This is a genomic window from Acinetobacter sp. 231_lipA, from assembly GCF_058243005.1.
The window spans coordinates 1,902,464-2,017,806 of sequence record NZ_JBZAYU010000001.1 but is presented as its reverse complement, the minus strand read 5'-3'; the positions used below and the strand labels follow the sequence as shown (position 1 = coordinate 2,017,806).

General features: G+C 42.4%; 103 protein-coding genes, 3 tRNA genes and 6 pseudogenes (2 of these 112 running past the window's edge). 55 read left to right on the top strand and 57 right to left on the bottom strand.

Going from position 1 to position 115,343, the window contains the following annotated elements:
- On the bottom strand, positions 1 to 158 hold the start of the coding sequence (locus AC4CUX_RS09890) for a glycerate kinase (RefSeq protein WP_490792377.1). 997 nt of this gene lie to the left of the window's left edge; 158 of the gene's 1,155 nt are visible here — the first part of the coding sequence; the start codon lies at positions 156 to 158; its stop codon lies beyond the left edge, outside the window.
- A gap of 301 nt (positions 159 to 459) precedes the next feature.
- Between AC4CUX_RS09890 and AC4CUX_RS09885 the strand changes: the two genes are divergently transcribed.
- Positions 460 to 909 (top strand): carboxymuconolactone decarboxylase family protein, encoded by a 450-nt coding sequence (locus AC4CUX_RS09885; protein WP_419380832.1) that lies wholly within the window; start codon positions 460 to 462, stop codon positions 907 to 909.
- Between the two features lie 85 nt (positions 910 to 994).
- Here AC4CUX_RS09885 and AC4CUX_RS09880 read toward each other — a convergent pair whose 3' ends face one another.
- The 9 genes and pseudogenes from AC4CUX_RS09880 to AC4CUX_RS09840 form a co-directional block, all read right to left on the bottom strand.
- Positions 995 to 1,564 carry an HdeD family acid-resistance protein gene (locus tag AC4CUX_RS09880; protein WP_176537109.1) on the bottom strand — a complete coding sequence of 190 codons (570 nt, stop codon included), beginning with the start codon at positions 1,562 to 1,564 and terminating at the stop codon, positions 995 to 997.
- A gap of 119 nt (positions 1,565 to 1,683) precedes the next feature.
- Positions 1,684 to 2,112: pseudogene (locus tag AC4CUX_RS09875) on the bottom strand (hypothetical protein); the annotation flags it as partial.
- 71 nt (positions 2,113 to 2,183) lie between these two features.
- Positions 2,184 to 3,313, bottom strand: a protein-coding gene (locus AC4CUX_RS09870) for an IS3-like element ISAcsp5 family transposase (RefSeq protein WP_100607972.1) whose coding sequence is annotated in 2 segments (ribosomal slippage) — positions 2,184 to 3,061 and positions 3,061 to 3,313 — 1,131 coding nt in all. Because the reading frame shifts where the segments join, the coding sequence is not laid out codon by codon here.
- Between the two features lie 88 nt (positions 3,314 to 3,401).
- Positions 3,402 to 3,734, bottom strand: a pseudogene (locus tag AC4CUX_RS09865) (hypothetical protein); the annotation flags it as partial.
- Positions 3,735 to 3,781: 47 nt separating this feature from the next.
- On the bottom strand, positions 3,782 to 4,228 hold the full coding sequence (locus AC4CUX_RS09860; RefSeq protein ID WP_005400851.1) for an NUDIX hydrolase: 447 nt from the start codon (positions 4,226 to 4,228) through the stop codon (positions 3,782 to 3,784).
- A gap of 95 nt (positions 4,229 to 4,323) precedes the next feature.
- Positions 4,324 to 6,966: a type I DNA topoisomerase gene (topA, locus tag AC4CUX_RS09855; RefSeq protein ID WP_005400852.1), complete on the bottom strand. Its 2,643-nt coding sequence runs from the start codon at positions 6,964 to 6,966 to the stop codon at positions 4,324 to 4,326.
- Positions 6,967 to 7,002: 36 nt separating this feature from the next.
- Complete coding sequence (locus AC4CUX_RS09850) at positions 7,003 to 7,452, bottom strand: ammonium transporter (RefSeq protein WP_114836437.1); 450 nt, start codon at positions 7,450 to 7,452, stop codon at positions 7,003 to 7,005.
- Positions 7,453 to 7,522: 70 nt separating this feature from the next.
- Complete coding sequence (locus tag AC4CUX_RS09845) at positions 7,523 to 8,512, bottom strand: hypothetical protein (RefSeq protein WP_490792376.1); 990 nt, start codon at positions 8,510 to 8,512, stop codon at positions 7,523 to 7,525.
- Positions 8,513 to 8,691: 179 nt separating this feature from the next.
- On the bottom strand, positions 8,692 to 8,937 hold the full coding sequence (locus tag AC4CUX_RS09840) for a SlyX family protein (protein WP_004692513.1): 246 nt from the start codon (positions 8,935 to 8,937) through the stop codon (positions 8,692 to 8,694).
- A gap of 35 nt (positions 8,938 to 8,972) precedes the next feature.
- Between AC4CUX_RS09840 and AC4CUX_RS09835 the strand changes: the two genes are divergently transcribed.
- Both AC4CUX_RS09835 and AC4CUX_RS09830 read left to right on the top strand, forming a co-directional pair.
- Positions 8,973 to 10,868 carry an ATP-binding cassette domain-containing protein gene (locus AC4CUX_RS09835; protein ID WP_004692515.1) on the top strand — a complete coding sequence of 632 codons (1,896 nt, stop codon included), beginning with the start codon at positions 8,973 to 8,975 and terminating at the stop codon, positions 10,866 to 10,868.
- A 253-nt stretch (positions 10,869 to 11,121) separates the two neighbouring features.
- Positions 11,122 to 12,060: an LpxL/LpxP family acyltransferase gene (locus AC4CUX_RS09830; RefSeq protein WP_078389567.1), complete on the top strand. Its 939-nt coding sequence runs from the start codon at positions 11,122 to 11,124 to the stop codon at positions 12,058 to 12,060.
- A gap of 289 nt (positions 12,061 to 12,349) precedes the next feature.
- Here the strand turns inward: AC4CUX_RS09830 and AC4CUX_RS09825 are convergent, their stop codons facing one another.
- The gene (locus AC4CUX_RS09825) at positions 12,350 to 13,459 is read right to left on the bottom strand and encodes an endonuclease/exonuclease/phosphatase family protein (RefSeq protein WP_078389553.1); all 1,110 of its coding nucleotides are present in this window, start codon (positions 13,457 to 13,459) and stop codon (positions 12,350 to 12,352) included.
- A 185-nt stretch (positions 13,460 to 13,644) separates the two neighbouring features.
- Here AC4CUX_RS09825 and asd point away from each other — a divergent pair, with 185 nt between their 5' ends.
- The 5 genes from asd (at position 13,645) to truA (ending at position 19,473) form a co-directional block, all read left to right on the top strand.
- Positions 13,645 to 14,763, top strand: coding sequence for an aspartate-semialdehyde dehydrogenase (gene asd, locus AC4CUX_RS09820; RefSeq protein ID WP_004692521.1), 1,119 nt, complete (start codon positions 13,645 to 13,647; stop codon positions 14,761 to 14,763).
- Between the two features lie 141 nt (positions 14,764 to 14,904).
- On the top strand, positions 14,905 to 16,272 hold the full coding sequence (locus AC4CUX_RS09815) for a type IV pilus assembly protein FimV (protein ID WP_078389552.1): 1,368 nt from the start codon (positions 14,905 to 14,907) through the stop codon (positions 16,270 to 16,272).
- Positions 16,273 to 16,337: 65 nt separating this feature from the next.
- Positions 16,338 to 17,645, top strand: a complete 1,308-nt coding sequence (locus AC4CUX_RS09810) for a T4P machinery localization factor FimV (protein ID WP_078389551.1) — start codon at positions 16,338 to 16,340, stop codon at positions 17,643 to 17,645.
- Between the two features lie 49 nt (positions 17,646 to 17,694).
- Positions 17,695 to 18,663, top strand: a complete 969-nt coding sequence (locus tag AC4CUX_RS09805) for an asparaginase (protein ID WP_490792375.1) — start codon at positions 17,695 to 17,697, stop codon at positions 18,661 to 18,663.
- A gap of 12 nt (positions 18,664 to 18,675) precedes the next feature.
- Complete coding sequence (gene truA, locus AC4CUX_RS09800; RefSeq protein ID WP_004692527.1) at positions 18,676 to 19,473, top strand: tRNA pseudouridine(38-40) synthase TruA; 798 nt, start codon at positions 18,676 to 18,678, stop codon at positions 19,471 to 19,473.
- 87 nt (positions 19,474 to 19,560) lie between these two features.
- On the opposite strand, the gene AC4CUX_RS09795 is transcribed toward truA, so the two are convergent.
- A complete protein-coding gene (locus tag AC4CUX_RS09795; protein WP_004692528.1) occupies positions 19,561 to 20,568 on the bottom strand; it encodes an AraC family transcriptional regulator in 1,008 nt (335 codons plus the stop codon).
- Between the two features lie 230 nt (positions 20,569 to 20,798).
- Between AC4CUX_RS09795 and infA the strand changes: the two genes are divergently transcribed.
- From infA to AC4CUX_RS09775, 4 genes are all read left to right on the top strand, one after another.
- Positions 20,799 to 21,020: a translation initiation factor IF-1 gene (gene infA / locus AC4CUX_RS09790; RefSeq protein ID WP_004692529.1), complete on the top strand. Its 222-nt coding sequence runs from the start codon at positions 20,799 to 20,801 to the stop codon at positions 21,018 to 21,020.
- A 142-nt stretch (positions 21,021 to 21,162) separates the two neighbouring features.
- On the top strand, positions 21,163 to 21,369 hold the full coding sequence (locus tag AC4CUX_RS09785; RefSeq protein WP_348927412.1) for a hypothetical protein: 207 nt from the start codon (positions 21,163 to 21,165) through the stop codon (positions 21,367 to 21,369).
- 27 nt (positions 21,370 to 21,396) lie between these two features.
- Positions 21,397 to 21,552 carry a hypothetical protein gene (locus AC4CUX_RS09780; protein WP_490792374.1) on the top strand — a complete coding sequence of 52 codons (156 nt, stop codon included), beginning with the start codon at positions 21,397 to 21,399 and terminating at the stop codon, positions 21,550 to 21,552.
- A gap of 117 nt (positions 21,553 to 21,669) precedes the next feature.
- Positions 21,670 to 22,098, top strand: a complete 429-nt coding sequence (locus tag AC4CUX_RS09775) for a hypothetical protein (protein ID WP_490751913.1) — start codon at positions 21,670 to 21,672, stop codon at positions 22,096 to 22,098.
- 54 nt (positions 22,099 to 22,152) lie between these two features.
- Here the strand turns inward: AC4CUX_RS09775 and leuB are convergent, their stop codons facing one another.
- The 4 genes from leuB to leuC form a co-directional block, all read right to left on the bottom strand.
- On the bottom strand, positions 22,153 to 23,232 hold the full coding sequence (leuB, locus tag AC4CUX_RS09770; RefSeq protein WP_010325845.1) for a 3-isopropylmalate dehydrogenase: 1,080 nt from the start codon (positions 23,230 to 23,232) through the stop codon (positions 22,153 to 22,155).
- A gap of 37 nt (positions 23,233 to 23,269) precedes the next feature.
- Complete coding sequence (locus AC4CUX_RS09765; protein WP_005400864.1) at positions 23,270 to 23,830, bottom strand: hypothetical protein; 561 nt, start codon at positions 23,828 to 23,830, stop codon at positions 23,270 to 23,272.
- 99 nt (positions 23,831 to 23,929) lie between these two features.
- Positions 23,930 to 24,580: a 3-isopropylmalate dehydratase small subunit gene (gene leuD / locus AC4CUX_RS09760; RefSeq protein ID WP_005400865.1), complete on the bottom strand. Its 651-nt coding sequence runs from the start codon at positions 24,578 to 24,580 to the stop codon at positions 23,930 to 23,932.
- Between the two features lie 21 nt (positions 24,581 to 24,601).
- Entirely contained in the window at positions 24,602 to 26,035 is a 1,434-nt protein-coding gene (gene leuC, locus AC4CUX_RS09755) for a 3-isopropylmalate dehydratase large subunit (protein WP_279700733.1), read from the bottom strand.
- 498 nt (positions 26,036 to 26,533) lie between these two features.
- Between leuC and AC4CUX_RS09750 the strand changes: the two genes are divergently transcribed.
- Both AC4CUX_RS09750 and AC4CUX_RS09745 read left to right on the top strand, forming a co-directional pair.
- Positions 26,534 to 26,770, top strand: coding sequence for a DUF2061 domain-containing protein (locus AC4CUX_RS09750; RefSeq protein ID WP_004692541.1), 237 nt, complete (start codon positions 26,534 to 26,536; stop codon positions 26,768 to 26,770).
- Between the two features lie 159 nt (positions 26,771 to 26,929).
- On the top strand, positions 26,930 to 27,787 hold the full coding sequence (locus tag AC4CUX_RS09745; RefSeq protein WP_004692542.1) for a LysR family transcriptional regulator: 858 nt from the start codon (positions 26,930 to 26,932) through the stop codon (positions 27,785 to 27,787).
- A 58-nt stretch (positions 27,788 to 27,845) separates the two neighbouring features.
- Here the strand turns inward: AC4CUX_RS09745 and AC4CUX_RS09740 are convergent, their stop codons facing one another.
- From AC4CUX_RS09740 to AC4CUX_RS09730, 3 genes are all read right to left on the bottom strand, one after another.
- The gene (locus AC4CUX_RS09740; RefSeq protein ID WP_490792373.1) at positions 27,846 to 28,352 is read right to left on the bottom strand and encodes a DUF2628 domain-containing protein; all 507 of its coding nucleotides are present in this window, start codon (positions 28,350 to 28,352) and stop codon (positions 27,846 to 27,848) included.
- Positions 28,353 to 28,422: 70 nt separating this feature from the next.
- The gene (locus AC4CUX_RS09735) at positions 28,423 to 28,668 is read right to left on the bottom strand and encodes a DUF2789 family protein (RefSeq protein ID WP_004978928.1); all 246 of its coding nucleotides are present in this window, start codon (positions 28,666 to 28,668) and stop codon (positions 28,423 to 28,425) included.
- A gap of 211 nt (positions 28,669 to 28,879) precedes the next feature.
- On the bottom strand, positions 28,880 to 29,530 hold the full coding sequence (locus AC4CUX_RS09730) for an HAD family hydrolase (RefSeq protein WP_004692545.1): 651 nt from the start codon (positions 29,528 to 29,530) through the stop codon (positions 28,880 to 28,882).
- A 182-nt stretch (positions 29,531 to 29,712) separates the two neighbouring features.
- On the opposite strand from AC4CUX_RS09730, the gene AC4CUX_RS09725 reads away from it, so the two are divergent.
- Together AC4CUX_RS09725 and ptsP are read left to right on the top strand one after the other, a co-directional pair.
- A complete protein-coding gene (locus AC4CUX_RS09725; RefSeq protein WP_004692547.1) occupies positions 29,713 to 30,195 on the top strand; it encodes an RNA pyrophosphohydrolase in 483 nt (160 codons plus the stop codon).
- 81 nt (positions 30,196 to 30,276) lie between these two features.
- On the top strand, positions 30,277 to 32,574 hold the full coding sequence (ptsP, locus tag AC4CUX_RS09720; protein ID WP_004978924.1) for a phosphoenolpyruvate--protein phosphotransferase: 2,298 nt from the start codon (positions 30,277 to 30,279) through the stop codon (positions 32,572 to 32,574).
- A gap of 6 nt (positions 32,575 to 32,580) precedes the next feature.
- On the opposite strand, the gene AC4CUX_RS09715 is transcribed toward ptsP, so the two are convergent.
- From AC4CUX_RS09715 to AC4CUX_RS09705, 3 genes are all read right to left on the bottom strand, one after another.
- Complete coding sequence (locus tag AC4CUX_RS09715) at positions 32,581 to 32,769, bottom strand: DUF7230 family protein (RefSeq protein WP_004978921.1); 189 nt, start codon at positions 32,767 to 32,769, stop codon at positions 32,581 to 32,583.
- A gap of 101 nt (positions 32,770 to 32,870) precedes the next feature.
- Positions 32,871 to 33,896 carry an IS30-like element ISAba125 family transposase gene (locus AC4CUX_RS09710; RefSeq protein WP_010326927.1) on the bottom strand — a complete coding sequence of 342 codons (1,026 nt, stop codon included), beginning with the start codon at positions 33,894 to 33,896 and terminating at the stop codon, positions 32,871 to 32,873.
- A gap of 151 nt (positions 33,897 to 34,047) precedes the next feature.
- Complete coding sequence (locus AC4CUX_RS09705) at positions 34,048 to 34,662, bottom strand: LysE family translocator (protein ID WP_279681161.1); 615 nt, start codon at positions 34,660 to 34,662, stop codon at positions 34,048 to 34,050.
- A gap of 150 nt (positions 34,663 to 34,812) precedes the next feature.
- Between AC4CUX_RS09705 and AC4CUX_RS09700 the strand changes: the two genes are divergently transcribed.
- Positions 34,813 to 35,265, top strand: a complete 453-nt coding sequence (locus tag AC4CUX_RS09700; RefSeq protein ID WP_005400872.1) for an Lrp/AsnC family transcriptional regulator — start codon at positions 34,813 to 34,815, stop codon at positions 35,263 to 35,265.
- A 282-nt stretch (positions 35,266 to 35,547) separates the two neighbouring features.
- On the top strand, positions 35,548 to 36,684 hold the full coding sequence (locus tag AC4CUX_RS09695; RefSeq protein WP_490792372.1) for a DUF389 domain-containing protein: 1,137 nt from the start codon (positions 35,548 to 35,550) through the stop codon (positions 36,682 to 36,684).
- A gap of 6 nt (positions 36,685 to 36,690) precedes the next feature.
- Here AC4CUX_RS09695 and AC4CUX_RS09690 read toward each other — a convergent pair whose 3' ends face one another.
- A complete protein-coding gene (locus AC4CUX_RS09690) occupies positions 36,691 to 38,343 on the bottom strand; it encodes an acyl-CoA dehydrogenase family protein (protein ID WP_490792371.1) in 1,653 nt (550 codons plus the stop codon).
- A 78-nt stretch (positions 38,344 to 38,421) separates the two neighbouring features.
- Here AC4CUX_RS09690 and AC4CUX_RS09685 point away from each other — a divergent pair, with 78 nt between their 5' ends.
- Both AC4CUX_RS09685 and AC4CUX_RS09680 read left to right on the top strand, forming a co-directional pair.
- The gene (locus tag AC4CUX_RS09685) at positions 38,422 to 39,042 is read left to right on the top strand and encodes a TetR/AcrR family transcriptional regulator (protein ID WP_490792370.1); all 621 of its coding nucleotides are present in this window, start codon (positions 38,422 to 38,424) and stop codon (positions 39,040 to 39,042) included.
- A 194-nt stretch (positions 39,043 to 39,236) separates the two neighbouring features.
- Positions 39,237 to 39,761: a PAAR domain-containing protein gene (locus AC4CUX_RS09680; RefSeq protein ID WP_126038362.1), complete on the top strand. Its 525-nt coding sequence runs from the start codon at positions 39,237 to 39,239 to the stop codon at positions 39,759 to 39,761.
- A gap of 39 nt (positions 39,762 to 39,800) precedes the next feature.
- Here the strand turns inward: AC4CUX_RS09680 and AC4CUX_RS09675 are convergent, their stop codons facing one another.
- Positions 39,801 to 40,826: an IS30-like element ISAba125 family transposase gene (locus AC4CUX_RS09675; RefSeq protein ID WP_080631719.1), complete on the bottom strand. Its 1,026-nt coding sequence runs from the start codon at positions 40,824 to 40,826 to the stop codon at positions 39,801 to 39,803.
- Between the two features lie 56 nt (positions 40,827 to 40,882).
- On the opposite strand from AC4CUX_RS09675, the pseudogene AC4CUX_RS09670 reads away from it, so the two are divergent.
- Positions 40,883 to 41,143, top strand: a pseudogene (locus tag AC4CUX_RS09670) (integrase core domain-containing protein); the annotation flags it as partial.
- A gap of 81 nt (positions 41,144 to 41,224) precedes the next feature.
- Positions 41,225 to 43,180 (top strand): alkyl/aryl-sulfatase, encoded by a 1,956-nt coding sequence (locus AC4CUX_RS09665; RefSeq protein WP_000693745.1) that lies wholly within the window; start codon positions 41,225 to 41,227, stop codon positions 43,178 to 43,180.
- A 357-nt stretch (positions 43,181 to 43,537) separates the two neighbouring features.
- On the opposite strand, the gene AC4CUX_RS09660 is transcribed toward AC4CUX_RS09665, so the two are convergent.
- Positions 43,538 to 44,563: an IS30-like element ISAba125 family transposase gene (locus AC4CUX_RS09660; protein WP_010326927.1), complete on the bottom strand. Its 1,026-nt coding sequence runs from the start codon at positions 44,561 to 44,563 to the stop codon at positions 43,538 to 43,540.
- 101 nt (positions 44,564 to 44,664) lie between these two features.
- Between AC4CUX_RS09660 and AC4CUX_RS09655 the strand changes: the two genes are divergently transcribed.
- A complete protein-coding gene (locus AC4CUX_RS09655; protein ID WP_212130960.1) occupies positions 44,665 to 45,276 on the top strand; it encodes a hypothetical protein in 612 nt (203 codons plus the stop codon).
- On the top strand, positions 45,273 to 45,674 hold the full coding sequence (locus tag AC4CUX_RS09650) for an NF045616 family extracytoplasmic (lipo)protein (RefSeq protein WP_335343051.1): 402 nt from the start codon (positions 45,273 to 45,275) through the stop codon (positions 45,672 to 45,674). The genes AC4CUX_RS09655 and AC4CUX_RS09650 overlap by 4 nt, the downstream gene beginning before the upstream one ends.
- A 137-nt stretch (positions 45,675 to 45,811) precedes the next feature.
- On the opposite strand, the pseudogene katG reads toward AC4CUX_RS09650, so the two are convergent.
- The 3 genes and pseudogenes from katG to AC4CUX_RS09635 form a co-directional block, all read right to left on the bottom strand.
- Positions 45,812 to 48,002, bottom strand: a pseudogene (gene katG, locus AC4CUX_RS09645) (catalase/peroxidase HPI).
- A 434-nt stretch (positions 48,003 to 48,436) separates the two neighbouring features.
- The gene (locus tag AC4CUX_RS09640) at positions 48,437 to 49,492 is read right to left on the bottom strand and encodes an MBL fold metallo-hydrolase (RefSeq protein WP_490792369.1); all 1,056 of its coding nucleotides are present in this window, start codon (positions 49,490 to 49,492) and stop codon (positions 48,437 to 48,439) included.
- A gap of 70 nt (positions 49,493 to 49,562) precedes the next feature.
- The gene (locus AC4CUX_RS09635; RefSeq protein ID WP_126038371.1) at positions 49,563 to 50,501 is read right to left on the bottom strand and encodes a cation diffusion facilitator family transporter; all 939 of its coding nucleotides are present in this window, start codon (positions 50,499 to 50,501) and stop codon (positions 49,563 to 49,565) included.
- Positions 50,502 to 50,820: 319 nt separating this feature from the next.
- On the opposite strand from AC4CUX_RS09635, the gene hcaR reads away from it, so the two are divergent.
- The 5 genes and pseudogenes from hcaR to AC4CUX_RS09610 form a co-directional block, all read left to right on the top strand.
- On the top strand, positions 50,821 to 51,720 hold the full coding sequence (gene hcaR, locus AC4CUX_RS09630; protein ID WP_335997617.1) for a DNA-binding transcriptional regulator HcaR: 900 nt from the start codon (positions 50,821 to 50,823) through the stop codon (positions 51,718 to 51,720).
- 302 nt (positions 51,721 to 52,022) lie between these two features.
- The gene (locus AC4CUX_RS09625) at positions 52,023 to 52,640 is read left to right on the top strand and encodes a DUF1345 domain-containing protein (protein ID WP_490792368.1); all 618 of its coding nucleotides are present in this window, start codon (positions 52,023 to 52,025) and stop codon (positions 52,638 to 52,640) included.
- A 72-nt stretch (positions 52,641 to 52,712) separates the two neighbouring features.
- Positions 52,713 to 53,117 carry a transposase family protein gene (locus tag AC4CUX_RS09620; protein ID WP_201952405.1) on the top strand — a complete coding sequence of 135 codons (405 nt, stop codon included), beginning with the start codon at positions 52,713 to 52,715 and terminating at the stop codon, positions 53,115 to 53,117.
- A 37-nt stretch (positions 53,118 to 53,154) separates the two neighbouring features.
- Positions 53,155 to 53,547 (top strand): annotated as a pseudogene (locus AC4CUX_RS09615) (transposase family protein); the annotation flags it as partial.
- A 27-nt stretch (positions 53,548 to 53,574) separates the two neighbouring features.
- Positions 53,575 to 53,652: pseudogene (locus tag AC4CUX_RS09610) on the top strand (DUF1345 domain-containing protein); the annotation flags it as partial.
- A gap of 260 nt (positions 53,653 to 53,912) precedes the next feature.
- On the opposite strand, the gene AC4CUX_RS09605 reads toward AC4CUX_RS09610, so the two are convergent.
- A complete protein-coding gene (locus AC4CUX_RS09605) occupies positions 53,913 to 54,581 on the bottom strand; it encodes an HAD-IA family hydrolase (RefSeq protein WP_333654998.1) in 669 nt (222 codons plus the stop codon).
- A gap of 180 nt (positions 54,582 to 54,761) precedes the next feature.
- Positions 54,762 to 55,700, bottom strand: coding sequence for an RluA family pseudouridine synthase (locus AC4CUX_RS09600; protein ID WP_078388580.1), 939 nt, complete (start codon positions 55,698 to 55,700; stop codon positions 54,762 to 54,764).
- A 757-nt stretch (positions 55,701 to 56,457) separates the two neighbouring features.
- On the opposite strand from AC4CUX_RS09600, the gene AC4CUX_RS09595 reads away from it, so the two are divergent.
- The 5 genes from AC4CUX_RS09595 (at position 56,458) to AC4CUX_RS09575 (ending at position 62,434) form a co-directional block, all read left to right on the top strand.
- Entirely contained in the window at positions 56,458 to 59,943 is a 3,486-nt protein-coding gene (locus AC4CUX_RS09595; RefSeq protein ID WP_490792367.1) for an Rne/Rng family ribonuclease, read from the top strand.
- A 170-nt stretch (positions 59,944 to 60,113) separates the two neighbouring features.
- Complete coding sequence (locus tag AC4CUX_RS09590; RefSeq protein ID WP_335997610.1) at positions 60,114 to 61,955, top strand: long-chain-acyl-CoA synthetase; 1,842 nt, start codon at positions 60,114 to 60,116, stop codon at positions 61,953 to 61,955.
- A 130-nt stretch (positions 61,956 to 62,085) separates the two neighbouring features.
- Positions 62,086 to 62,161: transfer RNA gene (locus tag AC4CUX_RS09585), tRNA-Lys, on the top strand.
- Between the two features lie 19 nt (positions 62,162 to 62,180).
- A tRNA-Lys gene (locus AC4CUX_RS09580) sits at positions 62,181 to 62,256 on the top strand.
- Between the two features lie 102 nt (positions 62,257 to 62,358).
- Positions 62,359 to 62,434: transfer RNA gene (locus tag AC4CUX_RS09575), tRNA-Lys, on the top strand.
- A gap of 143 nt (positions 62,435 to 62,577) precedes the next feature.
- On the opposite strand, the gene AC4CUX_RS09570 is transcribed toward AC4CUX_RS09575, so the two are convergent.
- Positions 62,578 to 63,222 carry a hypothetical protein gene (locus AC4CUX_RS09570; RefSeq protein ID WP_335997608.1) on the bottom strand — a complete coding sequence of 215 codons (645 nt, stop codon included), beginning with the start codon at positions 63,220 to 63,222 and terminating at the stop codon, positions 62,578 to 62,580.
- A 284-nt stretch (positions 63,223 to 63,506) separates the two neighbouring features.
- On the opposite strand from AC4CUX_RS09570, the gene AC4CUX_RS09565 reads away from it, so the two are divergent.
- Positions 63,507 to 63,782, top strand: a complete 276-nt coding sequence (locus AC4CUX_RS09565) for a PspC domain-containing protein (protein ID WP_004692583.1) — start codon at positions 63,507 to 63,509, stop codon at positions 63,780 to 63,782.
- Between the two features lie 94 nt (positions 63,783 to 63,876).
- On the opposite strand, the gene AC4CUX_RS09560 is transcribed toward AC4CUX_RS09565, so the two are convergent.
- Both AC4CUX_RS09560 and AC4CUX_RS09555 read right to left on the bottom strand, forming a co-directional pair.
- Complete coding sequence (locus AC4CUX_RS09560; RefSeq protein ID WP_490792627.1) at positions 63,877 to 64,974, bottom strand: HPP family protein; 1,098 nt, start codon at positions 64,972 to 64,974, stop codon at positions 63,877 to 63,879.
- A gap of 110 nt (positions 64,975 to 65,084) precedes the next feature.
- Complete coding sequence (locus tag AC4CUX_RS09555; protein WP_490792626.1) at positions 65,085 to 65,459, bottom strand: lysozyme inhibitor LprI family protein; 375 nt, start codon at positions 65,457 to 65,459, stop codon at positions 65,085 to 65,087.
- A 298-nt stretch (positions 65,460 to 65,757) separates the two neighbouring features.
- Between AC4CUX_RS09555 and glyQ the strand changes: the two genes are divergently transcribed.
- From glyQ to AC4CUX_RS09525, 6 genes are all read left to right on the top strand, one after another.
- Positions 65,758 to 66,747 carry a glycine--tRNA ligase subunit alpha gene (gene glyQ / locus AC4CUX_RS09550; RefSeq protein ID WP_086209633.1) on the top strand — a complete coding sequence of 330 codons (990 nt, stop codon included), beginning with the start codon at positions 65,758 to 65,760 and terminating at the stop codon, positions 66,745 to 66,747.
- A complete protein-coding gene (gene glyS / locus AC4CUX_RS09545) occupies positions 66,747 to 68,816 on the top strand; it encodes a glycine--tRNA ligase subunit beta (RefSeq protein ID WP_490792366.1) in 2,070 nt (689 codons plus the stop codon). Before glyQ ends, glyS begins: the two co-directional genes overlap by 1 nt.
- A gap of 94 nt (positions 68,817 to 68,910) precedes the next feature.
- Positions 68,911 to 70,686 (top strand): AAA family ATPase, encoded by a 1,776-nt coding sequence (locus AC4CUX_RS09540; protein WP_490792365.1) that lies wholly within the window; start codon positions 68,911 to 68,913, stop codon positions 70,684 to 70,686.
- A 73-nt stretch (positions 70,687 to 70,759) separates the two neighbouring features.
- Positions 70,760 to 71,149 (top strand): hypothetical protein, encoded by a 390-nt coding sequence (locus AC4CUX_RS09535; protein ID WP_490792364.1) that lies wholly within the window; start codon positions 70,760 to 70,762, stop codon positions 71,147 to 71,149.
- Positions 71,150 to 71,448: 299 nt separating this feature from the next.
- On the top strand, positions 71,449 to 71,970 hold the full coding sequence (locus AC4CUX_RS09530) for a hypothetical protein (RefSeq protein WP_490792363.1): 522 nt from the start codon (positions 71,449 to 71,451) through the stop codon (positions 71,968 to 71,970).
- A gap of 166 nt (positions 71,971 to 72,136) precedes the next feature.
- Complete coding sequence (locus AC4CUX_RS09525; protein WP_201707111.1) at positions 72,137 to 72,700, top strand: hypothetical protein; 564 nt, start codon at positions 72,137 to 72,139, stop codon at positions 72,698 to 72,700.
- 50 nt (positions 72,701 to 72,750) lie between these two features.
- On the opposite strand, the gene AC4CUX_RS09520 is transcribed toward AC4CUX_RS09525, so the two are convergent.
- The 3 genes from AC4CUX_RS09520 to AC4CUX_RS09510 form a co-directional block, all read right to left on the bottom strand.
- Positions 72,751 to 73,707, bottom strand: a complete 957-nt coding sequence (locus AC4CUX_RS09520) for a 2-hydroxyacid dehydrogenase (RefSeq protein WP_490792362.1) — start codon at positions 73,705 to 73,707, stop codon at positions 72,751 to 72,753.
- A 123-nt stretch (positions 73,708 to 73,830) separates the two neighbouring features.
- On the bottom strand, positions 73,831 to 74,025 hold the full coding sequence (locus tag AC4CUX_RS09515) for a hypothetical protein (RefSeq protein WP_201707109.1): 195 nt from the start codon (positions 74,023 to 74,025) through the stop codon (positions 73,831 to 73,833).
- A gap of 120 nt (positions 74,026 to 74,145) precedes the next feature.
- A complete protein-coding gene (locus tag AC4CUX_RS09510; protein WP_201707108.1) occupies positions 74,146 to 75,432 on the bottom strand; it encodes a hypothetical protein in 1,287 nt (428 codons plus the stop codon).
- Between the two features lie 122 nt (positions 75,433 to 75,554).
- On the opposite strand from AC4CUX_RS09510, the gene AC4CUX_RS09505 reads away from it, so the two are divergent.
- Together AC4CUX_RS09505 and AC4CUX_RS09500 are read left to right on the top strand one after the other, a co-directional pair.
- Positions 75,555 to 76,334 (top strand): class I SAM-dependent methyltransferase, encoded by a 780-nt coding sequence (locus tag AC4CUX_RS09505; RefSeq protein ID WP_490792361.1) that lies wholly within the window; start codon positions 75,555 to 75,557, stop codon positions 76,332 to 76,334.
- Between the two features lie 12 nt (positions 76,335 to 76,346).
- Positions 76,347 to 76,907 (top strand): hypothetical protein, encoded by a 561-nt coding sequence (locus AC4CUX_RS09500; protein ID WP_335997589.1) that lies wholly within the window; start codon positions 76,347 to 76,349, stop codon positions 76,905 to 76,907.
- A 58-nt stretch (positions 76,908 to 76,965) separates the two neighbouring features.
- Here the strand turns inward: AC4CUX_RS09500 and AC4CUX_RS09495 are convergent, their stop codons facing one another.
- From AC4CUX_RS09495 to AC4CUX_RS09485, 3 genes are read right to left on the bottom strand one after another with little or no spacing between them, the layout of a single operon-like run.
- Positions 76,966 to 77,376 (bottom strand): GFA family protein, encoded by a 411-nt coding sequence (locus tag AC4CUX_RS09495; protein WP_159152998.1) that lies wholly within the window; start codon positions 77,374 to 77,376, stop codon positions 76,966 to 76,968.
- A gap of 58 nt (positions 77,377 to 77,434) precedes the next feature.
- Positions 77,435 to 78,646: a TIGR03862 family flavoprotein gene (locus AC4CUX_RS09490; protein WP_490792360.1), complete on the bottom strand. Its 1,212-nt coding sequence runs from the start codon at positions 78,644 to 78,646 to the stop codon at positions 77,435 to 77,437.
- 3 nt (positions 78,647 to 78,649) lie between these two features.
- Positions 78,650 to 79,309 (bottom strand): class I SAM-dependent methyltransferase, encoded by a 660-nt coding sequence (locus AC4CUX_RS09485; RefSeq protein ID WP_490792625.1) that lies wholly within the window; start codon positions 79,307 to 79,309, stop codon positions 78,650 to 78,652.
- An 85-nt stretch (positions 79,310 to 79,394) separates the two neighbouring features.
- Here AC4CUX_RS09485 and AC4CUX_RS09480 point away from each other — a divergent pair, with 85 nt between their 5' ends.
- Complete coding sequence (locus AC4CUX_RS09480) at positions 79,395 to 79,568, top strand: DNA gyrase inhibitor YacG (protein WP_490792359.1); 174 nt, start codon at positions 79,395 to 79,397, stop codon at positions 79,566 to 79,568.
- 396 nt (positions 79,569 to 79,964) lie between these two features.
- Here AC4CUX_RS09480 and AC4CUX_RS09475 read toward each other — a convergent pair whose 3' ends face one another.
- The 5 genes from AC4CUX_RS09475 to AC4CUX_RS09455 form a co-directional block, all read right to left on the bottom strand.
- Complete coding sequence (locus AC4CUX_RS09475; protein ID WP_279697793.1) at positions 79,965 to 80,609, bottom strand: MBL fold metallo-hydrolase; 645 nt, start codon at positions 80,607 to 80,609, stop codon at positions 79,965 to 79,967.
- 12 nt (positions 80,610 to 80,621) lie between these two features.
- Positions 80,622 to 81,644: a ferrochelatase gene (gene hemH / locus AC4CUX_RS09470; protein WP_078388562.1), complete on the bottom strand. Its 1,023-nt coding sequence runs from the start codon at positions 81,642 to 81,644 to the stop codon at positions 80,622 to 80,624.
- Between the two features lie 69 nt (positions 81,645 to 81,713).
- Positions 81,714 to 82,739, bottom strand: a complete 1,026-nt coding sequence (locus AC4CUX_RS09465; protein ID WP_195728551.1) for a DUF4062 domain-containing protein — start codon at positions 82,737 to 82,739, stop codon at positions 81,714 to 81,716.
- Between the two features lie 131 nt (positions 82,740 to 82,870).
- Positions 82,871 to 83,740 carry a glutamate racemase gene (gene murI / locus AC4CUX_RS09460; RefSeq protein ID WP_279697794.1) on the bottom strand — a complete coding sequence of 290 codons (870 nt, stop codon included), beginning with the start codon at positions 83,738 to 83,740 and terminating at the stop codon, positions 82,871 to 82,873.
- Positions 83,741 to 83,787: 47 nt separating this feature from the next.
- Complete coding sequence (locus AC4CUX_RS09455; RefSeq protein WP_490792358.1) at positions 83,788 to 84,399, bottom strand: DUF1285 domain-containing protein; 612 nt, start codon at positions 84,397 to 84,399, stop codon at positions 83,788 to 83,790.
- 191 nt (positions 84,400 to 84,590) lie between these two features.
- On the opposite strand from AC4CUX_RS09455, the gene AC4CUX_RS09450 reads away from it, so the two are divergent.
- Positions 84,591 to 86,303 carry an electron transfer flavoprotein-ubiquinone oxidoreductase gene (locus AC4CUX_RS09450; RefSeq protein ID WP_005400909.1) on the top strand — a complete coding sequence of 571 codons (1,713 nt, stop codon included), beginning with the start codon at positions 84,591 to 84,593 and terminating at the stop codon, positions 86,301 to 86,303.
- A gap of 152 nt (positions 86,304 to 86,455) precedes the next feature.
- On the opposite strand, the gene AC4CUX_RS09445 is transcribed toward AC4CUX_RS09450, so the two are convergent.
- The gene (locus AC4CUX_RS09445) at positions 86,456 to 86,983 is read right to left on the bottom strand and encodes a hypothetical protein (protein ID WP_005400910.1); all 528 of its coding nucleotides are present in this window, start codon (positions 86,981 to 86,983) and stop codon (positions 86,456 to 86,458) included.
- A gap of 72 nt (positions 86,984 to 87,055) precedes the next feature.
- Positions 87,056 to 87,313, bottom strand: coding sequence for a sulfurtransferase TusA (tusA, locus tag AC4CUX_RS09440; protein WP_004692640.1), 258 nt, complete (start codon positions 87,311 to 87,313; stop codon positions 87,056 to 87,058).
- Positions 87,314 to 87,525: 212 nt separating this feature from the next.
- Between tusA and AC4CUX_RS09435 the strand changes: the two genes are divergently transcribed.
- Both AC4CUX_RS09435 and lnt read left to right on the top strand, forming a co-directional pair.
- A complete protein-coding gene (locus tag AC4CUX_RS09435) occupies positions 87,526 to 88,365 on the top strand; it encodes a CorC family transporter (protein ID WP_004978829.1) in 840 nt (279 codons plus the stop codon).
- Positions 88,362 to 89,921, top strand: coding sequence for an apolipoprotein N-acyltransferase (gene lnt / locus AC4CUX_RS09430; RefSeq protein WP_490792357.1), 1,560 nt, complete (start codon positions 88,362 to 88,364; stop codon positions 89,919 to 89,921). Before AC4CUX_RS09435 ends, lnt begins: the two co-directional genes overlap by 4 nt.
- A 66-nt stretch (positions 89,922 to 89,987) precedes the next feature.
- Here the strand turns inward: lnt and AC4CUX_RS09425 are convergent, their stop codons facing one another.
- The 4 genes from AC4CUX_RS09425 to gspF all read right to left on the bottom strand — a co-directional run bounded on the left by AC4CUX_RS09425 (position 89,988) and on the right by gspF (position 92,782).
- The gene (locus AC4CUX_RS09425; protein ID WP_005400912.1) at positions 89,988 to 90,326 is read right to left on the bottom strand and encodes a tRNA-binding protein; all 339 of its coding nucleotides are present in this window, start codon (positions 90,324 to 90,326) and stop codon (positions 89,988 to 89,990) included.
- Between the two features lie 160 nt (positions 90,327 to 90,486).
- Positions 90,487 to 90,822, bottom strand: a complete 336-nt coding sequence (locus AC4CUX_RS09420) for a hypothetical protein (protein WP_005400913.1) — start codon at positions 90,820 to 90,822, stop codon at positions 90,487 to 90,489.
- 283 nt (positions 90,823 to 91,105) lie between these two features.
- A complete protein-coding gene (gene gspG / locus AC4CUX_RS09415; RefSeq protein ID WP_490792356.1) occupies positions 91,106 to 91,543 on the bottom strand; it encodes a type II secretion system major pseudopilin GspG in 438 nt (145 codons plus the stop codon).
- A 33-nt stretch (positions 91,544 to 91,576) separates the two neighbouring features.
- A complete protein-coding gene (gspF, locus tag AC4CUX_RS09410) occupies positions 91,577 to 92,782 on the bottom strand; it encodes a type II secretion system inner membrane protein GspF (protein ID WP_004692652.1) in 1,206 nt (401 codons plus the stop codon).
- 152 nt (positions 92,783 to 92,934) lie between these two features.
- On the opposite strand from gspF, the gene AC4CUX_RS09405 reads away from it, so the two are divergent.
- From AC4CUX_RS09405 to AC4CUX_RS09375, 7 genes are all read left to right on the top strand, one after another.
- Positions 92,935 to 95,157, top strand: coding sequence for a primosomal protein N' (locus tag AC4CUX_RS09405; protein WP_490792355.1), 2,223 nt, complete (start codon positions 92,935 to 92,937; stop codon positions 95,155 to 95,157).
- A gap of 82 nt (positions 95,158 to 95,239) precedes the next feature.
- Entirely contained in the window at positions 95,240 to 97,081 is a 1,842-nt protein-coding gene (locus AC4CUX_RS09400; protein ID WP_490792354.1) for a monovalent cation:proton antiporter-2 (CPA2) family protein, read from the top strand.
- 50 nt (positions 97,082 to 97,131) lie between these two features.
- A complete protein-coding gene (gene hslO, locus AC4CUX_RS09395) occupies positions 97,132 to 98,007 on the top strand; it encodes an Hsp33 family molecular chaperone HslO (protein WP_005400917.1) in 876 nt (291 codons plus the stop codon).
- 199 nt (positions 98,008 to 98,206) lie between these two features.
- The gene (locus AC4CUX_RS09390; RefSeq protein ID WP_004692659.1) at positions 98,207 to 98,659 is read left to right on the top strand and encodes a DUF2147 domain-containing protein; all 453 of its coding nucleotides are present in this window, start codon (positions 98,207 to 98,209) and stop codon (positions 98,657 to 98,659) included.
- Positions 98,660 to 98,802: 143 nt separating this feature from the next.
- Positions 98,803 to 99,756 (top strand): DnaJ C-terminal domain-containing protein, encoded by a 954-nt coding sequence (locus tag AC4CUX_RS09385; protein WP_004692661.1) that lies wholly within the window; start codon positions 98,803 to 98,805, stop codon positions 99,754 to 99,756.
- A gap of 10 nt (positions 99,757 to 99,766) precedes the next feature.
- Entirely contained in the window at positions 99,767 to 100,123 is a 357-nt protein-coding gene (locus AC4CUX_RS09380) for a chaperone modulator CbpM (protein WP_004978810.1), read from the top strand.
- 74 nt (positions 100,124 to 100,197) lie between these two features.
- Entirely contained in the window at positions 100,198 to 100,458 is a 261-nt protein-coding gene (locus AC4CUX_RS09375) for an HP1242/YdcH family protein (RefSeq protein ID WP_004692664.1), read from the top strand.
- A 120-nt stretch (positions 100,459 to 100,578) separates the two neighbouring features.
- Here AC4CUX_RS09375 and AC4CUX_RS09370 read toward each other — a convergent pair whose 3' ends face one another.
- The 3 genes from AC4CUX_RS09370 to rpsO all read right to left on the bottom strand — a co-directional run bounded on the left by AC4CUX_RS09370 (position 100,579) and on the right by rpsO (position 104,574).
- Positions 100,579 to 101,814, bottom strand: coding sequence for a magnesium transporter CorA family protein (locus tag AC4CUX_RS09370; protein ID WP_078425728.1), 1,236 nt, complete (start codon positions 101,812 to 101,814; stop codon positions 100,579 to 100,581).
- 142 nt (positions 101,815 to 101,956) lie between these two features.
- Entirely contained in the window at positions 101,957 to 104,044 is a 2,088-nt protein-coding gene (gene pnp, locus AC4CUX_RS09365) for a polyribonucleotide nucleotidyltransferase (protein WP_419274845.1), read from the bottom strand.
- Between the two features lie 260 nt (positions 104,045 to 104,304).
- On the bottom strand, positions 104,305 to 104,574 hold the full coding sequence (gene rpsO, locus AC4CUX_RS09360; RefSeq protein ID WP_004692669.1) for a 30S ribosomal protein S15: 270 nt from the start codon (positions 104,572 to 104,574) through the stop codon (positions 104,305 to 104,307).
- Positions 104,575 to 104,825: 251 nt separating this feature from the next.
- Between rpsO and AC4CUX_RS09355 the strand changes: the two genes are divergently transcribed.
- Positions 104,826 to 106,145, top strand: coding sequence for a serine hydrolase domain-containing protein (locus AC4CUX_RS09355; protein WP_490792353.1), 1,320 nt, complete (start codon positions 104,826 to 104,828; stop codon positions 106,143 to 106,145).
- Between the two features lie 22 nt (positions 106,146 to 106,167).
- On the opposite strand, the gene AC4CUX_RS09350 is transcribed toward AC4CUX_RS09355, so the two are convergent.
- The 4 genes from AC4CUX_RS09350 to AC4CUX_RS09335 form a co-directional block, all read right to left on the bottom strand.
- A protein-coding gene (locus AC4CUX_RS09350; protein ID WP_101495500.1) for an IS3 family transposase occupies positions 106,168 to 107,405 on the bottom strand; the annotation gives its coding sequence in 2 pieces (ribosomal slippage) (positions 106,168 to 107,069 and positions 107,069 to 107,405; 1,239 coding nt in all).
- Between the two features lie 747 nt (positions 107,406 to 108,152).
- Entirely contained in the window at positions 108,153 to 109,937 is a 1,785-nt protein-coding gene (gene recD, locus AC4CUX_RS09345) for an exodeoxyribonuclease V subunit alpha (protein WP_080543919.1), read from the bottom strand.
- 39 nt (positions 109,938 to 109,976) lie between these two features.
- The gene (locus AC4CUX_RS09340; RefSeq protein WP_490792352.1) at positions 109,977 to 113,729 is read right to left on the bottom strand and encodes a UvrD-helicase domain-containing protein; all 3,753 of its coding nucleotides are present in this window, start codon (positions 113,727 to 113,729) and stop codon (positions 109,977 to 109,979) included.
- 3 nt (positions 113,730 to 113,732) lie between these two features.
- Positions 113,733 to 115,343 carry the 3' portion of an exodeoxyribonuclease V subunit gamma gene (locus tag AC4CUX_RS09335; RefSeq protein ID WP_490751832.1) on the bottom strand. Its footprint extends 2,070 nt past the window's final position, so the window shows 1,611 of its 3,681 coding nt (coding positions 2,071-3,681); its start codon lies beyond the right edge, outside the window — the gene reads right to left on this strand; the stop codon is at positions 113,733 to 113,735.

Below are 115,343 nucleotides of genomic sequence, written 5' to 3'. Positions count from 1 at the left end.
GCATCGACTGTGCCTTCGCCGCCATCTGCCATGGGTACATGTATACATACAGCATCAGGGATTATGTTTTTAATTCCACGCTGCATCGCCGCACAGGCCTGTTCTGCTGTCATACTTTCTTTGAATGAATCGGGCGCTAAAATAAAAGTTGTCATCATCCATAATTTTTTTAGAAAATTTAATTTATTAATAACACGATTTATAAATTTCCCGCCTGCATTTTTCTCTTTTCAATGTCCTTGATACACTTCGTTATCATTGAAAGTGAATACATCTCGATAAAGTTAATAGCCTCAATAATTTTTTAATTTTAGCCATCTCTGAATTTTACTGTACGCGTCACCAAAATGGCCACCATAGTCCATTTGGTTTTAATGCATAAATTAAACAAAGTACTAATCAATTAGCCGATAAAATCATCACTAAACATTAAACGCTCTTTAAAAAAATAGGTGATGTATGCAACGAATCAACTTGGGGAAAGCCGCACCTGAACTGTATAAAACAGTATTAGAACTCGAAAACTTATCCATGCAAAAAGTCCAACAAGCAGGTCTTGAGATTGGGTTTTCACACTTGCTGAAACTAAGAGCCTCACAGATTAACCAATGTGCATTCTGTGTGCGTATGCATACACAAGATGCCATGAAAGCAGGTGAATCAATCGAACGGATTGCCCTCATCAGTGCATGGCCAGAAAGTGGATATTTTTCCGAAAAAGAACGCGCCGCGCTGATTTTAATTGAAGAAATCACACTCATTGCTCAGCAGCATTTCCCCGATTCGGCGTATCAAGAAGCAGCAAGAATCTTATCCGATGCAGAAATTGCCACTATTGAATGGATCGCGATTGTGATTAACACGTGGAATCGTATTGCGATTTCAAGTCAATATGCCGTCAATCCATAAGCATGCCATTCAGCTTTGCACATGATATAAAGCACACGAAAAAAGGGAGCCTGCATGAGGCTCCCTTTTATTTTTTAAGAATGCTTTATTCAGATTGGCTTGCTGGTGGAATCTGCTTAATGGCTGCCGCTAGAGTCAGATAATTAATCCCTTGGAATAAAATATCAAAAGCAAGGAATAAGCCCAGCACCCAAAATGGGGCATCTGGTGTGGTTAAAATCATAATGCCTGCCAGCAGAGTTAAAACACCAGAAAAAAGTGTCCAACCCCAACCTTGGAATGCTCGAAATAATATTGCATTAAAGATACGAATGACCCCTGCAATAATCAAGAAAACCGCTAAAACACTGGTCAATACAATGGCTGTTTTCACAGGGGTGCTAAATGCATAATAGCCTGCGACCAAATACAACACACCAAACAATGCCCATAACCAGCGGAAGCCACCCTCAAAAACCTTAAAGGCTGCGATGAAGTGTAGAACACCACCTATCATCATCAGCACGCCAAAGATAAACACCATAGATAAGGTGGCAAAAGGCAAAGCGGCCAAAAGAATGAAACCAAACAACACCAATAAAATCCCTAAACCCAAATACCATTTACGATTTTCATGGAGTTGATGGCGAACTAAATCATTACCGACTGTTTTCATCTTCTTCTCAAGTTTGATTTTCGTTCACTTAGTTTTAACATGTTTTGCAGCGAACTTGTAGGTTTGAGTTTATCCACACTATCAATCCATGCTGTGGATAAACCTAGCATTATCCACAGTTACTTTTTCCACCCAATTTCAATCGCAGTGATCTCATTCACCAATGTTTCATCAATCGATTCAGGCATTTTACTCTGTGTTTGCGAGGTTGGAATGTGCCCCGCCATTAATTCAGCTTTGGCTTGAGGAAACAGCGGTTGTTGATTTGGATATGCATAACCCGCCGGATACATCGGCTGCCCTGTGGCTAAGTCATATTTATCACTGGCACCAAAGGCATGTAAAAGTTCATGTGCAAGCACGACTTTGTTTTGCTCAGTTTGCTTGGTCGATGCAAATAAATTCACCGAACCAATGCGACCTTTTTGCAAAGCTGTCGAGTGTTTCAGCTCTTTAGTCAGTGCAGGATCATAATAGTTCAAATATAAAGTAACGGCTGGTGCACCATCTGAACCTTGATGGTTTTTCCATGCATAATAACGGAACTTTTAATGTGGTTCCGTTAATTAGACCACTCAATTCAGTTTTATAAGTGATAAATCCGCTCTAAATATTTAAATTATGCTGCCATTACTTTTAGTAAATGTTGATCATAAAATTCATCCGGTGTTGCCTTATTCAAACTTGAATGAGGACGTATCATGTTATAAAAATCCAAATATTCAGCAATTGATTGTTTCGCTTGTTTAACCGTATCGTAAGCCTTCAAATAGACTTCCTCATGCTTCACGCTGCGCCATAAACGCTCAATCATTACATTATCCATCCATCGTCCTTTCCCATCCATACTGATACGGATATTTCGCAATTTTAACTCATTCAAAAATGCCTCGCTTGTGAATTGACTGCCTTGGTCTGTATTAAACACCTCAGGACAACCATATTTCACAATTGCTTCTTGCAACGCATCTATGCAAAAGTCTGTTTCCATACTGATCGATACTCGATGAGCCAGTACTTTACGACTATGCCAATCTATAATTGCACACAGATAGACAAAGCCTTTAGCCATAGGAATGTACGTGATATCTGTACACCAGACTTGATTAGAGTGATCGATGACCATGTTTTTCAACAGATATGGGAAAATACGGTGTGCAAGATTAGGCTTACTGGTATTGGGTTTTGGATACAAGGCATGTATTCCCATCAAGCGCATTAAACGTCGGACTTTACGCCGACCTATTTGATGTCCTTGACGCTGTAGCATATCTCGTATCATTCGACTGCCCATAAATGGGTAGTCGAGATGAATTTCATCGATTAGACGCATCCAACTCAAATCAGTTGATGAAATCTCTTTGGGCTTGTAATACAACGTACTGCGATTGATTTGAATCAATTGCGATTGTTGTCGTACCGAAAGTTGATGGGTCTTATCGATCATTTTTTGCCGCTCAGCTGCCCTATTTTTCTGAGCGCACCTTCTAAAAAATCAATTTGCAATGCCTGATGTCCTATCTTGGCATGTAGAGCTTTGAGGTCAATCTCTGGTTCTTGTTGTGCTGTTGGTCGTGAAAAAATATTGACTGATTGCTCAAGCAGTTGATTTTTCCAATCGATGATTTGGTTTTGATGTAAATCGAATTGAGTAGAAAGTTCAGCGAGTGTGTGGTCGCCTTTAATTGCTGCGAGAGCAACTTTAACTTTAAACTCTGCTGAATGATTACGACGTTTTCTTCGTGTCATGGTTGACTCCAAAAACAAGCATTTCCCATGCTTATTGGGGAGTAGATTATCACTTATAGACGTGGTCTAAAATCCTAGAACCACATCACTTTAAGCTCCACAAGACCGTATCCAATAAACTTGCCTGCTCAGGCACTTTCGGTGGTAGCTGTTTGAGTTCACGCCCAAGTTGGAAGTAAATCGCAATCGGTTGTCCGCGATATGTCGCCGACATCTGCTCTAAATAACCTTGCACCCCTTTTAAGTTCGCAGGCGTCAATTGCTGTATATATTGCTGAGTTGTGCCTTGCCCATCTGCATTAACTGGATGGAGTAATACAATAATGGGCTTACTCCAATCTTGGTTCTGATCCCGGTAAGCATTCACAGCAACCACCAATAAAATCAGCAGCAAGATTAAAATACGAAGTTTTTTCCACATCTTTGATCCCCAATTTTTAATAATTTTTTATCACAATGATCAGTACATTACGTAATTTCTAAATGTATTATAGGTTGTTGTAATACAAAGTTTTCCCAAATAAAGTCGTATAATTTTCTTTGATTTGAAAATACAGCCACAGTTTTAGCTTCAGATAAGCTGCACCACCGATATTCAGTATGCTCATGATTCAATAGAACAGATTGGTTTTCAGCACAGAAGCCAACAAATGCGGGAATCATTTCAATCACATTCAAGCTTGGCTCATAAAACTGCTCGATGTAATCTGCACTAAATAAACGTTGTGGCTGAATGGCGGTTTCTTCTTTGATTTCGCGAAGTATCGCTTGGCTGGCGGTCTCCTTTTCTTCAACCTTTCCTGCGACATGGCACCAATAATCATCTTTAACACGCTTCATCAATAACAGTTTAATTTCACTCTCAATTTTTGACAGTAAAACTGCGGATACAACAACAGAGCGAATAGGAATCATACATTAACCAGAATCTTTTTTTATTAAAGCTGTACATCATATAAAAAATGCCCACCAAAGTGAGCATTTCTTGATTATTTCTAAGCAATTAGAACTTAAGCTTCAACCCATTTTCCATCATTGAACACCAATGACCACTTGGTTTGCTTACCTTCAGGCGTTTCAGAACCAATATATTGCGCTTGATTCTTACGGCTAAATTTGACCAAAGTTGGATTCCCTTCAGGGTCAACATCAGGTGCTTGCAAAATAAACTGATACTTCGGATCAAGCTGATCGGCAACACTACGAAGTTCCGAAACTTTAGGTGCACGTGTTTCACGTACTTTCGGGAACTTACTTGCCGCCAAGAATAAACCAGCCGCCCCATCACGTAATACAAAAAAGTCATCATGCTTGGTTGAACGTAAATGTTCCATCTTAATCGGGTCTACACGCGGAGGTGCAGGCTGACCACTTTTTAAGACTTTACGTGTGTTATCACAGCTTGAGCAAGCAAAATAAGGACCAAAACGCCCAGTCTTCAGCTGCATTTCCCCATCACACTTATCACATGGAATGGTTGGGCCATCATAACCTTTGATTTTGAACTCACCTTCTTCAAGTTCAAAACCAGCACAGTCTGGGTTATTACCACAGACATGTAGCTTACGACCACCGTCGATCACATAACTATCCATCGCAGTTTCACAGATTGGACAGCGTTTTTTCGACATCAAATCTGCTGTTTCTGCTGCGTCATCATCAGAAAGTGCGGCAAGTGATTCAACTGGCGTTAAGTTCAACGTGCCTTTACAACGCTCTTTCGGCGGTAAGTTATAGCCAGAACACCCTAAGAAGACACCTGTGGTTCCCGTACGAATCTGCATTGGGCGGTCACATTCTTTACAGTGTACGGCTTCAACCTCTACAGGTTGGTTGCGGCGCATACCGCCTTCACCTTGCGCATTGGTCAGGCGCTTTTTAAAGTCGCCATAGAAACTGTCGAGCAACTCTTTCCAGTTGCGTTCACCATCAGCCACTTTATCGAGCTGACCTTCTAAGTCCGCGGTAAAGTCATAGTTCATGAGGTTATTGAAACTTTCATCTAAACGATCAGTAACAATTTCACCCATTTTTTCTGCATACAGACGGCGGTTCTCGAGTTTGACATAACCACGGTCTTGAATGGTCGAGATAATCGCCGCATAGGTCGATGGACGACCAATGCCCTTTTTCTCAAGCTCTTTCACCAATGATGCTTCAGTAAAACGTGCAGGTGGCTTGGTAAAGTGTTGCGATGGATCTAATTTTTCAAGCGTCAGGATTTCACCGACTTTCACCGCAGGCAATAACACATCATCGTCCGACTTGTTTTGACCACGGACTTTAGTGAAACCATCAAAGACTAAGGTGCGACCTTTGGCTTTAAGTTCAACACCGTTGGCATCCACTAAAATAGTCGATGACAAGTATTCGGCCGGTGTCATTTGACACGCGACGAATTGACGCCAAATCAAATCATACAAACGTTGTGCATCACGTTCCACACCCACCAAGCTATCGCCTTTTAAAGCCACATTCGATGGACGAATCGCTTCGTGGGCTTCTTGTGCACCCGCTTTGTTACCATAGCGGTTCGGCTTAGCAGGCAGATACTTCGTACCAAACTCGGTCTCAATATGATGACGCACCATATTCACCGCATCGTCACTCAAAAAGGTCGAGTCGGTACGCATATAGGTAATAAAACCCGCTTCATACAAACGCTGCGCCAACATCATGGTTTTCTTCACAGAGAAACCCAAACGTGTACTGGCTGCTTGTTGTAAAGTCGAGGTGATATACGGCGCGCTCGGATTCACCTTGGTTGGTTTATCTTCGCGTGCTGAAACTTTGTAATCTGCGTCTTTAATGAGCTTCAATAAAGCATCGGTATCGGCTTTATTGCGTAGCTTTAAGGCTTTACCTGCTTGTTTGACGGCTTCTAAACGAATCTCATCGGTCTGTGACTTAGTGTCTGCAAAAACTTGCCAGTATTCTTCGGGAATAAATGCACGAATTTCACGCTCACGCTCAACCACCAGTTTAACTGCGACAGACTGAACACGACCTGCCGATAAACCACGGGCAATTTTTTCCCAAAGTAATGGCGAAATCATAAAGCCAACAACACGATCTAAAAAGCGGCGTGCTTGTTGCGCATTGACTTTATCGATATCAAGGCGTGCTGGATGCTTGAATGCATCTTGGATGGCATTTTTGGTAATTTCGTTGAACACCACACGTTGATAACGTGAGTCATCCCCACCAATCACTTCTTTTAAATGCCAAGCAATCGCTTCTCCTTCACGGTCCAAGTCCGTTGCAAGATAGACCTCGTCAACTTGCGAAGCAAGCTTTTTCAGTTCAGCAACCACATGCTCTTTGCCTGGAAGCACTTCATAATGTGCTTTCCAGTCATGCTCAGGATCAACACCCATACGATTAACCAGTGCATTTTGTGCTTTTTCAGCTTTCTGAGCATCGGTCAGTTTGGTTCGTGTTGCTGGCTTCTTTTCTGCAGTCTTACTAGAACCACCTGTAGGTAAATCACGCACGTGACCCACAGACGACTTCACAATGTAATTCGAGCCTAAATATTTATTGATTGTTTTCGCTTTTGCAGGCGACTCCACAATCACTAAAGCACGCTTTTTCCCAGCCTCAGGAGAATCTGCTGTAGTACTTTTGGATGTGGACCGAGGAGCTTTCGCCATATTAACCGTTAATCCTGTTTCAATGGGTCTGTAAAATTAAAGTTCAGCCAAAGACTGTAAATATGCTTTCATGGCATCTAACTGGGTTGCTCTTAAGTCAGAATGCTCATCCCAATAGAGTCCCACGCAGTTTGCTTGCATATCAATAGCATAAATACCCTTTAATTCAATGGGTAAATGTTTAAACTTGTCATCACCTATAATGAGCTCAAGCTGCTGATCAACAACGCGAGCGCGCATTAAAGGTAGGCGTGCTTCTGGAATCAGTACACTGTAGTACGCCACCATGCTGGCACGGTTTTCCGAAGCCATTGGTATTTTCGTCCAGTCAGGTGCTGCGACTAAACGCGGGTGTAAACCCATCTTGCGCGCTTTATCACGCATTTCACCTAAAGCTTTTTCTCTTGGACTTACACGAAGTCCAAAAATCGAGCCGAGGATGAATAAGATGATAAATCCGACAACCCAAATTCCAGTATTTTCCATAGCACAACCTTTTTATTCCTTTATTAGAGTTGCATAAGCACAATATAAAACGCAAGTTTGAACGATAAAATTAATTTAAGAACATTTCATGACTATATAGAACTTCGTGTCCATTCCAGTAAATATAGCCTTTATCGAGTAGCTCTTTCAGTAACATACGCACATCTGACTTCGGAAACATTTGCTCAAGCAAATCACGTAGCGCATAGATATCTTTGGGTTTATTGGTTTTTAACTCACGCAGTTTTCGTGCGACCTCAAGCTGTACAGGGTCAATCTGTGCAAAGTTTTTAAACAACTCTTGTTGTGGGGACTGCTTATCTGTAGTTGGTTCAAGCTTATCCACGACACTGTCTTTTTGCAGTTGCTGTAGCGCTTGTTGCATGCTTTGCGGCTGTGTAATTGGGTCTTGTTCATCTAAATTCAGTGCCAACCACTGCTTCAACACTTTTTTACGAAAGCGAATTTGCTCATCATAGCGTTTGATGATTTTGAGATTAATCAACATCCCCACCACCCGCTGCGTCTTTTCAGGTACGAGTTGCAAAATATTACTTATTGAATTTTTTAGACCATCCAATGTGTTTGGCTTACCTGACATTTTTCCCAAAGCATCACAATATTTTTTGACCATTTTTAAATAAGGCTGATTTTTGATGCTATCTAAACTGGGAAGATGACGTTGACTTGGTAACGCTTCAGACTGAATGAGGATCAAATTGCTCTGAATATCCGAAGATTGCATTAAGTCCAAAAGTATTTCTGCTGTATTGACCACAGAGATAATTTCAACCTGCGTTTCTGGCTCAAGCAAAGCCATTAACTGCCCCACCACCACGGCATATTCGAACTCTTTTTGCTCGGCTTTGGGCGTATCTAAAATCACCACTTGACCACTACTGATCCAAGCAGCCAGTTCCGTCAAATCTTGCAATGCATACTCAAATTGACCTTGGCAATGAAACAAATACAAAGTCGGATAATGCTCCACAATCTCGCGCAACAATTTGGCCGTCGGAACATTATTTTCAAGGTCAAGAAGAACAACTTTTTGAGTCATAGGACAGTTTTTATGGGATGCACCAGAAAGCGGGTATTAGAGTAGGAACTGCATCAAAGGTCAAATGATTTCGTCAGTCAAATCGAGCTTTGAGTTGGGCAAAACAAAAAAAGAGACAAGGATCAGCAATATCTTCACCCCACATCACAGCTTTTTTTAGCCCCAGACAGCAAATGAACTTAATAATGTGGCGGACGATCAGCCATCGGGTCAAATGTCGCAATTCCATCGGACAAATCTGAAGATTCAACACGTTGATACAAAATTTGCATTTGTTTTTTTAAATCAGCAATTTCCAGTCCTTGAATCACCAATTGTTCATTGAGTTGTTCAACTAAATCATCTAAAAATGCAATTCGGACTTGCAAATCTTCAATGGGTGCGGACAATGGCGCTTGATTATCAATATTTTGTTGTTTAGACACTTCAAGTCCTCATTTGAGATTTTTCAGGAAACATTATGGCCTATATTACTTTAAGGGATGTCCAACTTGCGTTTGGTGGACCTGCCTTGCTCGATGGCGCGAACTTTTCATTAGAGCGCGGTGAACGAGTGTGTTTAATTGGTCGTAATGGTGAAGGTAAGTCTACTTTACTTAAACTGATCGAGGGAAGTTTATTACCCGACTCTGGTGAAGTTTCTCTGCAAAATGGCATCACCATTTCTATGTTGGCGCAAGACGTGCCAATGGACTCGGGCAAAGTGGCGGATATCGTGGCGGACGGCGCAGGTGAAGCCGCAGATGTACTCAGAGCCTATCATGAAGCCAGTGATGCTTGTGTGCTCGGGGACATGGAAGCGTGTGACCGCATGGGTAACCTACAACACAAACTAGATCAGTTGGATGGCTGGGCTTTAGAAACCAAAGTCAATTCTATTTTAAGTAAAATGGGCCTAGACCCAGATGCCGATTTGGCCGATTTATCGGGTGGTCGTAAGCGCCGTGTGCTGCTTGCTCGTGCGCTTCTTACCCAACCCGATGTGCTATTACTAGACGAACCAACCAACCATTTGGACGTTGAAAGTATTGAATGGCTCGAGAAGTTTTTACTTGATCAAAATAATTTAACTTTACTCTTCATCTCGCATGACCGTTCATTTGTAGACAGTATTGCAACTCGTATTGTAGAGCTTGACCGTGGCACTTTGCGCAGTTACGAGGGTAACTACTCACGCTACCTCGAACTAAAAGCACAGCAAATGGAAGCTGAGGAAAAGCAGAATGCACTGTTTGACAAACGTTTAGCTGAAGAAGAAGTGTGGATTCGCCAAGGGATTAAAGCGCGTCGTACCCGTAACGAAGGTCGTGTACGTGCCTTAAAAGAATTACGTGAACAGTCGAAAGCGCGCCGTTCGCAGCAAGGCAAAGTCAGCATGGCAACACAAGACGCTAGCCGTTCAGGTAAAGTAGTCTTTGAAATTGAAAACTTAAGTGTTCGCTTTGGTCATGATGCACCTATCATCAAAGACTTCTCTGCATTGGTGCTCCGTGGTGACCGTATTGGTCTTGTTGGTGACAACGGTGTCGGTAAAACTACCCTCATTAAAGCCATTTTAGGCGAACAAGAACATACGGGTACGGTGAAAACAGGTACGCAATTGGAAGTGGCTTACTTCGACCAATTACGTAATGCTCTCGACCTTGAAAAATCTGTCAAAGATAACGTGTCAGAAGGTTCTGACCATGTCGATGTGAATGGCAACCGTCGTCACATTTACAGCTATTTGCAAGATTTCTTGTTCTCACCAGAACGTGCGCGTACACCAGTCAAAGCTCTTTCAGGCGGTGAGCGTAACCGTATTCTTTTAGCCAAGTTACTACTTAAGCCATCGAACTTAATCGTGATGGACGAACCCACCAATGACTTGGATATGGTGACACTAGAGCTGCTAGAAGAAATGTTGTCCGACTACAAAGGCACCTTACTGCTTATTTCGCATGACCGTGCCTTTATGGATAACGTGGTCACCTCAACTTGGGTGTTTGATGGTAAAGGCAATATCGATGAATACATCGGTGGTTACCAAGATTACTTACAACAGCGACCAGACCAAACTGCGGTTGATCAAAAAAGTGCTGTGAAAAAAGCAGCAGCGAAAGCTGAAGCGAACGCAGCACCTGCTAAAAAAGTCAAACTCAGCTATAAAGATCAACGTGCGCTTGAACAACTGCCTGCCGAAATGGAAGCACTGGAAAAAGAGCAAGCGGAAATCAATGCCTCACTTGCAGATGGTTCATTATTTATTTCAGATGCAGACAAGGCCATGACGTTGTCGAATCGTTTGACTGAAATTGATGAGCTATTGCTGGAAAAACTGGAACGTTGGGAAGAACTGGAAAATTTAACCAAATAATTTCTCATGAGCTCCATAAAAAAACTCCGCGTCACGCGGAGTTTTTTTATGGAGCTCAGCTGAGGGTGCCCACCACCATCGAGAAGATGTGCATCTCTTCCATTTGCATATGGGTGCGTTCGTCTACATCATCCAAGCCTATATAACATCACATTTGCAGAGTGCCGACATCGGGTTGATTCTGAACATTGACCCTTCATTCTTGCTTCATGCTAAACTCGAAACATTCTTTTTTCAGCCTTTATCGCAATTTATGAGTTCGAAGCCAGACTATCAACCCGGTGAATTTCAGTGGTCTTTTCTGCACCCCAAATATTGGGGCGTTTGGATTGGTATCGTCTTTCTCATGATATTGGCGATTCTCCCATGGGCAATTCAACACCGACTGGCCACCCTCTTAGGCAATCTCAGTTTTAAATATCTGAAGTCGAGGCGTAAAACCACCGTTCGTAATCTGGAGGTGTGTTTCCCTGAATGGTCGGCCCAAGAAGTCCTTGAAAATGCCCGTTTAGTTTTTGTCGATCAAATGCTGGGCGCATTTGAAACGCTGAATGCGTGGTATAGCCCAAAGTGGTTTACTGGCCGTGTCAGTATTGAAGGTTTAGAACATATTCAAAAAGCACAAGCAGAAGGTAAAGGCGCACTGCTTTTAGGCACCCACTCTACTTTGCTCGATGCGGGTGGTTATCTATGCGCGCAGTATTTTGAACCAGATGTGGTGTATCGCCCACAAAATAATCCACTGCTGGATATGCTCATCTACCGCTGCCGTGCCACCATTTATGCACATCAAATTGATCATGATGACATGCGTGGTTTAGTCCGTAACTTAAAAAATGGCCATGCCATTTGGTATAGTCCAGATCAAGACTTTGGTTTAAAACAAGGTGTTATGGCGCCATTTTTTGGCGTTCCCGCAGCGACCGTTACAGCACACCGTCGTTTATTGAAAATGACCAAAGCCGCAGCCATTCCTCTGTATTTTTATCGTGATGGGGATATTAAAAACCCACAATACAAAGTGTTGATTGAACCTGCGGTGGAAAACTTACCCAGTGAAGATGAAGTCGATGATGCGACACGAGTGAATCAAATTATTGAAAATCAACTCCGTATTGCTCCGACTCAATATATGTGGTTCCACCGTCGCTTTAAAACTCGCCCTGCAGGCTATGACAAGATTTATTCTTAACAAAAAAAGGGCTGCTTAAAAAGTAGAACCCGAGTTCTGCGTCCTGCAAAACTCGGGTACATGAGGTTGTGCTTTCAACGTTATTCTTGTTTTATTCGGTGGCATTCCATACCTACATCATATCCATGATGATTTCCATCAGCTTCAACTTCCATACTGGGATGATCCATTCCCGCTCCATCTGCTGATGAGACTAGAATACGGGGATACCAAATGACTAACCATTCGTCAGATTCCCAAATCCCTGTAAGCCATATCCTACACTGATGAAATCCGAGCGCCCGTATGTTTACTGGTAATCTTTAGCAATTTTATCTGTAACCTGCTTACCTTCTCGTTCCGCTTTCTCAATTCCATCTTCAATCGCCTCCTGCGCCTCTTGCTCATCGGCTTCGGTTTTTTCCAGCTCTTCTTGTACTTGCTCAAACACCCGACCTGTTTGAAGCACCACATATACAGGGAAATGATCTGAACCAATATGTGGTAAACGCTGCATCTGCACTAAGGCAAAATCCCTACTGTGAAAAACATGATCCAGTGACCAGCGCAACAAAGGATAGTCGGCATGAAAAGTATTGACAAAATGTCGTCCGACTCGGGGGTCTAGCAGCCCACTGATCCGTTGAAAAAGCCGTGTCGTGCGCGACCATGCCACATCATTCAAATCCCCCATCACAATGCAACTTTCATCCAAATCTTTAATCTGATCCCCGACTATCAATAATTCAGCATCACGTAAAGTAGAGTCTTTGGCTTCTGTCGGACTTGGCGGTTTCGGGTGTAAGCAATACAGTTGCACTGGTTGTCCTGACCTTAAGATGACTGTGGCATGAATCGAAGGAATTTCATCGCTCAAAATAAACTTAACGTCAATATCTTTAAGCGCTAAACGACTGTACAAATGCATGCCATACAGATTATCCAAAGGCACTGCAACCCGATAGGGATAGTCATCTTCTAATACACTCAAGGCTTGTTCCCAATCTGCATCCGACTCTAAAGTCAAAATCAAGTCTGGTTGATGCTTACGAATCTGTTGCAGCAATAAGTGGTATTGCGTATTGGGCGTTAGTACATTCGACACAATTAAAGAAATCTGACATTCTGGCTGTAACTCTGTTTTGGCAACCGTTTTGACCTGCTTTTTCCATACAAAGGTATAAGGCAACACCATTTTGAGTTGGTACGCCACTGCCGCAATTAATCCCAGAAAAATAGCTTCACGTACCCAATCCCAAGGCGCATCCCAAAGCAACATCAAGATAAATGCAATCAACCCCAATGCCAAAATCTGTAAGCGTGGAAAATCTGCGCCTCGAAACCACCATTCATCTCGTGGAATCAGTGACCAGAAGCTTAACCAAATCACAACACATGCTAGCAACTCAAACCAGATCATAGATACCCACTCTTATATTCTTAATTTTTTGTAGATTCATAAATTAATATCAATTTTGCATGTAACATAAACAAGATATATTGCACAATATAATTGCTGTTTTCATTGTGTAGTGCTTGCAGTTAAGCGCTCTTTTGATACACTCGAATCCCCTTTTAATTTTTAACGCACCGAGGCAAAGTGACATGAAAGTAGGTCTGGTCGGTTGGCGCGGGATGGTTGGTTCCGTCCTAATGCAACGTATGGTTGAAGAGAATGATTTTGCTCATTTTGAGCCATTTTATTTCTCTACCAGTAATGCAGGCGGTGAAGCGCCTGCGTTTGGCGGTAAAACTGCCCCAGCACTTATGGATGCATCAGACATTAACAGTCTGAAGCAAATGGATGTCATTATTACCTGCCAAGGCGGCGACTATACCTCAGAAGTTTTCCCGAAGCTCAAAGCGGAAAACTGGACAGGCTATTGGATTGATGCGGCATCTACACTTCGTATGGAAGATGAAGCCATCATCGTACTTGACCCTGTCAACATGAACGTGATTAAAGATGGTTTAGTGAACGGTACCAAAACATTCGTGGGCGGTAACTGTACAGTTTCACTGATGCTGATGGGCTTAGGTGGTTTATTCCAAAACAATTTAGTGGAATGGGCAACCTCGATGACTTATCAAGCAGCATCGGGTGCTGGTGCGCAAAATATGCGTGAACTGATCTCTGGTATGGGCTATTTGTACAACAACACCAAAGATTTGTTAGATGACCCACGCTCTCCAATTCTAGATATCGACTCTAAAATTGCGGAATTACAACGTGGCGAAGGTTTCCCTTCAGCAAACTTTGGCGTGCCATTAGCAGGCTCACTCATTCCTTATATCGACAAACAATTAGACAGCGGTCAGTCGAAAGAAGAATGGAAAGGTCAAGTTGAAACCAACAAGATCTTGGGCAACCAGCAAATCGTTCCGATTGACGGTCATTGTGTACGTATTGGTGCGATGCGTTGTCACTCTCAAGCTTTAACATTAAAGCTGAAGAAAGACGTGCCTCTCGATGAAATCGAAGATATGTTACGTAGCGCAAACCAATGGGCAAAAGTGGTTCCAAATACCCGTGAAGCGTCTATGACTGACTTAACACCTGTGGCTGTAACAGGCACATTAACTGTTCCTGTTGGTCGTCTACGCAAATTGAATATGGGCAAAGAGTACTTAGGTGCTTTCACTGTCGGTGATCAATTGCTTTGGGGTGCTGCAGAACCCTTACGTCGTATGCTCCGCATCCTGATTGACTACAAAAATACTTAAGCATTTACCCGCTAAAGTATTAAGCCGATCACACTTGATCGGCTTTTTTTTGTAACCCTGATGTTAACGTTTTACAAATAACACACAACTCGCTAATCTATAATTTTCGCTTTGCGATCTGTGACCGAGCTAAAGATTAAGATGACCGTAAATAACAAATTAAAGATAGCCATTTTAGCCATTATTGCTTCGCAAAATGTGAATGCGATCACTGTTGATCCTATTCAAATTCAATCTGCACCTGGGGAACTGTTGTATGCAGAATTGAACTTTCACGATGCCGATCCGAATGCTCCGATTCAAGCCAGTCTAGCTAGCGCAGAAGATTTAATGTCTCTTGGTGTCATGCATCAGCCGCCCAGTAATCTGAACTTTTTTATCCGTCGTACCAGCGCCAGTACAGGTGTGATTACGATTACCTCTTCACGTCCTTTAACGGAAGCAGAACTCAACATTGTCGTCAAAATCAAAGAAGGCAATGCGGCACGGCTACAACATATTAAAACAGCCAATAAACGCTCGGCAGCACTTCAAGCCCGCACGAATAATAATGAAAAAGCGTTAAAACCGGTGGTGATTGTCAACGAAAAAGAGATTGCGCTGAACTTACCTGTCAGCACACAATTCAATAGCTTAAAAACAACAGCTGCGCCGACGACAAACACGACGCCCCTCAAACTCAATAACCATACCCCACCGAGCATGAGTGCGACCGCTATTACAGCGCCAACGCAAGTTATCTCAGTAGCCTCTACGCAAATTGCAGCAACTGCTCAAACATCAGTTCCACGTGTTGAACCGATTACTCAAGCAAAAAAATCGGCAGATCCGTTGGTGCAAAAGTATGCCGATTCAGTTCAAAAATCAGATACACCCATTTCTGCACAGGCTAACCCTCAAGCCACTCCATCGACAGCAAAAACAATACCTGCTGCCCCTGCAACTACTGCACGCCAAGCCGCACCTCAAAGTGCCCATGTAGTTCGGTCGAATGAATCTCTATGGGGCATTGCATCGCGTATTGCTGCTGAAGAAAACCGTCCTGTCGGTGAAGTCATGCAACAAATTAAAGCCAAGAATGAACATGCCTTTATTCAAGGTGACGTAAACCGCTTACGTCGTGGTGCCAACCTCAATTTAACAGGTCTACAAACGGTAAAATCAGAACAAAAAGTCTCCGTTTCATCACTTTCAAAACAAAGTTCACAGCAATCCGGCAAGGCGAAATACCGCCTCAATCAAGCAGAGATGAGTTTGGTTGCAGAGAAAGAGCAAGATTCAAGCCACGGTTCTGCCAAGAAGTCGACAGAAAAGAATCAAACATCAAACGAGTTGTCATTAAAAGTTATGACATCCCGTGAAAAAACCGTTAAATTACAGAGAAACGTAACACAATTAGAAGTGGCACTTAATCAGAAAGATCAGAGAATTCAATTACTAAACGCTCGTCTTGCACAATTGCAACAACAATTGAAAGCACAACAAACTGAGAAAAAGCCAACACACTAAAGTGTTATTTTGATTATTTGATTTTGGATGAACTTGCACAAAGACAAGTTCAAAAGGGGTAAAACATGCTTATTTATGTGATTCCATTTATCTTACTATTGGTTGTTGCCATAGTCTTAAAAAAGCGTGAGGCGAGTAAAGAAGCAGAACCAAAAACTCAAAAAGCGGTTGCTGCAAAAGACAAAGCCAAAAAAACCAGTTCGTCTAAAAAATCCCCACAACAAACTCAAGTCGTTGAAGATGTTGTCGCTAAAAAAGCCACGACACCACTCGCCACAGATCTACGTAATAAAATTGAAGGTCAAATTCGCGACCGCAATTTCTTCTCAGCTGAAGCGCAAATCAACCAAGCCCTAAATAAAGACAATTCACAACACGAATTATATTTACTGCTGCTCGATATTCACTTGCTCCAAAAAGACGAGTTTGCCATCAGCCAATTGCTGAATCATTTACGTTCTTTAGAACTGGATGATATTTTGGCGCAAGCAGAAGCCAAAAAATCGGATTACGACCAATTAAATCAAAACCCTAGCGACGACACACTTGAATCAAAATCAATAGGAGTTGTTCCATCACCCCCTAAGTCAATAGAAGCCATCAATACTGCTGACTTCGATGCCCTGATGTCATCAAATAATCCTGCTCCCACTCCTGTGCAGGCTTCTGTTGTTGAACCAGTTCAAGACCTTAAACCGCTTGATTTTGATACCTCAGCATTTACCACCACAACACCTGCTCAACCTGAACCGAGCATCGAAGTTCAAAGCTTAGAATTTGATATCTCTAGTTTAAATACACCAACAGCAGAACCAACCAAATCTGCTGAAGAACTTAAACCGCTCGATTTCGGTTCACTTTCTTTAGAAAGCACGCCTGCTCAACCAGCAGAAACTTCTGCAGCCGACATCCAACCTTTAGATTTTTCGTTCAATCTCGACACGGCGCCTACAACAACGCCAGGAGCAGAAATTTCGCTGCTTGCTGCGGATGAGCGTCCTGAATTTACATTTGATTTTTCAAGCGAATCCACGGCTGAAGCTGCAAAAGACATCCCTGCTTTTTCTTTCGATACGGTTAGTCCAAGTCAAGCGATAGTAGAAGAAACACCAGCAGTTGTTACGCCAAGCCTCAGTTTTAGTCTAGAGTCTACTGCACCTGCCAATACGGTGGATCAAAGCGATCCTCTGGTACAGTCTTTCCCTCAACTGAGCGAAGTCAACGAAATACACTTAAACCTTGAATTGGCTGAGCAATACATTCAACTCGGCGCTTTTGAAGCTGCACGTGAAATTTTGGTTGAACAAGAACCAAATTACTCTACGGAACAACGTCAGCAAGTCGAACAGTTGCTGAGTCGCATAGCATCCTAAGCCATTTCGTTTTAAACTAAAGCAGTCATCACCGACTGCTTTTTTTATAATGAAAAAAATTGCGCTTATCTATATGGGTGGAACCTTTGGCTGTATTGGCGAACCCTTACAACCAATGCCTGCCAAAGACTTTATTCCCAAGCTTACACATGTCTTGCCGATTCATCTCGACATAGAATGTTTTATTGCACCTGTCATTAAAGACAGTAGCGCCTGTACGGCTGAAGACTGGTTATTGCTGATTCAGCAGATTCAACAATTACAACTGCAACAATTCCAGCATTTTGTCGTGATTCATGGCACAGATACCTTAAGCTATGCCAGTGCTGTCGCCGCACACTTTATCGCAGACTCCGCACGTGTGGTTTTCACGGGTAGCCAATATCCATTGCTGAATGTACAAGGTACAGATACGCGTGAATTTAGCGATGCGATTAGTAATTTGAATTTTGCCTTAGATGCGGTGATGAAACATCCTGTCGGAGTGTATCTGGCTTTTCATCAACAGGTATTGCATGCGCAAACCGCGTTAAAACGACATACCACAGAACTGGATGCTTTTACAGGCGTCATGGCTGAACAGCCGATTCCACATAGCTTAAAAACACACATAGTACAAACAGGTGATGTAGAACAATCCCACCAGTTCAATTGCCTCAATCTGATGATGCAACCTGTTGCCTTAGCGCAACAATTGCAGAATTTGAAAAACCTGCTTACAGCCCCACCACATTTCCTCATTTTGCAAGGTTTTGGAACGGGTAATTTAGCTGTGAATGCCGAGTTGATAGCACTTTTCGATGAATTTTACGCACAAGGCTGTGTTGTTATCTTAAGCACCCAAGTTCCTTTCGGCCGTACTGATCAGCGCTATGCAGTTGCCGCGTGGACAACTCAGGCCAAAATAATTGTTAGTGATTGCCTCGGGCATGCAGATCTGTATGCCAAAGCCCTCAAAATGTATTTACAATACCCCAGCGCTGAAGCACGCTTCAGCCATTGGCATGATTTGGGTTAATTTGAGGTACATATGCAACGTTTTGCAATCGGCATTGAGTTTTGTGGAACACACTATCGTGGTTGGCAAACCCAACAAACAGGTGTGATCAGCGTACAAGAGACGATTGAACAAGTACTCTCTAAAATTGCCAATGAGCCGATTAGCTTACATGGTGCAGGTCGTACCGATGCAGGCGTCCATGCCACCAATATGGTGGCGCATTTTGATAGCTCGGCACTTCGTTCAGAGCGCGGTTGGTTGATGGGTAGCAATAGCCAACTGCCAAAAGATATCTCGATCCAGTGGATCAAAGCGATGGATCAAGACTTTCATGCACGTTTCAAAGCGCAGGCACGTCGTTATCGCTATGTGGTCTATAACTACCCGCAACGTCCTGCTCTTATGCATAAACAAGTCACACACGCTTATTACGCACTAGATGTGGCAAAGATGATGCAAGCTGCGCAAAAGTTCGAAGGTACGCATAATTTTGAAAGCTTCCGTGCAGCCGCATGCCAATCCAATCAACCTGTGCGCCATGTCAGCCATTGTCGCTTAATTCAACATGGACCATATTTGGTACTCGACATTCAGGCCGATGGCTTCTTGCACCATATGGTCCGTAATATCATGGGCTGCTTACTGGAAATTGGTCAAGGTATGTATGAAGTCGAGCATATTGAGGCTATTTTCGCAGCAGAAGACCGTAAAGCCGCAGGTATTACTGCCCCTCCTGATGGGCTATATTTCATTCATGCCGACTATCCAGCGCAGTTTGAGCTACCTAAGCAGCCGCTTGGGCCGCACTGGCTCAATATGCCTGAATAATTTATTTTTAGATCCTCCACCTAACCGGCTTTTTCAAAGGAGGGGAGAAATTCCTCCCTTTTATAAAGGGAGGTTAGGAGGGATTTCTTAACGCTGCTTACGCTTGCGATATTCCACTGGGGTTTCATTGGTCCAGCGTTTAAATGCACGATAGAAGGTACTTGGCTCAGAAAAGCCCGTCAAATACACGATACGCTCTACACTTTCAGCCGTATTGGCCAAAAGTTTTTTTGCCAAACGGCAGCGATAATCAGACAAAATTTGCTGGAAGCTAGTATTCGCCTCACTAAGCTGTGTGCGTAAACGCCTTGGGGTAATACTGAGCTGTGAAGCCACTGTTTCAAGTGTGGTTTCGCCACTTTCTAGGGTTGAACCTATCGCGCGACGGACTTCACCCACCAAATCATAACGGGCTAATTCTTGAAGTTTTTCAATCGCTAACTGCTCATGCAGTTGCAATAATTCAGGTTCCGCTTGCCACAACGGATAAGCCAAAATACTTGGGTCAAAATATAAGCGGGTTTCTTTTTGCCCTAGACTAACCGGGCACTCATATACGCGGAAATACTCATCATCAAACGCGCCTTTACTGAAGTTAAAATCAATATAGATCGGTTCAAAGCGCCCTTCAGTAATAAATTTAAAGAACCGTAAAATACCTGACATCGCACATTCAGAAAAATGTCGATTGACCAAATTTTCAGCCCAAGGTTGTTCCCCATTGGTCAAATAACACCGGTCATCTTCAACCACCAACTTGGCATGAAAGGCATCACTGATCAATCGCTGATAAGCCAAAGCGCGTTTCAAACCCTCACCAAAGTTTTCCGATGAAATAAACAAATGCTCAATCACTTGGCCACGGTATAAAGGTAGATTTTCACCCAAATGTAGACCGATGTCTGGATCTCGGCTCACCTCTTCTGCCGCCACCCAAAAAGCGTATTGTGCGCTCAAAGGCGTACGCTCATTGGTTTCCATCTGATTTAATGCAACACCAGCCTTTGTTAAAATTTCTTCTGTTGGCAACCCTGAACGACGAATCGCTTGGTAGCCTAATCGCAATACAACCGATGCATCCGTTAGCTGACCCACGCTAGAACCTTCCTTGTATGTTCTTCATTTATACATAAAACATTAAAATTAGATTAACTGCGATTGACCGAACTGACAACAACTTATACAGTTTTTTTGTTGAAAATATTTATTCCGCTTGTTCGCTTATTTTACTGACAGATGATCAGGCAACCGCCCATTCCGCCTTGTTTTATGCAAAAAAATTGACTATAATTTGCGCCTTTCCAATTTATTCATTCAGGTAGGCTATGGCCAATAAAGAGGAACTCATCGAGTTCGAAGGCGTTGTCACCGAGACGCTTCCTAATACTATGTTTCGTGTACGTTTAGAAAACGGTCATGAAGTGATTGCTCACATCTCTGGTAAAATGCGTAAACACTATATTCGTATTTTGACTGGCGACAGTGTTAAAGTAGAAATGACACCTTATGATTTGTCTAAGGGTCGTATCACTTATCGTGCGCGCTAAGTTTTAGCGAAGCGAAAAAGCCACTTTTTAAGTGGCTTTTTTAATGTCTGCGCTCAGACTAAAACGTTATGAATCAACTATATTCCAAGCAAAAATCAAACTATAATTAAATGAGATAACAACCTAATACGCCAAAACAATAATGAAGACGACTTCAACGAAGCTCGCTATTTTACTGTTCCCAATGCTATGTGTTGCTTGTGCCACAACAAGCGAAACTCGGCTCAAGCAAACTTTACAACACTATATCGGACAATCGTCACATCAAGTTCAAAATCAACTCAACCTCAATATCATGGGTTATAAAGTGCTCGGTGCTCCTGTATATACCCCAGAGAAACTGACCTAAACTCTGTTACGTAATATGCCTATTCCGATGGTAACCCCCAATCTTGGAACCAGTGTCAGTATGGGTGCGCCCATTCCGACACCTTTCAGCGGTAGCCTGAATATTGAAATGAAATGCAACATTGAGTTCAGACTGCATGATGATCTTGTGGAATCTATTCACTACATCGGCAAAGCGTGTTAGCGGCTGCGTTATGTTGAGTCGCCTACATACCGTTTATCTCAAATTACTCGAAACATACTCAAACGAACGTTCAGATATACAATACTAAAAGGGTCTTTCTCTGCTTAGGGGATGATCATGAAGCCCTTTATTGTCAGTTTTTTTAGTTCCATCTGCTTTCTACTGCTTCAAGCTTGCAGCAGCTCTCCAACGCAACACCAGACCGTCGTTTCACCCGCTAAAATTGCGCTCCCCGACTATTTAGAACAATATATCGGCCAAGATGTATCGAGCATTCGGCGCGAACTCAACTTACGTCAACTCGGTTATGAAACTTTAGGTACGCCGATTCAAACACCAAACCAACTGAGTTACACCATTGTCAGGCGGATTCAAATTCCAACCCCTATGCCCACTATGCGTAGCGACAGCAGTGTCGGTGCGATTCCTATTCCCACACATACTCCATTCTATGATGTTCAGTTAGAGTGCCAAGTCCACTTTTTATTAAAAGATAATATTGCGCAATCAATTCAATATCGAGGTAAAGCTTGTAAAGGTTATTAAAGCTTGGGCATAAAAAAACGCAGCGGATGGCTGCGTTTTCAAATTTTTTTTGGCTTAGTTCAGTGCAGCCACAACCGCCTGCCCCATTTCGGCAGTACCCACTTTGCTCATACCTTCAGACATGATATCAGCGGTACGCAAGCCTTGATCTAGGACATTGCCTACTGCATCTTCAATCGCTTGAGCAGCAGCTTCTTCACGGAAGGTATATCGCAACATCATAGCTACTGAAAGAATAGTGGCTAATGGGTTGGCAATATTTTGTCCTGCGATATCGGGCGCCGAACCATGACATGGCTCATACATCCCTTTCGCATTTTCATCTAAGGATGCTGATGGCAACATCCCAATTGAACCTGTCAACATCGCGGCTTCATCAGACAAGATATCACCAAATAAGTTACCTGTCACAATCACGTCAAACTGTTTAGGCGCTCGCACCAATTGCATTGCAGCATTATCGACATACATATGCGACAAGTTAATGTTTGGATAGTCAGCTTCTTTCATCGCCGTTACGGTTTGTTTCCAAAGCTCCGTCACTTCAAGGACGTTGGCTTTATCAACCGAACAGACTTTGCCACCACGTAAACCAGCCATTTCAAAAGCCACTTTCGCAATACGCTTAATTTCAGACTCAGCATAAACGTCGGTGTTAAAACCTTGTTTTTCACCATTCTCAAGTTCACGAATCCCCCGTGGCTGACCGAAATAAATCCCGCCAGTTAATTCACGAACGATAAGAATATCAAGACCTGCTACAATTTCAGGCTTTAAGCTTGATGCATCTGCCAATTGCGGATACAAAATAGCTGGACGTAAGTTCGCGAATAAGTTTAATTCACTACGAATTTTTAACAAACCACGCTCTGGACGGATCGAACGCTCAATGTTGTCCCACTTCGGACCACCTACCGCACCAAGTAAAATTGCATCTGCATTTTTAGCTTGTGCTGCGGTCACATCTGGATAAGGTGAACCGTGTGCATCTATGGCAGCCCCACCGAGTAGGCCCTGTTCCCACGTTAAACCTAAATTGAATTGATCATTGACTCGTGTAAGTACCTGTTCTGCGGCTTTTACAATTTCAGGACCAATGCCGTCACCAGCCAAAATCAAAATATGTTTAGACATGAAATATTCCATTGTTGGTGAGTTCTGACTCACACGATTAAAGTTTTTGTTCTACAAACTCGCCCAAGCCATTTAAGACATTGTAAGGTTTGCAAAAACGACGAATTGTTCTTTGGTTTTGCTTTAAATCGACACATAAAGGGTCAGGTGCAGACATATTCAACAAACTTCCCTGATGTCGACTGCGCGCACGGAACATCCTAAAGGTGTAGCGTTCCGCAGGCTTAAAACGATGAATGACATGCAGCGTTTCAGCGCGATCGACCGAAACGGGATAGAAGCGAATCACCAGTTCATGTTGCCCCGCTGGCACTGACAGAAACAAGGCATTCGCTTCATTCAAATCATCTCGTTTTAGACGCACGACCTTCTCTCGAATGGCCTCACGGCTGACACGATGATTGTCGGCATTCACAATTTTGATCTGATTCCATCGTTCAAATTCGCAGTTCACTGTACCAGTACAGTAAAGCTGTGCATTATTTTTACTCGCTGGGGTATCCTGAATCCGCTTTATGCTTGCCGTATTCATGCTTTGGCAGGCAGTTAATGTTCCCACCAACGCCAGTAGAGCGATACGACTGTAACTCGTCACCATTGTTCAAGCCCAACCTTTACCAGTAGCAAAACGTTTGAAATTCTTTTGCTCGATATTAACAAGAGATGGCCCCAAGCACTAGATGCATCGAATTTTCAATTAAGCATGAATTTCAGCAAACACCCACGGACGTGATGCTTTGGTCTTTTCTTCATAGGCTTTGATGTCATCTGCAACCTGTAAAGTTAACCCAATATCATCCAAACCATTTAACAAACAGTGCTTACGAAATGGATCGACTTCAAATGTGAAGGCTTCACCCGATGGTGTACGCACTTCTTGCGCGCCCAAGTCAATCGTTAGCTGATAACCTTCTGTTGCTGCACATTCTTTGAAAAGTTGATCAACAATCTCTTCAGACAAAATCACAGGCAACATGCCATTTTTGAAACTATTATTAAAGAAAATGTCGGCATAGCTGGGTGCAATCACAGTACGGAAACCATATTCTTCCAATGCCCACGGCGCATGTTCGCGGCTTGAACCACAACCAAAGTTCGCACGAGAAATTAAGATGCTGGCCCCTTGGTAACGTGGCTGATTCAATGCAAAATCAGGGTTTTTAGGACGTTTGGAATTGTCTTGTCCCAAAAAACCTTCATCTAAATAACGCAATTCATCAAATAAGTTTTCACCAAAACCCGTTCGTTTAATGGATTTCAAAAACTGTTTTGGAATGATCAAGTCTGTATCGACATTGGCACGGTCTAAAGGTGCAACGATACCCTGTTCAACGGTATATTTTTTCATGTCTATGCTCCCAAGCCCGAATTAAAATGAACGCACATCGACAAAATGACCTGCAATCGCTGCTGCCGCTGCCATCGCTGGGCTCACCAAGTGCGTGCGACCACCATTGCCCTGACGACCTTCGAAGTTACGGTTAGAGGTCGATGCACAGTGCTCACCGGGTTGTAATTTGTCTGCATTCATGGCTAAACACATTGAACAACCTGGCTCACGCCATTCAAAGCCCGCTTCAATCAAAACTTTGTCTAAGCCTTCGGCTTCTGCTTGCGCTTTGACTAAACCAGACCCTGGAACCACCATGGCTTGTTTAATCGTACTTGCCACTTTTTTGCCTTTGGCAACTTCAGCCGCGGCACGAATATCTTCAATTCGAGAGTTGGTACATGAACCAATAAAAACACGGTCTAACTGAATATCTGCCAACGCCTGACCTGCGGTTAAACCCATGTAATTGTAAGCACGTGTCCAATCATTGCGTTGCACTTCATCTTTGGCTTGTTCTAATGTCGGTACAGCTTGAGTCACTGGAATTACCATTTCAGGCGATGTGCCCCAAGACACTTGTGGCTCAATCTCTTCACCTTGCAATACAACTACAGTGTCAAAATGCGCATCTGCATCCGAATGTAAAGTATTCCAATACGCAACTGCGGCATCCCACTGTGCACCTTGTGGTGCATATGGGCGGTCTTTGACATAGGCAATGGTTTTGTCATCGACAGCCACCATACCCACACGTGCGCCGCCCTCAATCGCCATATTACACACCGTCATACGACCTTCGATCGACATATCACGGAACACTTGACCACCAAACTCGATCGCGTGACCTGTACCGCCTGCAGTACCAATTTTACCGATGATGGCTAAAACCACATCTTTCGGTGTTACGCCCTGACCCAATACACCATCAACACGTACCAACATGTTTTTCATCTTCTTTTGAACCAAGCATTGGGTTGCCAATACATGCTCCACTTCAGATGTCCCAATCCCGTGTGCTAAACAGCCAAATGCACCATGTGTTGCCGTATGAGAGTCTCCACACACTACCGTCATACCCGGTAAAGTCAAACCTTGCTCAGGCCCGACCACGTGTGCAATCCCTTGACGCACATCATTAATGTCAAACTGCACCACATTAAAGGTTTTACAGTTGTCGTCTAAGGTCTGAACTTGGATACGCGAAGTATCATCTTCAATACCTGCGATTCCTTCCGAACGCTCTTTGGTCGATGTTGGAACATTATGATCGGGGGTTGCCACATTCGCACTTAAACGCCATGGTTTACGACCCGCTAGTTGTAAACCTTCAAAGGCTTGCGGAGAAGTCACTTCATGTAATAAATGACGGTCGATATAGAGTAAAGCCGAGCCATCGTCGCGTTGTTTTACTAAGTGGTCATCCCACAATTTGTCATACAATGTTTTTGCTTGTTGGTTTTCGCCTGCCATGTCGATTGACTCCACTGGACTGGGTAATTCTTTCATTAAAATCGATTATAACGACGATTTCACATAAATCTAATTTATCATTTTTATTAATTTAAAAACTTTTTGGAATTATTTTAAATTAATACCTCTTTATTTCAATCCCTTTGATTGCAAGCCCTCATCGTTGGTTTTAATTCAAGCGCTATAGCCTATTTATCAACCTATTGTAGGCCTCGCAGTATATGTCTCTGCTCAGCCATGCAAGGTTTATCTTCCCTATTTAGACCCATACTTTTGAAGCTCGCTTCGTTGATGTGAATAGTAAGACAGCGACCTATGCATAGACTAAAGAGTGAAATCTACAGAAGCTTGTTTTCTCAAGTCAAACATCCCAAACAATCGACTACGTCACCTTACATTCAAAAACCCAATCATGAGCAATCAAAATTTCATTTTGACTTTATTAATGATAATAATTACTATTTGCAAATGAAAGGCATTATTGAGAGGGTATTTATCATGGCGAACATTCAGAAATTTGTAGCGAACAATCAGCGCATATTCAAAAAAACCCTAAGCTATTACATCATGCACATTACTGTGGCCATGATTGTGGCTTACTTTGTCACAGGTAACTTATGGATGGCGGTCACCCTCAGCTTATTAGAACCAACCGTTCAAGCCTTCGCATTCTTTTTCCATGAACGTATTTGGGAGAAAAAGAACCGTACCACCGAAGAAAATATTCCCGCTTAAGCCTTTATATCAAGCACCCTCTCAACTCTCCAAAGATCACATCAAGTGATCTTTTTTTATTTCAGTCCAGACCAAATAACCTACTATTAATTTTAAAGATCGCAATTCATATAAAATTATTTTATAATTTAATTATACTTTCATAACTAGATTATCCTTATGAATCTTGCAGCCTTCGAAGCTTTTGTAAAAGTCATGGAAACCGGCTCTATTTCTTTAGCCGCAGATCAGCTCTTCATTACGCAACCTGCTGTAACCAAACGTATTCATAGTTTAGAAGAATATTTTGGTGTGAAACTGTTTGAGTCTGCGGGTCGTGGTGTACAAGCCACACATGCCGCACATTCACTGCTGCCTAAAGTTAAAAACTGGCTCAATGAACTGGGTGACATTCACCATACCTTGAGTCATGAACAAGGCATGGTCCAAGGCAAACTCAAAATTGGCACCAGTCACCATATTGGTTTGCATCACTTGCCGAGCCATTTACGCAGCTATGTGCAAAGCTTTCCAAATGTCACCTTAGATGTGCACTTTGTCGATTCTGAGCAAGCACATGAAAAAGTACTGGCGGGTGATTTGGAGCTGGCTTTTTTAACGCTTCCACCCAAACTCGATGAGCGTTTGCAGTACGTCACCATTTGGGAAGATCCTTTAGTTTTTGTAGCAGCACCGTTTCATCCGCTAGCACAAATGCAAAACCTACAACTCGAAGACCTGATTCAATACCCAAGTTTATTGCCTGCATCACAAACCTATACCAGCCAAATCACCTTGGCAGAGTTTGAAAAACAAGGGCTGAAACCTAAAATCACCATGAGTAATAATCCACTCGAGTCGATTCGTATGTTGGCATCGATTGGACTGGGTTGGTCAGTGCTTCCAAAAACGATGATTAACCAAGACCTACAGCAGTTGAATGTGAAGTTCGAAATGAACCGTCAACTCGGTATGGTTTGGCATCCGGGCAGAACCCAATCTCGTGCGGTGCAAGAGCTGATTGCAATGATGAACTAAGCTTTACAAGCATTAAAAAACCATCCACAAGGATGGTTTTTTATTTTGCTCGAGCGAATTAAGAAGCACTTATAGCCAATGCAACCAGCCCAAGCCACATCACCAGCAAGATCGAACCTACTATGAGATTTGTACCCCCACGATTTTCTAATTCAGTATGGACGCTTCCACTTCCCAACTGGTGAATCTTGGCAATCTGCTGATCGACATGATACTTGTACAAGGTATTCCCAAACATTCCAAAGGCTACGGCCAAGCCGATATTTGCACCAGAACTTTCAATCCCTAAAATTATTTCAACCATCCCTATGACCACAATCAAACCAATGGACATAAAGCCATAACTGTACATTTTTCGATAAAATAACCAGACCACACCTAAGAAAAATGCGGCAATATTAAAGCCTGCATATTGTTTCTTTGGCGTGATTTTTTCAAATTGAGCTTGATAGTAAGACTCATATTTCAAACCGACAAACAGGGCACGATCTTGTTCTGGTTGATTAACTGAAGCTACAGAGTCTAAAGACGTAGAGTCAGAAAAAGCTTGATGATCGAAAGACATAAATTTCTACTTCTATCTTATTTTTATAAAGAGAGGCAAAGCTTCGACGCTCAGCCTCTTTGAGTTCTACTTATTTTTGGATGAGTGAATCTTCATGCAGGGATTCATTCAGCTGATCTACAATAATGGCCCACTCACCGTCCGATTTAATTTTTTCTGCCAAAAACTGACGTTGCGCTTCAGTCCAATACTCCGCGTCAACAATCGTGGTTTGTGCATTGAGCTGATGCGTTACAATAAACAAGGCGATGGCCTCCTCACTCGCATCTAAACCGAGTTGCTCAAACAGATGGGTCATTCTTGGTCGTACACTCATATTTTTCTCCACGCTTATGTTCTAATTTTTCATAGTCAAAATAGTTTTAGCCATGGTTCAACATAGCATATTTGGTTATTTTTCCAAGATCAGCCCACTTATAGCCCGATATTTTATTATCGCTTTACGCACTTTTCATTTTTAAGTCGATGCCTTTCAAATAAAAAAGACTGCCCGAAAGCAGCCTTTTTAAACAACGAAAGACAGATACTTAAATCGACCAGTCTTGGATTTCCCATGCCTGCTCTTTAGCCAATGCTTCTAGGCGATCATCTGGATTGACGGCAATGGCATGGTCAGCATATTCAAGTAAAAAACGATCATTGATGGAATCCGAATAAGCCCAAGACTCGCTAACATCACGCCCTGCAAGCCATTGATCTAAACGCGTCAATTTGCCTTTTTGGTAGCACGGCGTGTTGATCACTTTGCCCGTGTATTTACCCTCAACCACTTCGGCATTGGTCGCAATAATTTCACTAATCCCAAACTCACGGAAAATCGGTGCGGTAATAAAATCAGAGGTTGCGGTAATGCCAACCAAAGCATGTCCAGCATCGCGGTGTTTTTCAATAGCAGCAAAACCTTCAGGACGCATTTGCGGGCGAATCACTTTGTGCATGAACAGTTCATGCAGTTCAGTGAGGTAGGCATTGTCATGTTGAGTCAAAAATTCAAACACAAATTCATTATAGGCAATCGGGTCGAGCTGCCCTGCTTTGTAGTCTTCATAAAATTTATCGTTCATGGCGCGATGGCGAACTGGGTCGACCAAGCCTTCATTCACCAAAAACTCTCCCCAAGAATGATCTGAATCGGTGTTTAACAAGGTGTGATCGAGATCAAATAGCGCCAATTTCATGAAAATACTCGTAAAAACTGAAATTTAAGAAAAAATTTGTAAATCTATCTCCGCTAGTCGATAGAAATTCGTTAAGATCATAGCAATTTTAACATTTTTAAACTTTGCTTTTTTCGAGTTGGATACAGAAATAAAAATCCCCGATCGCAAAGTCATAAATTACACAATATTTAGGTAGCCAAATGATCGATTCGGAAGGTTTCCGACCCAATGTCGGGATCATTTTGGCAAACGAGTTTGGACAAGTTTTATGGGCAAAACGCATTGGACACAATGCTTGGCAATTTCCACAAGGAGGTATCCAATATGGAGAAACCCCTGAACAGGCACTTTATCGTGAGCTGAGAGAAGAAGTTGGCTTACTGCCCGAACACGTCCAAATTGTAGCGCAAACTAAAGGTTGGCTGCGTTATCGTTTGCCGCACCGATACATTCGTACAGATTCCGATCCCGTATGTATTGGACAAAAACAAAAGTGGTTTTTACTCAAACTCACTGCTCCCGCTCAGAACATTCGTTTGAATTTGTCTGATCCGCCTGAGTTTGACCAATGGCAGTGGGTCAGTTATTGGTACCCGCTGGGGCAAGTTGTAAATTTTAAACGCGATGTATACCGCAAAGCGATGGTGGAGCTGTGCAATCAGCTCCCTCAAAAAAAGCCTTAAAAAATCTAGACGTCCTACAGATTTTTTAAGGATCTCTTGTTATAAATAAGTTGGACGCACATTATTTTTGGAGTAGACGCGATGTCGAATATGCAACTGGATACCCTTCGACGCATTGTACAAGAAATCAATGCGTCCACCAGTTTGCATGAATCACTCGACATTATGGTCAACCATGTGGCGGAAGCCATGCATGTTGATGTTTGCTCCATCTATTTACTCGACGAACGCAATCAACGTTATTTGTTGATGGCATCGAAAGGTTTGAACCCTGATTCGGTCGGCCATGTTTCACTGCATACCAGTGAAGGCTTGGTTGGTCTGGTGGGTCAGCGTGAAGAAATCGTTAACCTTGACAATGCACCGAAACATGAACGTTTTATGTACTTACCTGAAACAGGTGAGGAAATTTATAACTCGTTCCTCGGTGTACCCGTCATGTACCGCCGTAAAGTCATGGGCGTGCTCGTGGTGCAAAACAAAGAGTCGCAAGACTTTAGTGAAGCTGCGGAATCATTCCTCGTCACGCTCTGTGCTCAGCTTTCAGGGGTCATTGCGCATGCGCATGCGGTGGGCAATATCGATGTTTTTCGTAAACCCAGCAATCTACCTGCCTACAAAACCTTCCAAGGTGTCCCAGGTTCAGGTGGAATTGCATTAGGGCGTGCCGTCATTCTCTATCCCCCTGCGGATTTGGCGGCTGTCCCTGACCGTGAAGCCGATGACATCAGTGAAGAATTAGAGCTGCTGGATCGTGCCCTCACCTCAGTGCGTGATGAAATCAAATCACTTGATGACAAAATGCAAGATGCCCTCATGGCGGAAGAGCGCGCCCTGTTTAGCGTGTTCTTACGCATGTTGGATGAAAATGCGCTACCAGCGGAAATTAAAGAACAAATTCGTGATGGGAACTGGGCACAAGGTGCGGTGCGTATCGTCATCGATAATCACATCGATCTGTTTGAACAGATGGAAGATGACTATCTCCGTGAACGTGCCGCGGACTTAAAAGATCTCGGGCGACGGATTTTGGCCTATTTGCAAGAAGCCGACTCCAGCCACCGTGAACTTACCGATGAAAGTATTCTGATTGGAGAAGAAATCTCAACCGCAGCCTTGGTTGAACTGCCAGTCGATAAAATTGCAGCCATCGTAACTACCGAAGGCGCCATGAACTCGCATATGGTGATTGTAGCGCGCGCACTCGGTATTCCAACCGTTGTTGGTGTCACTGAACTGCCAATTAATACCCTCGATGATGTGGAAATGATCGTCGATGCGCACCAAGGGCGTGTGTTCATTAATCCACCTCGCCGTTTACGTAGTCGCTATAAAGAAATTCAAAAAGAAGAAGAACTGATTGCCAAAGATTTAAAACAGTATGAAACTAAAGATGCCATCACCCCTGATGGTGTCGCAGTCAAACTGTTCGTCAATACTGGCTTGATGATTGATGTGGTCCGTGGTGTACAACGCGGTGCCAAAGGTGTTGGTCTATATCGCTCTGAAATTCCGTTCATGCTGCGTGATCGCTTCCCAGGTGAAGAAGAACAGCGTGCGATTTATCGTCAACAGTTGAGCCACTTTGCCAACAAACCTGTGGTGATGCGTACCCTCGATATCGGTGCAGATAAGGACTTGCCTTATTTTTCAATTGAGGAAGAAAACTCCGCATTGGGCTGGCGCGGCATTCGCTTTACGCTCGACCACCCTGAAATTTTTTCTTCACAAATTCGTGCCATGCTCAAAGCCAGTATTGGTCTTAACAACCTACACATTCTTCTGCCAATGGTGACCAGTGTCAGTGAAGTAGAAGAAGCGTTGTATTTACTGGAGCGTGACTGGGTCGCGGTACAAGAAGAAGAACAGGTCAAAATCACCAAACCAAAAATCGGGATCATGGTCGAAGTACCAAGTGTCTTATTGCAGATTGAAGAATTTGCCGAGTTGGTTGACTTTTTCTCGGTGGGTTCAAACGACCTAACGCAATACTTACTGGCCGTCGACCGTAATAATCCACGTGTCGCCAATGTCTACTCTCATTTCCACCCTGCGGTTTTACGTGCGCTCACCCGCTTAGTTAAAGAGTGTCATAAGTACAACAAACCAGTCAGTATTTGTGGGGAAATGGCGGGTGATCCTTTGTCTGCGATCTTACTGATGGCGATGGGCTTCAATACCCTATCAATGAGCTCAAGCAACATTCTGCGTGTACGCAAAGCCATTTGTCATGTCCCAATGCCAGATGCGGTCGAATTGTTAGAGCGTGCCTTGAAAATGAGTAATCCACTCATTGTGAAAAGTCAGATGGAATATTATTTTAAAACCCATGGTTTGGCCGATATGGTCAAATCCGCAACACGTATTGTGACGGCTTAAAGGTCTTTAAACCCAAAGAACGGACATTAAAAAAGGGAGATAATCATCTGAATATCTCCCTTTTTTGTGCTTGTCATAGCCTCGTTTTGCATTTTTCTTTCGGTCTACAAAGACTTGGCTTTGGTTAACTTCATGCATGTGTTTAGCCACGAAGTTGTGAATCACAACTTTTGGCTCAGCTTTCTTCTTTGCCATTTTTTTCACCTTGTTGATCTGATCATCTCGCTGATGATGCGCTAGAAATTTTACGCCTTTTTGAACGTATTACAAGCGATTTTGGCTGAACCTAGGCGAATTCAAACATGAGGTGCGACAGTTTGAAAAGTCTTATGATAATCAACAAGCTGAGCAAATTTCTCTAATGGTGTAAGCCAATCTAACGCTTTTCTAGGACGAGTATTCAGTGACATGGCAACTTGATTTAAATAATGCTGATCTGCCTGATTTAAATCAATCCCTTTAGGTAAATATTGCCTAATTAAACCATTCATATTTTCGCATGTGCCTTTTTGCCAGGGTGAATGTGGGTCACAGAAATATACATCTATGCCTAAATCTTCTTCAAGTATTTTATGTTCTGCCATCTCGCGTCCACGGTCATAGGTCAACGTTTTACGCAGTTCTGCAGGTAAATATTTCAGAGCTTCAGTTAAAGCCTTGCGCACTGATTCTGCCTTTGCATCAGGTAATGTTGCCAAGATACAGAGCCGTGTATTTCGTTCAATAAGTGTTGCTATCGAACTTTTATTGTCTTTACCTTTAATTAAATCAGCTTCCCAATGACCCGGTATTTTTCTTTCTTGAACTTCGGCTGGGCGCTCATGAATAGTTTTAATATCCTGTAATATAGAATCTTTTTTAGGTTCACCGTTAGCTTTTCGCTTTTTATTTTCATGACGCAGACAGGATAATAAGTCTTTTTTCAACTCACCCTTGGGTAATGCGCGTATCGTTGAATAAATCGTTGTATGGCTTACATTCATTGTTTGATCCAAATCAGGAAATGTCTTTAAACGCTTTGCTATTTGCTGAGGAGACCATAAACAACGGATCGCTTCAACAATAAATTTCCAGAGGATTGAATCGATTTTGAGTTTTCTGTGACCACGTCTACGTCTAGCAAAAGTGTTATCAGAAGCATATCGAGCTTGATAAACGTCATTGATGCTATTTCTTTTAAGCTCACGATAGATCGTACTAGGATGTCTTTTAATAAGTTCAGCAAATTTTCTGGCTGAAAAGCCTTCTTTTCTTGACTCAAGCATTAATGCAGTACGATCTTCAAAGTTAAGATGATGGTATGACAATTTTATATACTCCATAAACCCTTTAAATTAATTAGGTGGTTTATGTCGCACTTCAAGTTTTACTCTGCCCTATATCACCAACTCATCCGCTATTTTCCAATTCAATTACAGGTTATGGCAATGCTTTATTTTGCACTGCCTTTGATCCATATACTTAAAATATCGCTTAGACATAAAACTGTTCTAACAACAAAATCATCGCAATCAACATCATCAATACCCCTGACACTCGACTGACCACTCTAGCTGCCTGTGGGCGTGTGCCCAAAACTTTCTGCGCACTAAATCCAACCAAGAAATAAACAGCCGCACAACTCATAAGGTGAATTCCCGCCAATAAAACAATTTGAGAGGTGGGCGACAAAGCCGCTTGCGGGTCGATAAAGGGCGGCAATAAAGCCAAAAATAACAGCAGGACTTTCGGGTTTAATCCACTCAAGTAAACGCCTCGAATGTACCATGACTTTGAAGATGCAATGGCAACCTGATCACTGCTAATACTTGCAGGACGCATCGACAGACTCAGCCCCATCCACAGCAAATAAACAGCCCCAACGCCCGTGAGTACTTGAAGCAATACGGGCTGACTGGTCACCAATGTGCCCACACCCGCTGCAACAATCAGTGCCGCCATCAAATGCCCTGTTAATAACCCGGTTACCGCAGGCAAGACTCTTTTGCCCTGTATTCCCGACGAAATAGCATAGGCCCAATCTATACCTGGTGTCATCACAAACAGGATCGAAACACCCCAAAATGCAATCATAATATTCAGTGACATCCCTTTCCTCTCTTATCCATCACCGTTTTGAGGTTTAATCCAATCAAAACATGATCTGTATCAAATAATTTTGAAAGGATATCCTTTAGGCTCTAAAATGTGCTTTCAAATATTTGTGCAATAACACCTAAAAAGGGGAGATTCTTCCACATGGATAAAATTGATAAGAAGATTCTTGCTGAACTACAAGCCGATGGTCGTTTATCTGTTACGGAGTTGGCGCATAAGGTAGGGCTTAGCCTCTCTCCCTGTCACCGTAGAGTCAAAGCCTTAGAAGATACAGGTATTATCAAAGGCTATCGCGCACAGTTGGATATCTCCCAGCTTGGCTTGAATTTCTCCACCATTGTTTTTGTGACGCTCAAAAATGGCGATAAAGATTCGGTACAAAGTCTTGAAGACGCGATTCTTAAGGTTCCTCAAATTGTGAAAGCGCAGCGACTTTTTGGTGACCCCGACTATTTGCTGCATGTCGTGACCTATGACTTAGAAAGTTATCAAAAACTCTATGATGAGCACTTGTCAGCACTGCCAAATGTGCAACGTCTCATCTCTACCATGGTGATGAAAAATATTATTTCCAATCGTAGCGTCTTGTTCTAACAAGAATATGCTCTAGGGTCAGCTAAATACCTGTAATTGATCTGTCTTTTTCTGAATGGCCTCGCGATTTCAAGAAAATCTGTCCTGCTCGGTGCTAAAAAGTCCTTGTTAATGAATGATGTTCAACAAAATCGAGAAGCCTCGCTTCAATAAAAAGAAAGTGGCTAGAACATATTTTAAATTGAAGCGTGAATCATATTATTTCTCACCATTTTTTTGTTTGCTTCCCTTGATAAAAACGCTAGATTAAATCTTAATCACAGACAAAATAAGAGCATCGCCATGCCACTCGGAAAAGACAAAGATGCAACCATTGTGGTCAAAGATACGCCAGACCAAGAAAAGTATGAGTTTCTAAAAGAAAAAATTCGTTATAAGCAGGCCTTGCGCGAAAACTCCAAAAAAATTGACCACCAAAAAGTCCGATTAAACATCCAAGCGGATGCACTGCCAAGCAAAACCTTTTTTATTATGAATGCCTTGGCTGCCGTTATTGCAGGCTATGGACTGCTGTCCAACTCTGCTGCGGTGGTGATTGGCGCGATGTTGGTTGCCATGATGCTGGGGCCAATTTCAGGTATCGCTTTGGCTTTAATTGATAACCGCTGGCTGCTGTTTAAAACCGCACTATCCACTTTGCTACTGGGCATTGGCATGATTTATAGCATCGGGATCATTTTAGGGCTGGTGAACTATGACCTACCCATGACCAATGAAATATTATCGCGTACGCAGCCAACCATTTTGGATTTGATGATTGCTTTAGCAGGAGGTGCCGCAGGTGCTTTTGCCTCAGTATCTCCTCGCCTGTCTGTGGCTGTGGTGGGTGTCGCCGTTGCGACGGCCTTAGTTCCGCCCTTGGTGGCCAGCGGGATTTTATTTGCACATATGGAATGGAAAAACTCAGCCAATGCATTTTTACTGGCGGTGACCAACATCTTCGCCATTCAGATTAGCTCATCTTTAGTCCTTTGGATTGCAGGCTTTAGACGGGGTTCCAGCGAAGAAGTGCAGAGTAATGTCAAAGAGTTTCTCAAACGTAATGCTGTTAGCCTAATGTTCTTGGCACTTTTAGGGATTTATCTCTCACTCAACTTTTATGCGCTGCTCAATACACGGCTGTACGAAAGCAGTACCGAGGCGACCATTAGCACAGAACTCAACCACGCCAATAATATTATTGATACCATCCAATACGATAAAAGAGATGATTTCACTTTAGTCCGTGTCTCTATCCGTGGAGATATTCCGCCTAGCCCAGTGCAAATTGCAGCACTCAATCAAAAGCTATTGCCAGACTTGAACGATAACCCAAGCATTGTTCAAGTCCGCTTTATTCCGATTGATATTATTCAGGCTGAAGACAGCCCCAACGTCAAACTCGAACAAGATGAAGCGCAGAAGCTTTCAGTACAATAATGAGCTTTAAGCTGCAAATGCTCTATGCAGCAGTCGTTCTACGTCGGGTTGTTTCATCTCAAGCATCCCGACAACACGACCATGAAATGGACTATAACGGCTTTGAATAAAGCCATCAGCCACATAGTTTGGTGCATGCCGTTTTAGCAGGACTGCTTGTGCCAAAATCACTAAACGACTAACCAAGCTGCGCCCCATAAATTGTAGTTCTTCAGGTGTCTGTTGGAACAACTGAAATAGACTTTTCAGCTCTTGTTTCAACTGTTCATCTTGCATAGCCGTGGTGGCCAAATCTTGAAACAGGATTTCAATCGACTCTACATCACGGCTGATAGCACGCAGCACATCCAAACACATGACATTGCCTGAACCTTCCCAAATGGTATTGACTGGGGCTTCTTTAAAAATACGTGCCATGATGCCGTTGTCAACATAGCCATTGCCGCCAAAAACTTCCATTGCCTCACCGCTGAGTTCCACAGTACGTTTACAAATCCAGAACTTCGACGCTGGGGTCATAATGCGTTTCCACGCTACAGACAGCGCATCATCCGTTTCATAACAATGCGCCAAATGAAAACTGAGTTGCATCGCCGCTTCCGTTTCTAAGGCTAAATCTGCCAGTAAGGCTTGCATCAGCGGTTGTTCAGCCAAATGCTTACCAAAGGCTTTACGCTGACGGGTATAAGCAATACATTGCACCAAGGCTTGTCTGAGCATGGCAGTACTACCCACCGAACAGGTCAAACGGGTGTAATTCGCCATTTCAATGATGGTGGGAATACCGCGTCCAGCTTCCCCAATCATAATGCCCCACGCCTCTTTAAATTCGACTTCCGAGCTGGAGTTACTTCGGTTGCCGACTTTGTCTTTTAAGCGTTGCACATGAATTGGGTTCTTGGTGCCATCCTCCAGCCAACGGGGCACAAAGAAACAGGCCAAACCATCTTGTTCCGTCTTTGCCACCACCAAATGCGCATCACACATCGGTGCAGAGAAAAACCATTTATGCCCTGTGAGCAAATAGGCTTGTCCACGCCCCGACTCGGCGACTGGCACAGCGATGGTTTCATTGGCACGCACATCCGAACCGCCCTGCTTTTCGGTCATGCCCATGCCCAGCCAAATCGATTTTTTCTGGCTAATCGGTACATCACGTTCATCGTATTCTGTTGAAAGTAACTTATCGCCTATTTTGGCCCACAGTTCAGGCTCACGTTGAATCAGTGGAAGACTGCCTAAGGTCATCGAGTTTGGACACAAGTTTCCACACTCCACCTGCCCTGCCAAATAAAAACGCGCTGCCCATTCGACCCATTTTGAGGGTGAATTGGGCTGATTAAACGGATGTGCGTGGGTATCGAACTGACGATTTAATCCCATCCATTTATGCCATGCGGGATGAAACTCGATAGAGTCTTTACGGCGTCCACGGGCATCAAAGGCATGTAATATGGGCGTATGTCTATTGGCCAAGTCGGCATAATCATAATATTCCGCTGAACCAACGACATTCCCCAACTCTGTGAGTTTTGCCTGATCCTGACTACCATAACGAGTCAGGATTTCTTGTAAAATGCTATCGGTTTCAAACAGGTTATAATTTTCCAGTTCATCAAACTGATTGCTAATTTGATGGGTCATCCATGCCGTATTCATATCACTTTGCTCTTGTTATGCTGTGCTTTTCATTTCAGTATAGAGAAAAATTGAGTCTGCCATGTTCAGCTTTGTGCTATGAAGAATCCTGAGATCCAAGTCCGTCGTAGACCGCGCCAATCGCGAGCTAAGCTTACCCAAGAAGCTTTACAAGAAAGTTTTGTTCGGCTTTTGCATGAGCGCCATGCGCACGAAATTACCATTCGGGAAATTACCGATGTGGCGGGAGTCGGTTTAGGTACCTTTTATGAGTACTTTTCAAAGAAGGAAGATTTGGTTGCATTGACCATTCATCAGCATGTGAAAACTAATGCGGAGCAGCTAAAAACTTATGCACAAAGCCTGATGGAGTTATCCACAAAATTGAGTTTTGAGGACTATTTACAGCAAATTATTCACTTTCAGCTTGAGCAAATTCAGGCTCGACAGTTTCTATGGGCACAGACTTTTCTACTGGAACGGAAGATTTCAAATATTGAAAGTTACCGTAAAAGCTATGCCATGATGGTACAAATGTGGCGCAGCATTTTAGAGCCGTCTATACAAGATGATGAACAGCTCAAGCATATGGCTTTAAATATGCAACGAGTGTGTTATGGCTTTGTGTCGCAGACTTTATTGGTAGAGCCGGAGTTTGAGGAGTGGAAGGAACTTGAAAAGGATATTGTTCAAAGTTTAGGAAAACTTAAGTTTGAATAAAAATAGGCGTTCTATTCATTTTCGCGCTTACATTTAAGTTTTAAATAATTGATATATATAATAATATTAAAATTAGGATCGTGTAAGCCCTATAATCTAAAATGGAATCAATATTTCAGGGTATTCCTTGGAATTTTGTATCATTTAATTCTTATGGTTTAATAACAATATCGTTAAAAAATTATAAAAAATAAATGAAAGCATTAATCACAGTAGGTTGTAAAACAGATCATGGTGGAATCATTGTTTTAGGTGACTCATCTTTTTTAGTCGAAGGTAAGGCAGTACATCTTGATGGTATGACTCATTTTTGCCCTAAATGTAAGGTTCAATCACGTGCAATAGCTTCTAATCAAGGTTTTATGGTCGTGGGTGGAAAAAGCATTGTTGCTGTTGGTGATACCTCTAGTTGTGGATCAAAATATTTAAAAATTTCTGATTTAGCTGTGATGAGTAGTGGGGCTAGTAGTCCAAAAATTGTATCTAATAATACTAATAGTTTTGTAGCTGAACCTAATTTTAAATACGGACAAAAATTTGTACTACAGGATGAGTTAACAGGAGAACCTTTAGCTAATGTATGTTATGAAATATACATGAATGGTGAAACTTTCCACGGTAAAACGGATAAAGAAGGGTTTACTCATTTTATTACTAGTGAAACAGAAGAAGAACTAGAAATAAGAATAATTTTAGAGGATCATGAACATGGCGAATAGAGTAACAGGCAGAGGAAATCCTAAAAATACTGGGCGAATTCAAACATGAGGTGCGACAGTTTCAAAAGCCTTATGATAATCAACAAGCTGAGCAAATTTCTCTAATGGTGTAAGCCAATCTAACGCCTTTCTAGGACGAGTATTCAGTGACATGGCAACTTGATTTAAATAATGCTGATCTGCCTGATTTAAATCAATCCCTTTAGGTAAATATTGCCTAATTAAACCATTCATATTTTCGCATGTGCCTTTTTGCCAGGGTGAATGTGGGTCACAGAAATATACATCTATGCCTAAATCTTCTTCAAGTATTTTATGTTCTGCCATCTCGCGTCCACGGTCATAGGTCAACGTTTTACGCAGTTCTGCAGGTAAATATTTCAGAGCTTCAGTTAAAGCCTTGCGCACTGATTCTGCCTTTGCATCAGGTAATGTTGCCAAGATACAGAGCCGTGTATTTCGTTCAATAAGTGTTGCTATCGAACTTTTATTGTCTTTACCTTTAATTAAATCAGCTTCCCAATGACCCGGTATTTTTCTTTCTTGAACTTCGGCTGGGCGCTCATGAATAGTTTTAATATCCTGTAATATAGAATCTTTTTTAGGTTCACCGTTAGCTTTTCGCTTTTTATTTTCATGACGCAGACAGGATAATAAGTCTTTTTTCAACTCACCCTTTGGTAATGCTCGTATCGTTGAATAAATCGTTGTATGGCTTACATTCATTGTTTGATCCAAATCAGGAAATGTCTTTAAACGCTTTGCTATTTGCTGAGGAGACCATAAACAACGGATCGCTTCAACAATAAATTTCCAGAGGATTGAATCGATTTTGAGTTTTCTGTGACCACGTCTACGTCTAGCGAAGGTGTTATCAGAAGCATATTGAGCTTGATAAACGTCATTGATGCTATTTCTTTTAAGCTCACGATAGATCGTACTAGGATGTCTTTTAATGAGTTCAGCAAATTTTCTGGCTGAAAAGCCTTCTTTTCTTGACTCAAGCATTAATGCAGTACGATCTTCAAAGTTAAGATGATGGTATGACAATTTTATATACTCCATAAACCCTTTAAATTAATTAGGTGGTTTATGTCGCACTTCAAGTTTTACTCTGCCATGTATTGAAATCAAATGACATCCAAATCAGCATGGATGGTAAAGGTCGATGGGTTGATAATGTGATGGTTGAACGATTATGGCGGAGCGTTAAATATGAAGAGGTGTATCTCAAAGCCTACAGCAATGTTTTGGATGCGAAGAAGCAATTAAACGCATATTTTGAATTTTATAATTTGAAACGACCTCATTCGAGTCTGGACAAAATGACTCCAGATGAGTTTTACTATGACCAGCTACCACAACAAAATAAGGTAGCTTAACTAGAGCAGAGTATCACTTATAAATAAGCTTTTAGTTGTTCAAACATGTGGGACCACCTCTATTTAAAAAAAGGAAAGAAGATGAAAATTAAGTTTTTAACAGTTTCATTGATGCTTATTCTGCCATTTTCTGTTTTTGCAGCAAATACTGTAGTAGAAAAAGCGGTCATTGAATCAAATAATACATATAAGGCGAAGTATAACTTAGAGGATATGACTGAGTTTAATCAGGCTCAAAAGGGCTTTATTGCCAAGCCAACAGGTCAAATTAAAAGTGAGAAAGGCAATGTTATCTGGGATTTTGATGCATTTAGTTTTTTACAAGATCAAGCACCAAATACCGTTAATCCCACTCTATGGCGACAAGCAAAATTAAACAACAATGTTGGGCTATTTAAAGTAACAGATCGAGTTTGGCAAATTCGTGGTTTTGATTTGGCAAATATGACCATCATTCAGGGTGATACTGGCTGGATTATTGTGGATACATTAACCTCTAAAGAAACGGCTGAAGCAGCACTTAAATTTGCTAGACAGCATTTAGGTGAGCAAAAAATTTCAGCCATTATCTTTACCCATAGCCATATCGATCATTTTGGTGGTGCATTAGGCGTTCTTTCTAGCGAAGAAATTAACGCTAGAAAAACTCCAATTATTGCGCCAAAAGGCTTTATGGAAGAAGCGACCAGTGAAAATGTGATGGCAGGTTCAGCCATGATACGTCGTGCGACTTATATGTATGGAACTTTTCTACCTAAAAATGCGGAAGGATTGGTGGATACAGGTTTAGGTAAGGCTGTTGCTGTGGGAAAAATGGGCATCCTTGAGCCTACACAACTGATCACTCAACCAGAACAGAAAATGACGGTTGATGGCTTGGATTTTGTGTTTTATAACGTGCCGGGTTCAGAAGCACCAGCAGAATTAACGTTCTCTATCCCATCATTGAAACTTTATAACGGCGCAGAAATTCTATCTCATACCATGCATAATCTTTATACCCTTCGGGGTGCTAAAGTCCGTGATGCCTTAAAATGGGTGGGCTATCTAGACCAAGCAATGCAGCATGCCAAAGCATCCGATGTATTGATTGCACAGCATCATTGGCCTGTCTGGGGCAATGACAATATTCAAGATTTTATTAAAACCCAGCGAGATGTTTATAAGTTCACGCATGATCAGACGGTGAGATATATGAACTCTGGTTTTAATGGCGCTGAAATTGCCGAAAAAATTAAGCTTCCAGCGGCACTTGATCAAAAACTATATGCTCATGGCTATTATGGAACCCTAAAACATAATGTAAAAGCAGTATACCAATATTATATGGGATGGTTCGATGCCCATCCTTCCAATTTAGATCCATTACCCCCTAAAGCTGTTGCAAAAAAATATATTGAGTTAGCAGGTGGGGAGAACAATGCATTGAAAAATGCGCGGGATGCCTACGCTCAAGCTGACTATAGATGGGCTGCCGAGATTTTAAAACATATTGTGTTGAATAACCCTCAAAACCAACAAGCAAAAGACTTATTGGCGAATACTTATCGTCAATTGGGCTATGCTGCTGAGGCTTCAACTTGGCGTAATTTCTTTTTGGTGGGCGCTCAAGAGCTACAAAATAATGTACCCCTACAAAATACTTCTGATCCGAGTGATTTATTGATTCATACACCAACTGAAAGATTTCTTGAAGCTATGGCGACAAATTTAGATGTGGAAAATTTAAAAAATGAAAACCAGTGTATCAATCTGGTTTTGTCGGATACCAAAGAGCATTTTTCATTATGGGTTGAAAACTCAGTCATGCAGTTTAAGCGTTATGATGAAAGTAAAGATTTGGCATTGGATTGCCCTACATTAACCTTAACCAAGCCCTTATATCTAAAAATGATTACAGGTCAAATAGAAGGGGTAAAAGTCCTGCTTTCTAAAGACAGTAAAGTCAAAGGTAATCCACTGAAAATTGGAAAATTCTTTGCAATGTTTAAACGTCCAGATTCAATTTTCCCGATTGTGACTCGACCAAATGGCTAAGCTCAAATAAGTAAAGTCGAAACTTAAATTAATAGATCCAAAGAAATGGGTGAAATTATCAACTTGGTTCTCCCAATCTTATAACAGGAATACAAGAAATTATTTCTTGTATTCCTCTTTAAAATTAAAAGTAAGCTATATGTATTTTAACTCTATTGATACTTTATTAAATGGTTTTTGAATTTTTATACTTTATTTTCGATGGAGATATTTTTATTAGTAGCTTGTTTAAAAAAGATTTGTTTATTTTTCTATTAATTGCTTCTAAATAATAACTTCAATATTTTTGTGGTTAAAAGGCAAGGGGGTATTATGATGTGTTTTTTATTGAAAATAAGCTTTTATATTAGGGCGAATTCAAACATGAGGTGCGACAGTTTGAAAAGTCTTATGATAATCAACAAGCTGAGCAAATTTCTCTAATGGTGTAAGCCAATCTAACGCTTTTCTAGGACGAGTATTCAGTGACATGGCAACTTGATTTAAATAATGCTGATCTGCCTGATTTAAATCAATCCCTTTAGGTAAATATTGCCTAATTAAACCATTCATATTTTCGCATGTGCCTTTTTGCCAGGGTGAATGTGGGTCACAGAAATATACATCTATGCCTAAATCTTCTTCAAGTATTTTATGTTCTGCCATCTCGCGTCCACGGTCATAGGTCAACGTTTTACGCAGTTCTGCAGGTAAATATTTCAGAGCTTCAGTTAAAGCCTTGCGCACTGATTCTGCCTTTGCATCAGGTAATGTTGCCAAGATACAGAGCCGTGTATTTCGTTCAATAAGTGTTGCTATCGAACTTTTATTGTCTTTACCTTTAATTAAATCAGCTTCCCAATGACCCGGTATTTTTCTTTCTTGAACTTCGGCTGGGCGCTCATGAATAGTTTTAATATCCTGTAATATAGAATCTTTTTTAGGTTCACCGTTAGCTTTTCGCTTTTTATTTTCATGACGCAGACAGGATAATAAGTCTTTTTTCAACTCACCCTTGGGTAATGCGCGTATCGTTGAATAAATCGTTGTATGGCTTACATTCATTGTTTGATCCAAATCAGGAAATGTCTTTAAACGCTTTGCTATTTGCTGAGGAGACCATAAACAACGGATCGCTTCAACAATAAATTTCCAGAGGATTGAATCGATTTTGAGTTTTCTGTGACCACGTCTACGTCTAGCAAAAGTGTTATCAGAAGCATATCGAGCTTGATAAACGTCATTGATGCTATTTCTTTTAAGCTCACGATAGATCGTACTAGGATGTCTTTTAATAAGTTCAGCAAATTTTCTGGCTGAAAAGCCTTCTTTTCTTGACTCAAGCATTAATGCAGTACGATCTTCAAAGTTAAGATGATGGTATGACAATTTTATATACTCCATAAACCCTTTAAATTAATTAGGTGGTTTATGTCGCACTTCAAGTTTTACTCTGCCCTGTTTTAAAGAGTATAACTTCTAAATTACAAAAAATAGATGCAGAGATGAAAAATCAAGCTGCTACTATTATTAAAGTCGGAAGTAAAAGACAGTTAACTTCTGGTGAAATAGCTATGTCTCGCCTGATTTTTAAAGATGCAATTGATTACTCTAAGGTCTGGATACATTTAGGTGGCTTAATACATACAAAAACAGGTAATGCCATGACGCCTGCTGGGGAAATCTATTTACCGAAAGATGATTACTTAAAAACACCTGACTATAGCAAAGCTACAGGTGAAAACCGTCATTGGTTTATTCATGAAATGGTACATGTTTGGCAATATCAAATGGGGACATCAACTGGTTGGCTTGGGATAAAACAATTATGTAAAGGAGGATATACTTCGGAGGTCAATTCTGTTGACTCGGACAATGAGTTAGAAGCCTATGACACGGACTTAGGAGGTCGAGATTTAAATAAAAAATTTCAAGATTTTAACTTTGAACAACAAGGTAGAATTATTGAGTTTTGGTTTGATGCTTGTTATTTACAAAAAGTTAATCCCAAACGGGATCATCATCAAAAAAGTTTACAATTATTAGGCTATGTTGAGAAAATATTAAGAGATTTTTTACTTAACCCCTCAAATAAAAATTTATTACCGAAATCGTGATTATGAAAAAAATAATATATAGTTTTGTAGCAATGGTGCTTATAGGTTGTAATCAGCAGAGTCGAGATCTTAATACAAAAATTATTAATGATAATTTATGTCTTTTCACGAATGAATCTAAAGATTATGGAAAAGATAATTTTCTAGTTCATTTTGCAAAAATTGACTTTTCTAAAGAATATCAAAGTGAATATGAAAAATCTTACTCAAAAACAGACTTACCTATTAGTGAAAAAAATTGTATAGCTATCCCATTAGATAAGTTAGAAAAAAATTTAGCTTATACAATTACTTTAAGCACTATTAATAAGTCATTTAACTCTCAAATTTGTATTTTAGAAAATAACAGCGGTATTAGTATTAAACAGGTAGAGGCTGGAAAAAGCACATGTGAATAACTCCTATCGCATTAATCCACTTTAAAATTAACACAATACACACCATACAAAAATAAACTTATAAATCAAATAATATCAGCATCTCATGATCTATAAAAAAACCGCTCTTTCGAGCGGTTTTTTTATTCCAGTGAAAACTACTTCACATCAAAACGGTCTGCATTCATCACTTTCACCCAAGCGGCAACAAAGTCTTTTACAAACTTCTCTTTGTTGTCATCTTGCGCATACACTTCTGCATATGAACGTAAAATCGAGTTTGAACCAAACACTAAATCTACACGTGTCGCCGTCCATTTGGTTGCCCCTGTCGCACGGTCTACAATTTCATAACGGTTTTTACCCACGGGTTTCCAGTTATATTTCATATCCGTTAAGTTCACAAAGAAGTCATTGCTGAGTACACCCACACGAGCCGTCAACATGCCTTCTGGTGTACCTGCATAGTTTGTGCCGAGTACACGCATACCACCAACCAACACCGTCATTTCAGGCGCAGTTAAACCGAGTAATTGTGCACGGTCTAACAACATTTCTTCAGGCTGTACGCTGTAATCTTCTTTGACCCAATTACGGAAACCATCATGTTTCGGGAGTAAATCTTCAAAAGAATAGACATCTGTTTGCTCTTGAGTCGCATCACCTCGTCCTGCAAGGAACGGAACTTTGATATTCACACCCGCAGCATGCGCCGCTTTTTCAACAGCTGCCGTACCGCCCAATACAATCAAGTCTGCAATGCTGACTTTTTTCGCCAGACTCGCCTGAATTTCTTCAAGCTTCGCCAAAACTTTGGCTAAACGCTCAGGCTCATTGCCCACCCAGTCTTTTTGTGGTGCAAGACGGATACGTGCACCATTGGCGCCACCACGGTAGTCGGAACCACGGAAAGTCCGCGCACTATCCCAAGCAGTATTAATCAATTCAACCGAAGTTAAACCGCTATTTAGCAACTTCGCTTTTAAGTCTTCAATTTCAGCTTCAGACAAAACATAATCGACCGATGGAATTGGGTCTTGCCAAATCAGATTCTCATTCGGCACATCTGCACCTAAGTAACGAGATTTTGGTCCCATGTCACGGTGAGTCAGCTTGTACCACGCACGCGCAAACACTTCAGACAAGTAAGCTGGATCTGCATAAAAACGTTCTGAAATTTTGCGGTATTCAGGGTCCATTTTCAGCGCCATATCAGCATCGGTCATCATTGGGTTGCGGCGTACATTGGGGTTATGTGCATCAACAGGTTTATCTTCCTCTTTGATGTTAATCGGTTCCCATTGTTTCGCACCCGCAGGACTGGTGGTTTTTTCCCATTCATAAGTAAACAACAGATAGAAAAATTCGTTATCCCATTTGGTCGGGTGTGTGGTCCAAGCCCCTTCTAAACCACTGACCATGGTGTTCGCGCCATTGCCTGTACCTTCAGAGTTATGCCACCCGAGACCTTGAAACTCCACATCAGCGCTTTCGACATCTGCCCCTAAGTTTTGAGCTTTACCATTCCCGTGCGCTTTCCCGACGGTGTGACCACCCGCAGTGAGTGCGACGGTTTCTTCATCATTCATTCCCATACGGTCAAAAGTGACACGCATGTCTTGTGCAGTACGAAGGGGATCTTGGACGCCATCAACCCCTTCTGGATTGACGTAGATTAATCCCATTTGTACCGCAGCTAATGGATTTTCAAGCGATTTACGGTCTTGGTCATTGGCATAACGGTTTGCCGTTGGTGCCAGCCATTGACGCTCTTCACCCCAGTAAATGTCTTTTTCGGGTGCCCAAATATCTAGACGACCACCACCAAAGCCAAAGGTTTTTAGACCCGCTTCTTCATAAGCCACGGTTCCTGCAAGAACAATTAAATCGCCCCATGAAATTTTGTTGCCATATTTACGTTTGATTGGCCATAGTAGGCGACGGCCTTTATCGGTGTTGACGTTATCAGGCCAACTGTTGAGAGGGGCAAAGCGTTGGTTCCCTGTGTTGGCACCGCCACGTCCATCTTGTTTACGGTAAGAACCCGCCAAGTGCCGCGGTACGCACAAACATCCCAATGTAACTGCCATAGTCAGATGGCCACCATTCTTGACTGCTGTTGATGAGTTCACGAAGATCTTGTTTCACCGCTTCTAAATCCAATGATTTGAATGCGGTTGCATAGTCAAAATCAGGATCCATCGGGTTGGTTTTTTTATCGTGTTGCGACAAGATGTCGAGATTGAGCGCATTGGGCCACCAATCAGAATTATTGGTGCTGGCTAAACTCGTTTGTCCACCATCTTTTTGGTGAAATGGACAACCTGAGGCTTGCATATTCTGTGTCATGTCGAGCTCCAAATTTGATCATCAAATTATGATTATCATGAACCGTTTAAAGTAATTATTACTGTTCTAACATAGCCCCTTTTGATGACAATCTAAAGCGAGTTTTACGAATAAAAACAATCGGATTATTCTATGTAAATATTTAAGAAAGAAAGAATTTTAGCTTTTCAATAAGATAAGATCCGACGAAAAAATAGCAGCAAGGAAAGCTTTTGATGCGAGGTTGATGGGCATTTTCAATTGAGCTTATCAATCAAAACTCAGACAAGCCTTACTAGCAATGAGCGCGGCTCAGATTGAGTCAAAATTAAACAAAAAAAGAGGCATACTTTCGGTTTTTAGATTTTTTTTGAAAGATATTTTGGTGATGTCCTTATGGTCTCGGTGATGACTGTTTTGCCAGCCATCACCTGATCTTACATATAAAGCATCAATTACACGTTTAAACGTCGACCTTCTCTTAAACAGACAAACGGATTCATCAGCTTCGAGCTATTTTTCATCGCCACTTTTAAGTCAATTTCGGGTTGTTCACGACTTTCATCGGTCAGCTGAAAGGTACGATAGTGAATAGCCATCGAGCATTTGGCATGCAGGTCTTTATGCGCTTGAAAAGCATCTTGCGGATTCATATGCATATAGCGCATCAGCTCACGCGGTTCATATGCCCCGATAGGCAGTAACGCAATTCGCGGTGCGCCAAAACGTTGATGCAGCTCTTTAAAGTGCGGTGAATAACCCGTATCCCCCGCAAAATAAGCATAGTCAGCGCCACAGTGAATACTAAACCCGCCCCATAACGCACGGTTTTGATCGCGTAGGCCACGGCCAGAACCATGCTGTGCTGGGGTATAGACCAGTTTTAAATCATGCAGACGCGCCGACTGCCACCAGTCCATTTCCAATACTTGTAAGTGCTTGGGTAAATACCATCCATTGCCTAGCCCTGTATAAATGGGCATGGCGAAACGCTCATACAACCAGTTCAGACTGGCAATATCCATATGGTCATAGTGGTTATGGCTCAAGAGCACCGCATGGATGGTCGGTAAATCTTCCAAGGCAATGCCAGCAGGCATAACACGGCGTGGTCCCCGCCCTTGCTTCGGACTGACATGTTCCGCCCATACAGGATCGGTCAATAAGTTATAGGGCCCAATTTGAAGTAATACCGTGGCATGACCCACAAACCAAACCTGCCAATCATTTAAATCGGCATGGGGGCGATCTTGCGGCAGGCTTTTTTTATCGGCATGAAAGTGTGCATATTCTTGCGCCAAGTCCACATTCCATGTCGAAGATTTACGCTTAATCAACCATTTCAGCAAGTCGCCTCGACTACGGCCCTCAGGTCGACGAACCGAATTGACAAAGCGAGTCCCGTTATAATGGTCGGAGTGTAGGAACTGAAATTCGGGCTGCCGCCATGTATGGGACATGGTATTTTCAGTCGGAATTTGATAATGGAGTTCAGTTGATTTTGGCTTCATTTAACGTCGTTATCTTTATTGCAATACACCAGTAACAGGACCAGTTTTGAAAACTGACCTCTACCTTAACCTATTCCAAGCGTCCTTGCATTCGCTCTAACCACACTTTTTTTGATTGCGGCTTCACAAAGAGTGCCACAATTTCAGGATGTTTTTGTTTAATTTTTACTTCAATGCGATTAACACACGCTTCTATCTCATCGGTAGTGAGGTGATCTTCAAACTCCACGCTCAACGAGGCCAAAACCTGTTTGGCGCCCATTTGCTCGGTCAGTAAGCCGTTGGCCGACAGTACGCCTTCATCGTCTTGGGCAATTTTTAAAATATTTTGCCGTACATGCAGGTCCGCGGTTTCACCAAGCAATAAACCTTTGGTTTCTCGTGCCAGTAGAAAAGCAGATACCGCCAGAACCAGCCCAATCAGAATAGATGCCACCCCATCCAGTGCAGGCATATTTAAACGATGTGCCAAATAAATACCAAGAAAAGCAATCAACAGACCAATTAATGCAGCAGAGTCTTCAAACAAAACTGTAAACGTGGTGGGGTCTTTACTGCGACGAAAGGCCTCAAAATAACCTTGCTGACCTTTCGCCTTACGAAACACTTTCAGAGCAACACACCATGAAATACCTTCACTTACAAATGCAAAGCCAAGTACAACATAATTGATGGTCGGGTTTAAAATGGGTTCAGGGTGCAAAATGTGCATGATCCCATTGTACATAGACACCAATGCCCCTAAGGCAAAGACCATAAGAGATACAATGAAGGCCCAAAAATACAGCTCTCGCCCATAGCCAAAAGGATGATTAAAATTGGCAGGTTTATTCGACTTCTTCAGTCCATATAACAGTAAAATTTCGTTTAAGGTATCCACAACAGAGTGAATGGCTTCACTCAACATGGCAGAGCTGTTGGTCAAATAAGCCGCAATAAATTTTACCAGCGCAATGGCTAAATTCCCCAACAGCGCGGCATAGACCACCAGTTTATTTGAATCTGCCATATCGATTTTTAGCCCATATGTTCAATTAAATTATATTTATGTTTTTATCATATCCAATTTCAGCAAAACACAATTGTATTTTTATGTAGTTCACCTCCCCATGATTTTCAGGTGATTGGAATGAACTATTTTCAATATTTAATTAATACCTTTTAGCAATTATTAAACCTGTTATTTCATATACGAAAATCTCAAAAATCAACCCAAGATCATTTATTTTCTCAATAATTGAATCATCTTCACGACATCGTTGTTTATCGATTATACTTTACCTCAGTCATAGTAAGACATTTTTTGGATTAGTCAGTGGGTTATTTATATGGAACTTAGACACCTTCGCTATTTCATTACTGTTGCTGAAGAACTGAACTTTAGTAAAGCAGCACTGAAACTTTATACCGCCCAACCCTCTTTAAGTCAGCAAATCAAAGACCTTGAAGAAGATGTCGGTGTGCAGTTATTGTATCGAACCAAGCGAAAAGTTGAACTCACGGAAGAAGGCGCTGTTTTCCTTGAACAAGCACGTCTAACCCTAGCTCAGGCAGACAAAGCGGTTGCTATGGCACGCCAAGTGTCACAAGCCAAACAGCAGATGCTGCGCATTGGTTTTGTTCCTGTTGCGGAAATGAAAATTTTTCCTTATGTCCTGCCCAATTTACGAGTGCAAAACCCAGAGTTAAAAATTGAGTTATTCAGTATGAACAATACTGAGCAATTGCGTTTGCTGAAAAAAGGGGAGTTGGACATTAGCTTTACACGAAATAATGTCCATAGTGATGAAATCGAAAGCCAGTTTGTACTGCGTGAACCACTCATTTTCCTGTTGCCGAAAGACCATCCTTTGGCCCAATACGAGCGAATTCCGGTTAAAGCATTAAATGGCATTGATTTTATTATTCCCGCAGCCGAGCAGTCACAGACTTTGCACCAGACCATTTTGGAATTTGCCAAAGTGCACAATATCGAATTCAATATTGTGCAAAAAGCCGATAACATTCTATTCAATATCAACGCGATTGGCTTAGGGCTCGGCTGTACAATTTTACCCGGTTACATTGCGCCACTTAGCTTGAACAACACGGTAATTCGTCCACTTGAGGTTGAGCTGCCGTATTTGGATCTGTATGTGAACTATCGTAAACATAACAGCTCCCTAGCAGTGATTAAATTTATAGAATTACTGACTCGGGTATTTTATTTGGATATTAACCGCGAATAAGTCTGCAGTGAGTTCTAATTACTCATCTCATTCGGCGCGCCACTATTTTCTGAATAAATAATTACGCGCCTTTCTCATAGAACTATACTCTGTAAGACAAGCGTATTTTCACCCTTTTGTTTTTAAGCGATGTCGATGACATCTCGCTTTTTCATTTGTATTCTTTTTAAGCTAGGATAGGCTAATAAAAACTGGCTTTTGTCAGGTTCCCTACAACTGAAGTCCGAACACAGACAGGTACTGAAGTAGATCTTGCGACTTTAGCTGCACGAAAAAATAATAAAACAGAGAAGGAGAAGATTATGCCAATGCCCACTTTGCAGCGTTTAAAAACAGCAATGAAATTTCGCCCCTTCTTTTTCATTAGTTTTTTGCTGACTGCTGTTTTTTTTACGCTGCTGAATACATTTACCGACTGGTCTTGGTCGACCAATTTATTGATCAGTTGGAATATTGCCGTCTCAAGTTATTTAATTAAAACCATGACCACCCTGTGGTCCGTTGATCATCGACACATTCTGCAACATGCACAACAGCAAGATGCCAGTAAATGGATCATTCTACTGTTGGTGATCATGACTTTGCTCATGTGCTTAATTGCGATTGTATTGGAGTTGACTCACCTTCCGAATGATCCAACCATCAAATATGGGCACTTAGCGCTGTCCTTACTCACCATTATTAGCGCATGGTTCTTTATGCATACCGTGTTTGCCATTCATTATGCACATGACTATTATCTCGCTCTCGCAGACCAACAAGATGCAGGCTTAGACTTTCCCAAAACGGCTCAACCGACCTATCCCGACTTTTTATATTTTAGTTATGTGATTGGCACTTCTGCGCAAACCGCGGATGTTTCCATTACCTCACGTTCGATGCGTATTCTCAATATTCTGCACATTAGACTTCCGTCATAAATCAAAAAATGTACAATTTGTTTGATCTTAAATTAATCAGTAAAATTATTTAATTCAATGGATAATCCTTGGATGAAATTCAAAGATATTCAAAAATTATCAGACGTTAATTTTCGTAGGCTTACCGGTGTTAGTTGGGCTACATTTAACCTCATGTTGGCCGAGCTAAATAAGCATTTACCTGGTCATATTGGTAAAGGACGACCGCATAAATTACCGTTGGAAGATCGTTTGCTCTTATGTATAGAATATTGGAGAGAATATCGAACATTTTTCCATCTTGGTATGAGTTACGGTGTATCTGAAACGAGTGCAATTCGTATCACACGTGTTATTGAAGATACCTTAATCGGTTCTGGAAAATTTAACTTGCCAAAACAACTTCCTAATCGAGATGAAGTGGATTGGGAAGTTGTTGTGATTGATGCCACTGAAATATTAGTTCAACGTCCAAAAAAAACAGAAGAAATGGTATAGCGGTAAAAAAAAGCGACATACCTTTAAATTTCAGCTATCTATGCACTATACAACAGGTGAAATACTGAGTGTATGTGGAAGTCATGGAAGCATGCATGATTTTAAAATATTTAAAAAAAGCATGAGGAAATTAAAATTTAAGCCCTTTTTTATCGTTGATAAGGGGTATTTAGGGATAAAGAAATTGGGTTTTGGATGCCTCATGCCATCTAAAGCAAAGAAAACTGAAAAACTAGATTCTGAATTAAAAAAGTTAAATAGAGAGATTGGTCGTAGACGAATTCAAGTAGAGCATGTATTTGGAAGGATGAAATGTTTTAAGATTTTATCTTGTGTATATAGAAATCGTCGTAAAAGATTAAACCTGCGGTTTAATTTACTTGCTGGCATATACAATTTAGATTGGGTGAAAGATAAACAATTAAATTGATTGAAAAATGATTTATGAAGGAAGTCTATTATTTTAGCTTATGGTTTTAATACCTCTATTCTCGCTATTAGCATCAATGTTGCGGCAGGTTTTATCACGCTCTAAGTACCCTGTTTTTCATTTTTTTGTCATCCGCTCAAATGACAACCATCCAATATAAAGACGATGATTGAAGTCCTTTCGACGAAACCTCACAAAAAAAGCTCCCAATGAAAGAGCTTTTTCAAATCAGAAATCCAACAATTCAATCAACCGTTCATTCGCCTTAAAACATACTAAAGACAAAAGATTTGAAGATGATCGACCTAAAACTGGCAGGCTCACTCAGACCATCTTCCACAGGCTATATATTTAGACGACTCAAGTTAAATCACTTGTTTAAGGTCAACATATTGCAATAAATGCTGCTGCAAGCTCGGCACATCATCCGCGATGGCCAAAGGTTGATATTGTCTGAGCGTTTCAGGTGTATGCACCCCATAACTCACCCCGATTCTCGGCATGGCAATATTACGCGCCATTTCTAGATCATAACTGGTATCACCGACCATAATCGCGCGTTCAGCAGACACACCCGTTTCAGTTAAAATCTCTTCCAACATTAAAGGATGCGGTTTAGATTTAGTCTCACTGGCAGCACGCGTTGTCACAAATAGTGTTTGGCTCTGTGTTTGAGCCAATACTCGATCTAAGCCTTTACGACTTTTACCTGTCGCCACCGCCAACTGTAAACCCGCTTCACGTAAGCCATTCAACATATCGGCTACGCCGTCGAACCAGACATCACCTTTCGAGTTCGCCACATAATGCTCGGCATAGCATTGCAAAATCTCAGTATGTAACTCAGGCACTTGAGGAAATAATCGCTGCGCGACTTCTGGCAAACCTAAACCAATAATACTTTTTGCTGCATCAGCAGTTAAAGGCTGTGCAAATTGCTGCGCGGCAAACAGTAAACTCGCCACAATCTGCCCCACTGAATCAAATAATGTCCCATCCCAATCAAAGATAATCAGTTCTACAGGTTTGTTCATTCTGGGGTTCCAATATTTACTTTTATAAAGTCAATTTACACGATGCATTTGCTACACAATGGCGACAAGGATGTCACCGTTGAGCTGACTTGCATTTCGCTTTAAATCAGTGCTTAAAGCGCGTACAAGACATTCCGTCAACTCAACAAAAGCCATGTCTTAAAATGAAAGGGAAAAGAATTAATCCTTCTTCTGCGCTCTTAACTGCGCCACAATACTCTGCATATCTTCAGGCAAAGGCGCTTCAATCGGTACATAACCAGGGATGTCTAAACGCATTGCATGCAGACATAAACGACGTGGCTTCGGCCCTTTATATTCTGTTTCATGACCATATTTATCGTCACCCACCAGTGGATGACCAATGCTTAAACCATGCACACGAATTTGATGGGTACGCCCTGAAAGTGGTGATGCATAAACTAAGGTTGCATGCATAAAACGCTCAGCCACATTCCACTGCGTTTTAGACTCTTTACCTTCGCTCGATACACGCACACGACGCTCACCATTGGCCAGTTCATAACGGTGCAAAGGCGCATCAATTAACTGCTTGTCTAAACTCACCACACCTTTGACTACAGCAGCGTAAGTTTTCTTAATTTTGTGTTCACGCAACATGTCTTGCAAACTTTTTAACACACTACGCTTTTTAGAAATCATCACCAAACCTGAGGTATCACGGTCAATACGATGAATCAGTTCTAAGTATTTTTTACCTGTTGCCGCACGTAAGCCTTCAATCAGACCATAAGCCACACCACTGCCACCATGCACGGCAATGCCAGATGGTTTATTGACAACCATCAAGCCCTCATCTTCATACACCACACGGCTCAGTAAACTCTGTGCCACTTTGTCAGAAACAGGTGCCGCATTTTCATCTTTTTGTTCATAGCGAATCGGGGCCACACGAATCTGGTCACCAATAGACAACTTAGTTTCTGCTTTTATACGCTTTTTATTCACGCGAACCTGACCTTCACGAATCAGGCGATAAATACGACTTTTAGGCACACCTTTTAAACGGCTAAATAAAAAGTTATCAATCCGTTGCCCTGCTTGATGCTCGTCCACTTCAAACCACGTCACGTTTTGCCATTGTTGGGTAGAATTCATACAGTTACTGCGACCTAAAAAATACGGAATTTGAATAAAAAATGACCATTTAGGCTATGCTTTACACAAGAAAGACTAGCTTAGCCCATAGGCAGATGGTACAAGGTTTGATATAGTCAGCGCACGGATACCACCATAAGTGAGTCAAAAGCTTAATCATTTCAATTTTAAATTGAATAGTTAAGAAAATAACTCAACTCAGCTTGGAACGGTCCCAAAAGAATTATGCCGACGCCGAAGGCTTATTATATCGGCAAAACAGCAAACTGTTAGGTTTAATTGTGCATCTGCACATAAATCAGTTTGCCCCAAAAAAATATGTGACCAACGAAGGTTGGTTTTTAAACGTAAACTGATATACATCAGATTAGTCGCTCCCTGATGTCGTATTCAGGCCACAGCGTTGATGCATATGGATCTGTTCAGTTGTAAAGGTACGATGATAATTCCGTATCAAGACACCCTATCCAAAAAGAAGGGTTGCTCTTCGAGCAAATGTGACAGTGAAAGTTACTTACATCCAATGCACCGCTTGTCCGCCAGTGAAACGCGCAGGAGACTTTAATCGTTTAAAGATTGAAGCCGTATTGCCATCATCAATATGTGAATCAAAACCGAAGCCGATCAAAAAGGCAGGTAATAAAACTCAGACCACAATCGGTTTATTTGAGATCTGAGCAAAATTGGTCCGTGATGTTTGATGTTCGCTACGTGTTTAGCGATAGTTTGCTGTGTATCACTATTAGGTGTTACACCCATGAAACGTATGTTGATTAATGCAACACATGCAGAAGAGATTCGCGTTGCACTTGTCACTGGGCAGCGTCTTTACGATTTTGACTTAGAGAATCGTACCCGTGAACAAAAAAAATCCAATATCTATAAAGGTCACGTGACTCGCGTTGAGCCTTCTTTAGAAGCCGTCTTTGTTGAATATGGTGCGGGACGTCAAGGCTTCTTGTCTATGCGCGAAATCGCAAATTCATATTACCAAGCAGACCCACGCCAAACTTCAAACATTCGCGAATTGATCACTGAAGGCACAGAGCTTCTGGTTCAAGTTGAAAAAGAAGAACGTGGTAACAAAGGCGCTGCCCTCTCTACCTTCATTTCTTTAGCTGGTCGCTATTTGGTACTTATGCCAAATAACCCGAAAGGTGGTGGTATTAGCCGTCAAATTTCAGGTTCAGTACGTGAAGAATTGAAAGAAATGTTGGCGTCGTTAAATGTACCTCGTGGCATGAGCGTGATTGTACGTACTGCGGGTATTGGCCGTTCTCAAGAAGAATTACAACTCGACCTACAGCACTTACTTGATCTTTGGGCGCAAATCCAAAATACAGCAAGTTCTGGTCCATCACCAATGTTGGTTCACCAAGAAGCGGGGGTGGTGACGCGTGCGATTCGTGATTATTTACGTGATGATGTTGCTGAAATCTTAATTGATTCAGAGCAAGCCTATAACGAAGCCTATAACTTCGTAAAAGCAGTCATGCCTCGTCAAATCGACAAGCTAAAAACTTATACGCTAAATGAGCCATTATTTGCTCATTTTGGTATTGAAAGCCAAATTCAAACCGCTTATGAACGTGAAGTTAAACTTCCTTCAGGCGGTTCAATCGTTATTGACCAAACCGAAGCATTAGTGTCAATCGACATTAACTCTGCAAAATCAACCCGTGGTAGTGATGTTGAAGATACAGCGCTCAATACCAACCTTGAAGCAGCGGAAGAAATTGCACGTCAACTGCGTTTACGTGACATTGGTGGTTTGGTCGTGATCGACTTTATCGACATGACCAAAGACCGCAACCAACGTATGGTTGAGGCGAAACTTCGCGAAGCAACACAAAGCGACCGTGCCCGTATCCAATTCGGTCAATTGTCTCGTTTTGGCTTGATGGAAATGAGCCGTCAACGTCTACGCCCTTCGCTTGAAGAAGCAACAGGTTATGTCTGCCCGCGCTGTCATGGCACAGGTATGGTTCGTGACTTACGCTCATTATCGCTTTCAATCATGCGTAAAGTAGAAGAAATTGCGCTGCGTGAACGTCATGGTGAAGTTCAAGTACAGGTTCCTGTTGAAATTGCAGCCTTCTTATTGAATGAAAAGCGTCACACGTTGGTTTACCTCGAACAAACCTCAGGTGTTCGTGTGACTGTGCTTCCGCACCCACACTTAGAAACTCCGCATTACGAAATTTCGTATAACCCTGAAGGCTTTGCACCAACCAGCTATGAACGTACAGAAGCAACACGTTCAAGCGAAAAAGAGTTGGGTTACGAGTCATCAGAATGGCATTTAGATGGTGCAGATCATGTGCATCAACATGCCGCTCCTGCGCCTGCACAACAAGAAAAAGGCAACAAAAAACCTCGTAACAACGCGCCACAACAACAAGTCGCTCAACAAACCCCTGCTCAGACTGCACCTTCAAGCAGCCCATGTGCATGGTTAGAAAACTTGTTTGTGCAAAAACAAGCTGCGACTGTCGATCAATCACGTTCTGCAAATAATGCTGCTGCAGCCATTGAGCAAATGGTGAATGGTGGTGCAGTGAGTCGTGGTCAGTTTGGTCAAGTTGGCACGCCTGCTGCGGCACCAGTTGCACCAAGCAACAATGTCTACATAAGCGCTGCACCTGTTCATGCAAAATCTGAACACCGTGAAGATAAGCATGTAGAGAAAGAAGAACGTGGCACACGCCACAACAAAAAGCGCCCTAATAAGCACAAAGAGTCACGTGAGCAAAATGCGCAACATGACAACCAAGTTCATGAAGAAATTGTGCAGGTCTCTCGTCAAGATCAACAACGCCAAGATCGTTATGAACAACGTCCTGAACGCAATGAACCACAACGCCAAGACCGTCATGAACAACGTTCTGAGCGCGGTGAACAACAACGTCAAGACCGTCCAGAGCGCAGTGAACAGCAACGTCAGGAACCGCGTGAAAACAAGCGTTCATCATCACGTCGCCAACACGGTGAGCAACAGCAAAACACTGATGTTCAAAACGAACAGCAAAATGCAATGCCACGTCGTGACCGCCGTAACCAACCTCGTCCAGAGCGCCCAAATCGCCACCGCGACCCAAGTGTACTGAATGAGCAAGCGACTGAAGCAGCGCCAGCTGTGGTTCAAGAACCTCAAGTTAAAGTTGAGTTGATTGAAGCGCCGCGTCAAGAAATGATCACAACAGCCCATGTGGTCAATGTCGATCAAGCGCAAAGTGAAATCGTGGCATTAACTCCGCCTGCACACACTGCAACCGAAACCAAGCCTCAGCAAGCGGCTGTTGCGAAAGCAGAAGTTGAAGTAAAAGCTGAGAAAGTGGTACAGGAGAAAGCAACTGAAGTTGTAGCAGCACCTGCTGAACAACAAGCAGAGCAAAAACCACGTGAAAGCGTAAAACGTGCCAGCAATGATCCACGCCAACGCCGTCGCCAACAACGCGCTGCACACACACAGCAAACTGAAACACCTAAACTCACACCTTCACAGGTGCCAACTTTAGGTCAGTACACCATCAGCAGCTTGATTCGCCATGTCTATGGTGAAGACTGTTCAGTGCTGATTGAGCAGTTTGGTTTAATTCCAACCTTCAACCGTGCCCTTCAGAAATTTACTGAAGAGTATGCAGCAACGTTAAGCAAAACTGTGACAACGCCTGCTGTTGAAGCAGAGAAAAAACCGGTCACCCGTGATGTTGAAATCACAAAAGCGCAGCCTGAAGCAGAGCCAGTTCCAGTATTGGACCTGACACCGCCTGCACCTGTGTCTGAACAACGTGTTGCAAATGACCCGCGTGAGCGTCGTCGTCTAGCTAAACTTGCTGCTGAACAAGCCAAACAAGCACGTGAAACAGCACCTGTTGCTGAATCGTCAGCGCCTGAAACAGCGATTGTTGCAGAAACGCCTGCTGCTGAAGCTGCACCTGCTGTAACTCCAGAGGAAAACGAGCCTGCCCTTGTAACAGAAAGCGAAGCGCCTATTGCCGTTGAAAGCAGTGAAGTGAAAAGCATGGCTGATGTAGCTGCGGTTGAAGAAGTGGAAGTTGTTGTTGCTCCAGTTCAAGCCAAAGCGCCTAGAGCATCAAAGCAAGCTGAAAAAGTAGAAGTGACTGAAACTGTAGCGGAAACAGCTGCGGACGAGTCGGATAAATCAGACTCGGACAAGCCAGTTCGCCCACGTCGTCCACGTGGTCGTCCACCGAAAAAAGCGAGCCCGACTGAGTCGTAATTCGCCCTAGAGTTGTCAATTTAAAAAACCTAGTCATGTCAGTGGCTAGGTTTTTTTGTTATTTTCGTCAGATTAGGTTGATTGCACTAGACCGAAACGATTAAAAGAACAAGTGTAGAAACTGAGCACTATTCAAACGCATTGGATTGCATAAAATAATTAGGATTCATATGAGCCAACACCCATCACATGACCTCATTGGTATTACTGACGTTGCAGCAAAACTTCCTCAATTCATCAGTAAAGTTCCCAACTTACTCAGTGGATTAAAGCAAGCATATTTACGTACCCCAAACACCCCAGCAGGCCTCGGGATTGCTTTTGAAAAAGCAGTGAAGCGCAACCCTCACGGTATGGCCCTGCTTTTTGAAGAGCAAAAATTTAGCTACCAAGCCCTCAACGAATGGGCAAACCAAATCGGGCATTATTTTTTATCCATCGGGGCAAAAAAGGGTGATGTCATCACAGTGATGATTGAAAACCGTCCTGAATTGGTTGCAACCGTGATTGCACTTGCCAAAATTGGCGTTACTGCAGCTTTAGTCAATACCTCTCAAGTCGGTAAAGTGCTGGCGCATAGTATTAATCTAGTCAAACCCATCGCAGTCATCGTGGGTGAAGAATGTCGTGCCGCAGTTGATGAAATCCGTCATGATTTAAATCTATCTACGGATCGTTTCTATTGGTTTGCCGACCAAGAAACCCAAAAAGATGCAGGCCTTGCGCCACAAGGTTTTAGTAATCTTGCTGAAAAAATTGATGCCTTTGCCAAGTTCAATACCCCAACCACACATAGTGTGCTGGGTAAAGATGGCTTGTTTTATATTTATACCTCAGGCACAACCGGTCTACCTAAAGCCGTTATTTTCACACATAGCCGCTGGACGTTGGCTTATGGAACCTACGGGCACGTACTCAACCTCGGCAAAGACGATGTGATGTATGTCACCTTGCCGCTGTACCATGCAACAGGTATTGTGGTGTGTTGGTGTGGCGTGATTGCAGGTGCTGGCACCTTGGCTTTACGCCGTAAATACTCCACTTCTGCTTTTTGGAAAGATGTGCAAAAGTTCGATGCCTCTGCCATAGGCTATGTGGGTGAGTTATGTCGCTACCTCATGGATGCATCACCTTCAGATTTAGAAAAAGGCCACCGTGTCACCAAAATGATCGGCAATGGCATGCGTCCGAATATTTGGGACAAATTCAAACAGCGGTTTGGTATTGAAGAAATTTTAGAGCTTTATGCATCGAGCGAAGGCAATGTCGGCTTTAGCAATGTATTTAACTTTGACAACACTGTCGGCTTTTCACCTACGCCTTATGCCATTATCCAGTTTGATAAAGAAAAAAATGCACCTGTTTATGATGCCAAGGGTGGCTGTATCAAGGTCAAAAAAGGCGAAGTTGGTTTATTGATTGGTAAAATTACTCGCCGCTCCCCTTTTGATGGCTATACCGACCCTGAAAAAAATAAATCGGTGATTCTTAAAGATGTCTTCAAGTCCGGCGATGCTTATTTCAACACAGGGGACTTAGTCCGTGACATTGGTTTCCGTCATGCCCAATTCGTCGACCGCTTAGGCGACACTTTCCGCTGGAAAGGCGAAAATGTGTCCACGACTGAAGTTGAAAACATGGTTAGTGAATATGACAAAATCACCGAAGCCGTGGTTTATGGTGTCGAAATTCCGAACACCAATGGCCGAGCGGGGATGGCTGCGATTACACTGGCAGACGGCGCTGAATTGAATGAGCAGGATTTAGCCCAAATGCTCGTGAGCTTTAAAAAATGTCTGCCTGCCTATGCTGTACCCGTTTTCTTACGCGTACAAAAGCAAGTTGAAACTACAGGAACGTTTAAATACCAAAAGAACAAGCTCAAAGAACAAGCCTTTGACCCGAAAAAAACGGATGAACGCTTGCTGGTCCTGTTACCCAACAGCAGTGCCTATGCAGATTTAACGCAACAAGTCTTTGATAACATTCAAGCCTATCAATATCGCTTCTAAACTCGAATTGCTTGTTTTTTAGCTACCTAATCACAAATTTGTTGTATTTATAATCAAACATCAACAAGTTTGCGATTTTTTACTTGCGCTCGATGCATATCTTGCTACAATACGCTCCATCAAATGATATGGGTCGTTAGCTCAGCTGGTAGAGCAGCGGACTTTTAATCCGTTGGTCCCGCGTTCGAATCGCGGACGACCCACCATTCCTTTGATACCCTTGATGGGTCGTTAGCTCAGCTGGTAGAGCAGCGGACTTTTAATCCGTTGGTCCCGCGTTCGAATCGCGGACGACCCACCATCTTTCTTGTAAAATCTAATTTTACAAACCTGCTCAGGTTCGAATGCTTTAAAAATTTCTTTTTTAAACTTTCAGCGAATACTCTTTCGCACACCTTGCTCAGGGTCGTTAGCTCAGCTGGTAGAGCAGCGGACTTTTAATCCGTTGGTCCCGCGTTCGAATCGCGGACGACCCACCATTTATTTAAATCCTCTTTAATTGTATTCATATGACATTTATTTAGCGAAATGCTATTTAATTCATAAAATTCGCACTCTGTTCATTTCTTCACTATTTTTATTCTTCAGTCTTATTCTGTTGCTTTACCCAATTCCATTTTAACTATGAATTAGGCTCACGCTTTAACGTATACGCACGCTCTAATTTCGGAAAACCTCGCGCATACAATTTTTGGTTAGTGGCATCTAGATTATTACTTTTATCCAAATCCATTTGCAGCGTTTGCGAATCCACCACGCGATAATAAAAATTAATCCCCTCTTTACGATGGACAATCAACTCTGTTCGCTCTTTATTCATGGTCCATGTATCACGGCGATAACTTAAGTTTGAAAAGCCAGGGCGTTGTTTTTCTGAAAAGACCTTACCCAAACGCACAATGCTGCGATGCACCGTACCATCAGGTAAAAAATTGAGAATAAAATCAGCCTTCCCCGTTTCACAAGGGAAAAAATAACCATCACATTGAATTTGTGTGCGATAACGCCCAATGAACTGCTGTTCACGAATATCAAGCGTACGAGGTGCATACTCCGAATCATCTTGCATGGTGGCCCGTCCTGCCACCTCAGTCAGCTTCTTCCCCGACTCAGATGAAACATCCACGTCCTCTACCGTACTATTTTCATGTTGTTGTGACGCTTCCGAGAGCCCACCATCACAGCCAGCTAACGATACACCAATTAGCGCCACCGCTCCTTGCAGTAATACGCCAATCAAACCCTGATGTTTTCGTTTCAACTTCATTCCACACTCACTTCCTGCACGTGATTAATCTCCATAACCATCACGAATATTCCATCCTGACCCCTGGTGTTTTCTCGGATTCAAATGACTTGCTGACTTTAAGCAGCTAGCTCAACGCCAAATAGAGCACATTTTAGTCCTGATCAAAACCCTAGCTTTTATCTCTTTACATAACTTTACTTTTTAATCGACTCCGTCACCTTTAAAAACGTAATTCCATCTCCATTTTTAAACTATAAGTGCAAAAAGCCACTTATTAGATTTTAATTTTTAAGGAGACCTAGATGGCCAATGTTGGTTTATATCGCTCAAACCGCTCAAACATGATTGCTGGTGTGATGGGCGGTATTGCTGAACGTTTTGGTTGGAACGCAAATTTGCTTCGTATTGTTTTCATCACCATTTCACTGTTAAGTGCAGCATTCCCCGGAATTTTGGTTTACCTGATTCTTTGGTTGGTGATGCCAAAACAAAAAGACCAAATCGAGCATTCTCCACAGGCCCGATCTGGTTATAGCAATACAATGCGTACCGTTAATCCAGATCATCGCAACCCATAAGCGCACATCTTTCGTCTCAAAAAGTTTCTTTTTATGCTACGACAACTTCCCCCAAAGTGTCGTAGCTTTTTTTTGCCTACGACACTCACATGACTTAACGATGTTGTAACAGACGATACAAGGCTGCAATCATATCGGCACGGCTAATGATACCGACCAAAGCCTTGTTTTCAACCACAGGAATATAGTTAAAAGAACCTTCAACAAAGTATGGGATCAGATCTTGCAGTTCTTGATCTGGCTGTACCGTGACTACCTGACGCTTCATAATATGTTTGACTTGATCTTGCCAAGAAGTACGTAAATCCGTTGCCTTTTGGAACCACTCGACCACTTCATATAAAGCCAAGGTGCCGCATACTTGTTCAGCTCGATTTAACACAGGTAAACTCATCAGATTGACCTGTTTAAATTTTTCCACAGCGACTTGAATGTCTTCATCTTCATATAAACACAGGACATCTTTACTCATAATGTCCCGACAGCGTAGGTCTATATGAAAGCGAGTATCGGCCTGTGCTTGGGCTTTTAAAATCAGTTTTTGTAAATCATATTCACTGATGTCAAGCAACTGTGTTTCTTGGGCTAAAACTTGATGAATATCTTCAGGTTGAATTGTGACCTTCTGGGTGGGGGTCGGGTCGGTGCTACGCGTATTGACTTGCGCCACGGTTGGGTATTGTTTCCCGAGCAATCGGTTGAACGCAATCGCAATCACGAGAAGCAGGATCGAGTTAAGTAGAACAGGATAAAACACAAATTGATACCCTAACTCGTGTACCGTCTCACCTCCCAGCACCGCTGTAATCGCCACAGCACCACTCGGTGGATGCAAAGAATCTGTCGTCATCATCAAAATAATCGACAAAGCCACAGCAACACTAAATGCTTCTGTTAAGTTGGAAATATAGAGTGCACATGTCACCCCTATCACGGCTGCAATCGTATTCCCAATCACAATATTCCATGGCTGAGCCAAAGGACTGGCTGGTACGGCAAAAAGCAACACCGAGGACGCACCCATCGGGGCGATATACCATGCATTGATCCCCCCCAAAAGCCACCAACTTATGAGTGAAGACAGTGCTAATCCCAACAATGCCCCCAAACCACAGAGCATTCTTTCCTTTAGCGGTAACACTTTAAAATTTGGTTTTAAGGTATTTAACCATTCAAGTTGCATATGAAACACAGCCACCCTTCTACTTTTTCGCACTTAACCGGTGCAAAATTATACGTGGTCTCACCAATAAGATGCATCTATTTTACATCTTATTTTTATGAGTAATTCCACTGAATTCTTTAGTGAACGTATTGCTGTAACTGTACAACCCGTTCGGCATACTGCTGCATAGGACAAAAAGCATACATAGGCGATCCAACATACTGCCCTGCATTATCACACTCTTGCTCAACATAGGCTTTCCACAAGCGTTGTGATTTCAAAATGGCTTGATAACGTTCTGGCTGGCTATCCTGCTGACTTTGCACACGTATTTGATCGAGTAATGATACGATTTTCTTTTCATTAAGGTGTTTGGCTCGTTCTGAACAGATCTCCACCACACTATTATTAATACTGGCAAGCTGTAAAGCCTGAATGGTCTGCTCAACACATTGGTTATAAATATCTGGCTCGGCCTCTTGCTGCTGTGCGTGAACCGCTCCACTGAACATAGCCAACGAAATAAGGATGTGGAGATATAATTTTCGCATGATGTGCTCTTGGTTTTATTGTGCAGAAATTTAATATAGCAAACTCAGACAATTTGGCTCAAACCAGAGGATAGATGATCTATGTAATACACGCAGCTCAATCTTTTTCAACATACAAAAATCGTGCTATCGGACTTCTCTCACGCAACCACCGCAATTAAATTTTTAAATGAATGAATCCTGCTGAACCCTTTGCCACTCCTCTGCAAAATCCTTATACTTAGAACCAATTTTTTCTTATATTTATAATGGATGCTGCATGAGTCGCGCCATATCGCATATTGATACATTCCAAGGCTTAATTCTTGCCTTACAAAACTACTGGGCTGAACAAGGTTGTGTCATTTTACAACCTTACGATATGGAAATGGGTGCAGGAACATTCCACACTGCAACATTCTTACGCGCACTTGGGCCTGAAACTTGGAACGCAGCATACGTTCAACCCTCACGTCGTCCTAAAGACGGTCGCTATGGTGAAAACCCAAACCGTTTGCAACACTATTACCAATTCCAAGTAGTACTGAAACCAAACCCAGACAATATCCAACAACTTTACCTAGACTCACTAAAAGCTATTGGTATTGATACCCTTACTCACGATATTCGTTTCGTAGAAGACAACTGGGAATCTCCAACACTCGGTGCTTGGGGCTTAGGCTGGGAAGTTTGGCTCAACGGTATGGAAGTGACTCAGTTTACTTACTTCCAACAAGTCGGTGGTGTTGAATGTTACCCAGTAACAGGTGAAATCACTTACGGTCTTGAACGTTTGGCAATGTACCTACAAGGCGTAGATTCAGTTTACGATCTGGTTTGGACCAAAGGTCAGTTTGGTACAGTCACTTATGGCGATGTATTCCATCAAAACGAAGTTGAGCAATCAACCTATAACTTTGAATATGCCAACGTCGAAAAAATGTTTGAATTGTTCGATTTCTATGAAGCTGAAGCAACTCGCTTAATGGAAGCTGAACTTCCACTTCCTGCCTATGAACAAGTGATTAAAGCATCACATAGCTTTAACTTGCTCGATGCACGTGGTGCAATTTCTGTGACTGAGCGTCAACGCTATATTTTACGTGTACGTACTTTGGCACGTTCAATTGCGCAAAGTTATGTGGCTGCTCGTGCGAAGCTTGGCTTCCCAATGGCAGAACCGCATTTACGTGATGAAGTTTTAGCGCAATTGAAAGCTCAGGTTGAAGCGGAAGCGGCTCAAGCCGAAAAATCAGCGGAGAACAAATAATGTCTAAACATACCGTTTTATTTGAACTTGGCTGTGAAGAACTTCCACCCAAAAACTTAAAAACTTTACGTGATGCATTGCAAGCTGAAACCGTAAAAGGCTTAAAAGATGCAGGCTTGGCTTTTGATTTGATTGAAGCTTATGCAGCGCCTCGCCGTTTGGCATTGAAAATTATCAATGTAGATGCTGCGCAAGCAGACACACAAAAACGTTTTGACGGCCCTGCTGTACAAGCGGCTTATGATGCTGAAGGCAAGCCGACCAAAGCACTTGAAGGCTTTATGCGTGGTCAAGGCATTACTGCGGATCAAGTTTCAACTTTCCAAGCAGGTAAAGTTGAAAAAGTTTGCTACTTAAAAGATGTGCAAGGTCAAAGCCTTGACGCTTTACTGCCACAAATTTTACAAACTGCTTTGGATAACCTTCCAATCGCAAAACGTATGCGTTCTGCGGCAAGCCGTACTGAATTCGTTCGTCCTGTAAAATGGGTTGTATTGTTAAAAGACAACGATGTTGTTGATGCAACTATTCAGGATCACAAAGCCGGCAATGTGACTTATGGTCACCGTTTCCATGCACCTGAAGCGATTACTTTAACCAATGCAGATACATATTTAGATGCGCTTCGTGCTGCAAAAGTTGTCGCGAATTTTGAAGAGCGCCAAGCGATCATTGATCAACAAGTGAAAGCTTTGGCTGATGAAGTCAATGCGATTGCGATCGTTCCTGCTGATTTACGTGATGAAGTGACGGCATTGGTTGAATGGCCTGTTGCGCTTCGTGCAAGCTTTGAAGAACGTTTCCTTGCTGTGCCTCAAGAAGCGTTAATCACGACCATGCAAGACAACCAAAAGTATTTTTGTTTGGTGAATGCTGACAATAAACTTCAACCTTACTTTATTACTGTTTCAAATATTGAGTCTAAAGATTCAACTCAAATCATTGAAGGGAATGAGAAAGTTGTACGCCCTCGTTTGTCTGATGCTGAATTCTTCTTCTTACAAGATCAAAAGCAACCGCTTGCATCTCGTAAAGAAAAATTAGCCAATATGGTTTTCCAAGCACAGTTAGGTACGCTTTGGAATAAATCTGAACGTATTGCTAAATTGGCTGTGGCTTTATCTGCAATCACAGGTGCGAATCCTGCCGATGCTGAAAAAGCAGCACTTCTTGCAAAGTGTGATTTAACTTCTGAATTGGTTGGCGAGTTCCCAGAACTTCAAGGGATTGCGGGCACTTACTATGCACGTATTGAAGGCGAGAATGATGAAGTTGCGGAAGCTTTAGGTGAGCAATATTTACCTAAATTTGCAGGTGACGTTTTACCGCAGACCAAGACAGGTACTACGATTGCCCTTGCAGATCGTTTAGATACGTTGACTGGTATTTTCGGTATTGGTCAAGCGCCTACAGGTTCTAAAGACCCGTTTGCTTTACGTCGCTCTGCGATTGGTATTTTGCGTTTAGTGACTGAAAATAATCTTGATGTTTCAATTGAAGAACTGATCAAGCTTGCTTTGGCTGCTTATGGCGATGTATTGAAAGATCATGACAAGACTTTGGCGGATGCTGTTGCGTTCCTTGAAGGTCGTTATCGTGCGAAGTATGAAGACCAAGGCGTTGCTGTTGATGTGATTCAAGCAGTTCAAGCACTTTCTCCAAAATCACCACTTGATTTTGATAAGCGTGTTACTGCGGTGAATCATTTCCGTAACCTGCCTGAAGCCGCTGCTTTGGCTGCTGCGAATAAGCGTGTTGCCAATATCTTGGCGAAAGAAGCTGCACCTACGGGTGAAATTGTCGAATCTAAATTGGTTGAAGATGCTGAAAAAGCACTTTATGCAGAGATCCAAAATGTTCTACCTGTAGTTCAACCACTTTTGGCTGCGAAAGACTATACCGCTGCGCTTTCTAAGTTAGCTGCGTTACGTGCACCAATTGATGCTTTCTTTGATGGCGTCATGGTGATGGCAGATGATAGCGACTTGAAAGCGAACCGTTTACGTTTACTGGCTCAGTTACGAGACTTGTTTACCAGTGTTGCGGATATTTCGGTGTTGCAGCACTAAAGTCTTAGTTGCTTGAGTTTTAAACAAAACCCCGCTATAAATTAGTGGGGTTTTTTCTTTATAAAAATATAAAATTATTTACTGAGAGTTTAAAATGAGTGTAACTATTAAAGAGTTAGAAATAAAAAACTTTAGATCATGCAAAGACACTAAAGTTTTAATGAAAAACTTTACAGCGCTTATTGGTTATAATAATGCTGGAAAATCAAACATAATATTGGCAATTAAGTTTCTTTTAGAAGGACTAAGTGCAAAGACATTTAACTACTATACTAATGCTAATAATCATGATGACCCTATAATTGTCACTGCAACCTTAATCAATATAAAAGAAGAATTATTAAATCTACTAGAAGATGATCATGCTACAAAACTAAGACCATTTATTATTAATGAAGAGTTAAAAATCCGAAGATCAACATTTATCGAGAATAATAGCAAACAAAAAATTGTTGTTACCTTATTCAATGGTAACGAATGGAAACCTATTCAATCTGGTATTGAACAATCAATTATAAAAATTTTTCCAAAATTCATCCATATTGAAGCTATGTCTGATGCTCAAGAGGACTCAACTAAAAACAAAAGTGGTACAGCTATATCTAAACTACTTGATCTTATATCACTTGAAATCCAAGAAAATTATCAAGAGCAATTCACTTCCAGTTTGGCAAAAGTATCAGAATTACTATCCCATAATGGTGAACAACGAATTGATGCTTTATCTACTGTAGATGCAGGAATCAATCATATTTTACATAATTTTTTCCCTGATATTTCAGTAAAACTTCATTTTCCGACTCCAACTATTGAAGACATTTTTAAAAATGGAACTATTAAAATTTTTGAGAATGAGACTATTGAAAGAGATTTTTCAAATTTTGGGCATGGTAGCCAACGTTCAATCCAAATGGCTTTAATACGCTATTTAGCTGATATTCAACAGAACAACCCCAACCTAAGAAGATCGAATACTATTATTTGTATTGATGAACCAGAACTATATTTACATCCCACTACCATTGAATTAGTCCGTGATGCTTTGATCATTTTAGGTAATTTCGGATATCAGATTATATTTTCGACTCATTCAGCAAACCTTTTGTCTGCTAATCATGCTGTTAATGCAATCCAAATTTATAAAAACTCAGAATTAGGGACACAAGCAAGACAACCAATTTCACATATCATTAACCAAATTTCTCAAAATCGATTCGCACAACTTAATGATGCTTTTAAATTAAATAATGCATCCCATATTTTCTTTAGTGACGAAGTTCTACTAGTTGAAGGTAAAACTGAATTACGTGTCTTACCAAATATTTATTCAAAAATTACAGATCGTCCTTTCCATTTAAGAAAGATCGCGTTAATAGCAGTAGAAGGAAAACATAATTTAATTCCTATGCAAAAAGTTATTCAAGCTCTTGGCATTCCAGTTCGCATAATTGCTGATTTAGACTTTATTGGTAATTGTGCATTTTGGGAGCTAATTGATGAAAATAATGCAAAAGATTTCGAGGATTTTAGAAAATTTGTTCAGAAATATAAAGATCATTCTGATTTGCAAATAGATACAGAACACACTATCAACTGCGATACTTTACGCCAGATTAAGGCAAAGAAATTTAATTCCATCGCTTCATTTCCTGAAGCTAAACCCATAATTGAAAATATTCATAAATCTCTAAAAGCTAAAGATATTTATATTTGGAAAAAAGGTGACATCGAATCTATTTATGGTTTTAACTCAAAGAAAGAACAAGAGTGGAAACTATTTAATTCAGCATTAATAAATAATGAAATTCCGCTAGAAAGTTTAATACATGACTTTGAACATCTCTTAGATGCTATTCATTGGATAAATTAACATTATCAGGAATAGCCAACCTTTTCTTAATTCCCTATACTCAACCTAACAACTCGCAACAAGAACGAACCTTATGAAATTAAAAACTGCACTTTTCGCTACTTTTGCTGCCCTTTCTATTACAGCATGTACATCTCAACCAACGATTCCACAGTTGACAGCGGGTGTATTACAAGAAGTCCAAGATATTGAAGTCTATCCAGACACAACCAATAACAAAGCAAAACTGACCAAATTTGAAGACAAATGCGTCATCGAATTTACCGGCAACCTCAAAGCAGGCAAAGTCGTAGAACAGTGGGCGTTCCGTGACTACACCCTCATCACAGGTGGCTCAGCAACCTTTGCACTCGATGGCACAAGCACAGCAACCAAATTTGAATTACACGATGCAGAAGTACAGAAAAACTTCCTCGCACTACGTAATCACTTTGCAAAAGAAGCCTTAGCGCAATGTAACTAAGCAAATCGTCATCACTGGTGCAACATCAGTGATGACTTTCTCTCAAACACCTTCTGTTTCATATCTTTTATTTCAACGCTAGTCTCCATACTCTTTACATTTAAAACAACGACCACGCATAAACTTACATAATTTTAATGAATTAACTGAACGACACAATTTTCAGCCCATTGTTCATGCGCTGTTGCAGCATTGTGCGACTTTCATATCAAACGCTATTTTTGAGCTCATTTCTGTCTATGATGACTGCTGTTCTGAACTCCTCATCGGGTTCTGTCATAAGAGGTAGAAAATCAAAGATGAAAGTTTTAACAAAGACACTCACCGCTTCGGCTTTAACCACTGCACTTTTAGCTTCCACTTCCCTATTTGCAAATACCACAGCCAATACATCGGCCAATGTTCAAGTTCAAACCTCGCAGCCAAGCGTATTGCAAAACTTAAAACATGATGTCAAACATACTGCACATGCTACAGGAGAAACGGTTGAGCATGGTGTCGACAAAACCAAAGCATTCAGCAAAGAAAAATGGCAAGACACCAAAGAATTTTCAGCTGAAAAATCTGCTGTCGTAAAAGATAAGGCTGGTGACGTTAAACACTCTGTTGAGCATAACACCAAAAAAAGTGGTCACTATATAGCAGATAAAGCGAAACAAGGCCAACAAGCGACCAAACAAAAATGGCAGGAAACTAAGCAGGCTGTCAGTGGTCAGCCTAAACGTGCTGACGTAAATGGGCAGGCTCAAGTGGAATTAGATACACCTGTTGCTAAAGCCAAAGTCGGTTCATCGACCGATGCTGCCGTTGGCGCGAAGTAAAAGTTAAACTCCTCCAGAGTTGAAAGAGTCCACATGCTGGGCTCTTTTTTAGCTATATACGTTTGCACACTACGCTTGTTTACAACCAAGCACATGAAATTCACACAAAGAGGCTTTATGCTAAAACGCTGATTTATGCACGATAGCCCAAGAGGTACACTGCTCTATGAACATGATGAAAACAACACTCTTCTGCACTCTTTTAATGACAACAGCAGGTGTATGGGCACAAACAGAAACCACTACTCAGCAAGCGCAAAAGCCAATTACGCCTTATGGTAAAAACCCCAACATCTTTCACGTTTGGGCTTATAAAACTCAAGAAGGTGTGATTAACACGGCGGAAAAAGTCGGGACTGCAACAGAAAAAGGCATCCAAAAAATTCGCCCTTCTGCACACCAAGCCTTGGACAGTGCAAAAACCATCACCAACAACACCGCAGAACAAGCCAAAGAAACAGGACAGCAAGTTACCCAAAATGTGAATAAAAAGCTGCATGAAACCAAGCAAGTGATTACTGGTCAAACAGATCAACCCGCCCCCATTTACCAAGGCAGATTGAGTCAACCGTCATCTGCACCCGTAGATGCTCCTGCGGTTCAAGCGCCTTCAGTCTCATCTCTACAGCCTGTCGCACCACAAACAGTAAATGAGCCCACGATTACACAAGCACCGTCTTCCTTTACACCTGCTCAAGCAGAAGAAGAAATTAAAGTGACTAAGCTTTAATAGCAAAAAAGCACATCACTCGACGGGCTTTTTCGTTGTCATTATTTGCTTTAATTCACTCGACGGATTGGCTGCCCAGCTTGAAAAGCTTGAGCATTTTCCACTAACTGCTGCACCATGCGTTGACGTGCGTCGACACTGCCCCACGCACTGTGTGGTGTGATGATTAAATTCGGCAGACGAGCCTCCAATAAAACATTGCCTTCTTTAGGTGGCTCAACGGTTAGTACGTCGGTTGCTGCACCCGCAATTTCACCCTGTTTTAACGCATCTGCCAAAGCTGCTTCATTGACAATTCCGCCACGTGCACAATTAATTAAAAAGGCACTTTTTTTCATTTTTGCGAAAGCGTGAGCATCAATCAAGTCACGCGTGTCATCGGTTAATGGACAATGCAGACTGACAAAGTCCGCTTGCGCCAGCAAGTCATTAAAGCCTACTCGTGTTGAGTCAGCATGTGGACGGTTTGGCAAATTACCCACCAAAACTCGCATGCCAAATGCTTCAGCGAGTTTAGCCACCGCCTGCCCCAATTCCCCATAACCTAAAATGCCCAAGGTCTTGCCAGAAAGTTCAATAATTGGGTAGTCCAGTAGACAAAACTGCGAAGCTTTATTCCATTCGCCCTGCTGCACCGCATGCTCGTATTGCAGGCAGGAGGTTGCAAGGTTAAGCATCAACATTAAAGTGTGCTGTGCCACCGCTGCCGTGCCATAACCCTGACAATTACACACCACAACACCTTGTGCTTTGGCTTGCTGCAAATCGATGTTATTGGTGCCAGTGGCAGAGATTAGAATCAACTTTAACTGAGAGCATTGTTTTAGGGTATCGGCATCCACCATTACTTTATTGCTAATAATCACATCTGCATCTTGCACACGCGCAACAATCGTCTCAGCATCGGTACTTGGGTAAAGGATCAGTTCATCAAAAACAGCATGCAGTGCATGAAAGTCCAAATCATTTTTATCTAAGGATGCATAATCTAAAAATACGGCTTTCATTGCTCACGTCCAGTTGTTCTGCATAATGATAGAGCGCTTATTTAAACTAACTCAGCTTCTTTTTTCAACGTAAACACTGTCTTCACCACTTAAAAATAGCCGCAACACACAGAAAAAAGCCCGCTATTTAACGGGCTTATTACGATGAATACGAATAGAAATACTGATCTGTTTAATCACATAAAACGTCAGGATCAGTAAGAGAATGAGACCACCACCGAATGTCAGATAGGCTGGGTCTAAACTTTGTGCCAGTACGCTTTGTGATGTTAAAATAAACAGTAATGTTATAAATACAGCCGACCAATGTCTTTGCATTGCTTCCACCCTATTTGATCTTTATCCGTATTGTTTAAAAGATAAACAATACTTTCATATTAAACCAAATAGGGCGCAAAACAAGTGCTTAGCTTTAGACCAAAGCCCTATATGAATAAATCACATCAACACATCTGACTCAGCATCGCTTGACACCAAAAACTGTGCTGTTTCTGGAATATCCTCGACCAAATCAAAGCCACCATATTCATCACAGCTAAAGTTAAACTGCTTATAACTAATCAAATAATAATCACTGTATTTTTTCATTAACAATGGATGCATTCCAGCGCCCAATTCGGCTTGTTCATGCACCAACTTCATGATCTGTCTGTCATTCATGACGATGGTATAGCGCATATCGTTATAGTAAATGTGTACTAGTCCATTACCCTTAGCAAAAATCGGCAGCAGAAACTTATGATTCAGCGCAATAGCATCTGGTGCATAGCTTTCAATCTTTTGACTGATCATATTGAACACTAAACCATGTCCAAAACTATCCATTAACTGACAGCTATTTTCTTGCGGCAAGTTGACCTGAATACCCAATTTCAGCAGATCGGTCTGGCTCACTTGTCGATTGCTGAGTAACTCGCGAATAATGCTTTGTTTTAGCTTGCTATCAAAAAATTGACCATCTAACTCAAGCTCATTATTTTTCAGAATTCGTCCTAAAGAAAAGCGATGACGCGGCAACAAGTTTTCGATCACTTTACGGTAGTAAAACTTGCTGTTCTTTTTCACTTCACGAATTTTTTTATAAAAATACGGCGCATCAAACTCATGACGTAAAAAATCATGGAGCAAATCGGAACTGGCCAAAACCGCAATCGCATCATGCCCTGTAAAAGGTAAGTTCAGGGTATTCAGATTCGGTACGACCGTTTGTAATTTTTCATAATGCGCACGGTCTTCAGGGCAGTAAGGGTCATAAATAACAATGTATTCACACTCTGCCGAGACATCCTTCGGCTGTACCTGCATGTCATGGTTCAGCTCAGGCTGATAGAACATGTTATAGCGGTTATCAGTCACCTGTTCAGGGTCAATCGAATACTGCGGTACCAAGGCCACCACGCGTTTAAAACCAAGCAGCTTAGAGTATTTAATCGCAGCATAGCCGCCCATTGACCCCGCATAGGCAATACGGGTTTGAAAAGGCGCAATCCACGCGCGAATTGCTTCCAACATGGCCAACATCGAAGACTCTGGAAACCATGACTTCTGTTTCGGCATAATGCCAACCACATTGAAGCCAAACTTCGCTAGCGATTTTTCTGCATTGATCGACGTTCCCTTGGCACGGGTAATCAGATCACCAAAAGAGAAAATAAGTTCCTCCGATGAACCCTGTAAAAAAATGACACGAATCTGTTCATCTTCAAAAATAATTTGTTTCGCCATGTCCATGCTGAGAGATTTCATTCCTATAAAGTGAGGTCATGTTCGTTCCATACAGCATAAGCGATTTCATCGAACCAAATGTGTTATTTTATAGATGCAGAGCAGATAAAAAAGCGCAAAATATGACACAATCACTCCATCCTGCAGCACAACACGGGTTTAGCGCAGCTGCTGAACTTTATCAACAAGTGCGTCCAAGTTATCCACAAGAGATCCATGCCTGGCTCACCGAGCAACTGCATTTAAACGCAAATTCACGTGTGATCGATCTTGCCTCGGGTACAGGTAAGTTTCTGCCTTATCTGATTCCGCATAGTGGACAGCTCACTGCCATCGAACCTATCACCGAAATGTTGGCTCAGCTTAAACTGGCTTACCCGCAGGTCGAAACATTACAAGCCTTTAGTGACCATATGCCCCTGCCATCGCAAAGTATCGATGCGGTTTTATCTGCGCAGGCCTTCCACTGGTTTGCCAACATGGATAGTTTAAAAGAAATCCATCGTGTCCTAAAACCGCAAGGGCATTTGGGCTTGGTCTGGAACCAACGCGATACTCAAGTCGACTGGGTCAATGCTCTGGCAGAACGGCTCGCTCCCTTAGAAGGAGAGACCCCACGTTATCATAGTGGACTATGGCAAAAAGTCTTTGAACATCAACACTTATTTCAACTCAAAAGCCTGCATCAGTTTGCACAGCAGCAAACAGGTACCGTAGAACAAGTGGTCTCAAAACGTCTCCTTTCGACCAGCTTTATTGCCGCAATGCCACTCGAACAACAGCAGGAGTTAAAACATCAGTTTGAACAAATTGTGCAGCAGTACACGGGCAAACAGCCACAAGACGAAATCAGTTTTCCTTACATCACCTATGCCTATCACTTTCAAAAAATAGCAGAATAATAGGACACCGATATGAACCCACATACTCTTTCATTGAAACAGGTTCTACTGCCGCTTCTTTTAGGTGGCAGCTTAATCCTCACAGGCTGTAATAAAGCCAATGAACGTGCTGAGCAAGATACGCTTTCAAGCGATGATAAAATTCTGCAAGAACTGAGCTCCGAACCCGTCAAAAGTTTTGCTAAAACAACCAATGATCCACACGATATTGCGCTCTTGGTCGACTATGACCAGCGCTTTAGTAGCATGAGTGATGAAATGGAAGATGAACTCATGAAAATGCGTGAGGCAGGCACGCTCACGGATGAATTTGCAAAAACACGTCAACAAGACAATATTCAGTCTGCACTGAATATGCTGAAAGCACTGGATTTAAAAACAGAACAAGGGCGCTACATTCAAACTTTGATGTACCAATATTGGGATAACCAAGCCAAAATCATCCAAAATAAAGCCGCAGCACCACATGACAACGTGAAAGGCCTCGGTGAGCTCATCCATGCCCAAGAGCAGCTTGAACACTGGCAGTCGCAGTATCCTAAGGCTCAAGATACGATGTCGACAGGCTACTAACCTAATGACGGACAAAGAAAAGGGATCCGATGATCCCTTTTACTTATATATATTCTAACTATGGGCGTTCAGCATATTGTGGTAATGCATCACAAATGTTGTCCCACTCGGCTTGGGATGCTACAAAAATATGCTGCGTCGGCTTTTGCTGTAACGGGGTATCTAAAGTGCCGATACGCAAACGGTAAAACTCAGGGGTGTCAGCTTTAATACTGACAAGAGGTGAACCACAGTTGCCACAGAAACAACGCTCTGTGCCTGCACTCGATGCATATTTTTTCACAACGTCTTGACCAGAGGTCAGTTTAAAATCCGCCTTAGCAATCGGTGCATTGGTTGCATATGCCGTTCCATTGGCCTTGCGACATTTTTGACAATGGCATTGAATAATATCGCCAATCGGCCCATCAATTTGATAAGTCACTGCACCGCATAGGCAGCTGCCCACATACTGCTGAAGATCCGACATCATGATGCTCCTTGAATTTTTTATTCAAATTAGCACAGCTGATTTTCAGTTGCATCGCTTATGGCGAATTTTTTGCCACATTCAAATACTGCATCACACCCTCACCCGCAGCACGTCCGGTTGCAAAACATGCAGTGAGTAAGTAGCCCCCTGTGGGTGCATCCCAGTCCAACATTTCCCCACATAAAAAAACGGTGGGATTGGATTTTAATTGTAGCTGCGAGCTTAGGCCTTCACGGTGCACACCGCCAGCACAACTAATCGCTTCTTCAATCGGACGAAAACCAGTTAAAGGAATCTGTAATTGCTTCACCTGCTGCGCCAATTGTTCAGGGTGATTCCAGTGATCTTTTACAACCAACTCTCGCACTAAACTGGCCTTGGCTGCATCTAAACCTGCTTTACGCCAAATATTACTTAAAGACTGTTTTTTTGTCGGTTTCAGGCGTACAGCCAATTCTTGGACAGTGACATCTGGCAGTAAATCAAGCGTTAACACTAAAGGCTGGAGCTTTTTTTGCTGCGCACGCAGCGCTCGACCTTGCTTATAGACCAAACCACTTTCTAGTCCATAATGGGTGATGACGATATCGCCCATACTTTTTTCCGCATCGCCCACCCATGCCGCGATACGTTTCAGTGGCTGCCCAAAGACAGGTTGCATATAAGTAGACCATTCATGTTCTACCCCAGCATTGCTGGCTTGAAAAGGCTCAATTTCATCGGCCTCCAACCAGTTTTGCCATGCGCCATCACTACCGAGCTGAGACCATGACACTGCTCCGCAAGCCAAGACAATCGCATCATAGCTCTGGCTATGCGCTTGATCACTAAGCAAAGACTTGATTTCAAGTGTATGTTCTTTGAGGCTGAGGCATTGATGACGATAGTAAAACTTGACGCCTGACTCAACCAAGCGTTTCAACCATGCACGTAATAAAGGCGCAGCTTTCATTTCAATCGGGAAAATACGACCAGACGTTCCGACATAGGACTCAATGCCTAAACCTTTCATCCATGCTTGAATCCATGTGGCATCCCACTCACGAATCCAAGGTGCCAACCATTCTGCTTGATCATAACGACCAATAAACTGCTCCACAGGTTCAGCATGAGAGATATTTAGTCCTGTTTTACCCGCCATCAGGAACTTACGTGCAGCAGATGATTTTTGCTCAAATACATCGATTTGAACATCATATTGGCTCAACACTTCTGCCGCCATCAAACCAGCTGGGCCCGCCCCAATAATTGCAATACGCTTTGCCATGATTTATTCGGCTTGATCCGAAGATTGAACCTGTGGGTTCTGACCTTGCAAAGCCTGAAACGCGTCAAAGCGCGTGCGATAACCTTCAGGTTTCGTGATGATCAACTGTTGGCAGAGCTCGCCTCGTTCTAAGTATTTAATTTCAAAATGTGTGCGCGCTGAGCTATCCGCAATACGCTCTTTCACAAACGGTAACTTCCACACCTCAATCAACTGTTGCTGTGCTTCTTCGATATATTCTGGAATATTACTGGCTAACGTAATTTGTCCGCCTACTTGTAAACGTGATATCAGAAACTCAAAAAACGGCATATTCAACCAGCGCTGTGCAGGATTATGCGGTTCAGGGTTGGGATAAAGAATAAAGAACTGTTCAACCTGCTGCGGTTGCAAGGCATGTACCACCCACGGTAAAGCATCGGCATGTACCAGCTGTAAATTCTGCTGACCTTCTAAGCTATGTTGTTTCTGCATCGCCACAAACTTTTCACGGGTACGTTCAACCGCAATTAGCTTTTTCTCAGGATGATTGGCCGTAAACAATAAAGCATGTTTACCCTTGCCCGCCCCAATTTCCACACACAGTGGATCAGGACTGATCTTTTGAAAATCACGAGGCGCATGCATACGTGGGGCTTGAAATTGACGAATCGGCATAATCAGATCAAACTAAGAAAAAACCGCATCAGTCTAACAACTGCCAACGTTTTTGCCTATTTCAATCCGAAAATTTTATCTGGAGTCGATCATGCCACACACTTTCCCTTGTCCCCGTTGTGGAGAAATGAGTCAATGGGAAGACAACACCTTTCGTCCTTTTTGTTCTGAACGCTGCAAACTAATCGACTTAGGTGCATGGGCCAATGATGAATATCGCCTTCCAACGCAAGATGCACAGCAGGCAGAAAACTCAGAAGAATAATATGTTTAATTTCATGATATTTTTCATATTTTAAGAGAAATTGTTCATTATTTAATATCTCAATATTCGCTTAAAAGGATAATTCGTCAACTATACTCCCCAAAAAATTGGTACATGCTCACAGCATGATCAAGTCACAAAAATAACATCCTAAAGAGGGATAAGATGAATATCCTGAGTAAGACTATTGTTTTAATTGGCGTTTTACTCGCGATCTGTCTATTCAGTTTTGGCATCTATATGCTAGATCTGTTGATCCTCTCGGTTGGACTATTAGTGGCCTTATTCTCTATCGTGTTTGCTCTAGAAACCCAACACATTTTGAATAATCCATTTCGCAAATAAAAAAGTCAGCAGCTGCTGACTTTTTTATTTTTCAATAAGACCACAAAGCGCTTAGCCTGCTTTTCCTGCCACAAAAGGATTATGTTGTTTTTCAAAACCAATGGTACTGATTGGACCATGTCCTGAAATGAACTGCGTCTCATCGGGTAAGCTAAAGCATTCACGCTGAATAGAGTCAATCAACTGCTGATGATTGCCACGCGGAAAGTCGGTACGACCAATGGAGCCTTTAAACAACACATCGCCAGTCCAAAGCAGACCATAGTTTTTATTATAAAACATCACATGACCCGGGGTATGTCCAGGGGCAAAACGTACTTCAAACGCTTCATTTCCCAGTTTAAGGACTTCACCACCTTCTAGCCATGTCGTGACATCCACCTTGTCAGGAACAGGAAAACCATAACGCTGCGAGACTTCTTGAATCATATCCAACCAAAAGGCATCTTCTTTATGCGGGCCAATCACAGGGACATCCCACAGTTTTTTTAATGCCCCGACTGCTCCAGCATGATCTAAATGCCCGTGCGTCAACCACAGCGCTTTTACTGTCAAACCCAATGCTTCGATTTCTGCTTTAAGCTTCTCAGGCTCTCCACCTGCATCAATTAAAATTGCTTCTTTACTGTCACTGTCCCAAACAATCGAACAGTTCTGCTGAAATGCCGTTACAGGCACAATTTTAACTTGCAACATAGAGTGTCAACCTCAATTCGTTTTGCTGGCTAATGTCTGCTTTAAGGCATCAAGATTAGCCTGAACCAGAGTATTGAGCAATTGCAAATGATCTCCGCGGCTGTTCAAGGCTGGAATATATTGATACCGCTCTCCACCTTGAGACAAAAACAATTCAGCATTCTGAATCGCCAGTTCCTCTAAAGTTTCTAAGCAATCCGCTGAAAACGCCGGACTCATAATTTGCACCGATTTCACCCCCTGCGCCGCCCATTCGGCCAGTAAGGTATCCGTATACGGTTTCACCCACTCTTGCTTGCCAAAGCGGGACTGGAAACTGATTGCCCATTCGTCCTCCGCTAGGCCTAACTCTGCCGCCACCAACTGCCCTGTGATGCGGCAACGGTCGGCATAGGGATCACCTTTATCGGCATAAGGCTGTGGAATACCATGAAAAGACATTAACAGCTTTTCAGTTACCCCGTGTTCAGCACGGAAATCGCGTACACTTTGCGCCAATGCCTGAATGTATAAAGGGTGCTGATAATAATCGCGAATAATGCTCAGCCCCGGCAAATTGCGCTGCTTTGGAATCCACTTCGCGAAAGCATCATATAAAGGCGCGCTGGATGTCGCAGAGTACTGCGGAAATAAAGGAAAGAGCACAATATGATCTTGTGGTTTTTGACTCAATTCAGAGAGCAAGGGCTGAATGCCTGGATTACCATAGGTCATCGCAGGGACGATATTCAGCTCAAACTCAGGGTATTGCAAAATCAACTGCTGTTGTAACGCGGCCACTTGAGTCAGCAAAATTTCTCTCATTGGAGAATCACTGCCCCACACCATCTCATAAGCATGGGCAACGCGTTTAGGGCGAAACGGCAAAATAAATAAACGGAGAATAATCTGCCAAAGCGGTTTGGGAATTTCAATCACTCGCTGGTCTGACAAAAACTGATCCAAAAAGCGACGCACTGCTGAAGCTGTCGGTGCATCAGGCGTTCCCAAATTTGCCAAAATAACAGTAACTTTTGCTTTTATTGCAGTAGACATTCAGCCCTCGTGGCTCGTTTTCGAATGTCTCTACTGTAACAGTTTTCAGTTCATTCTCTAAATGGATAACTACGAAGATTGAAATTGAAAAGGCCGATCCTTTTCCAATAAATTACTCTCCAAAAGTTTAGTCGCCTTCGGTGTCAACTGCCAAAGCATGCGCTGACGATCATCTCGACCCGACTGAACAATCCAATCATTTTGACGCATTTGCATTTTGATACTGTGCAAAGCACGAATATTAATTTGCGAGCGCGCAACAGCATGGGCACGAGGCATTTCTAGACGTGCATCATTCAAACCAGTTTCGTTTAAATACTCATTTATGCGTTTGGAGAAATACTCTTCAGGAGTGGGGTGAATAAAGGTTGTCCCCAAAACCGAGAGTAATTGCGCCCAAGTCATCTGCTTTTGAATTTTCAGCTCTTTAAAATTGCCATCTTGATAGGCATGCATCCGATAATCAAAAGCAAAAAAATCATGCATAGCCACTTTGGGTAAAGACAAAAATGGATCGACTTCACGTTTACCCGCTTCAGTTTCCAATTGCACCAATTTGGCTTTGAGTTTATCAATTTCGTCATGCAACACTTGGGTGTTCTGCGGACGTACCCAACCCGATACAGGATAGCGCTCTAGCATTTGCGTCATATTCAAGCGAACGGCCATTTCCAAGTCACGCATGGTGCGATAAGTGAAAACCTGATCGACTTCGTTTTGGAGTAGTTTTCTAAACTCTTTGAATTTTTCACGCAGCTCAGCTTTGTCGTCATGTAAACATAACTCACGGGCATCAGGATCATCATGCATAAATACAATAATCGGCTTTTGTTTGGTGACCGCATAAATGTATTCAAGGTGCATATATCCCACCCCTGACACGGACTGTTCGCCATATTTGCTGCCCAGCAACAATATGACATAGTCACAGTCATCGATCTGACGACGTGCAAAAGCTGTTGAAAGTGGTGTCCGTTGTTCTAATCCCCAAGAAAAAAATCCCATGCCCACTAAAGTTTGGGCCAAAATGATCCGCTCTGGTTGCATCTCGCTTCCAGAAGTAGTTATAAACACTTGATAACGCTTATCGAGCATCGGTTATCCTCATTATTCTTCGCAGCATCCCATCCCCCAAATTCCATTAGATAGACACTGCGACTAACTCAAGCATATTAGGTTGCAATTTTTGACTATATATCAAAATACTCGACTTATTTGTTTAAAAATTAATCAGATATGTTTGAAATAGTCCAATTTAGTTCTGGTTCAAGCAAAAGTTGTAAGATAGGTCTCAAACTTTCTGCATTATTTCCACTGACATAACATTCAATTCGAACATCACTTTCATGATTTTGTTCAAATAATAACTCATTTTTGATTAAAATACGGGCTGTTTGTCGTGCAACTGCCAGTCCAGAGTCAATTAATGTCAGTTTCTGACCAAAAATAGATTGTATCGCTATTTTCAAAAAAGGGTAATGGGTACAGCCTAAAACTAAGTAATCTGCACCCTGATCAACAACTGGTTGTAAAATATCTTTTAACGTGGCTAAACATGCCGCACTCATCTGTGCGCCGCTCTCAACAAAAGGCACTAAATCTAAGCAGGTCACTGGAATCACCGTGACTCCCGAAGGCTGTGCAAACTTATCAACGACGTCTTTAATCAGTTGCCCGCGAAAGGTCGCAGGGGTCGCTAGAACAGCCACAGTCTTGGATTTGCTTTGCAATACCGCAGGTTTTAGGGCAGGAACAAGGCCGATAATCGGGAAGTTGTCGCCATAGTGCTCGCGTAAATAATCCAAACTAAAGGCTGAAGCGGTATTACACGCCACAACTGCAACCTTACAGCCTTGGCGGTAAAGCCACTCAATCGCTTGTGCAGTCAATTCTCGGATATTTTGATCATCGCGCGGCCCATAAGGCACATGCGCTGTATCGGCAAAATAAATAAATCGTTCATGCGGTAAATGCTTGGCAATTTCTTGAGCGATAGATAAGCCGCCTATCCCCGAATCAAATATCCCGATTGGCGCATTGGCTGTCGCTTTTGGCATAGGATTGATCAGAGGAAATAAGGGCTGAATGGCACTCATGGGGACTCGTTGCAGTATAAAGTTAAAAGATCAATCAAGCTTAAACCTCAGGTGCCTAATTGCAATAGCAAATCACCACTTTGTAAGCTCAGTTTGGCTTCACCTTCCGCATCGTCGCTTAGCTCACCCATTTCCACCAAATGAAAAAAAGCAGCACGCTGAATCAGTGCATTGATGCCAAAGCGAACATGCACATAAGGACGTAGCTCCCCTTGGAAAGCACGCATAAAAATGGGATGGTCCTCATCAACGATCACCACATCATGCGTGGTCGTGGTCAGCTGTAGGTAGATTTTTCCTGTAATTTCGACTTGATCGACCTGATTGACAAATAAAGGCTCATCTTCAACCTCGATTTCAATCTGCTCGACCGGGGTTTTGAGATAAAATTTTCCGTCCTCTTTCCAAAGTACCGTTGCAAACAGCTCAATCATGGCTTGGCGTTTGATCAATTGACCTTCGTGCCACCATTCTCCATTGGCTAAAACCTTCAAATCCATTGCGCCACAATGCTTTGGGTGCCATTGATCTAAAGGGGGGATTGACCTTTTGTGACCGGACTGTCCATCTTTTATGTATTGTGCAATATCGGTTAAGTTTTTATTATCAGCAATAGCTACTTTTTTCGTCGGATTTGCTGAGTTGTGCTGCTTATCCATAAAATTCATGCCTGTCTGACGGAAAAATAATATGATTCAGCCAATTGGCTAGAACTCGGTTTAAACCTATACTAGCTCACAATATAAAAGACACGATGATAAATTTTGTGTCTGGGAACTAAGAACACTCATGGCAGCACCGTTCTTTGAGTCAAAACGGTTGCCACCTTTAACCATATGAGGAGTCCTACATGGAACACATCGAACGTGAATCGATGGAGTTTGACGTAGTCATCGTTGGCGCAGGCCCTGCTGGCCTTTCTGCTGCGATTAAAATTCGTCAACTTGCAATTGAAAACAACCTTAATGATCTGTCCGTTTGTGTCGTAGAAAAAGGCTCTGAAGTTGGTGCGCATATCCTTTCAGGTGCTGTGCTCGAACCGCGTGCGATCAATGAGTTGTTCCCTAACTGGAAAGAAGAAGGCGCGCCTTTAAATGTTCCAGTAACTGAAGATAAAACGTATTTCTTAATGTCTGCTGAAAAGTCACAAGAAGCGCCGCACTGGATGGTTCCTAAAACCATGCATAATGATGGCAACTATGTGATTTCACTTGGTAACGTGGTGCGTTGGTTAGGCCAAAAAGCTGAAGAATTAGAAGTGTCTATTTTCCCAGGTTTTGCTGCATCTGAAATTCTTTATCATGCCGATGGGACTGTTAAAGGCATCCAAACCGGTGATATGGGGATTGGTAAAGATGGTGAACCAACACATAACTTTACCCCGGGCTATGAACTACATGCCAAATACACGATTTTTGCGGAAGGCTGTCGTGGTCATTTAGGTAAACGCCTGATTGCTAAGTTCGATCTCGATAAAGATGCAGATCCTCAACACTATGGTATCGGCATCAAAGAACTATGGGAAATTGACCCTGCAAAACACAAACCAGGTTTGGTGATGCACGGTGCAGGTTGGCCTCTAGCTGAAACCGGTTCTTCTGGTGGTTGGTGGCTATATCATGCTGAAAACAATCAAGTTACTTTGGGTATGATCGTGGATTTATCTTACGAAAACCCACATATGTATCCATTTGCAGAAATGCAGCGCTGGAAAACGCATCCACTGATTAAACAGTACCTTGAAGGCGGTAAGCGTATTTCTTATGGCGCACGTGCTGTGGTCAAAGGTGGTTTAAACTCACTGCCGAAGTTTACCTTCCCAGGTGGCTCTTTAATTGGTGATGATGCAGGCTTCCTAAACTTTGCTAAAATTAAAGGCTCTCACACGGCCATGAAATCGGGCATGTTGTGTGGTGAAGCAGTATTCGAAGCGATTCAAGCAGGTGTTGAAAAAGGTGGTGATCTTGCCATTGCACGCGTGCTTGAAGGTGAAGACTTCTTTGCAAAAGATCTAACCGCTTACACAGACAAATTCAACAACAGCTGGTTAAAAGAAGAGTTATATCGTTCTCGTAACTTTGGTCCAGCAATGCATAAATTTGGCACGTTCGGTGGTGGTGCATTTAACTTCATCGATCAAAATGTGTTTAAAGTCCCGTTTACACTGCATGACTTAGTGCCTGACTTCAGTACACTAAAAACTGCGGATGCGGCAACATTTAAGCCAAACTATCCAAAACCAGATGGTAAGTTGACTTTTGACCGTTTATCTTCAGTATTTGTATCAAATACTGTGCATGAAGAAAATCAGCCAGCACACTTGAAACTGACTGATGCTTCTATTCCTGTAAATGTAAACTTACCTAAATGGGACGAGCCAGCTCAGCGCTACTGCCCTGCTGGTGTTTATGAAATCATGGAAGAGAACGATGGTTCGAAGCGTTTCCAAATTAACGCGGCTAACTGTGTGCACTGTAAAACGTGTGATATTAAAGATCCATCTCAGAACATTACTTGGGTAACTCCTGAGGGTGGTGGTGGTCCGAATTACCCGAATATGTAATTCCTTGCGACACGGCAAAGCAGTTGCTTTGCTAACCGTGTCGCATAACCGAACATGTAATGTTAAAACGGGCTTGCGCTGAGGCGCATTTCCGAGTAAGTAATCGCTTTTAGATTAAAAAATCCCTTCAGCACTGAAGGGATTTTTTTTAATTAATAGGCATCTGACTTTTTGCTAAAAACCATCACTGTTGGCCCTATCGCGGTATGTCCAACCCCATGATCTTGATAAATTTCAATCCGATAATCGGCACACTGATAGACATATTTATTTTCAGCTTGTTTCCAACCGTTTTGCGCCACCCGAAAGCGTTTTAATACTCGACTTTTAAAAACATCTAAATCGGTTTCATACGTCGCAAGTGGCCCATCTAGAAAACTTAAACTGTATGAAATAATCATTTTAGAATGCGGATCGTAACGAATATGCTGAACCCAGCTCACACCAGCTTTTTTAATTTGTGTATCTACACCTTGTGCAAATTCAAACTGATAATTATCGCCCCCTAAAATAACCGTTTTTGCGGTGGGATGATGCTGTTGAAATTCACGAATATGCTGTCCAATTTTTAAACCTGCAACATTCATCGTACCTACAGGAACTTCACAAGATTTTGCCCAAGAAATTGAACAAAATAATGCAAAAATATGAGCCCATAAGAACACATTTATTCTTTTCATTCTGATTTCCTTGGATGAACTTGATTTCTTTTTCTTTACTCAAGTACATTTTAAAAGGCTAAGACAAATGTCCTAACCCTTTTTAACTAAATAATGAAATTCTTTATTGCCGTTTTCGTCTAAGCGCTCTTCTTGCAGCAAAAGTTCATGCCCAAGATGCATACAAAATTTAGGAATATCCCATGAAGTGGAGTTGTCAGTTGCAAACACCTCGACTACATCTCCAGATTTAGACTTGCGAATGGCTTGATGCAACATCATCACAGGCTCTGGACAGCGTAAACCACGGGTGTTTAATTGGATGCTTGGGCTCACTTCCAAATCAGACATATATGAACTCAAAAATTTAAAAACTTGCCAATTTTAACACAACTGCCTATTTCGCATATCTGTTTGCATAGCTTGATTGCAGATGAACCTCGTATTTAAAAGTATTGATCTAATCATTCATGCAATCCTTGCTTAATTACAATAGACAACTGTGTTTTCTACGGTATGATAAAATTAAGTTTTTTAGATATTAAGAGTCTTTAGGAAAGATCATGCACGAGGAATCAGGCCCGTCGTGGGGAATGCGTGGCTTACGCAAATGGTTAGGTACCGCGCCAGAAACTCGCGATGAACTGTTAAAGTTAGTTCAAGATTCACGTCGTTTTTTAGAACCCGACACTGTTGCGATGTTAGAAGGTGTATTAGACCTTCCAGCAACCAAAGTCCGCGAGGTCATGACACCGCGTACATCGATGATCAGCCTACAAGAAGATGATGAGTTACTCGACATTTTGCATACCTTGGTTGAGTCGGCACATTCACGTTTCCCTGTCTTTTCATCAGATCAACCAGACAATGTCGTGGGCATTTTATTAGCCAAAGACTTATTGCCCTTCTTGACTGAACCAAACAATAAAGTGGATATACGTGCGTTGATGCGTCAACCTTTATATGTCCCTGAAAGCGCACGCTCAGACCAAGTGCTTCGCATGTTGAAAAATACCCAAACGCACATTGCGGTGGTAATTGATGAATATGGCACGACCTCAGGCTTAGTGACGTTAGAAGATATTTTGGAAGAAATTGTCGGTGAAATTGAAGATGAACACGACAAGATCGATGAAGAAGCAGAATATATTATTCCCGACAATGACCCAACGACCGCAAACACGTGGCTGGTTCAAGCACTTACACCAATCGAACACTTTAACAATCTTTTAGATGCAGACTTTTCTGATGATGAGGTTGAAACTGTGGGCGGTTTATTGCTTCAAGAAATTGGTTTAGTGAGTGATTTACAAGGTCAGGTCATTGATCTTGAAAATTGGGAATTTACCATTGTAGAAGCAGATGCACGTTCTATTCATCTGATTCGAGCCGTTCGTAAATGAGAGCTTACTTTGACAAACTGTTAACCCCCAATCCACAACAAAAACAGTTACCTTTAATTTATCCACTTTTAATTGCCTTATTTTCAGGGGCGGTCTTTAGTTTTGCACTCGCCCCTTATCATTATTGGTGGTTGGCAATCTTATCCCCTGCACTGCTCTACGCCACTTTACGCAAACGCAGTGCAAAGCAGGCCTTTGGTATTGGTTGGGCCTATGGTTTTGGCCTATGGTTCGTGGGGGCTTTTTGGCTCTACACTTCCATCCATGTCTATGGCGATACCAATAGTGCCTTAAGTGTCGGCATGATCGGCATTATGGCCTTGGTCATGGGCTTATTCACGGCTGTTCAAAGCTTTATTTACCGCCGTTTTTTCCCTGAAACGCCATTAACCTTCGCTCCGCTTTGGGTGCTTTTTGAATGGGCAAAAACCTGGGTCTTCACAGGCTTCCCATGGCTCTTTGCAGGCTATGCCTTTACCGAACGTTTACTGGATGGTTATGCACCATTATTTGGTATCTTCGGGGTATCGTTTGTAGTCTTGGTGTTGGCCTGCGCACTGGTCGAAGTTTTAAACCGCCGCATCTTTTGGGTCATCCCCTCTGCCTTATTGGTACTTGGTGCATGGGGCGCATCAAAAATTGAATTCGTCTCCGCAAAAAATACGCCACCATTATCGGTTTCTTTAATTCAGGGCAATATCCCACAAGACTTAAAATGGCTCACTGAGTATCAACTGAAAACACTTGGAATCTATGCTGATTTAACCCAAACAGAATGGGGACGAGACCTCATTGTTTGGCCTGAATCCTCTATTCCGATGTTCCAAAGTGATATCGAACCCTTTTTAGCTGCAATGACGGCACAGGCCAAGAAAACCAACACGGCGTGGGTCACCGGTATTCCATACTGGGATATTTCAGGCTCTGAAGCGGCAGGTCGACCACTATACTACAACAGTATTATAGCCAATGGTGCTGAAGCCGAAGGACTCTATAAAAAGCAACGTTTAGTGCCTTTTGGTGAATATATTCCACTATCTGGTTTACTGAAATGGGTGTTGCCTGCCATGCAGAATGATCCGTCGATGAGTGGTTTTTCACGTGGCGAACAGCAGCAACAACCGCTTTCTATTCATCAGCAGCATTTAGGCGCGGCCATTTGCTATGAGGTGGCTTATCCGAACTTGACGCGTCGTAATGCCAGCCAAAGTGATTTCTTGGTGACAGTTTCCAACGATGCATGGTTTACAGGAACCGCAGGCCCTTTACAGCATTTACAGATGGTTCAAATGCGTGCCAAAGAAAATGGACGCTGGTTTATCCGTGCCACTAATACAGGCGTGACGGCGTTTATTGACCATCAAGGGCATATCGTAAAACGTGCTCCGCAAGATGTGGCAACCGTGCTTCGTGGCGAACTGCCTGCTATGCAAGGTCAAACGCTATATACCCGTTTAAGTGACTGGCCAATTTTAGGTTTTTCAGTCTTTTTACTGATCTTGGGCTGGATCTATCGTCCACGTAAAGTCGATGTATCGTTTAAGTCTCGTCGATAATTGCTATTATTAAATCAGACTTTTCCAAAGAAAACCCCAAGCTAAGCTTGGGGTTTTCTTTTTCAGTTATAGTAGCTTGGTGTCTACTGGAACATCTGTATCAGGCACACACAGCACCAAGCCTGCGTCTGAATCATGAAAGCCAGTCACTAAGCACTCAGACTGGATGGGACCAATTTGTTTGTTTGGAAAGTTAACCACTGCCACCACCAATTTACCTAACAACAGTTCAGGTTGATAACGCTCAGTAATCTGCGCACTCGATTTCTTAATGCCAATTTCATGGCCAAAGTCGACATGTAAAATATAAGCAGGCTTACGTACCTGCTTAAAAACTTCGGCCTGAATAATTCGCCCGACTCGGAGCTCGACTTTTAAAAAATCTACCCAATCAATCTGTTCCATATTTCACTCTATATTTATATTTTCTACAGTATAGGGAGTGAACACGAGGATCATATACAACGAAACAGACAAGCGATCCTATCTTTCCGCCATTCTTCATCACACAGTAAAAAACCGAGCTTATATGCTCGGCTCTTTATCACAACGTTGCATGTCAGTATTAAATTTGACTGACCAAATAGGACACCATCCCAGCTAAAAAGAGCATCGGGGTATAACGATAAACCATAACTACTTTTTGTTCTAATGCTGTAATCTGTACTTGATCGAGTGTGAGTACGGTCGCTTTTAACGCCGACCAAAAGCTCAAAACTGCCCATGTGCTAAACAGACTGATTGCAAAGAAACCCACCATGATTTGGCTACTACCTTCAGTCGACTGCCACACACTTAAAACACCTTGAGCAACAGGAAGCATACTCAAAATCAAAAGAACAGATTTAAGCATCGACCAATGGAATTGGCTCATTTCATCCAACAAGGTTAATGCTTTCATTCTATTCTCCTCAGGCAAATTAGTTGCCATTGAGAACATTATGCAAGGATTTAAATAAATAAAAAGCCTATTTTTATCCATAATTTACATTATTTGTAATCAATAAATATGGGAATAATTCTTATTATAAATCTCAGCTGATACTTATTATATTTAATATTTTAAAATCATAATCTTAGATATTAATTTTAAATTAAGATGTATTATCATTACAGTCCACATTGACATAACCTATGCACTGTAATGATATATTCAATTAAACCCAATATATAATAATTCTCAATTAAGGTTGATACTGAATATCAGCATCGGTTTCTTCACCACCTTGTTGACCATCCGCACCAAAAGAATATAAATCAAATGGTCGTCCATCGCTCCCAGGTGCAACATATTGAATGTCATTATCCCAACTGTCTTTCGGATATCCACCTTTCACATAACCGCCGGGCAACCAATTTTTTGCAGACTCAGGCTTATTCACCAAAGCGTCGAGTCCACCCTCTTGCATCGAAGGATATTTACCATTATCCAATTTATATTGATCCAATGCCGCAGCAACACCCTTGAGGGTAATGACAGTGGTATCCACTTTAGCTTTTTCACCGCGTCCCATCACATTGGGTACAATTAAGGCTGCCAACACACCTAAAATAACAATCACCACCATGACTTCAATTAAGGTAAAGCCTGAAGCTTGGCGACTATAGATTTTTGATTGCATGTGAATTTTCTCTTCCATCTTATATTTTTAAAATTAAATCATGTTGTTCATGTTGACGATCGGCAGCATCACTGCGATCACAATCACCAAGACAATGCTTGCCATCAGAACCAACATCAGTGGCTCCAGTAAAGCCAGCAAGGTCGATATGAGCGTTGTCACCTCTCGGTCTTGCATGGTCGATGCGCGCTCCAACATCCGATCCAATTCACCCGACGTTTCACCACTTTTAATCATTTGTACCATCATCGGTGGGAAATAACCACTGCGCTCCAGCTGGGTGGCAAGGTTTCCACCTTCAGTCACTTTTTCTGCGGCATGATTGACCGCATCGCGAATCACCCAGTTATTACTCACCGCCGCGCCAATTTTTAACGCATCCACCAAGGGCACACCTGACTGGGTCAAAATCGATAAGGTACTGGCAAAGCGTGCGGCATTTATACCACGTGAAAGTTTACCGAATAATGGCAGTTTGAGCGTTAAACGATCAAAGGCATAATGCCCGGCTGTGGTTCTTAAAAATCGCAGTAATAAGCCGATGCCGAGTACACTGCCCACCAATAAAAATGGCCATGCCACTCGAATAAAATCACTGGCTTTCATTAAGGCAACAGTAATCCATGGCAAGGCATCTTTGCTTTGGTCAAAGGTTTTGACAATATCTGGCACTACATAAGTCATGAGTCCCATCACAATGGCAAAAGACATCAGCATTAAAATAATCGGGTAAATCATCGCGCCTTGTATTTTCTTTTGCATTGCAAAACGATTTTCGGTGTAGTCTGCCAGCTGATCTAAAATTAAGTCCAAATGTCCTGAACGCTCACCAGCGGCAATCGTAGCAATGTACAACTCTGGAAAACGTCCCGATTGCTGTAAGCCTTGCGCCAATGAGTGGCCTTCCAATACTTTAGAACGCACTGACATCAATAGATTTTGTACATGTGCTTTTTCTGACTGCTTTCCGACCGCACGAATGGCTTCTTCCAACGGAATAGCCGCCGCCACAAGTACCGAAAGTTGACGTGTCAACAAGGCCAAATCATAGGCGGTAATTTGTTTTTGAAACCATGTTTTACTGCTGTGCTTATCTTTTTGTTCAACAGGATCAACCGAGACTGGAATCAGCGCTTTATCACGAAGTTGTTGCCGAATTTGACGCGCTGAATCCCCTTCGAGCACGCCTTTTTGCTGCTTTCCTGCGGCATCTAGTGCGGTAAATTGATATGCTGGCATGTTTACGCTTTCTAATTGTCCATTTAGTCATTTGGCGCTGTTGCATGTCGGCACCAAAATCATTCATATTCTAAGTTATAAATTATGTCATCACTCTAACACAACTCATTCATCGCACAACGACAATTTCATCAGGACATTTTGAGCTTTTTATGCCAGAAACTACACTTTCCACAACACCAAGCTACCGTATTCGTGTGGCTGTTCCCGTTTATCTATATGACTGTTTTGACTATAGTTTAACGGCTGAACAATACCACCAAGCTGAAGTGGGTGCACGTGTGGCTGTCTCATTTGGTCGCCAAAATGTGGTCGGTGTCATTGTTGAGAAACTCACTGATGAGAAACCACTCGATTTAGGCTTTAAACTCAAAGCCATAACTGAGTTGCTCGATGACAGCGCTATTCTAGATGCTAAAGTTTTAAGTTTATTGACATGGTCAGCGCAATATTACCAATTTCCCATTGGGGAAGTGATGCATACTGCTTTACCCAGCTTTTTACGCCAAGGTAAACCCTATAATTTACTGGCGCGAATGTGGAAGCTGATTGATGATCATGCCGAAGACAAATTGAAGCGTTCTGAAAAACAACAAGATGCCTATAAAATTTTAAAGCTGCATCCCACAGGAACTTCTGAAAACATTTTAAATTTGGCTGGCATTGAAACTGCGACCTTAAAGGCCTTAGAAAAAAAGCAAATCACCCAGTGCATACTTGAAGCCCAAGACTTTAAACCACAAGCTATGACGCTGGCGCAAATGCCCCTCACCCCCAATGATGAACAAAAGCGTGCCATTCAAAACATTCTCAAAGCTCATCATAGCTACCACGCTTTCTTACTGGATGGTTTAACCGGTAGTGGGAAAACTGAAGTCTATTTGCAAGTCATGCAAGAGGTTTTAAAACAAGGCAAACAAGTCTTGGTATTAGTGCCTGAAATTGGTCTCACCCCACAAACAGTGAGCCGTTTTCAGTCACGTTTTCACTGTCATATTGCGCTACTACATTCAGGTTTAAATGATTCTAAGCGCCTTCAAGCCTGGCAAAGCGCACAAACGGGCAAAGCCTCGATTGTGATTGGCACACGTTCTGCCATCTATACCCCCCTTCCGCATTTGGGTTTGATTGTCTTAGATGAAGAGCATGACTTATCTTTCAAGCAACAAGAGGGCTTCCGTTACCATGCTCGTGATGTGGCTTTATACCGTGCACACTTAGAAAACTGTCCGATTATCCTCGGTTCTGCAACGCCAAGTATCGACAGTTATGCATTGGTTGAACAAGGTAAAATGACCCGTTTGGAGTTGGACCAACGTGCAGGTGTGGCCGTGATGCCGAAAATGCATGTGATCGATCTGAAAGTAGCACAAAAACAAAATGGCATCAGCCAACAGCTGATTCATGAAGTACAAAAGCGCTTAGACAAAAAAGAACAGGTCTTGATTTTTTTAAACCGTCGCGGCTATGCACCTGTGTTGATTTGTGAAAGTTGTGGCTGGCAGGCGAAGTGCCCACATTGCGATGCCAATTTTACCGTGCATCGACAGCCCTATCAGCATTTGCACTGTCACCACTGCGGCACCATCCACCGCATGCCTGAACACTGCCCACAATGTCAGCATAGCGAACTAAAACCAATTGGTTTAGGCACCGCAAAAGTTGAAGAAAACCTACAAGAACTGTTCCCCAACTTTGACGTAATTCGGGTTGATCGTGACTCGACCAGTCGGGTCGGCAGCTGGCAAAAAATCTATAACAAGATTCAGAAAAGTGAACCCATCATTTTGCTCGGCACCCAAATGCTGGCCAAAGGACATCACTTTCCTTATGTGACTTTGGTGGCGATTTTAGACATTGACTCAGGCTTACTCAGTGTTGACTTTCGCGCCACAGAACGTACCGCACAGCTCATCATTCAAGTCGCTGGACGTGCTGGGCGCGGTGAGAAAAAAGGCGAAGTCTATTTACAAACTCTACGTCCCGATCATCCTTTGCTGAATACCCTGCTGGAATCGGGCTATCGCAGCTTTGCCAAGCAAACGTTGAAAGAGCGTAAAGCTGCATGGATGCCACCTTATCGCTATGCGGCTTTATTGCGCTGTGAATCCAAAGACCAAGAACTGAACCAAAGCTTTTTACAAGAGCATGCACAAGTACTGCGCCAAGCCTCAGAAAACAGTATTGATATTTGGGGGCCCATTCCTGCGCCGATGGAACGTAAAGCAGGCCGCTATCAAGCGCATATGGTACTACTGTCCAAAGACCGTGCGCGGATGCATTTTTACATTCGTCAGTGGTGGCAAAATGTCTGGCATAACAAACCGCATGGTATGAAATTGAGCCTTGATATTGATCCACAAGAGTTAAGTTAAGGCTTGACATGAATAAGGTTTAGACCTGAGTCGCGTTCTCCCTTAAACTTCCAACATAAAGAAAAAAATTTAGGACAGGGCAATGTCTCTACTGCTTCAAATCACCCTCTTTTTGGCTGCGGCACTGATGATCGTTCCGTTGGCTAAACGGCTGGGGATTGCCACGGTACTCGGCTATTTATTCACGGGCATCTTACTCGGTCCCAGTGTATTCAATGTCGTCCATGACCCTGAAGACATTCATAAACTCGCTGAGTACGGCGTGATTTTCTTGATGTTCATTATTGGACTCGAACTTCGCCCACAACGTTTATGGGAAATGCGTAAATCCATTTTTGTGATGGGCAGTTTACAAGTAACGCTCTGCGGCGTGCTACTGGCGTGCATCGTCTTTTTTGCCCTGCAACAGCAAATTGCGGCCAGTATTGTGATTGGTTTTGCCCTTGCCCTCTCCTCCACCGCTTTTGTGCTACAGCTTTTAAGCGAAAAACAGCAGCTCAATACCACTTTTGGTCAGCAGTCTTTTTCTATTTTACTCTTCCAAGATATCGCTGCGATTCCGCTGATTGCGATTATCCCCCTTCTTGCGGGAACAAACTCAACCCATCATGGCATTGCCTACTTTGCAGCGATTGTTGCTACCTTTACAGGCTTGTTTTTATTTAGCCGCTACCTCATGCGCCCTTTTTTCCGCTTTGTGGCCAAAAGTGGCGCACATGAACTGATTACCGCAGTCGGTTTGTTTATTGTCTTAGGCGTGGTCGCGCTGATGGATGTCTTAGGCATCAGTACCACCTTGGGCGCATTTTTAACTGGGGTACTTCTAGCTGACTCTGAATTCCGTCATGAACTGGAAGCCAGTATTGCACCATTTAAAGGTCTACTTCTCGGTCTATTCTTCATGACCGTCGGGATGAGCACACAAGTTTCGCTCCTGTGGGAAAGCCCAAGTCTGATTATTGGCGGTGCGTTATTGCTGATGTTGGTCAAACTGCTGGCCTTAACGGCCATCGCTCGCTACTTCGAGTTTTCATGGCGCAATAGTTTGATGTTGGCCACTTGTTTGGCACAAGGTGGTGAATTTGCTTTTGTGGTGCTCAATGTTGCCATGAGTGAACACGTGATTACACAGGCCATTTTAGAGCCGATCAATTTGATCGTGACGTTGTCGATGATTCTGACGCCTATTCTATACTGGCTGATGAGTTCGTGGGTGGTGCCTCTATTCGAGAAAGAAGCTACACCTGTCTATGATGATATTCCTGAACAGCATAACCCGATGATCATTGCTGGCTTTGGCCGTGTCGGACAAATTGTGGCACGACTGGTTCACTTACAGCACCAAACCTTCACGGCGATTGACAGCAATATCGACAAGGTCGATTTCGTTCGCAACTATGGCGGCAAACTCTACTATGGTGATGCCACTCAACCCGATATCCTGCGTGCAGCCGGTATCGAACATGCCAAAGTGTTTGTATTAGCCATTGATGATATTGAAGACTCCATGAATGTGGCACGCCATATCCGACTCAATTATCCAGATTTAAACTTGCTGGTGCGGGCACGTGATCGACATCATGTGCATTTGCTGCGTGACTTGGGGGTGGAACATATTTGGCGTGAAACCTATTTATCGTCTTTAGGGATGGCCTATTTTGCCCTGCGCAATCTCGGAATTGCAGAACAAGATGCCTATAAGAGCATTGAGTTATTTCGCGATTATGATGAAAAACTGCTCGCACAGCAGCAAAGTATTTATAACGACGAACAGAAGGTCTATGAAACACATCGTAATGCTCTAGCCGAATTAGAACACTTATTTGAAAGTGATACGCAACTCCGTCAAAGTCCTGTCGGCGTTGACCTACAACGTGAGTTACAACATGACCGAATAGATGTCACACGGGATGAAGTAAAATGACTTGTGTTTTACAATATCGTCACCATTAAGACAGGATATTGGAGAAATTTATGTCTGATTTGCGTCAACGCTTTTATATTGAAGATAGTCCTGTTCGTGGTGAAGTGGTTCATCTAGAAGAAACCCTACAAACCATCTTGGCGCAGCGTGATTATGCACCTGCAGTCCAAGTGCTGTTAGGTGAAATGCTCAGTGCCACGGCATTACTTGCCAGTACTTTAAAAATTAAAGGCCGTATTAGTTTACAAATTCAGGCTTCAGGTAGTTTCAAATGGGCCATGGCTGAATGTAATCACCTTGGTGAAGTGCGTGCCTTGGCGGATTATGAAACGGATCCACGCTTTAATGCTGCTGACAGCAGCAGTACTGTATTGAGCACTCTCATCAGCCCTGTACTATTTATTAATATTGAGCCCGAATTTGGTGAGCGTTATCAAGGGATTGTGGCTTTAGACAAGCCAAATCTTGCAGGTTGTTTAATGCAGTACTATGACCTGTCTGCCCAAATTCCAACGCGTATCGTTTTGGCCAGTTCAGCCCAGCGTGCTGGCGGTTTACTCATTCAGCTGTTACCACGTAACAGTGAAGAAGAACAAGAACGTGTCGACCAAGACTTATGGCCACGTCTAACCATGTTAACTGAAACGCTCAAAATCGAAGAGTTAACCGATTTAGAGTCCAGTGAAATTCTTTACCGTTTGTACAACGAAGAAGAAGTGCGCTTACCTGAAGTTGAAATACTAAAATTTGGCTGTACCTGTTCGAAAGAACGTTGTGCTCAAGCACTTGAACAAATTGGCGCAGAAGCCGTTCGTGAAACGCTAGAACATCAAAACCCGATTACCATGGACTGCCAGTTCTGTAACACGCAATACAGCTTTAGTGCAGAAGAAGCCTTGGGTTTATTTGGTGAACACTTAAGCTAAGCGCATCATGTGCAATAAAAAAAGAGCAACTGAATTGCTCTTTTTTTATGCCTTTGTTCTCATAAAAATAAGATAATTCAAATGATTCATCACTTTTATTCATAGATATTTCACTGGTCACACCGCTTAAATTTCGTTATAAATAAACCCATAATTTTTATATGTCTTTATTTTTCTCTTCCATTGGGGTTTTATCATCATGAAATTTTCGTGCAGTCTTTTCGTACTCAGCAGTTTATGCGCCTTCTCCAGTTTTGCAGCCACCGATCCCTTGGTCGGCAAATGGAAAACTATCGATGATAAAACAGGATACTCTCTCAGTGACGTCATGATTGAAAAAGACAAAAACAATAGCTATAAAGCAGTCATCGTAAATACGCGTGAAATTCCAGGTGCAGTAAAAATAGAAAACTGTAGCAAGTGTGATGGGGTCAATAAAAATCAACCCATCGTCGGCATGACAACGCTCAGCCATTTGCAGTTAGACAATGCCAAAGATTCGACCTATAGCCATGGACAGTTCCTCGATCCTTTCACAGGGCTACGTTATGACGCATATGCACGACTCAGCAACAATGGTAAGCACTTACGAATTCGAGGAACGTCGACCGAAAATGGCGGTGGGCGCAACATCACATGGGTCAAATACTAAGTATCCCTCATCCATCAAAGCCCCTTTCATCGGGGCTTTTTTCTTGTCATGTTTTGAAACAATAAGGAACATATCTTTACTGTTGAAATCTGCTGAAAGGCTGAATAATGATTCAAACTTAATCAATTTATTTAATCTTATTTATGCCGAAGAACCATTATGAAATACTCGGTTTAACGCGAGATGCGACCGCCGAACAAATTAAAAAAGCCTATCGAAAATTGGCACGTAAGTATCATCCCGATGTCAGTAAGGAGCCTGATGCTGAAGCACGTATGCAAGAATTGAATGTCGCCTATGACACCTTAAGTGATGAAACGAAAAAAGCAGAATATGACTTTGAACTCGATCATCCGCAAGGCGCACACCAATTCAACCCCAATGCAGGCTTTGGCGGTTTTGAAGAGGCATTTAGGAATGCCCAAGGTGGACAACAGGCACATGATTTTTCAGGATTTGAAGACTTATTTGGCCGTTTTGGTTCAGGTTTTGGAGGATCAAACTATCAATATCAACGCCAAAATAGCACTCGCCATAAAGGCGAAGACCAACATGCGCGTTTAGAGGTCGATCTTGAGGTTGGATTCCACGGTACCACCCAAACCATTACCTTACAGATTCCCACTTTAAATGCCTATGGTGAAGCGGAAATTCAGCGCAAAACGCTGGAAGTTAAAATTCCCAAAGGCATGAAAGAAGGGCAACAAATTCGCTTAAGTGGTCAAGGACAGTCAGGTATTCAGGGTGGTGAAAATGGCGACCTATATATCGAAATTTATTACAAAGATACGGAGACCACACGCGTTGAAGGAGTTGATGTCTATCACCAACTGAATATCAGTCCTTGGGAAGCCGCTTTGGGGCAAAGCATCACCGCCGCGCTACCCAATGGTCGGACATTGCAAATTCAAATTCCGAAAAATGCCAAAACGGGGCAGCAACTCCGTTTAAAAGATCAGGGGATTCCAGCCAAAACGGCAGGACATTTATATTTAATTTTAAACATTGTTCAACCTCCTGCGCAGAGTGAGCAAGAACAGCAAGCCTACCAAGCCTTTGCTGAAGCCTTTCCTCACTTTAAGCCGCGTCAGTCTTAAGGAGAAAATTATGACGACTATTCAATATCGTGAAATTATTTTAGACGGATGTCGACACGCTGAAATTGTTGATGAACAACATAGCTTTGATTTAAAGCATTTTGCTGAAGCCTGCGGACAAAGTCCTGAATGGGTTTTACAGCTGTTGGAATATGACATTCTGCCTAACCGACCCGATAACCGCATTCACCAATTTTTTGGTGATGATGTCTCACGCGCACGGCGAGCCTATCGCTTACAACGTGACTTTGATGCCAGCTTTACTGCAGTCGCAATGATGCTGGATTTGATTGAGGAAGTTCAAAAACTTCGTCGTGAAGTAAAACATTTACATCTCACTGACCCAGTTCAAACGACTCAACACTAGTTCTATAAAGAAAGATGGGCGCATGCCTTTCTTTCTTTTTTTTTATTTTTGAATAAGAGGATTAGACGGCAACCATGAAACTCAAAGTTTGTAATAAAAAGACTAAGCTCATGTTTCCTGAATACCGTGACATGATTCAACAGCTTAGAGAAGACAATCCGCATTTTTCTAAAATGTTTGACGACCATGAAGCTCTCGATCAGGAAATTTGTTTACTCGAACAAGACCCTGTCAGGATTCATCGTGGAGAGATTGAGCCCCTCAAACGCAAAAAGTTGTTCATTAAAGATCAGCTTTACCGGATTTTAAAAGGAGCCCAGTTAAAAACCTCTTAAATTAAATCTCCCTGCGACGCCCACATATCCGAATAATAAATTAAACAAGGATAGCGTCAGCATATAAAGAAATACCTTAAAGCCCATTTGCTTTAATGGTCTGTGCAGAAAATCACCGAATTATTTTAATTTGGTGATTTTCTCTAAATCTTTAATGGTGCCTTTCACGGTTTGCTTGATCGGCTCATAATCGATAAACCAAAACAAATTCATATGTTGATCCGCATGCTGCTGTGCCAACATATCAATGACACTTTTTTCGCCACGCCCGACCAAATGACGTCGATAAAAATAATACAGCAGAATCAATGTCGTCATTAACATGATACCCAACATGATCCAAAACCCTGTGGGGGACTTCAGCCCCGGAATAAACTCGAAGTTCATACCATACACCCCTGTCAGTAAGGTCAGTGGTGCAAAAATCGCAGTAATAATGGCTAAAATCCGCATATTTTCATTGGTTTGATTGGCTATGGCAGAAAAATGCAAATCGATAGCTGCTTGCACAGCATTTCTCAAGCGAATGGTATGCTTTTGAATACGTTCAATATGACTGGTTAAATCATCGACACGTACCAACATGATATCTTGTTTTTCGCTACGTTTTTTCCCTTTCAAGTGCGAATAATTATCGACAATTTCATCGCGTAATTCCTGCAAAGTTTCGATTTGTTCTTCGCACAAATTTTCCACTTGTTGGAAAGCCATATTCTCTTGTAACAGTTGATGCCACTTGGTAAAACGGCGATGGCCTTGTAAAAGCTCTTGCTGCCAAAACTCCACTCGACGCGTCAGCGGAACACGTAAATCGAGATAACCATCCACCATGTTATTGAGCAGTCTCAAGGTCAAATCTAAAGGCGTTGCGGGTAATTTTCGTGGCTTATTATGCTCTTCAATCGGACGGCTCAACACCGTTTCCATACGCTGAATATAGCTTTCAACTTCTTTATTACCCTGCTCTCTAACCGTAATCAAAACTTGCGGCGTGAGCATAAAGCTAATCGGGGTCGTCGCCAGACCAAAGACCCGTTCATGTTTTTCAGTCGCTTGAGTATCAAACTTAATTTGATCATCGGGTGTGATCAGCTTACGAAAGATCAGCAAGTCGTAATCTTCCAAAGTGTCAAAGGCACAAGGGTGTTCTAAATTTAGAATGTCACGCAGATGATATTCATTCATCCACAGTCCCGTTGCCGCATAAATGTCCTGCTGCCAATGTTCTGCCCGATTGACCACATCGTCACGGCTACACTCCACCCAAATAAACTCGGCTTCCTGCTCTGCAATCGGCTGTTTCTGCACATAGGTATGCTGTGCGGTGGGATGTTGATAGAAATAATAGCTTTGCATATCTCATTTATTATTGTCTGTCTTAGCCAGCATGATGCCATAAAAAAAGCCCTGAGCAAGCCAAAGTTTACATTGGCCAAGCTCAAGGCTTTTCTAAGACAACTCAATTCACATGGCAAACACCATGTGAATTGACAAGAGATTAAACTTGTTCGATGTCTTTCATCGTCAATTTGATACGACCACGGTTATCTACATCCGCAACTTGTACCTTAATTTCTTGACCTTCTTTCAACACGTCTGCCACGTTTGCAATACGCTCGTTCGAGATTTGTGAAATGTGAAGTAAGCCATCAGTACCTGGAAGGATGTTTACAAACGCACCGAATTCAACGATACGAATGACCTTACCGACGTAAATTGTACCCGGCTCAATTTCAGCAGTCAGTGCTTGGATTTTTGCAACAGCAGCAGCAGCAGCAGCTTTGGTTTCACCAAATACACGAACAGTACCGTTGTCTTCAATATCAATTGCAGCTTTGGTTTCTTCAGTAATGGCACGGATGGTCGCACCACCTTTACCAATCACGTCACGGATCTTGTCTGGGTTGATGTTGATCACTTGGAATGTCGGTGCATGCATTGAAATTTCAGGACGAGCGCGTGAAATCACTTGGTTCATTTCATTCAAGATATGCATACGACCCGCATACGCTTGGTTCAATGCCGCTTCCATTATCTCTTCAGTGATACCTTCAATCTTGATATCCATTTGAAGTGCAGTAATACCGTTCGCAGAACCAGCTACTTTAAAGTCCATGTCACCTAAGTGATCTTCGTCACCTAAGATGTCAGAAAGAACTGCGAAACGCTCGCCTTCTTTCACTAGACCCATTGCAATACCTGCAACTGGCGCTTTCAATGGAACACCTGCATCCATAAGTGATAATGAAGCACCACATACAGAAGCCATTGAAGATGAACCGTTTGATTCAGTAATGTCCGATACGATACGAATCACGTACGGGAAGCGGTCAGCTGCAGGAAGAACCGCTTGAACACCACGACGCGCCAAACGACCATGACCGATTTCACGACGCTTAGGACCAGATTCACGACCTGTTTCACCGACAGAGTACGCTGGGAAGTTGTAGTGCAACATGAAGTTGTCAGTTTTAGTACCGGCTAGGGTATCAACCATCAATGCATCACGGGTATTACCTAAAGTAGTAGTTACCAACGCCTGAGTTTCACCACGTGTGAATAATGCAGAACCGTGTGCACGGCCTAATACGCCCACTTGAACATCAATGGCGCGAACAGTTTTCGTGTCACGACCATCAATACGTGGTTTACCAGACAAGATGTTGTCACGTACCGTACGGTATTTCAAATCTTCGAATAATTCGTCAACTTCAGCAGCAATACCAGTTTCATCATTTTCAGGAACGAACTGAGCAACAGCTTCTACGTAAAGTGCATCTAATGCTGCGTAACGGTCTTGCTTAACAGCAATTGTATACGCTTCAGAGATTTTCGCTTCAAATGCATCTTTCAATTTGCCAAGAAGCTCTTCATTTTTAACTGGCGCAACCCAAGTTGATTCAACCGCACCCGCAGCAGCAGCAAATTCTTTAATCGCTTGAATTGCGATTTGCATTTCGTCATGACCGAAAAGTACAGCGCCTAACATTTGGTCTTCAGAAAGCTCTTTCGCTTCAGATTCAACCATCAATACAGCAGCTTCAGTACCTGCAACCACAAGGTCAAGATCAGATTCTTTAAGCTGTTCTAAAGTTGGGTTAAGGATGTATTCACCGTTGATTAAACCAACACGTGCGCCTGCGATTGGGCCTGCAAATGGAACACCAGCAATAGACATCGCAGCTGAAGCACCCAACATTGCAGCGATATCGCCTTCCATGGTTTTGTCAGAAGAAATAACAGTCGCTGTTACTTGGATTTCGTTGTAGAAACCTTCTGGGAACAATGGACGGATTGGACGGTCAATAAGACGTGAAATTAAAGTTTCAGCTTCAGACTGACGACCTTCACGCTTACCGTAACCACCTGGGATACGACCTGCAGCATATTGTTTTTCTTGGTAGTTAACAGTCAACGGGAAGAAGTCTTGGCCTGCTTTTGCTTTTGGTTGAGCAACGATTGCAACAAGAACCTGTACACCACCCATGGTGATCACAACAGTGTTTGCTTGACGAGCAACACGACCAGTTTCTAAAACAACCGTGTGTTGACCATATTGGAATTCTTTACGAATAATATTAAACATAGACATGTATTTTTCTTTCCTGATTTTTATTCTAGTGGAGACCCCTAAGGTTTGGCATTCACATCGCCATTTCAGGCAACTGTATAAATGACAAAGCTTAGAAGCCGACCTCACCAGAGACTAAAAATATGATTTTAAGACACAAAGAAGGAGCGAAACATTCGCCCCTTCCCCATTACCTCACAGAAGCAAGGTAGACTTTCTTTTTCAGTAATAAAGCATTCAAAATGCGATAGTCCGAAAATAAAAGTTTAATCGAATTAACGACGTAAACCTAAAGCAGCAATCAAGTCGCTGTAACGAGTAGCGTCTTTACCTTTAAGGTAATCAAGAAGCTTACGACGTTGGTTAACCATACGGATAAGACCGCGACGGCTATGGTGGTCGTGTTTGTGCTCTTTGAAGTGACCTTGTAAATCATTGATTTGAGCAGTTAAAAGAGCTACTTGAACTTCTGGTGAACCAGTGTCGTTTTCAGCGCGAGCAAATTTAGCAATGATCTCTGCGCGATCTGCGTTTGTTAAAGCCATTCGATTTCTCCGAGATGCTTATAAGTTACATTTGATACAAATCAAATTGATTCTTCAAAACCAAGTTGACTGCCGTGCATCACTACAGCAAGGCATTATTTTAAGGGATCTAGCGCTATATTGCAAAAATGTTTTATGTTCGCAGTCAATTCGGCAACTGACGGCTTTGCACAAATCATGCACAATCATGACAATTCTGATTTTCAGTATCAGACTCAAATCCAATAAAAACGAAAAATAGAGAGAAATTTGTGAAAATTTTATCTGCCAATACCTGTTATGTCCCCCATGACCTCAACCACGTGATTCGTTCTAAGGATGAGGTCTCCGCTACCTTGGGTGGTATGAAGGACGCGCAAATTCAAAGCATTTGGGCCAGTGTAGAGTCCCTATATAAAACAGGAAACTACCCTTTCATCAGCCTCTGTTTACGTCGTCAGGGACAAATATTGTTAAATCGCAGCATTGGTTATGCGCAAGGTAACTCACCCGATGGTTTAGCGGCAGATGCGAAAATTGGCACGCCCGATACCCCAGTTTGCTTATTTTCCGCCTCTAAAATCGTTACAGCCATGCTGATTCATATGTTGGATGAACGCGGTGATCTGAATTTACTCGATCCGATTAGCCACTATATTCCCGAATATGGCGTAAACAGTAAACGTCGTGCCACCATTTTCCATTTGCTCGCTCATCGTGGTGGCATTCCGCGCATTGACAGCAAAGTCACGCCTGAACTGTTGTTTAATCAAGATCAAATTTTAGAACGTCTTTATGCTGCACAACCCGTTTCAGCTTCGGGCACACATCTGGCGTATCACGCCGTGACGTCAGGTTATATTTTAGGGGAAATTATCAAGCGGGTAACAGGTCAAACGGCCCGTGAATTTCTTGCCGAAAATATCGAAAAACCCATGGGCTTAGATTATTTTAACTATGGCCTAAAACCTGAACATCGGGCGGATGTCGCTTTAAACTATGCCACAGGTCTACATCCACGTTTAGGCACAGACCATTATCTTAATCGGGTACTGGGCGGTGGTTTACAGTTGGCGGTCGATGTGACCAATGATGCGCGCTTTATGGACACGATTTGCCCAGCGGGCAACATTTATACCAGTGCGGAACAAGCTGGTCGTTTCTTTGAAATGCTCTTGAGTGGTGGCGAATACCAAGGCAAACAAATCATGAGTGCCCAAACGGTATTTCGCTCGACCTTGGCCACGTCAGGAGTCAGTTTAGATCGGACATTATTAGTCCCGATGCGTTATGCCTTAGGCCCAATGTTAGGGAGTAATCCTATTGGGTTATTTGGACCCATGACTGGGCAAGCCTTTGGACATCTCGGGTTTTCCAATATTCTCTGCTGGGCCGATCCAGAACGTGATATTAGTGTATCGCTATTAACCACAGGAAAATCTGTCGTCGGGACCCACTTACCTGCTTTAGCGAAAATGCTTTATCAAATCTCAAAGCATTGTCCCAAAATCTTAAAGCACCAACGTCGCTCCTTATTTGCAACCGATCGAAGCGAAACAGACTTAGTCTTGTCTTGTCCTGAAATAGATTGACAGTATTCCACTTCAAACCGAGTTAAGCAATTAGCTCGGTTTTAGTTTGCTCATACATCTGATTCGGGGTGTTCATATTTAAACTTAAATGTGGTCTATAGTAATTATAAATCATGATAGATTCCGTAATTAAGTGATCTAACTCCTTCATGGTTTGACATCGTGTAGTTAAAAACTCCTGCTTTAATATTCCATTAATCCGCTCTGCTAATGCATTTTGATATGAGAAACACTGTTTCGCAAGGTATCCATCTGTCATGGAAGGACATATCCCATAATGGCGCAATGCCGATTGATATAGCTCAGAGCAATACTGAGAGCCTCTGTCTGAATGATGAATCATCCTAGTCGCTCGATCCGTCACATGCTGCATCGCCATATGTAGAGCCTGCATAACATTCTCCGCACGCATATCATTCGATAACTTATAACCTTTAATCTGACGGGTATAAGCATCTGTCACCAATGATAAATAATGTACGCCTTCAGCACTCTCAACATAAGTAATATCACTAACAAAGACTTCGTTGGCTTGCACTGCTGAATAATCCTTTAATAAATTTGGATGCTTCTTCATCCAATGCTTGCTATCCGTAGTTTTTGTATAGCGACGCTTGGGGCGAATCAATAAATTATGCTCTTTCAATATTTTAAATAACTGATCCCGTCCACACTTTAAACCACGCTGCAACAATTTGCCTTTAATAAGCCAATACAACTTACGTGTTCCGATACTTGGCATGAGACAACGATATTCCATAACCAACTCAAGTATTTGTTCAGTTGCTTGTGCAGTCATTTGAGCACGTTTTTCTGCTTGATAATAAGCTTGTCGGGTGATTCCCAACCACTGACAATAACGTGAAACGCTTAGTCCTCTTTGGCTTTGCCAATCTTTGAAACGTGCTCGGTATACTTTTTTCCAAGATCAGTCCCACATTCTTTATCAATGTGATAAATCACATCCTGAATAAATTCAGTTTTAAGCTTTTCTGCGGCTAACTGCTTTTCTAATTGGCGGATTCGTTGTTGGGGTGTTAATTGGCGTTTAGAAGAAGGCGGCATATTCGAAGTCCAGTCCTGTTGTCCGTGCTTGCGTAACCATACCAGCACAGTTGATCTTCCTTGAATACCATATTTTGCCTGAGCTTGTTTATAAGTAATTTGCCCTTTTTCTACTTCATGTACAACCATCATTTTAAAGGCAAAGCTATAATCACCTTGTGTACGTTTAACTCTTTGTTCTCGTTCATGTTCCATAAAATAAGCCTCTTAAAGGTGTAAACTTATTTCAGGACGGGACATTTGAACATAAAAAAAAGCCCAAGTAAACTTGGGCTTTTTTGCGCTGTAGTGTTCTTTTATTTTTGTTCTTGTTGTTTTGGTTATCATTATAATAATGCGCTTTTCCGCGTCTTGTATTAAACATTCCATGTTTAATCATTTACATCCTTATGTGACAGATTTTGCCACATCACACAGAAGAAAAAAGTCGTATTTCACTCATCTTCATGTAAGCGATTGCTTACACAAACTCCTCATTTTCTCCATTATTCAACCTAAACCCCTCTAAAAAATGCAGTAGTAAAAATTTAATAAATAAAAAACAGTCACTTAAACACATAAGAACTAAATTTAAAAAAGCATAAGCCATGCAATACTGAGACAGTATCTCTTTGATATTTAATCTATGACTGTATTTTATGCTTCGAGGAATGAATGGCTATTTTTTGTCATATTTTGCCAATTTATCAGATATAAAAAAGCCTTGTAGTCTCTCCCAAAACTACAAGGCTTAGCGGCTGTAAGTTTCCTCTTTCACCTACTTCACTGTAAGTTCGCTGTCTACTGACGTTATTATTATCTTTTTGCGATTATACTCAACATTCCGTGTTGAGCTCTTTATGTGAAGCCATCTTCTCAAAATCCTCAGCAAAGCTCTATGCGCAAATCTCCTGAATCCCTGTAAGCCATTTCGTACAAAGCTCCTATTTGTTTATTAAATCTTCACAATTGAATTTGTTGATTAATTTTTCTTGATAGACCACTTTCTCGGGCGGTTCGAGTCACCATAGCATGTACGAATGCATCGGCATCGACCAGTAAACTGACCACTTTTTTCGCCCGCGTAATTGCGGTATAAATCAACTCTTTACTGAGTAATTTTTCAGCCTGCCGATCTAACACCACCGCGGTATGAGTGAACTCAGAGCCTTGAGATTTGTGAATGGTCAGCGCAAAAGCCGTTTCAATATTTTTGGGTAATCGTGTCGCAGCTACCCATTTATCCAAGCTGGGGAAATACACCTCAAACTGCAACTTACCTTGTTGTATACGATGTAAACACAAGCCAATATCGCCATTCGACAAGCCCAACTGATAGTCGTTATAGGTCATCATCACAGGACGGCCCAAGTACCACTCACCCTGCTTGATTTGTTTTGATTGTTCTAATAGACGTTGCTCGATTTGCAAATTGAGCTGTTTTAAGCCGAAATGGCCGTGACGTATGGCGGCCAAAATACGGTAATCATCAAAATGTTGAATCACTTTGGGCACGAGAGACTCATTAGGATTTTGCTGATATTGCTTTAAAGCCTCGACATAGCCCTGAAAGCCGAGCATCAGCAGATCATAATAATGTTGTAACTGCTCTGCAGATAATGCTTGCTCAGGCAACAATTCGAGTTGTAGATAATCGACCTTGACCTGATCCAACTCAACCGCTTTCAACGTCGTGGCATGTACCACTTGCTGTTGAAAAGTGTGCAATACGCTCTGTTTTTCGGCAGGATGCGTCGTTAAGTCAAAACAAGATTGCTGTTGAATAAATTGTGCCAACTTTCCAATTCGTGCATCTGATTTGAAACGACGGCTATTGACTAAATTGACTCTATTTTCAGCCAAAGCTGGAACCTGTTGTAGATCGGCAAGTACAGAACCGACATCGACCGAAGCCAACTGATCAGCATCTCCCAATAAAATCAAATGGGCTTGATTCGGCATGGCAGCAAAGAGCATCTGCGCCAAATTTAAATCCAGCATGGATGCTTCATCAACGACAATCACATCATAAGGTAAAGGTTGTCTGCTATGAAAACGCGGTTGCTGCGTATTCCCAAGACCCAAAAGTCGATGTAGCGTCACAGGGTTTAAGTTTTTCAAATCTGGGGTAACTAAGTCTTGTAACTTTTCATCCTGAAAAGAGTTTTGCAGGGCTTCTTTCATGCGCTGCGCCGCCTTACCTGTCGGTGCAGCCATCGCAATACGAATATCAGGTAAACTTTGCTTGAGCACCGTAATAATACGCGCCAAGGTATAGGTTTTCCCTGTGCCCGGACCACCTGTAATGATCGCGAGCGCCTGCTCAGCCACCATAGCCAAAGCCTGTTTTTGGTGTGGATCTTCTAGTAAATGGGCATAAGCTGAAATATCCACTTGCGTTAAGTTTTGTAGTTTTAACCGCGCCACTTGCTGGGCCAAGGACTGCTCTAAAGCCCAATAACGATACAGATATAATTGCTGCTGATCGTAAACAAACGGCGCTTTTTGTTGCTGTGCCTGCTGTTCATCCATCACCAAATCATCTAAGACTGTGACGGCTTCAGCTGCAACCGAGATACAACTCTCACCGCGTAGCATGGCTTCAAGAACCTGTTGAATCATTTCACTACGTGCTTCAGTGACCCCTGTTTTACTCAGCGGTGACTGCTGAATAAACTGACTCCAACGCGTTAACCATGTGTCTACCACGGCAGCCTGATCAATACTGGCTTTATGAACATTTTCCACACGGTTATCCTCAAAGTTATCCACAACTTAATTCTTTGTTTATGAGTGACTAATTTCACTTAATTCAGAAGTTTTGCCTACATGATTTTCAGTAGAAGTATCCTCAGCAAAATAACCCAAGATGGCATCCAATCTTAAAATAAACTCAGGGCTAGCACGCCAACTTAAAACCCCTTGATCAGGCTGCCCACTCATCCCTCTCAAATAAAGATAACTCGCCTGACCAAGATGTTTTTCAATATCATAGTCCAGCAAATTCACTGTTAAATAACGATGCAAAGCTACCAAATACAAACCCGCCTGCAACCAATAACTGGCATGTGACATATTCAATTGGATTGCATCATGATTGTAGCTCTGCTGATCCGCCCCTAAGAAGTTACTTTTATAATCGGCAATGTGATAACGCTGACCATCAAAATAAACCAAGTCTATCGAACCTGTCAGATAACGAGCAGAATTGGCTTCATTTAAGTCGAGTAGATCAATCCCGTATTCTTGAAACAATGCCTGTATGCGTTTAATCGCCAGCACATGATCGGACAATGACAAATAAAAAGGAAACTCAGCCAAGTGTTCATCGGCTTTGAGTTGCTTCAACTGAAAACCTGCATGCAAAGGCGTTTCTAGCACATCTGCTAACCACTCTTGCATCCACAGCACCAATTGAGTTTCATCATCCTGTCCAAACTCATGTTGATATTTGCCCAATAACTCTTGCCACAGTAAGGGACTATCATTTTTAAAACGACGATGAATTTCCAGTCCCCAGTCACCCGAGTCCTGAAAGTCAATATGCTCGAAAATTTCGTGCAGGAAGGTTCCCGCAGTCGTCCCCATTGGAAACTGCCGTTTAATCCAAGCCAAAGGCTGACTCAGCTCCACATCCTCAAGCACAGGATGATTAATCTCGTCATCCGCACTGCCCGCTTTCTCGCTCAAAACCGCTAAGGCATCTATTGCCTCTTTACGACTCAAATGCTGTGCCAACGCACTAAAACTGGTTTTAGAACGTGGATAAAAACGCTGTTCAGGAAAAGCCAAAGCTTGTAACTGAATGATCTCTTGCTGCTCGGCTGGCTGTAAACGGATCGGCTTTTCGGCCAATAATGCTTCATCACCACTGGCAGGATGTTCAAATAGATTACCTGCTTGGCCACGCCAAAATGCCAATGCCGTATTTGATTTATATTCCTGATCTTGCAGCAAGGCATACACGCGGTGACTGGCACGGGTCAGTGCGACGTACCATAAGCGATGCTGTTCTGCTTCGGCACGCTCATTGTGTTGCTCAATCGCGGCTGGGTCTAACAGGTTGGCATCATTTACTGCCACGATGCGCTGTAACTCGCTCTGCCCTGTCGTCGGATTGATCTGTTCCAGTGTTGAAAAGTTTAAGGTTTTATTCATTTCCTTAAAGTCTTTGTCGGCACCCAGCAAGAACACCATTTTAAACTCTAAACCTTTGGACTGATGAATGGTCATCAGCTGTACGCCTGTGGCATTGGAGAGTTTGCGTTCCAACTCCCACTCACGTTCCGCAGGCAAATGTAACTGTTTGAGATACCAATGATACAGTTTCTGCGCGCCTTGGAACTGCTCACTATGTTGGCTCAACAACTCAGTCAAATGCCGTAGATTGACCACAGTCCGTTCGTTGTCTCGGCTTTGGTAAGCCACCAAGTTTTTCCACACTTTAAACAGGTTTAAAGCGTACTGCCATGCACTTAAAAAGCCTTTATTGATCCACATGTCGCGGATGTCATCAAAATCTGCCATAAACTGGCTCAAACCGTTGGCTTGCTTTTCCAATTCCAGTAACTGTTTTAAATCAATCGCCAGCAGCCGACTCAAAAGCGCACGGCGAACTTTGGCTTCATCAAAAGGATGCATCATTGCGGTCAATAGCGCACCGACATCTTTCGCGACCTGACTTTCAAACACACTGCGTTTAGACGGACGGTTGACCAAAACTCCCAAACGCTCTAGTTCAAACTGAACTTTGTCCAAGCCATCATGGTTTTTCGACAACACCGCGATATCATTTGCCCCCATAAACTGTGGCGGATCATCTGCCACATAGAGTTGCTGTTGAATGCCTTGGTTGATTAAATCACGAATTTTCCATGCCACTTGTTGAGCTTCATTTTTCTTGTCTTCAAGTAACAGCCAACGCAGCGGTACATGGTTTTCACCCTGTGCATCGACCAAAGCAGGATGTGGTCGAGTCCCTGCTTCTACAGGCTGGTAATAGACCTGCTCACCAAAGTCCTGTTGGCGTTGGAATAAAGCATCCACCACCTGTACCAACTTTTGCACAGAGCGATGATTATATTTCAAACTATACTGCCGACCTTGCTTTGCCAAAACATCTAAACGTGCCTTGTTATACGTCAGCATGTCACCACCACGAAAGCCATAAATGGCTTGTTTCGGGTCACCGACCATAATCATACAGCCTTGGTGATAACGCTGTACATCACGCCAAATTCGCGCCAGCATGTCATCTTGGTCTTGGTTGGTGTCTTGAAACTCATCCACTAAAATGAGCGGATAGCGTGCCTGTACAAACTGAGCAAAGCGCCTGCCTTGTTCACCCTGTAAGGCTTCTGACAAGGTACGGATTTGCTGGGCAAAAGTCGTTTCACTCTTTTGCTGCAAGACTTGTGGTAATCGCTTTTTCACCTCAGAACTTAAGTGATATTTTAAATACGCATCCAGCACATCCAAATTGAGCTCTAGCTCTGCCAATGCGTCTAAGAAACTGCGGACCTGTCGCCACACAGGATGCTGCTCAAACTGTTCCAGTACATCTACAGCACATTTGTTTAAGACTTTTTTCGTTGCGAGGTCAGTCAGGTGCTTTAAGGTTTTTTCAAAATGTGGCGCGAATAAAGCATAAGCTCGTTGCTCTTTCAGGGCGGTCAAAAAAGCAGGTAAGTCCTGACATAAAATACGCTCCATCAAAGCATCGGTGCGCCACTTCTTCCCCAACACCGCATGGTATTGGCCCTCAGGGGCATAATAGTCTTTCAAGCTTTCAATCTGCGCCACATCCAGCGCGGTAAATTGATCAATGGCCTGCTCAAATTGCGTCAAATCAAGCACAGGTTTTTCCACCTGTTGAAACTGTGCCGATGCAAAGTTCAAACTATTTTCAACAATCGGCACATAAGCCTGTTCAGTCTTTAATTTTTGTTTTAACAGTAAATAATTCACCACAGGCTGTGGCTGTGCCTGAATCCACTCACGTAACACATCATGAATGAGCTGCTGAGTATAACTCTGCGCATCATCGGTAATATCCGCACGCTCAATCTTGCCACTTTCAAAAGAAAACTCACGCAGTAACTTTTGGCTAAAACTGTCCAGTGTGCCGACGAACAGCTCATCTAACTGATCAATCACCAACTTCAAACGCTCTTGGGCAAAACCGACCCGTTGTGCATAGTCTGTGAGCACCTTGGTAAAAAGCGGATCTTGTTCAGCGGCAATTTTGGCCTGTATCTCTCGCTCAGTCAGACTCTGACAACCTTCAAAATAACGTAAAGTTTCGATCAAACGAGCCCGAACGCGACTTTTCAGCTCCGCAGCGGCAGCACGGGTGAAGGTGGTTGCAATGACCTGATTCGGCAAATAGGCCCCAAGAAAAATACGCACCATCAAACTGGATAAAGTAAAAGTCTTGCCTGTGCCTGCTGAAGCTTCAATCCAATGCAAGCCCTGAAAGCTCATATCGGCAATGGGTTGATAAGACATGTTCGATGTAGAGACCTGAGACTGTGCTGTCATGACTTAGTCCTCAAGGCTTTGCTGATGCAAAAATATCGGATGATATAGTTCATAAGAAAACTGCTCGCAGGCATGGGCAAGTAATGCCTTGGCATCCTGCTCTTGTAGAATAAACTGCCAGTCGCGGTGTGCTTTATTGGCTTCGTTTTCAGTCATTGAAAAACCACTAAAGCGACCATCTTCTTCCCAAACTTTATAAATGGCGTCCATGTCGGCAATCACCATCTGTCCCTGATCATTCAATTGCCATTCATGGGTTTTATCTTTTTCTGCAATTTTCAGTAACAAGGCCGCAGGTAAAACCAAAGGCTGAGTTTGTGCATACTCCCATGCTTTCAACCAAGGTTTGAGCCATTCACGCGCCTGATTTGAACTCACACCAGTACATAAAATGGTTCGGTCACTAAACACCACGATGCGTTGATATTGCTGTCCGCCCTCACCCAAATTGACATAAGCCAACCACAGTAAATACTCTAACCAAACTTTGGCACGGCGCTTTGCCCGAGCACTGGATGCTTCTACACTGACCCATTTTTCAGCACTAAATTTGGCTAGGGTGACATTGATCTGTAAATGTTCATTCACCTTCCAGACTTGTTGGGTCGTGGCTGTAGCCTCAGGCGCATAACGTTGTAAACGTGTCAGCAAGCGCTGCTGTTCAAGCACGCTCATTTGCCAGACCCCATCTTGGACTTTACCAATCGGCAGTTGATCCATCAGAAGATTGGCATCTGCCGCTGCCTCATGTTGTTGTAAAAAATGACGAATGGCATAACGTCCTAAACCATCGAGCAGTAACGGTTCTTGCGTTGCAGGAATCTCTTCTGGTTTTAAGTTTTCCACGCCTAAAGTCTTGAGATACAGCCTTGCAGGGAAAGTGATGTCCTGAATCCACTGCTGACTATCAAGAACTTGAATATCTTGCTCTAATTTTGGATAAGGCGTGTTAACCCAACTACTCCGTTGCCCCGATGCATACTGTAGTTGTTTCGCGACCTGAAACCATTGATCCTGAAAACGAATACTGTGCTCAGACTCAAAACCACGCGGATCAAAAGGCAATAAAGGATGGACATGATACAGCGATGCCAACTGTGCAGGGACAGTCACACCATGCTTATCAACCGTTGCATTGACCCTCTTGCTTTGTATGTCAGGCTGCACAATAAAGGCCATATGCTGAATCAGTTCTTGCAATACCGTAGACGGATCACGGACTTCACCATCGTTGATATCAAAGCCATTATAAAATAACCATATGTTCTCTTGTGCCAACAACAAGGCATCTAGAAAAGCCCCTTGATCATCTTCCAAACGGGAACGATCCCCCAGTTGTGGCTTCAGCAAGTCCATCAGGTCAAAAGGCAAATGCGCACTGCGGTTGGGAAACTTGCCACTGTCCAAGCCCAACATCACGATCAACTTATACGGCACAGGTCGAATCTGGCCAATTTGACTAAACGTGATCTGCCCCGTGGGTTCTGCATAGTCCAGTTGCGCTTCTAAGGTCTTTTGGATTTCTTCTAATACATAAGGCAAAGGTAAACTTAAACTGCGCAGTGCATGATGGTCGTGTTCGTCATAGAAACTCGCCAAGGTCAGCATACGTTC

Coding starts and splice junctions, on each gene's coding strand:
- AC4CUX_RS09405 (WP_490792355.1), top strand. CDS start 92,935: ATGCCAGAAACTACACTTTCCACAACACCAAGCTACCGTATTCGTGTG.
- leuB (WP_010325845.1), bottom strand. CDS start 23,232: ATGTCTAAACATATTTTGATTTTGGCTGGTGACGGCATTGGTCCTGAA.
- AC4CUX_RS09835 (WP_004692515.1), top strand. CDS start 8,973: ATGGCCTATATTACTTTAAGGGATGTCCAACTTGCGTTTGGTGGACCT.
- AC4CUX_RS09710 (WP_010326927.1), bottom strand. CDS start 33,896: ATGGAGTATATAAAATTGTCATACCATCATCTTAACTTTGAAGATCGT.
- AC4CUX_RS09690 (WP_490792371.1), bottom strand. CDS start 38,343: ATGAATACGGCATGGATGACCCATCAAATTAGCAATCAGTTTGATGAA.
- AC4CUX_RS09850 (WP_114836437.1), bottom strand. CDS start 7,452: ATGGAAAATACTGGAATTTGGGTTGTCGGATTTATCATCTTATTCATC.
- rpsO (WP_004692669.1), bottom strand. CDS start 104,574: ATGGCTTTAACAAACGCAGATCGCGCAGAGATCATTGCTAAATTTGCT.
- AC4CUX_RS09380 (WP_004978810.1), top strand. CDS start 99,767: ATGACGACTATTCAATATCGTGAAATTATTTTAGACGGATGTCGACAC.
- AC4CUX_RS09525 (WP_201707111.1), top strand. CDS start 72,137: ATGAACATGATGAAAACAACACTCTTCTGCACTCTTTTAATGACAACA.
- AC4CUX_RS09450 (WP_005400909.1), top strand. CDS start 84,591: ATGGAACACATCGAACGTGAATCGATGGAGTTTGACGTAGTCATCGTT.
- AC4CUX_RS09815 (WP_078389552.1), top strand. CDS start 14,905: ATGACCGTAAATAACAAATTAAAGATAGCCATTTTAGCCATTATTGCT.
- hemH (WP_078388562.1), bottom strand. CDS start 81,644: ATGTCTACTGCAATAAAAGCAAAAGTTACTGTTATTTTGGCAAATTTG.
- AC4CUX_RS09455 (WP_490792358.1), bottom strand. CDS start 84,399: ATGGATAAGCAGCACAACTCAGCAAATCCGACGAAAAAAGTAGCTATT.
- AC4CUX_RS09590 (WP_335997610.1), top strand. CDS start 60,114: ATGAGCCAACACCCATCACATGACCTCATTGGTATTACTGACGTTGCA.
- asd (WP_004692521.1), top strand. CDS start 13,645: ATGAAAGTAGGTCTGGTCGGTTGGCGCGGGATGGTTGGTTCCGTCCTA.
- AC4CUX_RS09785 (WP_348927412.1), top strand. CDS start 21,163: ATGAAGACGACTTCAACGAAGCTCGCTATTTTACTGTTCCCAATGCTA.
- AC4CUX_RS09505 (WP_490792361.1), top strand. CDS start 75,555: ATGACACAATCACTCCATCCTGCAGCACAACACGGGTTTAGCGCAGCT.
- leuC (WP_279700733.1), bottom strand. CDS start 26,035: ATGGCAGGCGAAAACCAACAAGCAAAAACATTGTATGACAAATTGTGG.
- leuD (WP_005400865.1), bottom strand. CDS start 24,580: ATGAAAAAATATACCGTTGAACAGGGTATCGTTGCACCTTTAGACCGT.
- AC4CUX_RS09540 (WP_490792365.1), top strand. CDS start 68,911: ATGAGTGTAACTATTAAAGAGTTAGAAATAAAAAACTTTAGATCATGC.
- AC4CUX_RS09635 (WP_126038371.1), bottom strand. CDS start 50,501: ATGGCAGATTCAAATAAACTGGTGGTCTATGCCGCGCTGTTGGGGAAT.
- AC4CUX_RS09390 (WP_004692659.1), top strand. CDS start 98,207: ATGAAATTTTCGTGCAGTCTTTTCGTACTCAGCAGTTTATGCGCCTTC.
- AC4CUX_RS09435 (WP_004978829.1), top strand. CDS start 87,526: ATGCACGAGGAATCAGGCCCGTCGTGGGGAATGCGTGGCTTACGCAAA.
- AC4CUX_RS09500 (WP_335997589.1), top strand. CDS start 76,347: ATGAACCCACATACTCTTTCATTGAAACAGGTTCTACTGCCGCTTCTT.
- AC4CUX_RS09750 (WP_004692541.1), top strand. CDS start 26,534: ATGGCGAACATTCAGAAATTTGTAGCGAACAATCAGCGCATATTCAAA.
- AC4CUX_RS09680 (WP_126038362.1), top strand. CDS start 39,237: ATGAAAGCATTAATCACAGTAGGTTGTAAAACAGATCATGGTGGAATC.
- AC4CUX_RS09565 (WP_004692583.1), top strand. CDS start 63,507: ATGGCCAATGTTGGTTTATATCGCTCAAACCGCTCAAACATGATTGCT.
- gspG (WP_490792356.1), bottom strand. CDS start 91,543: ATGCAATCAAAAATCTATAGTCGCCAAGCTTCAGGCTTTACCTTAATT.
- AC4CUX_RS09385 (WP_004692661.1), top strand. CDS start 98,803: ATGCCGAAGAACCATTATGAAATACTCGGTTTAACGCGAGATGCGACC.
- AC4CUX_RS09570 (WP_335997608.1), bottom strand. CDS start 63,222: ATGAAGTTGAAACGAAAACATCAGGGTTTGATTGGCGTATTACTGCAA.
- AC4CUX_RS09530 (WP_490792363.1), top strand. CDS start 71,449: ATGAAAGTTTTAACAAAGACACTCACCGCTTCGGCTTTAACCACTGCA.
- gspF (WP_004692652.1), bottom strand. CDS start 92,782: ATGCCAGCATATCAATTTACCGCACTAGATGCCGCAGGAAAGCAGCAA.
- AC4CUX_RS09825 (WP_078389553.1), bottom strand. CDS start 13,459: ATGATCTGGTTTGAGTTGCTAGCATGTGTTGTGATTTGGTTAAGCTTC.
- murI (WP_279697794.1), bottom strand. CDS start 83,740: ATGAGTGCCATTCAGCCCTTATTTCCTCTGATCAATCCTATGCCAAAA.
- AC4CUX_RS09675 (WP_080631719.1), bottom strand. CDS start 40,826: ATGGAGTATATAAAATTGTCATACCATCATCTTAACTTTGAAGATCGT.
- infA (WP_004692529.1), top strand. CDS start 20,799: ATGGCCAATAAAGAGGAACTCATCGAGTTCGAAGGCGTTGTCACCGAG.
- hcaR (WP_335997617.1), top strand. CDS start 50,821: ATGGAACTTAGACACCTTCGCTATTTCATTACTGTTGCTGAAGAACTG.
- AC4CUX_RS09605 (WP_333654998.1), bottom strand. CDS start 54,581: ATGAACAAACCTGTAGAACTGATTATCTTTGATTGGGATGGGACATTA.
- AC4CUX_RS09730 (WP_004692545.1), bottom strand. CDS start 29,530: ATGAAATTGGCGCTATTTGATCTCGATCACACCTTGTTAAACACCGAT.
- AC4CUX_RS09830 (WP_078389567.1), top strand. CDS start 11,122: ATGAGTTCGAAGCCAGACTATCAACCCGGTGAATTTCAGTGGTCTTTT.
- ptsP (WP_004978924.1), top strand. CDS start 30,277: ATGTCGAATATGCAACTGGATACCCTTCGACGCATTGTACAAGAAATC.
- AC4CUX_RS09515 (WP_201707109.1), bottom strand. CDS start 74,025: ATGCAAAGACATTGGTCGGCTGTATTTATAACATTACTGTTTATTTTA.
- pnp (WP_419274845.1), bottom strand. CDS start 104,044: ATGTTTAATATTATTCGTAAAGAATTCCAATATGGTCAACACACGGTT.
- AC4CUX_RS09740 (WP_490792373.1), bottom strand. CDS start 28,352: ATGTCTTTCGATCATCAAGCTTTTTCTGACTCTACGTCTTTAGACTCT.
- AC4CUX_RS09715 (WP_004978921.1), bottom strand. CDS start 32,769: ATGGCAAAGAAGAAAGCTGAGCCAAAAGTTGTGATTCACAACTTCGTG.
- AC4CUX_RS09600 (WP_078388580.1), bottom strand. CDS start 55,700: ATGAATTCTACCCAACAATGGCAAAACGTGACGTGGTTTGAAGTGGAC.
- AC4CUX_RS09765 (WP_005400864.1), bottom strand. CDS start 23,830: ATGGTGACGAGTTACAGTCGTATCGCTCTACTGGCGTTGGTGGGAACA.
- AC4CUX_RS09775 (WP_490751913.1), top strand. CDS start 21,670: ATGAAGCCCTTTATTGTCAGTTTTTTTAGTTCCATCTGCTTTCTACTG.
- tusA (WP_004692640.1), bottom strand. CDS start 87,313: ATGTCTGATTTGGAAGTGAGCCCAAGCATCCAATTAAACACCCGTGGT.
- AC4CUX_RS09625 (WP_490792368.1), top strand. CDS start 52,023: ATGCCAATGCCCACTTTGCAGCGTTTAAAAACAGCAATGAAATTTCGC.
- AC4CUX_RS09745 (WP_004692542.1), top strand. CDS start 26,930: ATGAATCTTGCAGCCTTCGAAGCTTTTGTAAAAGTCATGGAAACCGGC.
- AC4CUX_RS09885 (WP_419380832.1), top strand. CDS start 460: ATGCAACGAATCAACTTGGGGAAAGCCGCACCTGAACTGTATAAAACA.
- AC4CUX_RS09620 (WP_201952405.1), top strand. CDS start 52,713: ATGAAATTCAAAGATATTCAAAAATTATCAGACGTTAATTTTCGTAGG.
- AC4CUX_RS09375 (WP_004692664.1), top strand. CDS start 100,198: ATGAAACTCAAAGTTTGTAATAAAAAGACTAAGCTCATGTTTCCTGAA.
- AC4CUX_RS09510 (WP_201707108.1), bottom strand. CDS start 75,432: ATGGCGAAACAAATTATTTTTGAAGATGAACAGATTCGTGTCATTTTT.
- AC4CUX_RS09660 (WP_010326927.1), bottom strand. CDS start 44,563: ATGGAGTATATAAAATTGTCATACCATCATCTTAACTTTGAAGATCGT.
- AC4CUX_RS09780 (WP_490792374.1), top strand. CDS start 21,397: ATGGTAACCCCCAATCTTGGAACCAGTGTCAGTATGGGTGCGCCCATT.
- AC4CUX_RS09445 (WP_005400910.1), bottom strand. CDS start 86,983: ATGAAAAGAATAAATGTGTTCTTATGGGCTCATATTTTTGCATTATTT.
- AC4CUX_RS09705 (WP_279681161.1), bottom strand. CDS start 34,662: ATGTCACTGAATATTATGATTGCATTTTGGGGTGTTTCGATCCTGTTT.
- AC4CUX_RS09425 (WP_005400912.1), bottom strand. CDS start 90,326: ATGGAACAGATTGATTGGGTAGATTTTTTAAAAGTCGAGCTCCGAGTC.
- AC4CUX_RS09595 (WP_490792367.1), top strand. CDS start 56,458: ATGAAACGTATGTTGATTAATGCAACACATGCAGAAGAGATTCGCGTT.
- glyS (WP_490792366.1), top strand. CDS start 66,747: ATGTCTAAACATACCGTTTTATTTGAACTTGGCTGTGAAGAACTTCCA.
- AC4CUX_RS09685 (WP_490792370.1), top strand. CDS start 38,422: ATGAAGAATCCTGAGATCCAAGTCCGTCGTAGACCGCGCCAATCGCGA.
- AC4CUX_RS09655 (WP_212130960.1), top strand. CDS start 44,665: ATGAAAAATCAAGCTGCTACTATTATTAAAGTCGGAAGTAAAAGACAG.
- truA (WP_004692527.1), top strand. CDS start 18,676: ATGCAACGTTTTGCAATCGGCATTGAGTTTTGTGGAACACACTATCGT.
- AC4CUX_RS09490 (WP_490792360.1), bottom strand. CDS start 78,646: ATGGCAAAGCGTATTGCAATTATTGGGGCGGGCCCAGCTGGTTTGATG.
- AC4CUX_RS09695 (WP_490792372.1), top strand. CDS start 35,548: ATGCCACTCGGAAAAGACAAAGATGCAACCATTGTGGTCAAAGATACG.
- AC4CUX_RS09340 (WP_490792352.1), bottom strand. CDS start 113,729: ATGACAGCACAGTCTCAGGTCTCTACATCGAACATGTCTTATCAACCC.
- lnt (WP_490792357.1), top strand. CDS start 88,362: ATGAGAGCTTACTTTGACAAACTGTTAACCCCCAATCCACAACAAAAA.
- AC4CUX_RS09880 (WP_176537109.1), bottom strand. CDS start 1,564: ATGAAAACAGTCGGTAATGATTTAGTTCGCCATCAACTCCATGAAAAT.
- AC4CUX_RS09370 (WP_078425728.1), bottom strand. CDS start 101,814: ATGCAAAGCTATTATTTCTATCAACATCCCACCGCACAGCATACCTAT.
- AC4CUX_RS09860 (WP_005400851.1), bottom strand. CDS start 4,228: ATGATTCCTATTCGCTCTGTTGTTGTATCCGCAGTTTTACTGTCAAAA.
- AC4CUX_RS09465 (WP_195728551.1), bottom strand. CDS start 82,739: ATGCTCGATAAGCGTTATCAAGTGTTTATAACTACTTCTGGAAGCGAG.
- AC4CUX_RS09495 (WP_159152998.1), bottom strand. CDS start 77,376: ATGTCGGATCTTCAGCAGTATGTGGGCAGCTGCCTATGCGGTGCAGTG.
- AC4CUX_RS09725 (WP_004692547.1), top strand. CDS start 29,713: ATGATCGATTCGGAAGGTTTCCGACCCAATGTCGGGATCATTTTGGCA.
- glyQ (WP_086209633.1), top strand. CDS start 65,758: ATGAGTCGCGCCATATCGCATATTGATACATTCCAAGGCTTAATTCTT.
- AC4CUX_RS09665 (WP_000693745.1), top strand. CDS start 41,225: ATGAAAATTAAGTTTTTAACAGTTTCATTGATGCTTATTCTGCCATTT.
- AC4CUX_RS09400 (WP_490792354.1), top strand. CDS start 95,240: ATGTCTCTACTGCTTCAAATCACCCTCTTTTTGGCTGCGGCACTGATG.
- AC4CUX_RS09640 (WP_490792369.1), bottom strand. CDS start 49,492: ATGAAGCCAAAATCAACTGAACTCCATTATCAAATTCCGACTGAAAAT.
- AC4CUX_RS09535 (WP_490792364.1), top strand. CDS start 70,760: ATGAAATTAAAAACTGCACTTTTCGCTACTTTTGCTGCCCTTTCTATT.
- AC4CUX_RS09805 (WP_490792375.1), top strand. CDS start 17,695: ATGAAAAAAATTGCGCTTATCTATATGGGTGGAACCTTTGGCTGTATT.
- AC4CUX_RS09520 (WP_490792362.1), bottom strand. CDS start 73,707: ATGAAAGCCGTATTTTTAGATTATGCATCCTTAGATAAAAATGATTTG.
- topA (WP_005400852.1), bottom strand. CDS start 6,966: ATGGCGAAAGCTCCTCGGTCCACATCCAAAAGTACTACAGCAGATTCT.
- AC4CUX_RS09480 (WP_490792359.1), top strand. CDS start 79,395: ATGCCACACACTTTCCCTTGTCCCCGTTGTGGAGAAATGAGTCAATGG.
- AC4CUX_RS09845 (WP_490792376.1), bottom strand. CDS start 8,512: ATGACTCAAAAAGTTGTTCTTCTTGACCTTGAAAATAATGTTCCGACG.
- hslO (WP_005400917.1), top strand. CDS start 97,132: ATGTCTGATTTGCGTCAACGCTTTTATATTGAAGATAGTCCTGTTCGT.
- AC4CUX_RS09735 (WP_004978928.1), bottom strand. CDS start 28,668: ATGAGTGTACGACCAAGAATGACCCATCTGTTTGAGCAACTCGGTTTA.
- AC4CUX_RS09420 (WP_005400913.1), bottom strand. CDS start 90,822: ATGAAAGCATTAACCTTGTTGGATGAAATGAGCCAATTCCATTGGTCG.
- AC4CUX_RS09555 (WP_490792626.1), bottom strand. CDS start 65,459: ATGTTCAGTGGAGCGGTTCACGCACAGCAGCAAGAGGCCGAGCCAGAT.
- AC4CUX_RS09475 (WP_279697793.1), bottom strand. CDS start 80,609: ATGTTGCAAGTTAAAATTGTGCCTGTAACGGCATTTCAGCAGAACTGT.
- AC4CUX_RS09700 (WP_005400872.1), top strand. CDS start 34,813: ATGGATAAAATTGATAAGAAGATTCTTGCTGAACTACAAGCCGATGGT.
- AC4CUX_RS09810 (WP_078389551.1), top strand. CDS start 16,338: ATGCTTATTTATGTGATTCCATTTATCTTACTATTGGTTGTTGCCATA.